Raw genomic sequence first — 115,343 nt, 5'->3', positions numbered from 1 at the left:
AGACGTGTCTGCGCAAAATAATCTATCTCCATAATTTGGCGCTCAACTTCTTCAGTGGTTTCCATAATAAGCGAGCGTTGACTGATGCCAGCATTATTAATAAGCCAATCAATTTTTCCAGCTTGAGCTTTAGCTGTCTTATACGCGTCTTTTGCTTGTTTGGCATCGGTGATATCAAAAGGGATGATGAAATGATTTTTGCTGTTTTTACAGCGGTTTTTGACTGCTACTAATTTTGCCTCATCACGTCCACTTAAAATAATGGTGGCACCACGTTTGGCAAAGGCGATAGATAATGCTGCGCCGATACCACTAGAAGCACCAGTAATCCAAATGGTCAAATCTTTAATGTTGGTTTTCATAAGAATCCTTTCTTAAGGCAATAAACAATTAATAATATAGTAGAGGGCAGGTGGTCTGCTATTTAGATTTGTAGGCTTATTATGCAAGGGTTACATTTAGTCAGAGCCAAAAAAAGAGCCTCGGTTGAGACTCTCTTTCATTTATCGTTTCAAATATCTTTTTTTACTCAATGACCCACTTAACCACCGAAGTCATCAAGCATGATGTTTTCATCTTCCACGCCTAAGCTGTGTAGCATGTCGATGACCGCCGCATTCATCATCGGTGGCCCACACATGTAGTATTCACAGTCTTCTGGGTTTGGATGGTTTTTCAGATAATTTTCAAGTAGTACATTATGGATAAAGCCGGTTGGACCTTCCCAATTGTCTTCTGGTAATGGATCAGACAAAGCCACATGCCACTCAAAGTTATCAAACTCTTCTGCTAGTTGATCATAATCTTCAACATAGAACATCTCACGAATAGAGCGTGCACCATACCAAAAGCTGATTTTACGCTTAGTATGTAAGCGTTTAAGCTGATCGAAGATGTGCGAGCGCATCGGTGCCATACCAGCACCACCACCAACGAAAATCATTTCAGCTTCAGTTTCTTTCGCAAAGAATTCACCATAAGGACCTGAAACCGTAACTTTATCGCCAGGTACTAGGCTAAATACCCATGAGGACATTTTGCCTGGTGGAATACCGTCAGGACCGCGTGGCGGTGGACTAGCGATACGAATATTAAACTTAATAAGGCCTTTTTCTTCAGGGTAGTTGGCCATCGAGTAAGCACGAATAACTGGCTCATCAACTTTTGAGACATAGTTGAAAATACCAAATTTTTCCCAGTCTTCGCGGTATTCTTCGTCAATGATAAAGTCTTTATAATGCACTTCATGCGGTGGCGCCTCTAACTGCACATAACCACCAGCACGGAAGTTCACTTCTTCGCCATCTGGAATCTTAAGGACTAGCTCTTTAATAAAGGTAGCAACGTTGTCATTAGAGAGAACTTCACATTCCCACTTTTGTACATCGAAAAACTCAGGGTCAATCTCGATTTTCATGTCTTGCTTAACGGCTACCTGACAAGCCAAACGCATGTGATTGCGAATTTCGCCTTGAGTAAAATAGCCTTCTTCGGTGGGCAAGATAGAGCCGCCCCCTTCAATAACGCGGCAACGACACTGCGCACAAGTACCACCGCCACCACAGGCTGAAGATAAGAAAATACCTTCGCTTGCAAGGGTTTGTAGTAATTTACCGCCTGCTGGGGTCACGACGTCATTATCGGGATTATCATTGATATGGATGGTAACATCGCCTGAACTGACCAGTCTTGAGCGCGCCGCCAAAATAATGGCAACGAGGCCCATGATGATCAAGGTAAACATAGCAACGCCACCAATCGCCGTAGCGTAATCCATGGTAGGTATCCTTAATCTATGGAGTAGGGGTGCGAAAAGACGTCATTGCGTGTTTCCTGAACCCCTACCGAATAAATGAATTAAATAGGTCAAATCGCTAAATAGGCTGTTAAGCTTAGCGGTCTAAATTGACATACCGCCGAAAGACATAAAGCCAAGTGACATTAGACCAACTGTGATAAAGGTAATACCAAGACCACGCAGCGGTGCTGGAATGTCTGAGTATTTTAACTTTTCACGGATACCGGCCAATGCGGTAATCGCCAATGCCCAACCGAAGCCTGCGCCCACACCATATACGACAGATTCGCCGAAATTATAGTCACGCTCAACCATAAACAGTACACCACCTAAGATGGCACAGTTTACAGTGATGAGTGGCAAGAACACCCCAAGGGCGTTATACAAACTAGGGACGAACTTATCGAGGAACATCTCTAGAATCTGTACGGTCGCAGCAATCAAGCCGATATAACTGAGCAAGCCCAAAAAGCTTAAGTCGACATCAGGGAAACCTGCCCATGCCAGCGCACCATCTTTTAGAATGAACTGAAAGAGTAAGTTGTTTAGCGGTACGGTAATCGCCATCACGACGACCACGGCAACACCCAGACCAATAGCGGTTGAAACCTTCTTTGATACGGCCAAGAAAGTACACATACCTAAGAAATAGGCCAGCGCCATATTCTCAATAAAGACTGAGGTTATAAATAAACTAACATAATGTCCCATTAGTGACCGCCTCCATGTGCCATGCCTTTAGACTGCGGCTTCATTACAAATTCAGCGTCTTCAACCTGCTCAGGTTTCCAGATACGGATAATGGCAATGAACAAACCAATAATAAAGAATGCTGACGGTGGCAACAGTAATAGACCGTTCGGAATATACCAACCGCCATCAGTGACAGGCTGTAGGATGGTGATACCAAACCACGTACCTGAGCCAAGTAGCTCACGGATAGTCGCGACAAACAGCAAAACCGCAGAATAGCCAAGACCATTACCAATACCATCTAAAAAGCTTGGCACTGGTGGATTGCTCATGGCAAATGCTTCGGCACGACCCATCACGATACAGTTGGTGATAATCAAACCAACGAAGACCGACAAGCCTTTACTCACATCATAAGCAACGGCTTTTAGCACCTGATCGACCAAGATAACCAATGAGGCAATAATAGTCATCTGTACGATAATACGAATACTTGATGGAATCTGTTTACGAATGATCGAGATAAAGAAGCTTGAAAACGCCGTGACTAAGGTCAACGCCACACACATTACCATGGCATTGGCCATGCTTGTGGTGACAGCCAGCGCCGAACAGATACCAAGGATCTGTAGGGCAATGGGGTTATTATCAAAAATAGGCGAGGTTAAAATACTTTTAGTGTCAGCCATGTTATGCCTCCTTGCCGTTTGCTACTGGTCGCTTGGCTGCCAGTTCGGTTTCAGGTTGAGCGCTCAGCGTTGATTGCGTAGCTTGTGTATCTGCCGCATTATCAATTGCTTGACCACTCTCTTTACGTAGCGTATCTAAATAAGGCTTATAACCTTGCTCACCCAACCAAAACTGAATCATGTTACTGACACCGCGACCGGTCAAGGTTGCACCACTGATACCATCGACCCAGTTCTCTTTCGGTGTACCCGCTTTGGTCACACCCGTGGCAACATTACCATTTTCGTCATATGAGTGGATACCGCTCCACTTCGCACGCCACTCTGGCTCTTCGATACGAGCACCCAGACCTGGGGTTTCTTTATGCTCATAAAAGCTGATGCCTTTGATGGTATTCATATCGCTTTCAAGGGTTAAGAAACCATAGATAGTGCCCCATAGTCCATAGCCTTGAATCGGCAAAACAACCATTTCAGGTTTGCCTGCGTCATCTTTTTTAACATAGACTTTGGCATATTTAGGCTTGCGACCAATACCAGCAGGGTCATTGTTGCCTAAATCTTCACTCAGTGCTTTATTCTTAGTCGCTTGGCTTGCGTCATAAGCATTACGATCAGGGATGCCAGCGGCTTTTAGAGCTTCATCATCAACGTAGCTGCCTTTACTTAAGTCAATAATTTCGACATCGAAATCTTTAAAACGTTCAGCAACATCATCTGCTGTATCAGACTCGGCATCGTACATGCCAGCGGCAACCAAGATGTTTTTGTTACGGTCTAAGCGTGCGTTTTCAATTTGAGCAGGTTTTAGACCAACCGCTACTGCTGAAACTAAGACGGAACACACCAAGCATAGCGTCAATGCCACACTGATGGTTTTCGCATTATTACTTTTGGGCTTGGACATAACGAACCCTCCGAGCTGTTTGGCGTTTGATGTTTGCTTGGGTCACAAAGTAATCAAACAATGGAGCAAATAAGTTGGCGAATAAAATAGCCAGCATGATGCCTTCTGGGAAAGCTGGGTTCACGACGCGAATCAATACCGTCATAAAACCAATCAAGATACCATAAGCCCAGCGGCCTTTATTGGTATGCGCAGCTGATACAGGATCGGTTGCCATGAACACGGCACCAAAGGCGAAGCCACCGATAACTAAGTGCCAATAAAACGGCAGGTTCATCATCATATTGTCTTCAGAACCAATCATATTAAAGACAAGAGAAGTAGCAATCAGACCTACCACACAACCTGCCATAATACGCCATGAAGCAATACGCGTCCAAAGCAGAACGACGGCACCCATTAGGATAGCCAGTGTTGATACTTCACCGATACTGCCTTGCATATTACCTAAGAACGCATCACCCCAAGTGATGGCATTACCATAGACGTCGACGAAGTCCTGAGGAACTACGCCTAACGCGGCAAGACCAAGTGGCGTCGCACCAGAGAAACCATCAACGGCAGTCCATACTGAGTCACCAGACATATAAGCAGGGTAAGCAAAGTATAAGAATGCGCGACCCGATAGGGCAGGGTTCAGGAAGTTTTTACCCGTACCACCGAACACTTCTTTTGCGACTACGACACCAAAGATAATACCGAGGGCAACTTGCCATAAAGGAATATCTGGTGGTAAACAAAGCGCAAACAGCACTGAGGTCACAAAGAAACCTTCGTTGACTTCATGACCGCGCACTACGGCAAAGATAATCTCACAGAGAATACCGACCGCAAAAGTGACGATATAAATCGGTAAAAATTGCATCGCCCCGTAAACGAAGCTTGCCCAGATACTGTCTGGGTTATAGCCTGCCATACTGGTGATAACAGTACGCCAGCCTTCAGGCTGCAAACCAAGCGTTGCAATCGCCGTTAGTGCTTGATGACCGATGTTGTACATACCCCAAAACATGGCTGGGAAAGTACATAACCATACGGTAATCATAATACGCTTTAGGTCGATACCGTCGCGTACGTGTGATGCTGAGTATGTGGTTGAGCTTGGTTGACGCAAAAACGTATCAAACATCTCAAAGATAGCATAGTATTTTTCGTGTTTGCCACCCTTGGTGAAAGACGGCTCCATACGATCGAACATATTGTGTAAAAATTTCATCGTGGTTAGCCCTCCAGCTCAATGCGCGTCAAGTTATCACGCAAAATATCACCGAATTCATATTTGCCAGGAGATACGAAGGTGCATAATGCTAAATCTTCTTCGTCCAATTCGAGCACGCCCAAATCTACGGCGCTAATCATGTCTTCGACAATTAATGCACGTAGTAACTGTGTCGGCAGATAATCTTGCGGCATGACCTCTTCATAAACCCCGATAGGTACCATCGCTCGCGGTGAACCATTACTCGTGGTCGTAAAGTTATATTTCTTATTACCAAAAAACTTAGAAATATAAATAGGCAGCTTAGAGAAGCGGTTGGTGCCGACACTTAGGAAATGGAACGCTGGACGTTCACGCCCTTCAGGCAGCACACTGATTTGATTATGAAAGCGACCAAGATAAGCCGTATTGCCAAATACTTTGCGACCTGACAACACCGAACCAGAAATAATACGGTTCTCGCCAGCCGCCAGCTGTCCTTTGGTCAGAGCAGCGATATCAGCACCGCGCTCAGTAGCGACCAAACGTGGCTTGGTGACCGCAGGACCCGCCAAACTAATGATACGGCGCGTATATAAGCGACCGCTGGTGAATAGCTTACCAATCGCAATCACGTCTTGATAGCCAATCGTCCATACGGTCACGCCGCGCATGATTGGGTGCAAAAAGTGAATGTGCGTGCCAGCCAGACCAGCAGGATGCTTACCAGCAAAGCTATGATACTCAGTGACATTATTAGCCGCCGTTTTGGCAACTGGCGTCAACTGGGCATCACCGTGATGGCAAACAAAGGTCTTGGGGCTGAGTGTCGATAAGACAGCAAGTCCGTCATTGAACGCTTGCAACTGATCGTTAATCAGCAGCATTGGGTCAAATGCTAATGGATTGGTATCCATAGCGGTGACAAAAATAGCATGAGGACGGGCACCGATTTCTGGCGCACGGCTATAAGGGCGCGTGCGAAACGCGGTCCATTCGCCAGAGGCAAGCAGTTGGGTTTCAACAACTTCAGCGTCTAGGTCAGCAAGTTGCTGGGAGTCATAGCGCTCGAAGTCTACTTCTTCACCGTTTGGGTCGACCGCAATCACAAGGCTCTCAAACACACGTCGCTCACCGCGTTTAATCGCGACGACTTTACCAGCAGCAGGGGCAGTATAGATAACGCCAACTCGTTTTTTGTCTTCAAAAACGGGCTGACCCTTTGCTACGATATCACCTTCTTTGACATTCATCGTGGGCTTCATGCCCACATAATCATAGCCAATAACGGCGACATGTGTCGGTTGGTGCTCAGATATCTCGCGGGATGATTCACCGGTGATGGGCAAATCCAAACCTTTTTTGATGGTAATCATAAGCGAAAACTTAGTCCATAGTCTAAAACGATACCAGACGTCCTGTTTGGTATATCGGTAGCATGAACATCTGCGTCATTCAATAAAGCCCCCACGTCTCTCTTCCTATAGTAGGATAGTGACAAAGGATCTCTAAAAATAACGCATGATCATAACTACTAGTAAGAGTATTAACGCTGACCTTAGACTCCTTAACAACACGTTAATGTCTTATTCGAATGACCAAAGTGGCGACTGGCTACCAAGGTGTATGTTAAAACCATCAAATCAAACACAATCGTTCAAGCCTTTAGCGAAAATGATTGTGTAGACAATAGCTCTATCATACGTTTCATTGAAAATTAAAGCTTGTAACACCAGCGCAATTGACCACCCTTATCGGTTTGGTATCTTGTTAATAGATACGCAATTAGATAAGAATGCAGCCAAAAGATGATCTATCGAAATAGATGATAAACTGGTTGACAGACAAACTAGCGAAGCCATTATTAAGTAGATTTCACTCACATCAATAAGCGGCTATACAGCTAGTAATGACTGTTCTAAAATAGTTAGCTAGTGATAGAGAGACGATAGAGACTATAAAAAAGAAAGAGGCGTCATTAGAGTTTAGTGCTGTAGAGTAGACTGTTTAGAGGCCACCAGTTGAAATTTCTAATATAACCCTTCTTAGCAATATGTCAGCCAACATCAAAAAGATGCACTTAGCTGCTGCTCGACTCATCCTGACCGCTATGCAACACTAAGCCATAAATGACTCAATAAAAAGCGCAGCGCATGGTTACTATCACATAGAAACAAATAAAAATTTACCTAGGATTATACGCTAAATTGACCTAAAATTGCCAGTCAGTAATTGAATTTATCTAATGTTGCCAGTGATTCAATGTATTAAAACTTATGGTTATGATTGACAGTTTTCTTATGGTCATTTCTATCTATCGAAGCGGATTTTGGGTCTATCATGGATAGCTTTTGATTCGTCTATATATTAAGTCACTTTTGACTGATGTTTTTATGCGTGTTTAGAGGGTGTTGAACGTTCAATACACCCTGATTTTTGAATTTACTTTTCTAAATATATTTATTGTTGTGCTTTATAAGGAATGCTATATGTGTGCTGTGCCTGTCATTATCCCGGCGATTGATTTAAAAGATGGTAAATGTGTCCGCTTAAAACAAGGCCGTATGGAGGATGATACGGTTTTTTCTGATGATCCAGTGGCCATGGCAGCACGCTGGGTAGAGGAAGGTGCACGTCGACTGCATTTGGTTGATTTGAATGGGGCATTTGACGGCGTACCCGTTCATAGACAAGTGGTGAATGACATTACGAAGGCGTATCCGAATCTGCCTATTCAGCTGGGCGGCGGTGTGCGCAATATGAACACCATTGAGCAATATATTACGGCTGGTTTGACTTATATCATCATTGGTACAAAAGCGGTCGAAGATCCTGAGTTTGTCGCAGAAGCTTGCCGCGAATTTCCGGGTCATATCATTGTAGGTATCGATGCTAAAGACGGCATGGTCGCGACTCATGGTTGGGCAAATGTGACCGATACCAAGGCGACCGAGCTTGCAAAGCGCTTTGCAGATGTCGGCGTATCGTCGATTGTCTACACCGATATCAACCGCGATGGCATGATGCAAGGCGTCAACGTTGAACAAACTGTCAGTTTAGCACGTGAAGGCGGCTTGCCTGTGATTGCTTCAGGCGGTGTAACCAATATGAAAGATATCGAACTGCTGAAACCTTATGGCGATTGTATTGAAGGTATCATTACTGGTCGCGCGATCTATGAAGGCACGTTAAACTTGGGCGAGGCACAAGTTTATTTAGACAGTTAATGATTATTGAACATTCAGTAAAGAAAGATGAGTACGAAAATCTATAAAAAGCAAAGGATGCTTATGAACACTGACTTTGACCGTTCAACGATGTGCGATTTTATAAAAGCGTGCGGTCAAATGCTGTTGTTACTAAGCATCCTTTTTGCCTTTCCAGTGTATGCGGCTGGTGAAGAGGTGACTGGTATCACCTCTGCATTGGGGATAGATACAGCAGAAAACCCGGCAGCTGATAAACCTTTACTTGATGCGACCTCAGAAGAGGAAGCTTCAGCATCTCCAGTTGTCATACCTGAGCCAGCACCACCGCCCATAATCAGTGGTGAGAGCACCAATAATGCGCAAATCGAAACCACTCCTACTCCGCAAAAAGATAATGACATCCGTCAACGTATTCAGGGTATTTTTTCTGAAATAGAAGGTCTGCAGGCTATCAATGTCAGCGTTACGCAAGGTGTTGTCACCTTAACCGGAGAGACGCCGAACGAGAAAAAAGCGCAACAAGCCATTAATTTGACCAACCGTCTGACAGATGTGGTCACTGTCGAAGATCGAATTGATCGTACCCTTGATGTTCAAGACAATGTCACTACCGTTTATCAAGGTCTTAAAGCACAAGCCAAAAATCTGGTCAAAGCCTTGCCACTCCTATTGGTCGGCATTGTCCTATTTGCATTGGTGACATGGTTTGGTAGTTGGCTGTCTAATCGCAAAAAAATGTGGCAACGGCTCACGCCCAATCCGTTTGTCGCCGAATTGCTGTCACAAACCGTTAAAGTTATTTTTATTATTTTCGGTTTGATTCTTGCGCTGAGTTTGATAGGCGCCGAAACCATCTTAGGCACTTTGCTTGGCGGTGCAGGCGTTATCGGTATTGCCGTTGGTTTTGCGGTCAAAGACACTATTGAGAATTACATTGCCTCGCTCATGCTCAGTATTCGCCAACCATTTCGCGCACGTGATCATATTTTAATTAATAATCAAGAGGGGATCGTAGTACGGCTAACCTCACGTGCGACTATTCTGATGACTTTAGATGGTAACCAGTTGCGCATTCCCAATGCTGAAGTATTTAAAGCAACGATTTTAAATTACACCAAAAATCCAGAACGTCGATTTACCTTTGAATTAGGCGTTGATGCCAATGATGATCCATTAGCGGCTATCAAGGTCGGACTGGATGCGATACATACATTAGCATTCGTTTTAGATGAACCAAAAGCAGTGGCTGTCATTACCAATGTTGGCGACTCTAATATCATTTTGGAATTTCAAATTTGGGTGGACCAATCAGACACGGACTTCTCAAAAGCACGCAGTATTGCCATTCGTGAGACCAAGCATGCGTTAGAAAATGAAGGCTTCAGCTTGCCTGAACCGATTTATCGTTTGCGTTTTAATAGTAACTTAGAAAAAGCATTTGAGAATATGCAGGCTAACGCTAACACTGATAGTGCTAAGTCAGACATGACAATTACGCCCAAAGTGCCTGATAAAAACCAGAATGAAGATAATAGCGTTGATGATAAGGACAAAAAACAAGCAAAGGCTCGTGCCAAATTGATTTTACAAGGTCGCAATGCTGATGAGGTGCTTAACGCTCGTCCTGACGACAAACTCATGGAAAAAGTTGAACAGGAAATTGCAGAAAGCTCTGACGAGACTGATTTACTGAATAATAATAGCCCGCAAGAATAATTTGTAAAAATTTGCTAAAAACTAGGCATAAAAAATGCAACGAAACGTATATCTGATTATCATTCAAATACGAGACATTTTTTATGCAAATGAAACACTTGATTATATTCGCCCTAGTGGGCATGGTTGCGTTACTAGGTTTTAACCTCATTAATGGCAATCAACGTGAGAAAGATAGAGAAGTAGTCATAAGTGATGCAGGATCTGAGCAATCTCCCGATACAGTGTTACCAAATACTGATGATGTAGAAAGTGGCTCGGTAGATGTCGCGAGCCAGCCACTTGGCAAACAGCCTAAAGCCATTCTCGATAATGCTACCGCGAAAATAGATCAGGCGCAGGAAGCAGACAAGGAACGTCTAGACCAGATGAGTAATGCGCAATAATGATTTAAATAGTTGTTATAAAATACCACGCACAAAAAAGGCCAACGATGACGTTGGCCTTTTTATTATTTAAAGTGTTTACTAACACTAGCTTTTCTTACTTGCGCCTTTACTACGGCTGCCAGTCTTTTTAGCGGGGCTTCTTCTATCAGTACTTTTCTTATCAGTACTTTTTTTAGAAGGCGCGCTCTTCGTTTGATTCATTTCACTAGATTGCAATTTAGCTTTTAAATCAAAGTCAATTTGTAGCAGATCCATATTGACGCCAGCAACTTTCACTTTAACGCGATCGCCCAGTCCGAATAATGTCCCTTTGTCTTTACCGATCAGCTGTTGTTGCTGCTCATCGTAAACAAAGAAGTCATCACCAACATTAGAGATGTGAACCAAACCATCAATATATAAGTCAGTCAAGGTAACAAACAAACCGAAGCTTGTGACTGTAGTGACCACACCTTCGAACTCTTCACCAACATGATCTTTCATATAGTGACACTTGAGCCAAGACTCTACATAGCGTGAGGCTTTTTCGGCACGGCGCTCAGTATCTGAGGTTTGCGTACCAGCAGCTTCGAGAGAAAAGTCCATCACTGGCTGCTGAGTATTGGTCACTTTTGCTTTGATGGCACGATGCAGCATCAAATCAGGGTAACGACGAATCGGCGAGGTGAAGTGGCTATATTCGTCATAAGCTAGCCCAAAGTGACCGATATTGTCAGGTGCATAGTTTGCTTGCATCATTGAGCGCAACAGCATGCTGTGGATACTAATTGCATCGGGTCTGTCTTTGGTGGCTTCAATAATGCGCTGATAATCGGCTTGCGTTGGATTTTCTTCTGGGAAGCTTAAACCAAAGTTCTTTGCGTATTCGTGAATACGCATTGATTTTTCGCCATCAGGTTTGTCATGGTTACGATATAAGACAGGAAGCTCATGCTTGAGTGCAAAGTTCGCTGCACAAGTATTGGCCAGCAGCATACATTCTTCAATGAGTTTTTGAGCATCACCGCGAGTACGCGGTAGGATTGCTTCGATACCACCTTTCTCATTAAATTTAATGTATGTCTCAACTGTTTCAAACTCCATTGCATGACGCTCTTCACGCTTTTTAAGCAGTAGCTCATACAATTGATGTAAGGTATCGACAGATTTTTTGACGTCTTTATTACCCGTTAGTGAGGTAGGTACGCTCTTATCTTCTGGATTCTCAAGATAAGCGTTCACTTGATTATACGTTAAGCGTGCTTGTGAGTGCATGACAGCAGGATAGAACTCATAACCGGTCACTTTGCCTGCCCGCGATATTTTGATATCAGCTACCATACAAAGACGATCACGGTCAGGATTTAGTGAGCACAGACCATTAGAGAGTACTTCTGGCAACATTGGAATCACGCGATGTGGAAAGTATACGGACGTACCGCGCTCGTAGGCATCTTTATCAAGTGGCGAGTTTGGTGTGACGTAATAACTGACATCAGCAATCGCAACTAAGACACGATAGTTGCCACCAGAGCGTTTTTCAGCAAATACGGCATCATCAAAATCACGTGCATCTTCACCATCGATAGTCACCAGCGGCAAATCACGCAAATCTGTACGACCTTTTAAATCTTTTTCAGTCGGCTCTTGATAATCGTTGGCTTGCTTCAGTGCTGCTTCGCTAAAATCTGATGGGATATCATAATTAAGTAAGGTGGTCTCAATAATCAGTTCGCGATCATTGTCATCAGACAGTACTTCAGTGATTTTACCCGTCGCAAATTCATGCTGATTTGGCCAATCAATAACATCAACCTTAACAGGAGAGCCTTGCTTGGCATTCATCGCTTGTACATTTTCTTCAGTAACGGTAATCGGCTGGTGATTATTTGGACTACCAAGCTCGACACAGTAGCCGTCTTCATCACGCGCTAATGTACCAATGAAGTTATTTTGACGACGTTCAACGACATCGACGATACGTCCTTCTGTGCGCCCGCGATTGTCTGTCGATGTACCGACTGCATCTACAGTGTCACCGTTGAAAACCCAGCGCATTTGCTTTTCATGTAAAAACAAATCTGGCATATCGCTTAATAATACAAAGCCAAAGCCTTTAGGATGTGCAGACACTGTACCTCTGACGACATCTTGCTTGGTCACCGTGCGATAGCGATAAGGACGACCGTCGCGGTTTACTTGTCCATCACGTGCCATCGCTTTTAGGCGATTGCCTAAAGCGTCAAACTGGTCTGGGTCATCAATATTAAAGGCTTTTGCCAATTGTTGATGCGTGACTTCACCATGCTCATTAATCGTACTGAGTATCAGTTCGCGACTAGGGATAGGATTGTCATATCTTTTTGCCTCACTTGAGGCGTTTGGATCGTTCCAACTCATAAATTACCGTATCTATTTTTAAAATTATTAATAATGGCTATCTTAACACGAACGACGTTGCAATATCTTGCGTCAATTGTCTTAAGTGTATTTGGTAGCAGGAAGTGGCCACCTTTAATAGGCAACAACTATTAAAACAAATCAAATGTCGATATCGACTGTACTTGATCTATTGGTTATCTTTTTACTGTCTATCTCTTTCGACACTTCTAATACTGTTGTTTGGTTAGACTTATCCAAGTATTTCTGAGCCTTATCGACTTCAGTAGTCAAAGTATTGACCGTCTGTTTCATGTTCTCTAGCGCTTCAATTTTATAATTGCTAATCATATCCATCGTATCATAGACGTTATTGAAAGCGTTTTGCAATTTATCAAGCTCAATGCTGCTACTGGTCGCTTGCTCATGGATTTCACCTGACTGACGTTTTAGCATCGCTGAGGTCGATTCAATCAAGCTACTGGTGGTTTTATTTAAAGCAGTAATTTGATCAAGTACCAGTTTTTGATTGGTCATCGCTTGTGCAACCACGACCGCTGTACGTAGTGCAGATACGGTGGTTGTGGTGGCTCGATCAACACCTTTTATCAATTCTAAATTATTGCGGCGAATGGTATCGAGCGCTAAATAGCCTTGCACGTTCACGGCTAATTGGGTTAAAAAGTCGGTGTTTTTCTGACGCACATAAAACAACATCTCTTCTTTAATAATGCGTGCTTTTTCGGGATCGGTCGCTTCTATCGCATAAACCTTTTGTTCTAACTGCTCATCGATTTTTTTGCCGACATAAACGTATTGGCGTATGGATTGCATCAGCTCCCACATATTGACTTTTTCTTGCTCAATCATCGCATTGTCTTTGAGCAGCTCATCCTTACCATTATATAGACTGGTTACTACGGCGTTGATATGTGATTGTGCCGATTCATATTGACGGAAGTAATCCTGTACTTTATTGCCAAATGGGATGAGACCGAATAGCTTACGTGAGCTGGTCAGCTCTTTTTTACTGGGATCTAAATCTTCGACGATGCCGCGCAACTCAGTCAATGACTTGGCGATAGGAGAATTATCAAATAAGCTGTCATTTAAACTTTTGGCGGGTAAATCGAGCATACGATTAGACACTTGGGCTGATTCACGAATCTCTTTGGTACCGAGATTATGAATCGATTGCACATTTTGCTGAAATTCAGCGCTGTGTACAGAATTATTAATCACATGATCAACAAAGGCATCGACCTTGGCATCAAGCTCTGGGATTTGGCTGTCATCCAATTTGACCATTTGATCTGCTTCGCTTTTTTGTATTTCTCTCACAGGTTCAGGCGCGGTTAGGGAAATACTTGGCGTCGTTGCGTTTTCTGGTGGGGTCAATTCTTGCATGAAATTTCCTTCAATATTGGATAAAAGTAGTGTTTTTGTCAACGACTCTGATGGTCGTGATATACGTTATTTTTATACACTTACTAGAAATTTTTAATAAATGCTGATTAGCAAATATAAAACAGACCTTTAGATTACCGCGTAATCAAATGGTTGAGAAGGTAGGTTTTGTAAAATAGAGTCAGCCAATTATATCTGACTAAACATATTTAAAAGAGATATGTATCTATGCACATAATAAAAAACCATCAATATCCCGCAGTATATTGATGGTTAAGGTTATACATATCTATATTGACTAACAGCCATCTAATAAACAGATTACTTTTTCTTAGTTGGCCCAAGCAGCATACCCATCTGACGACCTTCCATCTTAGGATATTGCTCAACGTTAGCAATCTCAGCAGTATCTTCGATAATACGATCTAGCTGCTTGCGACCAATTTCTTGGTGCGCCATTTCACGGCCACGAAAGCGAATACTGATTTTAACTTTGTCTTGGTCTTCCAAAAAGCTGACGATTTTTTTCAGTTTAACCTGATAATCAGCTTCTTCAGTACTAGGACGCAGCTTCATCTCTTTTAGCTGAGTTTGCTTTTGGTTCTTTTTAGCTTCTTTCGCCTTTTGCTTTTGATCATAGAGGAAATGCTTATAATCCATGATTTTGCATACTGGCGGTTTGGCTTCAGGAACCAATTCGACCAAATCTAGACTGTCTTCACGTGCCGCTTTCATCGCGGTTTCGATATCGACCACGCCCATCTGTTCGCCGTCTTCTTTAACGAGACGGACTTCTTTGGCTGTGATATCTTCGTTGATGTTCAAACGGTTTGACTGTTTAATAGGTATTACTCCTCATCTGTTTTTGGGGTCTGTCGGCCTTTGTCGCTGACAGCGGTCTGTACTAATTTAATAAATTCTGGAACACTCATCACGCCAAGGTTTTCACCTTCACGAGTACGGACATTGACACTGCCCGATTCGACTTCTTTATCCCCTAATACTAGCATATAGGGAACGCGTTCTAATGTTTTCTCTCGTATCTTAAATCCAATCTTTTCGTTACGCAAGTCACTAATAGCTCGCAAACCTGACTTTTTGAGTTCGCTGACCACATTTTCACAAGCATCTGCCTGTTTATCAGTGATATTCATCACCACCACTTGCTGCGGTGCTAACCAAACGGGCATCCAACCGGCATAGTTTTCAATCAATATACCGATGAAGCGTTCGAATGAACCTAAGATGGCACGGTGCAACATAATAGGTACTTCGCGCTCGTTTTGCTCATTGACGAATTCGGCATCAAGGCGCTCAGGCATGTTTGGGTCAACCTGAATCGTACCGCACTGCCAGACGCGACCTAAAGAATCTTTCAAACTAAATTCAATCTTCGGACCATAAAATGCGCCTTCACCTGGCAGATAAGCCCAATCAAGACCTGAGCTATCTAATGCATCGGCCAAAGCTTTTTCGGCAAAATCCCAAGACTCATCACTACCAACCCGTTTTTCAGGGCGAGTCGAGAGTTTCATAATGATATTGTCAAAACCAAAGTCTTCATAAACGGCAAGAGTTAGCTTAATAAAGTCAGCGACTTCTTGCTGGATTTGCGACTGTGTACAGAAGATATGTGCATCATCTTGGGTAAAACCGCGTACACGCATCAAACCATGTAGTGAACCTGATGGCTCGTTTCGATGGCATGAGCCAAACTCTGCCATACGTAATGGCAGGTCACGGTAAGATTTTAAGCCTTGGTTAAAGACTTGCACGTGGCACGGGCAGTTCATAGGTTTTACCGCATAATCACGATTTTCGCTGGCAGTCGTAAACATATTGGTAGCATAGTTGCCCCAATGTCCCGAACGCTCCCACAAACTACGATCGACGATTTGCGGTGTTTTAATTTCTTCATAGCCGTTATCGTGCTGTACTTTACGCATATATTGCTCAAGTACTTGGTAAATAGTCCAACCATTGGCATGCCAAAACACCATACCTGGCGCTTGCTCTTGCATATGGAACAGATTTAACGCTTTACCAATTTTACGATGGTCACGTTTTTCAGCTTCTTCGATACGCTGAATATAGGCTTTTAAATCTTTTTTATCCGCCCATGCTGTACCATAGATACGTTGCAGTTGCTCGTTCTTGGCATCACCGCGCCAATATGCACCAGACATTTTGGTCAGTTTGAATACTTTTAAAAATCTGGTGTTCGGCACGTGTGGACCACGGCACATATCGACATATTCTTGATGATGATATAAGCCAAACGCTTCTTCGCCTGGCATATCATTAATCAGCTTAAGCTTATAGTCTTCACCACGTTCTTCAAAGATTTTAATGACTTCATCGCGTGGCGTTATTTTTTTGATAACGTCATAATCTTGCTTGATGAGCTCCATCATGCGTTTTTCAATGGCTGCCATATGCTCAGGCGTAAATGGTGTTTCGCTATAAATATCATAATAAAAACCATCATCGATAACGGGGCCAATCACCATTTTTACATCAGGATATAACTGCTTAACAGCATGACCTAATAGGTGAGCACAAGAATGGCGAATGATATCGACACCGTCATCATCTTTTGGTGTCACGATTTCAACCTTAGCATCATGAGTGATAGGGTCGTGCGCATCAACTAGATGACCATCTACACGTCCGGCGACCGTTGCTTTAGCCAATCCTGCACCAATGCTTTGTGCCACTTCCATGACGGTGGTGCTACCTTTGAAGTTTTTTACGCTACCATCGGGTAAAGTAATCGCTACCATAATCTATTCACCTTTTTGCGTCCGTTGGCAGTGATGATTGCAACCATCAATCATATAACCGCAAGACTGCGTCAATTATATCCAACTGCTATGATATGTTATAAGAGATAGATATCACTTAAAGGCAAAATTTCAAACAATCAACCGTTGAACAATCAAGGCTAATAAGAAATGCCATTAAGCAATATTATAAAGTCAGCTATTATAGCAAAAACTGTGTATCAACACTAGATAGTAAGGGATTAGGTCGGCTTCTATATATAGATGCTATCTATACGAATATCAAGAAGTGTAAATCAGAGTTAGCTAAGGACACAGCGAAGGCTGTTATCAATGAGCAGATAAACATGCCAAAAAGTCAGTATAGAGCCTCAAAATTTTAGCTTAAAGTAAGTTCTTAATGGCAACGCTATAGATAACAATTAATGAATATCGATAGATACTGTTTAAAGCTGAGTTATTATTTAAGCGAATTAAACAAACACTTCCTCTAACCCATTGAAAACTATACATTATTAAAAGTCTTATCAAATAAACCTAAAAACCTCTGATAAAGCGGTTGACACTCTCGTCAGAATCTATATAATACGCCCCACAGCAAAGGAAGCTAAGCAGTAAGTTAACCAACTTATTACTTAGATTACCAAGCTAAGACAAAACATAAAAAAGCTTGACAAATCAAATCATTATGATAAGATAGTCGGCTCGCTAGATAGCTTGACCCGTAAGGGATTAAGGCTAAATAGCAATAGAATTACCCTATATATCAGTTACTGGACGACAGTGATTGAGCACTATTTAAAAGCATAACTAAAGAACAACTTGTGTGGATTTTTGCTGATTCAGAATGCTAAAAAATAAAGTTGGTTTTAACTCCTTTTCGGAGTTCATTCTAACTATAAAAATTATCATTTAAGACAGCAGAAAAACTCAAAGTTAATTCATTACGAACATAATTTTTAGCGATTTTGCCAGATTAGATGAGCCAAGTTTAGAAGCTTCTTTAAAGAGCTTCATAGCAAGATTAAACTGAAGAGTTTGATCATGGCTCAGATTGAACGCTGGCGGCAGGCTTAACACATGCAAGTCGAGCGGTAACAGGAGAAGCTTGCTTCTCGCTGACGAGCGGCGGACGGGTGAGTAATACTTAGGAATCTACCTAGTAGTGGGGGATAGCACGGGGAAACTCGTATTAATACCGCATACGACCTACGGGAGAAAGGGGGCAGTTTACTGCTCTCGCTATTAGATGAGCCTAAGTCGGATTAGCTAGATGGTGGGGTAAAGGCCTACCATGGCGACGATCTGTAGCTGGTCTGAGAGGATGATCAGCCACACCGGGACTGAGACACGGCCCGGACTCCTACGGGAGGCAGCAGTGGGGAATATTGGACAATGGGGGAAACCCTGATCCAGCCATGCCGCGTGTGTGAAGAAGGCCTTTTGGTTGTAAAGCACTTTAAGCAGTGAAGAAGACTCCATGGTTAATACCCATGGACGATGACATTAGCTGCAGAATAAGCACCGGCTAACTCTGTGCCAGCAGCCGCGGTAATACAGAGGGTGCAAGCGTTAATCGGAATTACTGGGCGTAAAGGGAGCGTAGGTGGCTCTATAAGTCAGATGTGAAATCCCCGGGCTTAACCTGGGAACTGCATCTGAAACTGTAGAGCTAGAGTATGTGAGAGGAAGGTAGAATTCCAGGTGTAGCGGTGAAATGCGTAGAGATCTGGAGGAATACCGATGGCGAAGGCAGCCTTCTGGCATAATACTGACACTGAGGCTCGAAAGCGTGGGTAGCAAACAGGATTAGATACCCTGGTAGTCCACGCCGTAAACGATGTCTACTAGTCGTTGGGTCCCTTGAGGACTTAGTGACGCAGCTAACGCAATAAGTAGACCGCCTGGGGAGTACGGCCGCAAGGTTAAAACTCAAATGAATTGACGGGGGCCCGCACAAGCGGTGGAGCATGTGGTTTAATTCGATGCAACGCGAAGAACCTTACCTGGTCTTGACATATCTAGAATCCTGCAGAGATGCGGGAGTGCCTTCGGGAATTAGAATACAGGTGCTGCATGGCTGTCGTCAGCTCGTGTCGTGAGATGTTGGGTTAAGTCCCGCAACGAGCGCAACCCTTGTCCTTAGTTACCAGCGGGTTAAGCCGGGAACTCTAAGGATACTGCCAGTGACAAACTGGAGGAAGGCGGGGACGACGTCAAGTCATCATGGCCCTTACGACCAGGGCTACACACGTGCTACAATGGTAGGTACAGAGGGCAGCTACACAGCGATGTGATGCGAATCTCAAAAAGCCTATCGTAGTCCAGATTGGAGTCTGCAACTCGACTCCATGAAGTAGGAATCGCTAGTAATCGCGGATCAGAATGCCGCGGTGAATACGTTCCCGGGCCTTGTACACACCGCCCGTCACACCATGGGAGTTGATTGCACCAGAAGTGGATAGCTTAACCTTCGGGGGAGCGTTCACCACGGTGTGGTTGATGACTGGGGTGAAGTCGTAACAAGGTAGCCGTAGGGGAACCTGCGGCTGGATCACCTCCTTATAGATGGCATTCGGTCAGCAAGAATTCACAACAAGTTGTTCTTTAGTTTAAGCTTACGTTTTAACAAGCGTAATTGGGTCTGTAGCTCAGCTGGTTAGAGCACCGTGTTGATAACGCGGGGGTCAGTGGTTCAAGTCCACTTAGACCCACCATTTTATAATGGGGCCATAGCTCAGTTGGTAGAGCGCCTGCCTTGCACGCAGGAGGTCAACGGTTCGACTCCGTTTGGCTCCACCACTATAGACGAATAAGCTTTAAGTGCTAATAGTATAAATAGAAACAAGTGATTTTAACTGATTACTTCTTTCTGTTTTATACAGAATCTGTGACTCGACGAGAGCATAGAGACTATTTAAAAACATAGATATGAGTCTGGGTTAGGAAGAGCGTGTTCACGCGCACTTCTTAACCTTAGTAATCAACCTCTTAACGACATCAGTTGTTATCCCAGGGGTTGATTACTAAAAAAAGTAAAGAGAACTGAATCAAGCGTATAAACATAGGTGATATCGTTATCATAATTAGATCTTATGACACTTTGAAGTCAACACTTATTTATAAGTTAGACTACTTGGGGTTGTATGGTCAAGTAATGAAGCGCACATGGTGGATGCCTTGGCAGTCAGAGGCGATGAAAGACGTGACAGCCTGCGATAAGCTTCGGGGAGGCGGCAATATCCTGTGATCCGGAGATTTCTGAATGGGGAAACCCACCTACCATAAGGTAGGTATCTTGTACTTGTACAAGAAGCGAACGAGGGGAAGTGAAACATCTCAGTACCCTTAGGAATAGACATCAAATGAGATTCCCCTAGTAGCGGCGAGCGAACGGGGAGAAGCCGATTAATGCTAATGTAGAAGAACAGCGTGGGAAAGCTGACCGTAGTAGGTGATAGTCCTGTATTCGAAACATTAGCGTTAACATATTAAGTAGAGCGGGGCACGAGAAATCCTGTTTGAAGATGGGGGGACCATCCTCCAAGGCTAAATACTCCTGACTGACCGATAGTGAACCAGTACCGTGAGGGAAAGGCGAAAAGAACCCCTGTGAGGGGAGTGAAATAGAACCTGAAACCGTGTGCGTACAAGCAGTGGGAGCCTTAATTTATTAGGGTGACCGCGTACCTTTTGTATAATGGGTCAGCGACTTATATTCTGTAGCAAGGTTAACCGTTTAGGGGAGCCGTAGGGAAACCGAGTCTTAATAGGGCGCCATAGTTGCAGGGTATAGACCCGAAACCGAGTGATCTATCCATGAGCAGGTTGAAAGTGCCGTAACAGGCACCGGAGGACCGAACCCACTGTCGTTGAAAAGCCAGGGGATGACTTGTGGATAGGGGTGAAAGGCTAATCAAACTCGGTGATAGCTGGTTCTCCCCGAAAGCTATTTAGGTAGCGCCTCGGACGAACACCATTGGGGGTAGAGCACTGTTTCGGCTAGGGGGTCATACCGACTTACCAAACCGATGCAAACTCCGAATACCGATGAGTGATATCCGGGAGACACACAGTGGGTGCTAACGTCCATTGTGGAGAGGGAAACAACCCAGACCGCCAGCTAAGGCCCCAAATTCCTAGTTAAGTGGGAAACGAGGTGGGAAGGCATAGACAGCTAGGAGGTTGGCTTAGAAGCAGCCATCCTTTAAAGAAAGCGTAATAGCTCACTAGTCGAGTCGGCCCGCGCGGAAGATGTAACGGGGCTCAAACTAGGAGCCGAAGCTGCGGATTTGAATTTGTTTTCAAGTGGTAGGGGAGCGTTGTGTAAGCCTGTGAAGGTGTGTCGTAAGGCATGCTGGAGGTATCACAAGAGCGAATGCTGACGTGAGTAACGATAATGCGAGTGAAAAGCTCGCACGCCGGAAGATCAAGGGTTCCAGTCCAACGTTAATCGGGGCTGGGTGAGTCGACCCCTAAGGCGAGGCCGAAAGGCGTAGTCGATGGGAAATCGGTTAATATTCCGATACTTGTTTATAATGCGATGGAGGGACGGAGAAGGTTATGTCAGCCTGGCGTTGGTTGTCCAGGTGAAAGGATGTAGGCTTACAACTTAGGTAAATCCGGGTTGTTATATGGCTGAGATCTGATAGCAAGCTGTACTTGTACAGTGAAGTGGCAAATACCATGCTTCCAGGAAAAGCTTCTAAGCAATAGTTATAAACGAATCGTACCCTAAACCGACACAGGTGATCAGGTAGAGAATACCAAGGCGCTTGAGAGAACTCTGCTGAAGGAACTAGGCAAAATGGTACCGTAACTTCGGGAGAAGGTACGCTGCTGATGGTGATAGGACACGCTCCTTGAGCTGTTGGCAGTCGCAGATACCAGGCTGCTGCAACTGTTTATTAAAAACACAGCACTCTGCAAACACGAAAGTGGACGTATAGGGTGTGATGTCTGCCCGGTGCTGGAAGGTTAATTGATGGGGTTAGCGTAAGCGAAGCTCTTGATCGAAGCCCCAGTAAACGGCGGCCGTAACTATAACGGTCCTAAGGTAGCGAAATTCCTTGTCGGGTAAGTTCCGACCTGCACGAATGACATAATGATGGCAGCGCTGTCTCCAGCAGAGACTCAGTGAAATCGAAATCGCAGTGAAGATGCTGTGTACCCGCGGCTAGACGGAAAGACCCCGTGAACCTTTACTACAGCTTTACATTGAACTTTGACCTGACTTGTGCAGGATAGGTGGGAGGCTTTGAAGCCGAGACGCTAGTCTCGGTGGAGCCAATCTTGAAATACCACCCTGGTCATGTTGGGGTTCTAACTCAGGTATAACAATACCGAGGACAATGTATGGTGGGTAGTTTGACTGGGGCGGTCTCCTCCTAAAGAGTAACGGAGGAGTACGAAGGTGCGCTCAGACCGGTCGGAAATCGGTCGTAGAGTATAAAGGCAAAAGCGCGCTTAACTGCGAGACCCACAAGTCGAGCAGGTACGAAAGTAGGTCTTAGTGATCCGGTGGTTCTGTATGGAAGGGCCATCGCTCAACGGATAAAAGGTACTCTGGGGATAACAGGCTGATACCGCCCAAGAGTTCATATCGACGGCGGTGTTTGGCACCTCGATGTCGGCTCATCTCATCCTAGGGCTGAAGCAGGTCCTAAGGGTATGGCTGTTCGCCATTTAAAGAGGTACGCGAGCTGGGTTTAGAACGTCGTGAGACAGTTCGGTCCCTATCTACCGTGGGCGTTGGAAATTTGAGAGGATCTGCTCCTAGTACGAGAGGACCAGAGTGGACGAACCTCTGGTGTTCGGGTTGTCACGCCAGTGGCATTGCCCGGTAGCTACGTTCGGATGGGATAACCGCTGAAAGCATCTAAGCGGGAAGCCCACCTCAAGATTAGATTTCCCTAAAGAGCCGTTGAAGACTACGACGTTGATAGGCAGGGTGTGGAAGTGCAGCGATGCATGTAGCTAACCTGTACTAATTGCTCGTTTGGCTTGACCATACAACACCCAAGTGGTTTGTATGAAAGCTCTAATTAATCTATCTTGTATAAGCGAAAGCTTATAGAAACGAGAGAATATTTCGATATCACCTTTAACCTTGATTCAGTTAGGTTACAAGTTGATCGACAACAAGCTAATACTTGACGTCAAACAATAAAAATAACAGACTCATATCTAACCCCCTTTGCTGACGACAATAGCATGATGGCACCACCTGATCCCTTCCCGAACTCAGAAGTGAAACATCATTGCGCCAATGGTAGTGTGGGTTCGCCCATGTGAGAGTAGGTCATCGTCAGCTCTCTATTCCTGATTATCCCCCGACTAGTTATCTAGGCGGGGGATTTTCTTTGCCTACAAAAAAGTGCCAAGATAAAAAATGCCAATGCGGGTTTAAAAAATCAGCTAGAATTCGAGTTTCCTGATAGATGACTTAGAGATTAGAGACTGATTTGGACCTATTTTTTAACAATCATTACCCTGTCAGTGAATTAAATAAGCCTTATTTTAGAATATTAAGAATAATATTTAGCTTCAAATAAGCAATTAACCCATCTAACGTCAGCTTAATACAACATCTACAGGTATTTCCAGCGTTTAAACCCAAATACATCGAATCCCTATTTTTCTCTAACCCATTGAAAACTATACATTATTAAAAGTCTTATCAAATAAACCTAAAAACCTCTGATAAAGCGGTTGACACTCTCGTCAGAATCTATATAATACGCCCCACAGCAAAGGAAGCTAAGCAGTAAGTTAACCAACTTATTACTTAGATTACCAAGCTAAGACAAAACATAAAAAAGCTTGACAAATCAAATCATTATGATAAGATAGTCGGCTCGCTAGATAGCTTGACCCGTAAGGGATTAAGGCTAAATAGCAATAGAATTACCCTATATATCAGTTACTGGACGACAGTGATTGAGCACTATTTAAAAGCATAACTAAAGAACAACTTGTGTGGATTTTTGCTGATTCAGAATGCTAAAAAATAAAGTTGGTTTTAACTCCTTTTCGGAGTTCATTCTAACTATAAAAATTATCATTTAAGACAGCAGAAAAACTCAAAGTTAATTCATTACGAACATAATTTTTAGCGATTTTGCCAGATTAGATGAGCCAAGTTTAGAAGCTTCTTTAAAGAGCTTCATAGCAAGATTAAACTGAAGAGTTTGATCATGGCTCAGATTGAACGCTGGCGGCAGGCTTAACACATGCAAGTCGAGCGGTAACAGGAGAAGCTTGCTTCTCGCTGACGAGCGGCGGACGGGTGAGTAATACTTAGGAATCTACCTAGTAGTGGGGGATAGCACGGGGAAACTCGTATTAATACCGCATACGACCTACGGGAGAAAGGGGGCAGTTTACTGCTCTCGCTATTAGATGAGCCTAAGTCGGATTAGCTAGATGGTGGGGTAAAGGCCTACCATGGCGACGATCTGTAGCTGGTCTGAGAGGATGATCAGCCACACCGGGACTGAGACACGGCCCGGACTCCTACGGGAGGCAGCAGTGGGGAATATTGGACAATGGGGGAAACCCTGATCCAGCCATGCCGCGTGTGTGAAGAAGGCCTTTTGGTTGTAAAGCACTTTAAGCAGTGAAGAAGACTCCATGGTTAATACCCATGGACGATGACATTAGCTGCAGAATAAGCACCGGCTAACTCTGTGCCAGCAGCCGCGGTAATACAGAGGGTGCAAGCGTTAATCGGAATTACTGGGCGTAAAGGGAGCGTAGGTGGCTCTATAAGTCAGATGTGAAATCCCCGGGCTTAACCTGGGAACTGCATCTGAAACTGTAGAGCTAGAGTATGTGAGAGGAAGGTAGAATTCCAGGTGTAGCGGTGAAATGCGTAGAGATCTGGAGGAATACCGATGGCGAAGGCAGCCTTCTGGCATAATACTGACACTGAGGCTCGAAAGCGTGGGTAGCAAACAGGATTAGATACCCTGGTAGTCCACGCCGTAAACGATGTCTACTAGTCGTTGGGTCCCTTGAGGACTTAGTGACGCAGCTAACGCAATAAGTAGACCGCCTGGGGAGTACGGCCGCAAGGTTAAAACTCAAATGAATTGACGGGGGCCCGCACAAGCGGTGGAGCATGTGGTTTAATTCGATGCAACGCGAAGAACCTTACCTGGTCTTGACATATCTAGAATCCTGCAGAGATGCGGGAGTGCCTTCGGGAATTAGAATACAGGTGCTGCATGGCTGTCGTCAGCTCGTGTCGTGAGATGTTGGGTTAAGTCCCGCAACGAGCGCAACCCTTGTCCTTAGTTACCAGCGGGTTAAGCCGGGAACTCTAAGGATACTGCCAGTGACAAACTGGAGGAAGGCGGGGACGACGTCAAGTCATCATGGCCCTTACGACCAGGGCTACACACGTGCTACAATGGTAGGTACAGAGGGCAGCTACACAGCGATGTGATGCGAATCTCAAAAAGCCTATCGTAGTCCAGATTGGAGTCTGCAACTCGACTCCATGAAGTAGGAATCGCTAGTAATCGCGGATCAGAATGCCGCGGTGAATACGTTCCCGGGCCTTGTACACACCGCCCGTCACACCATGGGAGTTGATTGCACCAGAAGTGGATAGCTTAACCTTCGGGGGAGCGTTCACCACGGTGTGGTTGATGACTGGGGTGAAGTCGTAACAAGGTAGCCGTAGGGGAACCTGCGGCTGGATCACCTCCTTATAGATGGCATTCGGTCAGCAAGAATTCACAACAAGTTGTTCTTTAGTTTAAGCTTACGTTTTAACAAGCGTAATTGGGTCTGTAGCTCAGCTGGTTAGAGCACCGTGTTGATAACGCGGGGGTCAGTGGTTCAAGTCCACTTAGACCCACCATTTTATAATGGGGCCATAGCTCAGTTGGTAGAGCGCCTGCCTTGCACGCAGGAGGTCAACGGTTCGACTCCGTTTGGCTCCACCACTATAGACGAATAAGCTTTAAGTGCTAATAGTATAAATAGAAACAAGTGATTTTAACTGATTACTTCTTTCTGTTTTATACAGAATCTGTGACTCGACGAGAGCATAGAGACTATTTAAAAACATAGATATGAGTCTGGGTTAGGAAGAGCGTGTTCACGCGCACTTCTTAACCTTAGTAATCAACCTCTTAACGACATCAGTTGTTATCCCAGGGGTTGATTACTAAAAAAAGTAAAGAGAACTGAATCAAGCGTATAAACATAGGTGATATCGTTATCATAATTAGATCTTATGACACTTTGAAGTCAACACTTATTTATAAGTTAGACTACTTGGGGTTGTATGGTCAAGTAATGAAGCGCACATGGTGGATGCCTTGGCAGTCAGAGGCGATGAAAGACGTGACAGCCTGCGATAAGCTTCGGGGAGGCGGCAATATCCTGTGATCCGGAGATTTCTGAATGGGGAAACCCACCTACCATAAGGTAGGTATCTTGTACTTGTACAAGAAGCGAACGAGGGGAAGTGAAACATCTCAGTACCCTTAGGAATAGACATCAAATGAGATTCCCCTAGTAGCGGCGAGCGAACGGGGAGAAGCCGATTAATGCTAATGTAGAAGAACAGCGTGGGAAAGCTGACCGTAGTAGGTGATAGTCCTGTATTCGAAACATTAGCGTTAACATATTAAGTAGAGCGGGGCACGAGAAATCCTGTTTGAAGATGGGGGGACCATCCTCCAAGGCTAAATACTCCTGACTGACCGATAGTGAACCAGTACCGTGAGGGAAAGGCGAAAAGAACCCCTGTGAGGGGAGTGAAATAGAACCTGAAACCGTGTGCGTACAAGCAGTGGGAGCCTTAATTTATTAGGGTGACCGCGTACCTTTTGTATAATGGGTCAGCGACTTATATTCTGTAGCAAGGTTAACCGTTTAGGGGAGCCGTAGGGAAACCGAGTCTTAATAGGGCGCCATAGTTGCAGGGTATAGACCCGAAACCGAGTGATCTATCCATGAGCAGGTTGAAAGTGCCGTAACAGGCACCGGAGGACCGAACCCACTGTCGTTGAAAAGCCAGGGGATGACTTGTGGATAGGGGTGAAAGGCTAATCAAACTCGGTGATAGCTGGTTCTCCCCGAAAGCTATTTAGGTAGCGCCTCGGACGAACACCATTGGGGGTAGAGCACTGTTTCGGCTAGGGGGTCATACCGACTTACCAAACCGATGCAAACTCCGAATACCGATGAGTGATATCCGGGAGACACACAGTGGGTGCTAACGTCCATTGTGGAGAGGGAAACAACCCAGACCGCCAGCTAAGGCCCCAAATTCCTAGTTAAGTGGGAAACGAGGTGGGAAGGCATAGACAGCTAGGAGGTTGGCTTAGAAGCAGCCATCCTTTAAAGAAAGCGTAATAGCTCACTAGTCGAGTCGGCCCGCGCGGAAGATGTAACGGGGCTCAAACTAGGAGCCGAAGCTGCGGATTTGAATTTGTTTTCAAGTGGTAGGGGAGCGTTGTGTAAGCCTGTGAAGGTGTGTCGTAAGGCATGCTGGAGGTATCACAAGAGCGAATGCTGACGTGAGTAACGATAATGCGAGTGAAAAGCTCGCACGCCGGAAGATCAAGGGTTCCAGTCCAACGTTAATCGGGGCTGGGTGAGTCGACCCCTAAGGCGAGGCCGAAAGGCGTAGTCGATGGGAAATCGGTTAATATTCCGATACTTGTTTATAATGCGATGGAGGGACGGAGAAGGTTATGTCAGCCTGGCGTTGGTTGTCCAGGTGAAAGGATGTAGGCTTACAACTTAGGTAAATCCGGGTTGTTATATGGCTGAGATCTGATAGCAAGCTGTACTTGTACAGTGAAGTGGCAAATACCATGCTTCCAGGAAAAGCTTCTAAGCAATAGTTATAAACGAATCGTACCCTAAACCGACACAGGTGATCAGGTAGAGAATACCAAGGCGCTTGAGAGAACTCTGCTGAAGGAACTAGGCAAAATGGTACCGTAACTTCGGGAGAAGGTACGCTGCTGATGGTGATAGGACACGCTCCTTGAGCTGTTGGCAGTCGCAGATACCAGGCTGCTGCAACTGTTTATTAAAAACACAGCACTCTGCAAACACGAAAGTGGACGTATAGGGTGTGATGTCTGCCCGGTGCTGGAAGGTTAATTGATGGGGTTAGCGTAAGCGAAGCTCTTGATCGAAGCCCCAGTAAACGGCGGCCGTAACTATAACGGTCCTAAGGTAGCGAAATTCCTTGTCGGGTAAGTTCCGACCTGCACGAATGACATAATGATGGCAGCGCTGTCTCCAGCAGAGACTCAGTGAAATCGAAATCGCAGTGAAGATGCTGTGTACCCGCGGCTAGACGGAAAGACCCCGTGAACCTTTACTACAGCTTTACATTGAACTTTGACCTGACTTGTGCAGGATAGGTGGGAGGCTTTGAAGCCGAGACGCTAGTCTCGGTGGAGCCAATCTTGAAATACCACCCTGGTCATGTTGGGGTTCTAACTCAGGTATAACAATACCGAGGACAATGTATGGTGGGTAGTTTGACTGGGGCGGTCTCCTCCTAAAGAGTAACGGAGGAGTACGAAGGTGCGCTCAGACCGGTCGGAAATCGGTCGTAGAGTATAAAGGCAAAAGCGCGCTTAACTGCGAGACCCACAAGTCGAGCAGGTACGAAAGTAGGTCTTAGTGATCCGGTGGTTCTGTATGGAAGGGCCATCGCTCAACGGATAAAAGGTACTCTGGGGATAACAGGCTGATACCGCCCAAGAGTTCATATCGACGGCGGTGTTTGGCACCTCGATGTCGGCTCATCTCATCCTAGGGCTGAAGCAGGTCCTAAGGGTATGGCTGTTCGCCATTTAAAGAGGTACGCGAGCTGGGTTTAGAACGTCGTGAGACAGTTCGGTCCCTATCTACCGTGGGCGTTGGAAATTTGAGAGGATCTGCTCCTAGTACGAGAGGACCAGAGTGGACGAACCTCTGGTGTTCGGGTTGTCACGCCAGTGGCATTGCCCGGTAGCTACGTTCGGATGGGATAACCGCTGAAAGCATCTAAGCGGGAAGCCCACCTCAAGATTAGATTTCCCTAAAGAGCCGTTGAAGACTACGACGTTGATAGGCAGGGTGTGGAAGTGCAGCGATGCATGTAGCTAACCTGTACTAATTGCTCGTTTGGCTTGACCATACAACACCCAAGTGGTTTGTATGAAAGCTCTAATTAATCTATCTTGTATAAGCGAAAGCTTATAGAAACGAGAGAATATTTCGATATCACCTTTAACCTTGATTCAGTTAGGTTACTGTTGGTCGACTAAAAAGTAACATTTGAAGTCAATAATAACAACATCAGACTCATATCTAACCCCCTTTGCTGACGACAATAGCATGATGGCACCACCTGATCCCTTCCCGAACTCAGAAGTGAAACATCATTGCGCCAATGGTAGTGTGGGTTCGCCCATGTGAGAGTAGGTCATCGTCAGCTCTCTATTCTAAAGATAAACCCCCTTCTGCTTATGCAGAAGGGGGTTTTCTTTGCGTGCGGGTTGAGATTTAGTTAGTGTTGGTAAAACTATATTAGTTTCCCAATTGATTCGAGAAGTTAGAAAATAGAGGGTATTTTGATGTCGTTCTCTAGAATCTTTACCTATTTAATAGGTTTCTAGTATTCAGTGCCAAATCCATGAAAACAAATATCCCCTCTAACCCATTGAAAACCATACACAATTAAAAGTCTTATCAAATAAACCTAAAAACCTCTGATAAAGCGGTTGACACTCTCGTCAGAATCTATATAATACGCCCCACAGCAAAGGAAGCTAAGCAGTAAGTTAACCAACTTATTACTTAGATTACCAAGCTAAGACAAAACATAAAAAAGCTTGACAAACCAAATCATCATGATATGATAGTCGGCTCGCTAGATAGGATAAGTTATTAACTTAGACTGAATAGCAAAGAGAAATACCCTATATAATCATCTACTGGACGACAGTAGCGTGACACTATTTAAAAGCATAACTAAAGAACAACTTGTGTGGATTTTTGCTGATTCAGAATGCTAAAAAATAAAGTTGGTTTTAACTCCTTTTCGGAGTTCATTCTAACTATAAAAATTATCATTTAAGACAGCAGAAAAACTCAAAGTTAATTCATTACGAACATAATTTTTAGCGATTTTGCCAGATTAGATGAGCCAAGTTTAGAAGCTTCTTTAAAGAGCTTCATAGCAAGATTAAACTGAAGAGTTTGATCATGGCTCAGATTGAACGCTGGCGGCAGGCTTAACACATGCAAGTCGAGCGGTAACAGGAGAAGCTTGCTTCTCGCTGACGAGCGGCGGACGGGTGAGTAATACTTAGGAATCTACCTAGTAGTGGGGGATAGCACGGGGAAACTCGTATTAATACCGCATACGACCTACGGGAGAAAGGGGGCAGTTTACTGCTCTCGCTATTAGATGAGCCTAAGTCGGATTAGCTAGATGGTGGGGTAAAGGCCTACCATGGCGACGATCTGTAGCTGGTCTGAGAGGATGATCAGCCACACCGGGACTGAGACACGGCCCGGACTCCTACGGGAGGCAGCAGTGGGGAATATTGGACAATGGGGGAAACCCTGATCCAGCCATGCCGCGTGTGTGAAGAAGGCCTTTTGGTTGTAAAGCACTTTAAGCAGTGAAGAAGACTCCATGGTTAATACCCATGGACGATGACATTAGCTGCAGAATAAGCACCGGCTAACTCTGTGCCAGCAGCCGCGGTAATACAGAGGGTGCAAGCGTTAATCGGAATTACTGGGCGTAAAGGGAGCGTAGGTGGCTCTATAAGTCAGATGTGAAATCCCCGGGCTTAACCTGGGAACTGCATCTGAAACTGTAGAGCTAGAGTATGTGAGAGGAAGGTAGAATTCCAGGTGTAGCGGTGAAATGCGTAGAGATCTGGAGGAATACCGATGGCGAAGGCAGCCTTCTGGCATAATACTGACACTGAGGCTCGAAAGCGTGGGTAGCAAACAGGATTAGATACCCTGGTAGTCCACGCCGTAAACGATGTCTACTAGTCGTTGGGTCCCTTGAGGACTTAGTGACGCAGCTAACGCAATAAGTAGACCGCCTGGGGAGTACGGCCGCAAGGTTAAAACTCAAATGAATTGACGGGGGCCCGCACAAGCGGTGGAGCATGTGGTTTAATTCGATGCAACGCGAAGAACCTTACCTGGTCTTGACATATCTAGAATCCTGCAGAGATGCGGGAGTGCCTTCGGGAATTAGAATACAGGTGCTGCATGGCTGTCGTCAGCTCGTGTCGTGAGATGTTGGGTTAAGTCCCGCAACGAGCGCAACCCTTGTCCTTAGTTACCAGCGGGTTAAGCCGGGAACTCTAAGGATACTGCCAGTGACAAACTGGAGGAAGGCGGGGACGACGTCAAGTCATCATGGCCCTTACGACCAGGGCTACACACGTGCTACAATGGTAGGTACAGAGGGCAGCTACACAGCGATGTGATGCGAATCTCAAAAAGCCTATCGTAGTCCAGATTGGAGTCTGCAACTCGACTCCATGAAGTAGGAATCGCTAGTAATCGCGGATCAGAATGCCGCGGTGAATACGTTCCCGGGCCTTGTACACACCGCCCGTCACACCATGGGAGTTGATTGCACCAGAAGTGGATAGCTTAACCTTCGGGGGAGCGTTCACCACGGTGTGGTTGATGACTGGGGTGAAGTCGTAACAAGGTAGCCGTAGGGGAACCTGCGGCTGGATCACCTCCTTATAGATGGCATTCGGTCAGCAAGAATTCACAACAAGTTGTTCTTTAGTTTAAGCTTACGTTTTAACAAGCGTAATTGGGTCTGTAGCTCAGCTGGTTAGAGCACCGTGTTGATAACGCGGGGGTCAGTGGTTCAAGTCCACTTAGACCCACCATTTTATAATGGGGCCATAGCTCAGTTGGTAGAGCGCCTGCCTTGCACGCAGGAGGTCAACGGTTCGACTCCGTTTGGCTCCACCACTATAGACGAATAAGCTTTAAGTGCTAATAGTATAAATAGAAACAAGTGATTTTAACTGATTACTTCTTTCTGTTTTATACAGAATCTGTGACTCGACGAGAGCATAGAGACTATTTAAAAACATAGATATGAGTCTGGGTTAGGAAGAGCGTGTTCACGCGCACTTCTTAACCTTAGTAATCAACCTCTTAACGACATCAGTTGTTATCCCAGGGGTTGATTACTAAAAAAAGTAAAGAGAACTGAATCAAGCGTATAAACATAGGTGATATCGTTATCATAATTAGATCTTATGACACTTTGAAGTCAACACTTATTTATAAGTTAGACTACTTGGGGTTGTATGGTCAAGTAATGAAGCGCACATGGTGGATGCCTTGGCAGTCAGAGGCGATGAAAGACGTGACAGCCTGCGATAAGCTTCGGGGAGGCGGCAATATCCTGTGATCCGGAGATTTCTGAATGGGGAAACCCACCTACCATAAGGTAGGTATCTTGTACTTGTACAAGAAGCGAACGAGGGGAAGTGAAACATCTCAGTACCCTTAGGAATAGACATCAAATGAGATTCCCCTAGTAGCGGCGAGCGAACGGGGAGAAGCCGATTAATGCTAATGTAGAAGAACAGCGTGGGAAAGCTGACCGTAGTAGGTGATAGTCCTGTATTCGAAACATTAGCGTTAACATATTAAGTAGAGCGGGGCACGAGAAATCCTGTTTGAAGATGGGGGGACCATCCTCCAAGGCTAAATACTCCTGACTGACCGATAGTGAACCAGTACCGTGAGGGAAAGGCGAAAAGAACCCCTGTGAGGGGAGTGAAATAGAACCTGAAACCGTGTGCGTACAAGCAGTGGGAGCCTTAATTTATTAGGGTGACCGCGTACCTTTTGTATAATGGGTCAGCGACTTATATTCTGTAGCAAGGTTAACCGTTTAGGGGAGCCGTAGGGAAACCGAGTCTTAATAGGGCGCCATAGTTGCAGGGTATAGACCCGAAACCGAGTGATCTATCCATGAGCAGGTTGAAAGTGCCGTAACAGGCACCGGAGGACCGAACCCACTGTCGTTGAAAAGCCAGGGGATGACTTGTGGATAGGGGTGAAAGGCTAATCAAACTCGGTGATAGCTGGTTCTCCCCGAAAGCTATTTAGGTAGCGCCTCGGACGAACACCATTGGGGGTAGAGCACTGTTTCGGCTAGGGGGTCATACCGACTTACCAAACCGATGCAAACTCCGAATACCGATGAGTGATATCCGGGAGACACACAGTGGGTGCTAACGTCCATTGTGGAGAGGGAAACAACCCAGACCGCCAGCTAAGGCCCCAAATTCCTAGTTAAGTGGGAAACGAGGTGGGAAGGCATAGACAGCTAGGAGGTTGGCTTAGAAGCAGCCATCCTTTAAAGAAAGCGTAATAGCTCACTAGTCGAGTCGGCCCGCGCGGAAGATGTAACGGGGCTCAAACTAGGAGCCGAAGCTGCGGATTTGAATTTGTTTTCAAGTGGTAGGGGAGCGTTGTGTAAGCCTGTGAAGGTGTGTCGTAAGGCATGCTGGAGGTATCACAAGAGCGAATGCTGACGTGAGTAACGATAATGCGAGTGAAAAGCTCGCACGCCGGAAGATCAAGGGTTCCAGTCCAACGTTAATCGGGGCTGGGTGAGTCGACCCCTAAGGCGAGGCCGAAAGGCGTAGTCGATGGGAAATCGGTTAATATTCCGATACTTGTTTATAATGCGATGGAGGGACGGAGAAGGTTATGTCAGCCTGGCGTTGGTTGTCCAGGTGAAAGGATGTAGGCTTACAACTTAGGTAAATCCGGGTTGTTATATGGCTGAGATCTGATAGCAAGCTGTACTTGTACAGTGAAGTGGCAAATACCATGCTTCCAGGAAAAGCTTCTAAGCAATAGTTATAAACGAATCGTACCCTAAACCGACACAGGTGATCAGGTAGAGAATACCAAGGCGCTTGAGAGAACTCTGCTGAAGGAACTAGGCAAAATGGTACCGTAACTTCGGGAGAAGGTACGCTGCTGATGGTGATAGGACACGCTCCTTGAGCTGTTGGCAGTCGCAGATACCAGGCTGCTGCAACTGTTTATTAAAAACACAGCACTCTGCAAACACGAAAGTGGACGTATAGGGTGTGATGTCTGCCCGGTGCTGGAAGGTTAATTGATGGGGTTAGCGTAAGCGAAGCTCTTGATCGAAGCCCCAGTAAACGGCGGCCGTAACTATAACGGTCCTAAGGTAGCGAAATTCCTTGTCGGGTAAGTTCCGACCTGCACGAATGACATAATGATGGCAGCGCTGTCTCCAGCAGAGACTCAGTGAAATCGAAATCGCAGTGAAGATGCTGTGTACCCGCGGCTAGACGGAAAGACCCCGTGAACCTTTACTACAGCTTTACATTGAACTTTGACCTGACTTGTGCAGGATAGGTGGGAGGCTTTGAAGCCGAGACGCTAGTCTCGGTGGAGCCAATCTTGAAATACCACCCTGGTCATGTTGGGGTTCTAACTCAGGTATAACAATACCGAGGACAATGTATGGTGGGTAGTTTGACTGGGGCGGTCTCCTCCTAAAGAGTAACGGAGGAGTACGAAGGTGCGCTCAGACCGGTCGGAAATCGGTCGTAGAGTATAAAGGCAAAAGCGCGCTTAACTGCGAGACCCACAAGTCGAGCAGGTACGAAAGTAGGTCTTAGTGATCCGGTGGTTCTGTATGGAAGGGCCATCGCTCAACGGATAAAAGGTACTCTGGGGATAACAGGCTGATACCGCCCAAGAGTTCATATCGACGGCGGTGTTTGGCACCTCGATGTCGGCTCATCTCATCCTAGGGCTGAAGCAGGTCCTAAGGGTATGGCTGTTCGCCATTTAAAGAGGTACGCGAGCTGGGTTTAGAACGTCGTGAGACAGTTCGGTCCCTATCTACCGTGGGCGTTGGAAATTTGAGAGGATCTGCTCCTAGTACGAGAGGACCAGAGTGGACGAACCTCTGGTGTTCGGGTTGTCACGCCAGTGGCATTGCCCGGTAGCTACGTTCGGATGGGATAACCGCTGAAAGCATCTAAGCGGGAAGCCCACCTCAAGATTAGATTTCCCTAAAGAGCCGTTGAAGACTACGACGTTGATAGGCAGGGTGTGGAAGTGCAGCGATGCATGTAGCTAACCTGTACTAATTGCTCGTTTGGCTTGACCATACAACACCCAAGTGGTTTGTATGAAAGCTCTAATTAATCTATCTTGTATAAGCGAAAGCTTATAGAAACGAGAGAATATTTCGATATCACCTTTAACCTTGATTCAGTTAGGTTACAAGTTGATCGACAACAAGCTAATACTTGACGTCAAACAATAAAAATAACAGACTCATATCTAACCCCCTTTGCTGACGACAATAGCATGATGGCACCACCTGATCCCTTCCCGAACTCAGAAGTGAAACATCATTGCGCCAATGGTAGTGTGGGTTCGCCCATGTGAGAGTAGGTCATCGTCAGCTCTCTATTCAAAGTAAAACCCCCTTCTGCATAAGCAGAAGGGGGTTTTACTTTGCGCGCGGTTTGAGAAAATAGGCTTGGTTCGGAGTCTCCCAGTAAATAAAAGCGACCGGAGACTGATTTGGATCTATTTCTTAACGATGATTACTAACGAAGCTGATTAGATAAGCTTTATTTCAGGCTATTTAAAGTGTTTTTTAGGTTTAAAGAAGTCATTAACTCATCGAATGCCAACTCAATATAAGATCTACAGGTATTTCTAGCGTTTAGACCCAAATACATCGAATCCCTATTTTCCTCTAACCCATTGAAAACTATACACAATTAAAAGTCTTATCAAATAAACCTAAAAACCTCTGATAAAGCAATTGACATGGCTCTTAAACTCTATATAATACGCCCCACAGCAAAGGAAGCTAAGCAGTAAGTTAACCAACTTATTACTTAGATTACCAAGCTAAGACAAAACATAAAAAAGCTTGACAAATCAAATCATTATGATAAGATAGTCGGCTCGCTAGATAGCTTGACCCGTAAGGGATTAAGGCTAAATAGCAATAGAATTACCCTATATATCAGTTACTGGACGACAGTGATTGAGCACTATTTAAAAGCATAACTAAAGAACAACTTGTGTGGATTTTTGCTGATTCAGAATGCTAAAAAATAAAGTTGGTTTTAACTCCTTTTCGGAGTTCATTCTAACTATAAAAATTATCATTTAAGACAGCAGAAAAACTCAAAGTTAATTCATTACGAACATAATTTTTAGCGATTTTGCCAGATTAGATGAGCCAAGTTTAGAAGCTTCTTTAAAGAGCTTCATAGCAAGATTAAACTGAAGAGTTTGATCATGGCTCAGATTGAACGCTGGCGGCAGGCTTAACACATGCAAGTCGAGCGGTAACAGGAGAAGCTTGCTTCTCGCTGACGAGCGGCGGACGGGTGAGTAATACTTAGGAATCTACCTAGTAGTGGGGGATAGCACGGGGAAACTCGTATTAATACCGCATACGACCTACGGGAGAAAGGGGGCAGTTTACTGCTCTCGCTATTAGATGAGCCTAAGTCGGATTAGCTAGATGGTGGGGTAAAGGCCTACCATGGCGACGATCTGTAGCTGGTCTGAGAGGATGATCAGCCACACCGGGACTGAGACACGGCCCGGACTCCTACGGGAGGCAGCAGTGGGGAATATTGGACAATGGGGGAAACCCTGATCCAGCCATGCCGCGTGTGTGAAGAAGGCCTTTTGGTTGTAAAGCACTTTAAGCAGTGAAGAAGACTCCATGGTTAATACCCATGGACGATGACATTAGCTGCAGAATAAGCACCGGCTAACTCTGTGCCAGCAGCCGCGGTAATACAGAGGGTGCAAGCGTTAATCGGAATTACTGGGCGTAAAGGGAGCGTAGGTGGCTCTATAAGTCAGATGTGAAATCCCCGGGCTTAACCTGGGAACTGCATCTGAAACTGTAGAGCTAGAGTATGTGAGAGGAAGGTAGAATTCCAGGTGTAGCGGTGAAATGCGTAGAGATCTGGAGGAATACCGATGGCGAAGGCAGCCTTCTGGCATAATACTGACACTGAGGCTCGAAAGCGTGGGTAGCAAACAGGATTAGATACCCTGGTAGTCCACGCCGTAAACGATGTCTACTAGTCGTTGGGTCCCTTGAGGACTTAGTGACGCAGCTAACGCAATAAGTAGACCGCCTGGGGAGTACGGCCGCAAGGTTAAAACTCAAATGAATTGACGGGGGCCCGCACAAGCGGTGGAGCATGTGGTTTAATTCGATGCAACGCGAAGAACCTTACCTGGTCTTGACATATCTAGAATCCTGCAGAGATGCGGGAGTGCCTTCGGGAATTAGAATACAGGTGCTGCATGGCTGTCGTCAGCTCGTGTCGTGAGATGTTGGGTTAAGTCCCGCAACGAGCGCAACCCTTGTCCTTAGTTACCAGCGGGTTAAGCCGGGAACTCTAAGGATACTGCCAGTGACAAACTGGAGGAAGGCGGGGACGACGTCAAGTCATCATGGCCCTTACGACCAGGGCTACACACGTGCTACAATGGTAGGTACAGAGGGCAGCTACACAGCGATGTGATGCGAATCTCAAAAAGCCTATCGTAGTCCAGATTGGAGTCTGCAACTCGACTCCATGAAGTAGGAATCGCTAGTAATCGCGGATCAGAATGCCGCGGTGAATACGTTCCCGGGCCTTGTACACACCGCCCGTCACACCATGGGAGTTGATTGCACCAGAAGTGGATAGCTTAACCTTCGGGGGAGCGTTCACCACGGTGTGGTTGATGACTGGGGTGAAGTCGTAACAAGGTAGCCGTAGGGGAACCTGCGGCTGGATCACCTCCTTATAGATGGCATTCGGTCAGCAAGAATTCACAACAAGTTGTTCTTTAGTTTAAGCTTACGTTTTAACAAGCGTAATTGGGTCTGTAGCTCAGCTGGTTAGAGCACCGTGTTGATAACGCGGGGGTCAGTGGTTCAAGTCCACTTAGACCCACCATTTTATAATGGGGCCATAGCTCAGTTGGTAGAGCGCCTGCCTTGCACGCAGGAGGTCAACGGTTCGACTCCGTTTGGCTCCACCACTATAGACGAATAAGCTTTAAGTGCTAATAGTATAAATAGAAACAAGTGATTTTAACTGATTACTTCTTTCTGTTTTATACAGAATCTGTGACTCGACGAGAGCATAGAGACTATTTAAAAACATAGATATGAGTCTGGGTTAGGAAGAGCGTGTTCACGCGCACTTCTTAACCTTAGTAATCAACCTCTTAACGACATCAGTTGTTATCCCAGGGGTTGATTACTAAAAAAAGTAAAGAGAACTGAATCAAGCGTATAAACATAGGTGATATCGTTATCATAATTAGATCTTATGACACTTTGAAGTCAACACTTATTTATAAGTTAGACTACTTGGGGTTGTATGGTCAAGTAATGAAGCGCACATGGTGGATGCCTTGGCAGTCAGAGGCGATGAAAGACGTGACAGCCTGCGATAAGCTTCGGGGAGGCGGCAATATCCTGTGATCCGGAGATTTCTGAATGGGGAAACCCACCTACCATAAGGTAGGTATCTTGTACTTGTACAAGAAGCGAACGAGGGGAAGTGAAACATCTCAGTACCCTTAGGAATAGACATCAAATGAGATTCCCCTAGTAGCGGCGAGCGAACGGGGAGAAGCCGATTAATGCTAATGTAGAAGAACAGCGTGGGAAAGCTGACCGTAGTAGGTGATAGTCCTGTATTCGAAACATTAGCGTTAACATATTAAGTAGAGCGGGGCACGAGAAATCCTGTTTGAAGATGGGGGGACCATCCTCCAAGGCTAAATACTCCTGACTGACCGATAGTGAACCAGTACCGTGAGGGAAAGGCGAAAAGAACCCCTGTGAGGGGAGTGAAATAGAACCTGAAACCGTGTGCGTACAAGCAGTGGGAGCCTTAATTTATTAGGGTGACCGCGTACCTTTTGTATAATGGGTCAGCGACTTATATTCTGTAGCAAGGTTAACCGTTTAGGGGAGCCGTAGGGAAACCGAGTCTTAATAGGGCGCCATAGTTGCAGGGTATAGACCCGAAACCGAGTGATCTATCCATGAGCAGGTTGAAAGTGCCGTAACAGGCACCGGAGGACCGAACCCACTGTCGTTGAAAAGCCAGGGGATGACTTGTGGATAGGGGTGAAAGGCTAATCAAACTCGGTGATAGCTGGTTCTCCCCGAAAGCTATTTAGGTAGCGCCTCGGACGAACACCATTGGGGGTAGAGCACTGTTTCGGCTAGGGGGTCATACCGACTTACCAAACCGATGCAAACTCCGAATACCGATGAGTGATATCCGGGAGACACACAGTGGGTGCTAACGTCCATTGTGGAGAGGGAAACAACCCAGACCGCCAGCTAAGGCCCCAAATTCCTAGTTAAGTGGGAAACGAGGTGGGAAGGCATAGACAGCTAGGAGGTTGGCTTAGAAGCAGCCATCCTTTAAAGAAAGCGTAATAGCTCACTAGTCGAGTCGGCCCGCGCGGAAGATGTAACGGGGCTCAAACTAGGAGCCGAAGCTGCGGATTTGAATTTGTTTTCAAGTGGTAGGGGAGCGTTGTGTAAGCCTGTGAAGGTGTGTCGTAAGGCATGCTGGAGGTATCACAAGAGCGAATGCTGACGTGAGTAACGATAATGCGAGTGAAAAGCTCGCACGCCGGAAGATCAAGGGTTCCAGTCCAACGTTAATCGGGGCTGGGTGAGTCGACCCCTAAGGCGAGGCCGAAAGGCGTAGTCGATGGGAAATCGGTTAATATTCCGATACTTGTTTATAATGCGATGGAGGGACGGAGAAGGTTATGTCAGCCTGGCGTTGGTTGTCCAGGTGAAAGGATGTAGGCTTACAACTTAGGTAAATCCGGGTTGTTATATGGCTGAGATCTGATAGCAAGCTGTACTTGTACAGTGAAGTGGCAAATACCATGCTTCCAGGAAAAGCTTCTAAGCAATAGTTATAAACGAATCGTACCCTAAACCGACACAGGTGATCAGGTAGAGAATACCAAGGCGCTTGAGAGAACTCTGCTGAAGGAACTAGGCAAAATGGTACCGTAACTTCGGGAGAAGGTACGCTGCTGATGGTGATAGGACACGCTCCTTGAGCTGTTGGCAGTCGCAGATACCAGGCTGCTGCAACTGTTTATTAAAAACACAGCACTCTGCAAACACGAAAGTGGACGTATAGGGTGTGATGTCTGCCCGGTGCTGGAAGGTTAATTGATGGGGTTAGCGTAAGCGAAGCTCTTGATCGAAGCCCCAGTAAACGGCGGCCGTAACTATAACGGTCCTAAGGTAGCGAAATTCCTTGTCGGGTAAGTTCCGACCTGCACGAATGACATAATGATGGCAGCGCTGTCTCCAGCAGAGACTCAGTGAAATCGAAATCGCAGTGAAGATGCTGTGTACCCGCGGCTAGACGGAAAGACCCCGTGAACCTTTACTACAGCTTTACATTGAACTTTGACCTGACTTGTGCAGGATAGGTGGGAGGCTTTGAAGCCGAGACGCTAGTCTCGGTGGAGCCAATCTTGAAATACCACCCTGGTCATGTTGGGGTTCTAACTCAGGTATAACAATACCGAGGACAATGTATGGTGGGTAGTTTGACTGGGGCGGTCTCCTCCTAAAGAGTAACGGAGGAGTACGAAGGTGCGCTCAGACCGGTCGGAAATCGGTCGTAGAGTATAAAGGCAAAAGCGCGCTTAACTGCGAGACCCACAAGTCGAGCAGGTACGAAAGTAGGTCTTAGTGATCCGGTGGTTCTGTATGGAAGGGCCATCGCTCAACGGATAAAAGGTACTCTGGGGATAACAGGCTGATACCGCCCAAGAGTTCATATCGACGGCGGTGTTTGGCACCTCGATGTCGGCTCATCTCATCCTAGGGCTGAAGCAGGTCCTAAGGGTATGGCTGTTCGCCATTTAAAGAGGTACGCGAGCTGGGTTTAGAACGTCGTGAGACAGTTCGGTCCCTATCTACCGTGGGCGTTGGAAATTTGAGAGGATCTGCTCCTAGTACGAGAGGACCAGAGTGGACGAACCTCTGGTGTTCGGGTTGTCACGCCAGTGGCATTGCCCGGTAGCTACGTTCGGATGGGATAACCGCTGAAAGCATCTAAGCGGGAAGCCCACCTCAAGATTAGATTTCCCTAAAGAGCCGTTGAAGACTACGACGTTGATAGGCAGGGTGTGGAAGTGCAGCGATGCATGTAGCTAACCTGTACTAATTGCTCGTTTGGCTTGACCATACAACACCCAAGTGGTTTGTATGAAAGCTCTAATTAATCTATCTTGTATAAGCGAAAGCTTATAGAAACGAGAGAATATTTCGATATCACCTTTAACCTTGATTCAGTTAGGTTACTGTTGGTCGACTAAAAAGTAACATTTGAAGTCAATAATAACAACATCAGACTCATATCTAACCCCCTTTGCTGACGACAATAGCATGATGGCACCACCTGATCCCTTCCCGAACTCAGAAGTGAAACATCATTGCGCCAATGGTAGTGTGGGTTCGCCCATGTGAGAGTAGGTCATCGTCAGCTCTCTATTCCTGATTATCCCCCGACTAGTTATCTAGGCGGGGGATTTTCTTTGCGTGGGTTTAAAATCACTCAAGTAGCCTGAATTTTGTCCATTACACCAAATTTATTAAGTCAATATAATCATTTTTATATTAAAGTCTGCTAAAGTTTAGACTTTGAGTAATAATCAGTTTTCTACAAGGGTAAAGGAAATGCCTAGTCCAGAACTTATTGCATGGATAACATTATTTAAAGAAGTATTGCTTGGGTTAGCTGCTTTATTTGCAATTAGTATAGGGGTTTATGGAATAAGAGCTTGGAAAAGAGATCTTGTCGGCAAAGAAGTATATATAGCAACGAAAAAACTTGTCAGAGAAAGTCATCTTCTGTCTAAATCTGCTATTAGTTTACGGAATCCCATATATATAAGTGAAAAACTTCACTTCACTCAAGAAGATATTCTTCACTCTACAGAAATAGAGCGTTGGAGTAAAAGCGAAAGTAAAGCATATAACATACGCATAGATAAATTTGTTGATGCTAAAGAGAGTTATAGTTCAGCTAAGCTTGATTTGAGGGTATTAGTTGGATCTAAAGTATATGAGGGATTTTTACCATTCGATCACTTGATAGGTGAATCATTAAATCGTGTGCTTGCTTATTTAGAACTAATACATGATGAGAGATACGTTGCCTCACCTGAGTCACTAGCAATAATTAACGCGCAGAAAATAATGTATCCATCTAAGGATCTTGATGACGAACTGACTCGAAGACTTCAAGATGCGCGCGAAGAAGCTGAAAAGTCACTTCTTAATTATTTACATCGTAACGGTATCCGTGGATATAAAGTGCTACGTGACACTTCTTAAGTGTGTTTTTTCATAAAAATTTTATCGTGTAAAGTTTTTTTAATTTAGGCATCAAACTTACTAGCAGAGATACTTATACAATGACTTTTAATCACATTATTACAGATTGGAAATTTTGGTCTGCTTTTTTTGCTCTTTTAGCCTTGATACTTTCTCAAATGCCACCTATCCATATTCTTCTACGTAGAGCTAAACTAGATTTGGAAGTGTATTCTAGAATATTTATTACGCATAAAGTTGGTAATCCTAACCTACAAATCCATCTTATATTACGCAATATTGGCGGACGAGTTGTCCGTGTAAAAAAGATGAATGCAGTTATACTAAGGGATAACAAAAAAGTTATGTCTTTACCTGCTCAAACTTATGTTGCAAATCAAAAAGATAATCAACTGGTATTACTAACAAGTTTTGATTTAAAACCTCAAACCGAATGGAGTCATTTGGTAAGTTTTCTCAATTACTTTGATAGAAATGATGAAAAACTATACCGAGAAGCAGAAATTAAACTTAAGAACGAAATCTCACGTCGAATAGATGAGTCTGGAGAAAAGAATCGCGTAGAGGCTCCATCTGAAGTAGTTGAACCGTTTTATAATCTATTAGAAAGTAATTTTAAATGGTTTTCAGGTGATTACCTTTTGGAGATTGTTATAGAAACAAATACTCCAAGAGCCAATGTATCTAGAAAATATAGATTTACTATCTTTGAATCACAGACTGAAAGTCTTATGGATCATAAAAAAGGATATCCTAGTGGGGATGCTATTTTCTGGGAATCTGCATACTATGTTGGACAGTCAGTAGAAATCGAAGAAAAAAAATAGTTAAAAAAATCCAATTGCCTTAAATATTTTTAAAACAACTCACCCATCTCAACGTTTTCTTCAAAATCAAACCCCAATTGCTGATTCTTAAGCTGCCGCATCTGCTGGATACGCAGCTTACGTCCTGCGATAAGCCGTAGCACCTCGCGTTGCTGCTCTGTCGTCATATCATGCCATCGCTGGCGCTCCGTTCGACTGCGCAGGCAACCAAAGCAATAGCCTTTTTTATTGCTTTGGCAAAGACCAATACATGGATTGGCAATCTCAAACAGCTCAAACTGTTGGTTCATGGCGACTCCATTGCTATTATCGTCATTCCTTTGACTTGCATAAAACTATTATGACAATATTATTATGTCGCAAATACTGACTAATGGTGTGCCGTTTTATTGTTATTATTTTTGTTTAGCGGGTGCTATGCTTAGCGTCACTAGCCTATATAAGATAATCATAACAAAATTAATAAGTGAGATGATACGTGAACTTGATTTATATCCATGGACTGGACAGTGATGCGAACTCTACCAAGGGAATGCTATTAGAAAAATACTGCCAGCATCATCATCCTGATATCAATGTACTGCGTCCCGATTTGAATAAATCGCCACAAGACGTGTTCGATAAACTGATAAGTCTAGTTGAGGAATGGGGCAGCGACTCAAAAGTTGTATTCGTTGGTAGCTCATTGGGTGGCTATTTTTCTACCTTGGTGAGCAACCATACAGGCTGTGCGGCTTTACTATTAAATCCTAGTACTCAGCCACATGTGACATTACAGCGCTTTGCTCATGACTTACTTTTAAATAATGATAGTAATGAAGGTCAAGGCGAAGATGAATTGCCAAAGAATCAAATTCTCTATACGACTACTGGCGGTTGGGATATTACTTCTGCGGATTTGCAATGGTTTGCAGATCATCAGTTATCAGAAATTCATTATCCTAAAAAAATTGCTGTATTTATCAAAGAAGGCGATGAGTTATTAAATCCTGAATTGTCTAAAGCCTTTTATCAACAGCAAGGGAGTACGGTTATTTTACAAGCGGGTGGCGATCATCGGTTTAGTGACTTTGGTGAGCAGTTGCCGATGGTGATAAATATGCTACAAGATTTAGTATGAGTCTAAACAGGCGACATTATATGACGTGAGCGATGGACTATTAACCTTAACGTCGCTATTTTTGGTTATAATGGTTGAATAGAATTAATCAGACATGAATCGTTAAGGATGCATTTGTGAGTCAATATAATGCGCAATCGTTAGAAGTTTTAGAAGGGCTTGAGCCAGTACGTCGTCGTCCAGGTATGTATACCGACACCACCCGCCCAAACCATTTGGCGCAAGAAGTTATCGATAACTCAGTCGATGAGGCATTGGCGGGTTATGCTAAAACCATCAAGGTGCAACTGCATAGTGATGGCTCGTTGTCTGTCGAAGATGACGGGCGTGGTATGCCGACTGATATTCATCCTGAATTCAATCAATCGGGCATTGAGCTGATTTTAACTCGCTTACATGCTGGTGGGAAGTTTTCGACTTCTAATTATGAAGTGTCAGGCGGTCTGCATGGTGTGGGTATCTCTGTCGTCAATGCGTTATCAACACGTGTTGAGGTGACGGTATGGCGTGATAGTACACAGTTTGATATGGCGTTTGAAAATGGCGCACCAGTTACGCCGTTGACTGAAGCAATCAGCTCAAACAAACGCAAACGTGGTACCAGAGTGCATTTTTGGGCAGATGGTCGCTTTTTTGATACGCCTAAATTTAATGTAAAACAGCTCAAGCACAATCTAAAAGCCAAAGCGGTATTGGCAGCTGGGCTGACGATTGAATTTGTTGATGATATTAATAATGAAAAGGTGGTTTGGCAGTTTACTGACGGAGTGGTCGAATATCTAAGCGAACAGTTGGATGGTTTAGAAACCTTACCTGAAGCACCGTTTTATTATAATTACGATGCGAAAGCGGGCGAACGTGCTGCTATTACCTTTGCCTTGTCTTGGTTACCTGATGGTGGCACGCCGATTCAAGAAAGCTATGTGAACCTTATCCCGACGGCTCAGGGCGGTACGCACGTCAATGGACTGCGTACTGGTATCTTAGAGGCCTTACGTGAGTTTTGCGATATTCATAATTTGCTACCACGGAGTGTCAAGTTAACGGCAGAAGATGTCTGGGATGGGGTGAACTATATTCTGTCGCTTAAATTTTCTGAACCGCAGTTTTCAGGTCAAACCAAAGAGCGCTTATCTAGCCGCGAAGCTGCTGGGGCAGTACAGACATTGGCAAAAGATGCCTTTAGTCTGTGGTTAAATCAGCATGCCGATATGGGTACTCAAATCGCAGAGCTGGCGATTAATAAAGCTGGACGTCGTCTCAAGTCTGCCAAAAAAGTCGCCCGTAAGAAAATCACGCAAGGTCCTGCATTGCCGGGTAAGTTGGCAGACTGTCGTGGTGATTTGCGTGATGGTGCTGAGCTGTTTTTAGTAGAAGGGGATTCTGCGGGCGGTAGTGCTAAGCAAGCACGCGATCGCCACTATCAGGCGATTTTACCTTTGCGTGGGAAAATTCTAAATACGTGGGAGGTGTCATCAGATACGGTGTTATCGAGTCAAGAGATTCATGATATCGCTATTGCTATCGGTGTCGATCCTGCATCTGACGATCTGTCTGAGCTGCGTTATGACAAAGTCTGTATCTTAGCGGATGCGGATTCTGATGGTCTGCATATCGCCACGCTGATTTGCGCCTTATTTGTGAAGCATTTTCCTGCCTTGGTGGATGCGGGTCATTTATTTGTCGCCATGCCGCCATTGTATCGCGTGGATGTGGGCAAAGAGGTGCATTATGCGTTAGATGAGCCTGAGCTTCAGCACATTTTGGCCAATGTGACGGGCAATAAAAAAGCGCAGATTACCCGTTTTAAAGGCTTGGGTGAAATGAGTGCAGAGCAGTTACGTGAGACGACCATGAACCGTGATACTCGGCGTTTAGTTCAGCTAGATATGGATGACATGGTGCTGACCAATAGCGTGATGGATATGCTGCTGGCTAAAAAACGTGCTGCTGATCGCAAGGTTTGGCTTGAGAATAAAGGCAATTTGGCTGACATATCCTAATGGGCTTGATGGATATGTCCATCAATAGCTATATATTTATATAAGTTTATAAACCGGTAAGCTGGCAAGCAATAAAAGCCTATAAAATTCAATTTAGTTGTATAAGCTTAATGTTATTATGTAGGTATCTTTTATTATGTGGTGCCGTCATGACATCAAAGTTGTTTAATCGCTCAAAAACTGCTGCTTCTAAGTCTGTAGATTCTAAAATATTGCCCAAGCTTAGTAAAAAGCAGCTGGGTAGTTTAGTCCCGAAACGCGGTAATAAAATTGCGCCAGTGATTGCCTCAGCTATGCTAAAAGCTGCGGGTTGGCGTACAGTTGGAGAGATTCCAAATATTTCACAAGCCGTAGTTTTAGCGCTGCCGCATACTTCGAATATCGACGGGGTTTATGCGATACCCAGTTTATTCGCCCTAGATTTAAAAATCAGTATTATGGGTAAGCATACCTTATTTAAAGTGCCCGTATTTGCTCAGCTATTAAGCTGGATAGGGGTCATTCCCGTTGATCGTAGTGATAAAGGCTCAGTGCTGCAAGCAAGTATTGATAAGTTCAAAACAGGTAAGCCACTATTTTTGGGTTTAGCACCAGAAGGTACTCGTCAATATACTGAAACTTGGAAATCAGGCTTCTATTATTTAGCAGTGGGCGCTGGTGTACCTATTTTGCCAGTAGCGATGGATTACAAAACCAAAGAGATACGCTTTATGTCGTTGGTTCATCCTAGTGGTGATATCGAAGCCGATTTACCAAAAATTTATGCTCAGTATAAAGGGGTGATACCAAGACATCCCGAGCGCTTATCTCAACCATTACAAGATATCAATAATTCAGCTGAATAAAGTTTTTAAATGAGTTATGAGTATCTGTATTATATTAAGACCTCCAGACAGGTTAATGTCAGGGGGTCTTTTGTTTGTGAGGATGAATCTTAAGAATGGCTAAAAAACTAAGCATTGAGTTAGCTGTTGAACGTACTCACCCCGCCATCGACAGGTAAATTCATACCAGTAATGATGGCAGCGTCATCACTGGCTAAAAACATCACAGCGGCGGTTACATCAAACGGTGTCGCTGTCTTCCCTAGTGGAGAGTGGGTAATAAATGGATTTGGACTGATATCCGTTGCCACCAATCCAGCAGATACGGCATTAATACGTACATTATTTGGTATATTCTCTAATGCCAGCTTCTTTGTAATATCAGACAAATCCCTTTGCCTAGCTTTATATGTCTTCATATTCCAGTCTGCTGATATCTCCGTTAGCGTTGACACATTAACGATATTGCCTTGTGTTTTTATCAGTTCTGGAATAACTGACTGATGAATGCCAACCGCAGTATCTATATTGACCATCACATCAATATGTTTATATTTATCGCGTACATGCTTTATTAATCTTGCCGTTTGGGTCAGATCATTAATGTCACTGGTCACGGTAAGGTGGTTACCTGTATTGATCCATGTATGATCCTGTGGCAGATCCTCGTAGATGTATTCTAAAATATCGTTATTAATACCAACGATTATACAATTCGCTCCTTCTTGTGCAAACCTAAGCGCCGTTGCACGACCAATATCAGAATCTGCACCTGTTATAATGACAGTTTTTTCTTTAAAGCGCTTCATAACGTTCAATCCTTTTTATTATATGATGGTCATTAAATAATTTTAATAAATGTCTCTAAAAAATGTAATCAAAGGCAGCCCATAAGCGATAAGTTTGACTGCAAATCATGCTACTTTGCTATTATCATAACAACTCATTGCCCTGAAAGCGACTGCATTTAATAAGGCTTATTTTGTTAAGTTTTTCGTTGGTAGCCTGTCGTTATAGCAAAAACATTTGCGAATATTCAACATGCTCTAGTGTTATGCTCATCAATAGCAACTTACCATACAACGCGTCCATTCGATAATAAAAGGTTAACACTGTGTCTGACTCATCTATTACCCTATCTGATAATGATTGTCTTGTTAATGAGTTGACCTGCTATTTGCAGAAAGATGCTGTAGATATTGCTTTGACCAATATGCAGCATCTTGAGCATAAATATGACGCGTATTACCGTGCTCAGCAGTATCACTATCAATTGCCACTGGGTAACCTATCATTACTTGAGCTCATATTGTATTTGCCTGCTAAAAGTAGTCTGGTCGATATTGAAGCTGCGCGTGTGGCGGTAGTAAAGGCCGCGCTCATATGGCACAAGACATATCTCACTCAGCATAAAAATAACGCCAACATGAGCCATAATGTTTTAGTTTTTGATATTCAGCTCACCGATAAAGCTGAAGAAATCAATAAAATTAAGATAAATAACCAGCAACGACAACTTCTAAAACGGCTCACTCATGGTTTTGGTGTCCGCTATTTTATGGAAGATTTGGTGGTGGATATGAGCGACAGTATGCAGCAGCTACAAGTTTTTAGCTGGCATGACTGGCAGGCGATATTAGCAAGCCTACAAGCACCATGCGAGTTATGGCGGTTTTTGCATTATCGTTTAGGGCAATTACAGTATTCAGCCAGTAATCATGTCGCTAGCTTTGAATCAGAAGCAGGTCTAGTCACTCAGTTTTTACATAGCCCAACTTTATTTACGGACGCTATCGCAATAGATAATGCACTCATCAAATACGAGGTGCAAGATGAGCCCAATCCTGCATTAGTCGCTATGACGCTTGCCTACAAAAACAAAAGCACGACTGCGCAGATGTATCATCAGCATATGGCGCAAGCGGCAGCTCTGTGGTCGCAGCTAAGCACCCAAATGATAGAGATGCTCGATGAAGAAGTACTAGACAATGCTGATAAAGAGACACTAGGAATAAAACGCTGTTATTGGCAACAGCAGCTATTGGACGAGTCTTTATTTTCGCGCCATGAGCTGGTTCGAACTCTATATAGGCATCCTAAACAAGCACATGGTCTGCAAAAAGAAGGTTATGTCGTCCATCAGCACTCTTATGAGAGCTTGGGACGGCATTATGTATTAATATTTTATGGACAAGATGTTGAGAGTCAGCACAGTAAACAGGCTATTCAGCCAAACTTAGCAAAGATTGCACAGGATGTTGCGAGCCGCCTGCCAATAGCCGAGCTGCATCATGTGATTGTATTGGGCATTGATTTTATTGACGAGTCTAATGACACCTTTATTGATATCGACTTATGGATTCAACCCGTTGATCCGATGACCCAACGTGAACGGCAGCTGACCAAGCAATTACAGCGCTTAAAACAACAGCATAAAAAGCAAACGACAATTAACTTATCAGCAAGTAAAAATGAGCCAATGCGAATGCAATTAAATTTGAATATACCTGCACGGAAGACCAAGTCCTGAATATGATTTTACAGCGATGTTTTGTAGCGAGTCTTTCATAGAAACTAAATTTACGCCATAAAAAAAGACAGCCTAGGCTGTCTTTTTTATTCAAAATATATCGTTAACGATGACTTATTTTAAGTCATTATTATCAATATCAGTAAAGCCTTTATTACTTGGCGCTAGATTTGAACCAGTGTCGATATCGTCATCACTTGTTTCAACATGAGTGATATCTACATGACCCGTACCAAGATTGTTGGTATCGACAGTGCTAGTAGGTAAGTCACTAGTCATTGTACCTGAAGCAGCAGGAGTGTTCTCTCGAACTGAGTCAGCAACTTTTTCTTGTGTACTTGAGCTAGTATGAAGAGCAGATTTCGCTTTAGCTTCTTCACGTTCTTTGTCCATTTTATCCTGCATTTTACGTAGGAAACGGGCAGCGGCTTCTTGACCACCAAGACCAAATGAAAGGGCAAAGGCTACTGCTACGGCACCTAGTGTTAGACCAAAGGCTAGGTTAACGATAGAATCAGCAATACCCATCGCTTTTAGACCCATGGCAAGTACTAAACCCATGATTAGTACACGGACGATGTTTGCTAAGAATTGTGAGCCTTGCTCAGAACGCTCAACGACACCTGCAATGATATTGGCAAGCCAGAAGCCAATAAATAGGATAATTGCGCCCAAGATAATGTTGGCACCAAACGCAATAAACATGGCGATAATGGCTGAGATAGGCTCAAAACCTAGTAAGTCAGCGGCGGCAATTGAGGCAAATAACATCGCAAAGAAGATAATCGCATAACCAACAAGGTCAGAGACTCTCTTGTCGCCCATCGTTTCTTGTAAACCAACTTTCGCAGGCAATTGGTTAATCTCAGTGTTTTCGATCAAACCTTTGAGGATATTGGCAACCATGCGTACCACATAGAAGGTCACGACTAAAATCGCAACCGCCATAAAGATGTTTGGCAGTGCTTCCATGATTTTGTTCAGCATGTTTGTCGCAGGACGAGCAATCACTTCAATTTTTAATGCATTTAATGCAGCAATAATAGTTGGAATGATCACTACTAAAAATGCCAATGAACCAGCGATATTAGGTAAGCTATTTTTTTCGCTTAAACCTGCTTTTGTAGCCAATTCTTGAACATTAAAAGTAGAAACAAGATTAGTCACAATGCCGCGTACCACTTTGGCAATGATATAACCGACGACAAAGACAACACCTGCAATGAGGATGTTAGGAATAAAGCTAAAGATTTTATCAACCATGTTAGTCAATGGAGCAAATAAACCATCAAGCTCTAATTTCCCCAATACCATCGTTAAAACAACCAACAAGATGAACCAATAAACCATATCGGCAATCGTGCTACTCATCGGTTTTACACCTGCTTGAGCACTTAAACGCTCATCCATTGACGTTTTCGCCAATGCCGCGTTGATAGCTGTGCGTGCAACAGTAGCCAAGACCCAACCAATAATACCCACAGCGATAGCGCCGATAAGATTAGGGATAAATGCTAGGACTTGATTGACCATATTTGCAAACGGTGTCGAGATTGAGTTCAAATTCAATTGATTCAGCGCCCCAGAAATCGCGATGATAAAGATGAACCAAAATACAATCTTAGAGATAATACCTTCTAAATCGTAGGTCTTACCCGTTGAAGAGTTCATGCGTTGGTTCAGATTGACTCTAGATAATACATTACGAACCAGTGCTGCGATACCCAGTGCCACTAGCCAACCAATAATAAATATTAAAATAGCACCAATAATAGAGCCGATAGGCCCACCAAGATAACCGTTAAAAGATGTGTACATTGGATTCATCTTATCCTCCTTTAATCATCATACGAAAGCCACTCAACAATATCATCAGTACAGCTAGTGTTGAGCGAAACCAATACATAGATGGTTATAATTAATAGTATTTTTAAAATAAGTTATGCGGTGATATTATAATTTTTGAGTAGGTAACCTTATCAAAAAACCTTATCAAAAAACGTTGGTTTCCCTCGTGTTGATTGCCTTACTGCCAATGTTAATCATCCATGATAAAGACGTACACTCGGTTACTTATCACCTTAACTCATTTAGCTTAGCTGATGTATTAGTAGATTTAAAGATAGAAAGCTTAACGTGTTACTGTATTTGTGTGATAACTTGTTATTATGATGAGAAATATTAACATAGACTGTACATTCGCCCGATAATTTGACGGCAACCATGGTTCCTAAAACTAAGATTTGTTATTATAGGAACATGTGACATCTCGCCACTATCCTTACAATTTGAGAGTACTTTATGAAAAAAATCACTACTTTAAGCGTTGGTGCACTTGCTAGTGCTATGTTGTTGGTAACAGGCTGTAGCACAAATAACGGTAACCAAGAGACAGCTGCAAAAAGTGTTTCAATCACCGAGCAAAGCTCAGCAAATGAAAAAGTAGGTTATAGCTTAGGCTTCATGATGGCTGAAGGTAACAAAGAAGCGGTCGGTGACCTAAATCTTGATACCTTTGAAAAAGGCTTCCGTGATGGTTATGAAGGCAACGAATCAGCATTGACCCAAGAACAAATGCAGGAAGTGTTGACGACTTATCAAAAAGAGCAAGAAGAAAAGTTTGTTAAAGACATGGAAACAAAAGCTGGAGAAAACAAAACCAAAGGCGCTGCATTCTTAGCAGAAAATGCTAAAAAAGAAGGCGTCAAAGAAACGGCTTCTGGCTTACAGTACAAAGTTATCACCGCAGGTACGGGTAAATCACCAAAAGCGACTGACGTGGTTGAAGTAAACTACGAAGGTAAGTTAATCGATGGTACGGTATTTGATAGCTCTTATGAGCGCGGTGAGCCAATTGAGTTCCCGTTGAACCAAGTCATCGCTGGCTGGACAGAAGGTCTACAGCTGATGAAAGAGGGCGGCAAATACGAATTTTATATCCCATCAGATATTGCTTATGGTGAAGCGGGTAACGCAGGTATCGAGCCTAACAGCACGCTTATCTTTACGGTTGAGCTATTAAAAGTAAAATAATACTTAGTACACACCCTAGTGAACAGTGTTAAAAAATAAAGTCATAAAAAAGCCCTCATAATATTATGAGGGCTTTTTTATGACTAGAATTTAAGTATCTAAAGAGTTTTTTGAAAGACTTTAGAATTACGACCATTATGGTATTTTTCTTGACGCGATGCAGGTAGCGCGCTGGCCTCGACTTCGGCAAAGCCTTGCTCGACGAACCAATGTGCCGTCCGTGTCGTTAACACAAACAACTTGTGCAGACCATGACTGCGCGCTTGTTGCTCTAAAAATGCCAGTAAGTCTGCACCGCGACTACCGCTACGATAATCGGGATGTACGGCGACACAGGCAACTTCTGCTGATTCTGTATCCAATGGATATAGCGCCGCGCAGCCTAAAATCATACCATCACGCTCGATGACACTATAATTATCAATCTCTTGCTCTAAGCGTTCGCGTGAGCGGCTGACTAATATGCCTTGCTCTTCTAGCGGTGATAATAGCTCAATCAGTCCGACCACATCGTCAATATTAGCACGACGAATCTCTTCGTAAGGGTCATGGCTGATAAGAGTACCAGAGCCATCACGAGTGAATAACTCTTCTAATAAGGCACCGTCTTTGGCATACGAGATAATATGGGTGCGATGGACGCCTTGGCGGCAGGCCAAACTGGCACAATTTAAGAAATAATTAATCTCGCAATTTAAATCACGATCACGTAAGAAGCGATCGACTTCATTAGGAATCATCTCCCTTAATAAGCGATCATCGTCATTGATGCCTGCTTCTTCACCCAAGAAGATAAGCTTATCAGCACCCAGTGCCACGGCTGCACTGAGCGCCACGTCTTCAGCTAGCAAATTAAAGACTTCACCAGTTGCTGAATAACCCATTGAGCCTAAAATTACAATATGGTCGTGTAGCAGGTTGTTTTTGATGGCTTCAACATCGATAGAGCGCACTTCGCCAGTCATTTGGTAATCGATACCATCACGAATACCATAAGGACGTGCGGTCACAAAATTGCCTGAAATGGCATCGATGCGTGAACCATACATAGGTGAATTGGCCAGTCCCATCGACAGCTGCGCTTCGAGTTGCAGACGAATAGCGCCTACCGCTTGTAAAATAGCAGGCATCGCCACGCGCGGTGTAATTCGAATGTCTTGATGCAGTGGGGAGGTAATGTCAGCATCTTTTAAGTTCTTTTCGATTTGCGGTCGCGCTCCATGTACCAATACCAGCTTGATACCTAAGCTATGCAGTAGCGCAAAATCATGAATAAGGGTGCTGAAATTTGGATGATTGACCGCCTCACCACCAAACATAATCACGAACGTTTTGCCGCGATGGGTATTGATGTAGGGGGCGGAGTTACGGAACCAATAGACGTATTCAGGGTTGATTTGGGGCATAGCGCTAGTAGTCATAATAAGGGCAATAGTAGTGAGAATAAGAAAAGGGGCGTAGCAAAAAATGCCTATCGCTAAAGAATTACCATAGCAAAAAACGCCGTTATGAGCTATCTTTTATTTCAGTAGTATCAATCAATTTTTATCACTGATGGACGATATACACAACCTCAACACGGGGTTAGTGTACGTACAAACACTTTTTGCTATGCTAAACGCTATTGCTTTACAGGCGATGAACGAAGATAATCAATAAAAATAAAAACTTTATACGATAAGCTGACCAGCTATGACAATATAGACGCCAGCAGCGCTTGCCATTAGCTGTCACTACAATCAGCAGCGATACTAGGTCTGTCAATACTATAACAGTCAACCATTTATAATGAGTTATGTTTCTTATAGCATGTTTCTTATAAGTGGGTATGTTCCGTCTAAATTGTGCTGCCTATCAACGATTCAATATACACCAAAAGTTATTCAAATTTTACCAGCTGCGTTTTACCGACATATTAACCAGGGATAATGAAAACCATGAAAAAAAGTAACCAATTTGCTAGCCCATTTAGTGCTTGGAGCGGACATCGCTTATTCCACGTTGTGGCTGGTACGCTCATCGGTGCGATGGTAGTGACGCAAGCCTCGGCAATGCTACCGACGCCAGAACAAGCGGTTGATAGTTCGGCAGCTGTACAGACCAATGCTAATAAAAGCAGCAACTCGAGTGCACAGGCCGTCAATAGTAAAATTACCGCGTCATTGATTAGCGTTGATGCAAACGGTCAAGAGGTTTTGGCTCCGGTGAATGCTAGTACGCGCCTACAATCAGGTAATGTCTTGGAGTACCAAGGCTATTTTACCAATACCAATGCAGATCGCGTCCGAAAAATGACAGTGACGATGAGTATCCCTGAGCAGGTAGAGTTATTGCGTACAGTATCACCTGATTTTCCATACGGCAGTGCAGATGGCAATACTTTTGCCCGTATGCCATTACGTGGAAAAGTGGATAACCAACTACAAGAAATTCCATTAAAGTATTATAAAGCGGTACGCTGGGATTTAGAGGGTGTTGGTCTTAATGACACCGTAGTGGTTAAATACCGTGCACGTGTGAAATAAGCCAGTCATTTAATATTAAGTATTTTATCAGGGTGATTTATTTAATACTGGCTTAATATTCGTTTAATCACAAAAAGCATCACGGCTCGTTGCTGTGGTGCTTTTTTGTGGGTTGTTAATAAGAAATTTTGGTACGCCGTTGCAAGGCGCTTAAAGCGTCGCGTATTTCTGGTTAGATTTTTCTTTGATTAATTGCTTGATGGCAGCCATTTGTGCGGTAGTGGCTTGCGAGCCTGCAGCTATGAGAGCATGGCGCTGGCTGGTATCTAGTGAGCTGATATGACTGACCGCAGGCGTAATCAGCACATCAGCACGATCTCGTTCACGCTGCATCGATGAGGCACGATTGGCGCTTGGCGGAGCTACAACATTACTCTCCAAAAATCCCCAAAAACTGCTTAATCCGTTGAGGTTTAATTTTTTATCAAGTGTAGAAACACCGCTAATATTGTTAATACCAGTATCTGTCACATCAACGGCAATAATAATATCAGCACCCAAGTCATGAGCGCTATCGACAGGTACTAGGCTGACCACGCCACCATCGATATATTTTTTACCGACCTTTTCGGGAATACGCGGCGCAATAAAAATATTCGGTACGCTACAGGATGCTTGAACGGCAAGCCCCGCATCACCAGTGGTAAAAATGGCTTTTTTCAAAGTATGCTTCTCCGCCGCGACTGCTGCAAAGCGGATAGGGAAATCCTCTATTACTCGTCCATCGACTTTATCGTTGATAAAGTTCTTGAGTTTGATACCCTCAATGACACCTTGGTTGGATAAGACAAAATCTGTCAATTCGCTATCTGTAGTGGTCAGTGCCAGTTGCTCAAGTTGTACTGGTGTGTAGCCGCTGGCATATAGGCTACCAACCAAGCTGCCGACGCTAGTGCCAACGATGAGCGTGGGTTTGATACCATTTGCTTCTAGTGCTTTAATCACCCCGACATGGGCGAAGCCTTTGGCACCACCGCCGCCCAATACCAACGCAATGTTAGGTGGCGCTATTTCAGGTGCTTCAGGTAACGGCTGCGCTGGCGTTAGAGAGCTACAAGCGCTGATAGATAATCCGAGTACGGCAATTAAGCTGGTGCATAGCACTCTCATACTATTTCGCACTCTTAGACTATGAAGAGGTTGTCGATACTGGACAGGAGCGAACATAAAAACACCTTATAAAATGACGATAATACGGAAAATAAGACATCAGTTATTGATATGATACAAATGAGCCGTTTGACTTTCAGGCTTTTTGACGCAGTATTACTAAATAGCTGAGCATAAGCAATTGTATTGTCAGCTATAATGAAATGAGTCGGTGTTTTGATGTGTCATGTTTATGACAGCTGTTTTATAAAAACTGTCATCATCTACGGTATATTGAAAATACTTGAATGAGTATATGAAAACTAAAAATAATATCGTTAGGATCTTTGATGTCAGTATCAGTGAACGCTTCTTTAACTAGCCCAACAGACCACTTTAGGTCTGAGCTGCCACTCTCAGCGCTAGATATGCCAGTGACGGCACTGGCGGGTGTGGGATTAAAAGTCGCAGAACAGTTGGCGCAATTGAATATTAAACGAATATTTGATTTATTGCTGCATCTGCCACGTGATTATGAAGATCGTAGCCGATTGCTGTCTATAGCAGAAGTGGGGCACGGACAGTCTGCGTTGATTACTGGGCGTGTGGTGCACGTCGATACCAAGCGCAGCGGTATGACGGTCGTGGTAGATGATGATACAGGCACCATATCGCTACGGTTTTTTAAAGTTTATCGTGGTCTTGCACAAACCATGAGCTTAGGGACACAGCTGCAATTATTTGGCGAAGTGAAAGTGAGTCGTTATGGTAAGCAAATCCACCATCCTGAATATCAAATTATCAGTAGTAATGAGACGGTAGTAAATACTGGTTTGCAGCCCATTTATCCAAGTGTTAAAGGTTTACATCAAAATAAGCTGCGTACCTTGATTAAGCTGGCATTACAGACGGTTCGCAGTGAAGGCTTACCGATGACGCTGTTTACTCCTACAGACTTTGCAGTCGTGGCTGACTTGCCATTAGCACCTTTTGAACCGGCTAAAATACCGATAACAGAGGCAGAGTATCCAGAAGATATATTCTCGACATTGGCGCGTAGTGTGCCAGATAATACGACTGGTCATAGCGTTAGTAGTGTCAATAAAGCCAATGTCTATGATGCCAATAATAATACAAACAGTGATATCCATACAGTCGCTAATAGAACAGTTAATAACAACGTCTATAACCTGACGATATTTGAAGCCTTAGTATTACTGCATACACCGCCGACTTATACCGACGCCGGACGACAATATCAGCTACTTACCCAATTAAGTGCCCGTACTCATGCAGCATGCCAGCGTTTAATTATTGAAGAATTAACCGCCCATCAGCTCAGCTTGTTATATCGTCGTCAGCAACTGCATCAGCATAAAGCGCCTAAATGTACTATCAATAGCCCGCTTGCCGATAAGCTATTTGCAGCATTGCCGTTTGATTTAACGGGTGCACAGCAACGAGTCATGAAAGATATTACGGCTGATATGGCAACGTCCATCCCGATGTTGCGGTTGGTGCAGGGCGATGTTGGCGCGGGCAAGACTCTGGTCGCAGCGGGTGCAGCGGGTTATGCGCTTGATAGTGGTTGGCAAGTGGCTGTTATGGCACCCACAGAAATTTTAGCAGAGCAGCATTTGGTCAATTTCAAACAATGGTTTGAACCGTTAGGTATCGGTGTTGGCTGGCTTGCTGGGAAACAAACGGCGAAGCAGCGCCGCGAAGCGTTGGAAGCAGTCGCAGAAAACACGGTGCAAGTGGTCGTCGGGACTCATGCACTGTTTCAAGAGCAGGTGCAGTTTGCCAAATTGGGCTTAGTTATTATCGATGAACAGCATCGCTTTGGTGTTGAGCAGCGTATGGCACTAACCAATAAAGGGGTGGCCAATAGCACGCCGCATCAGCTGATTATGACCGCTACCCCGATTCCGCGCACGCTCGCAATGAGCGTTTACGGTGATATGGATACCTCGATTATCGATGAATTACCACCGGGGCGTACGCCAATTACTACGGTGACCATTGACCGTAATCGACGCGATGAAGTCATTGAGCGGATTGCGGTTAATTGTGAAGCGGGTAGGCAAGCGTACTGGGTTTGCTCGTTGGTCGAAGCGTCTAGTGTGCTGGATGCGCAAGCTGCTGAAGCCACTTATGAGGATTTAAATGAGCGCTTGAATATTCGCATTGGTCTTGTCCATGGCAAGATGAAATCCGTTGATAAACAAGCCATCATGCAAGAATTTAAAGCTGGCAATTTGGACTTGTTGATTGCCACAACAGTCATTGAAGTTGGGGTCGACGTACCTAATGCGTCGTTAATGGTCATCGAAAATGCCGAACGATTAGGTCTATCGCAATTACATCAGCTGCGCGGGCGAGTCGGGCGTGGCTCAACCAAAAGCTATTGCGTACTGTTATACCAAAAGCCATTATCAGAGACAGGTACAGAGCGCTTAAATGTCCTGCGTGATAGCACTGATGGTTTTGTTATTGCCCAAAAAGATTTGGAACTGCGTGGTCCCGGCGAGTTATTGGGCAAACGTCAAACGGGTAACGTCGGTTATTATTTGGCTGATCTGATACGTGACGAGCAGCTGTTTGCCATTGCTCAGCGTTTAGCAAAACATCTAATTGCAGATCCTATGCGCAAGGCAGATGTCAGCCAACTGATTCACCGCTGGATGCCTGAGGCGAGTCGTTATACTAATGCCTAAGGCGTATAGTCAATTCAATCGGTTATCCTATAAATGGGCTAAAAATGGCTAAATTAATAGCAAAAAAGAGGACAGCCAACGCTATCCTCTTCTATTTTTTGACGTAGAGCCATCATTTCGAAACAAAGCTATTTGGCTTTTTTCGACTTTTTCAATGACTTCTTAAGATCTTTGAGGTCTTTCTTTTTCTGCTTAATTTTTGCTTTTGTATCTTTAATTTCTTGTTTAAGCTTCTTTACGTCTGATTTATTAGCCATGATGGATTCCTTTATTAGTAGAGTTATCTTAATAATGACAAATTACCCCATAAATACAAGTCTAAACTGTAGGGTGTATGTATCATTAATTTTTACGAGTGATTGTTCCAACTATAATGGGCGCATCTTAATTCATTCAATATGACAGTATATTTGGTCATTTTTTCATTGGGTGAATAAGTTTTAAGCAAGGAGTTTTGTATGAAGAAGACTTTAGGAAAGAACTGGGACTGAGCTAGGAATACGCTGTCTTTTGTCTTTACTTATCGTTCACCTGATAATCTTTGCTACTAATAATCTTTATTAAGTTCAATGTCTTACTATGTCTTGATTGTTATGTCTTGATTGTTATGTCTTGATTACTATCAACAATTGACTATGTAGATACTTAACATAATTGACCCAATGACGAGATAGTCTACAATGATAAAAGACTATTTTGATAAGCTCTGCCTGTATCATTTTGTTTCCCTTATACTTTTTACGGCGTTAGTACCGTGCTTATTTATAGAGACCGACTATGAGTGATTTTGAACACCCTAATAATAAGCAAGCACCGACTAGCGAGCAAGAAACCAACATTGAACCACCTCAACCATCTGAGCTACCACCTTATCGCCAGTCTGATACATTGTCTAAAAAAACCGCTTCAAAATTACCATTATGGTTGTTACCCGTATTGGCAGCCGTGCTTATCATTGGTGTGCTACTTGGAAAGTATTGGGGCGGGAGTGATGAAGCCGCGACGGATGAATCGCCAGTTTCTAGTGGTACTTCAAGTGATGGTGCCACTGCAAGCGCTACGAGTACTGAGCAGGCGGTATTATCAGTAGAAACGGTCAGCCCAAGCCAAGATGATATTGGTAACACACTCAGTGCTGATGGCACCATTGATGCCAAAGATACGGCGAATGTCAGTGCTAAAGTCAATGGCGTGGCTATCGAGCGTATATTGGTCGAAGAAGGTGATCGCGTCAAAGCGGGTCAAGTATTGGCGATATTTGACACCGATGCTATGGAGCAGCAAGTCTTGCAAGCAGAGGCAGATGTTGCCGAAGCAGAAGCGACGCTTGCCAATGCCAGCGCTGATGCTGCTCGTGTATTGCCATTGATAGATATTGATGCCATTAGTAAACAAGAAGCCGATCGCTATCGCACTGCAAAACTTCAAGCACAGGCTGCGCTACAAGCCTCCAAAGCGCGTCTGAGCACTCAGCGCTTGAGTGTAGATAATGCAACAGTGGTCGCACCAGTCAGCGGTGTCATCAGCGAGAAAATGGCGGAGGTCGGTATGGTTGCTGGTGGCGAGCCATTATTTACTATCATTAAAGGTGGTATTTTGGAATGGCGTGCAGATATTGATCCCAAGCTTGTCGGTGAAGTCAGTGTCGGGACGCCAGTACGGGTGAGCTTACCAGATGGTGATACGGTAATGGGGAAAGTGAGCCGCATAGCACCAACGGCGGACAACAACCGGCAGATTACCATCTATGCGAGCTTGGCAGCCAATGCAAAAGTACGGGCAGGTATGTATCAAACGGGTGAGTTCCTATTAGGCAGTGCCAGTACGCAAACGGTGCCCAATAGCGCTATCGTCAGCAACGATGGCTATGATTATGTGATGCTAGTAACCAATGTGACCACTCAAGATGGTCAGACCATGGGTCGTATCAAGCAACAACGAGTGACATTGGGCGAGCGACTTGGCGAAAATGTGGCAGTGCTAGAGCCATTGCCTAGTGACAGTCAAATTGTCAAACAAGGCGGTAGCTTTTTAAATGATGGAGATTTGGTGCGTATCGTTGATGGTGTTAGCCAAACGAGTACAGCAGCGCAGGCACAACCATGAGTTTAAATGTTTCTGCTTACTCGATAAAAAATCCTTTAGTTGCCATTTTGCTATTTATACTACTGACGTTAGGCGGTATTTATGGCTTTATGAAAATGAAGGTGCAGCAGTTTCCTGATATTGACCTACCTGCAGTTGTGGTCACGGTGACTTTACCGGGTGCCGCGCCATCACAGCTCGAAAACGACATCGCAAAAAAGATAGAAAACAAGCTCACCAGTATTGAGGGTATCAAGCATATTCGCACCACGTTACAAACGGGTGCTGCCACCATGGTCACAGAGTTTGTGTTAGAAAAGGATATTCAAGAAGCGGTCGATGATGTGCGCTCGGCAGTAGGCGAGGTACGCGGCGATTTGCCTGCCGCGGCCAATGACCCTATTATTACTAAAGTTTCAACCGCAGGATTCCCCGTTGTCACTTATTCTGTGGCTTCTAAAAACATGAATGTGGAAGACTTGTCTTGGTTCGTCGATGATACGGTCACCAAGCGTCTTTCTGATATACCGGGTGTCAGCACGGTTAGCCGTATTGGTGGTTTGCAGCGTGAGATTACCGTCGCAGCTGACCCGATTACCTTGAGTGGTCTTAAGCTCTCTATCACACAACTATCCAATCAAATCACGGGTATTCAGCAGGACAGCTCTGGTGGTGAAGCAGAAGTGGGCAAAACCACCCAGACGATTCGTGTCCTTGGTGCGGTGGAGCGGGCAAGTGAGCTCAATGATTTACAAGTGGCAATCCCAGCAGGTGGTACGCAAGCGCTTGGACGTATGGCACAAATCACAGATGGCGCGGCTGACCCAAGCTCTATTGCTAAGCTCGACGGGCAAACGGTGGTGGCATTTAACATCACCCGCTCGCGTGGTGCCAGTGAAGTCGAGGTCATGGAGCTGGTTGATGCAGAGCTTGCCAAGCTGTCAGCCGATGTAGGGAATATCACTATTGAAAAAGTCTATGATCGGGCAACGCCCATCGCTGAAGATTATCAAGCCTCATTACGGATGCTGATCGAAGGTGGTCTGTTAGCAGTCGTCGTTGTATTCTTATTTTTGCGCAATATTCGGGCAACTATAGTTGCTGCTGTCGCCTTGCCATTATCAGTGATTCCCACCTTTTTAGGTATGTACTTATTTGGCTTTAGCCTCAATATTATATCTTTGTTGGCATTGTCGTTAGTGATTGGTGTATTGGTTGATGATGCGATCGTCGAGGTCGAAAACATCATACGGCATTTACGCATGGGCAAGACACCGTATGAAGCAGCGATGGAAGCGGCTGACGAGATTGGCTTGGCGGTAGTCGCGACCACCTTTACTTTGATTGCCGTGTTTTTACCCACCGCCTTTATGGGCGGTATCGTTGGACAGTTTTTCCGTCAGTTTGGCTGGACGGCTGCATTGTCGATTTTTGCGTCTTTGATGGTCGCGCGTCTTATCACACCGATGATGGCAGCGTATATATTGCGACCAGAGAAAAAACACGTTGAGAAACAAAGCGCGCTGATGGGTTGGTATCTCAAAATAGTGGCATGGACACTGCATCATCGCTGGCTGACGATGGGTGCAACTTTAGTGTTATTCGTGGCGTCACTGATGCTTGTCAAATTACTACCAACATCGTTTATTCCTGATAATGACATTGACCAAACTCGTGTGGCGATTGAGTTGACACCTGACGTTGCGCTGGAAGACACAGAGCGCGTTGCTGCGCTGGCAAGTGAGCGTATTTTAGCAATGCCTGAAGTCACCAATATTTTTACCTCAGTCGGTGAGGCTCAGGCTAGCATGGACTCAAACTCTAGTGGTGGCAAAGCCGAAAATATAGCAGGTCTAGACATCGTGCTAGCACCACGTGCAGAGCGCAGCTCTAAGCAAGAGATTGAACGTCAAATAAGTAGTTTGTTGGCAGAAGTGCCAGGTGCGCGCTTTACCGTCGGTTTGTCGAGTGGTGGAGAGAGTGGTTACAACTTCTCTATGACCAGTACTAATCCGCAATTGCTTGAACAAACCGCTCAGCAAATCATGTCAGAGATTCGAGGGCTACCCAGTGCTGGCTCCGTGACCAGTGACCGCAGTTTGCCGCGTCAAGAGTTAACGGTGACGCCAGACAGACTGGCGATGGCGGATAAAGGTGTGACCACGCAAGACATCGCTACGACGTTACGAGTGGCGACGGTGGGTGACTATGAGCAGCGTTTATCCAAGCTCAATTTGGATACGCGGCAGATTCCTATCGTCATTCGTTTACCAGATGTTGCCAAACAAAATGTCAGTCAATTAGAAGGTCTATATGTACCGAGCTCGTTACCAGCAGGACAGGGTGTACGTGTGGGTGAAGTCGCGTCATTAGACTTTGGCACTGGGCCTGCGCAGATTAGCAGGCTCGATCGGGAACGCGCCATCAGTATCACGGTGCAACCTGCGAGTGGCGAGCTTGGAGATTTGGTACAAGCGGTTAAATCAGTACCTGCCATGCAACAACTACCGCCTTCCATTACCATTATTGACCAAGGTCAAGCAGAAAACATGGCTGAGCTATTCAGCGGTTTTGTGATTGCGATGTCGGTCGGTGTGGTTTGTATTTTAGGCGTACTTATTCTATTGTTTGGGCGTATATTGCAGCCTTTTACCATTTTGATGGCATTGCCTTTATCGATAGGCGGCGCTTTTGTAGGCTTGGTTATTACCAATAGCAGTCTTTCTATGCCGTCGATGATTGGCTTTATTATGCTAATGGGTATTGCCACCAAAAACTCTATCTTACTGGTCGATTATGCACTGATTGCACAGCGTCGAGGTTTGGCGCGTTTTGAGGCTATTATCGATGCTTGCCGCAAGCGGGCGCGTCCTATTATTATGACTACTATTGCGATGGGGGCAGGTATGTTGCCCTTAGTCTTCGGTTGGGGTGATGCTGATCCAACCTTCCGTCGTCCGATGGCTGCTGCGGTACTGGGTGGTCTGGTGACTTCGACGTTATTAAGCCTTGTGGTGATTCCCGTGGTTTATACTTTGATGGATGATTTGTCAGGATGGTTTGCTAAATGGCTCGTACCTAGTGGCAAAGAGCAGACAACAACAGATAGTAAAGTATGATTTAACGGATTTATTTGATCATACTTATGACATAGCGTTAGCAGTGATAATGCTATGTCTAAAACAGACAAGCCCATACTGATTGATTAAGTATGGGCTTGTTGTCATTATATAAGAGAGCGATTATAAGAGCACAATTATAAAAGCACAGTCACAAAGGATGTGATTGCTCTATCATTTATACAGCAAAGGAATGTTACTATGAATCAAATGTCCCTCTCGACAGTCATACTGTCCTCTCGAAAGCCGCTACTAGCCTTAAGCATAAGCATGTTGGGTATCGCCAGCAGTCAGGCGATGACTTACGATATCGACCCCACTCATACCAATGTACGCTTTGCTATTGACCATTTTAATACCTCTACCAACACAGGTGGCTTTTATAATATCACTGGGCAGCTAGATTATGATCCAGCGGCTAAGACCGGTAATATCTCGCTAGTAATTCCTCTGAATAGCCTAAATACAGGCAATACAGCATTTGATATCACGCTAAAAAGCGCAGATTTTTTTGATATTGAACAGTTTCCACTGGCGCAATTTGAGTCTACCAAATGGTATTTTACGACTGATGGTAGTGGCTCAAATGTCAGCAAAGTCGATGGTATGTTGACACTACACGGCAAGACTAACCCCATTACGCTAACGGCCAGCAAGTTCAATTGCTACCTAAATCCAATATTAAAAAAACCAGTTTGCGGTGGGGATTTCACAACGACCATTGATCGAACGAAATGGGGCATCAGTAAATATACATTATTAGGTATTACTAAAGAAGTTCAGCTAAATATTCAGATTGAAGCTGCAAAGCGCTAACACAATCAATAGAAAGCAATTTTCTATTTATACGTTTAACAAAAAGGCTGAGACTTAGAAAAGAAGTTTCGGCTTTTTTAATGAGAGAACCCTTAGATTCGTTAGTTTATCGAAATTTTCTTTACGCTTTCATTAGCGTAGCTCATTTTTCTACAGGCTTATTTTTTGCTGAATGATCCTATCGAGCAAGTCATAAAGTCTCCGCTATCCAATCTCATGTCATACCATAATTTAATTAACATGAATTATATTCATCTTATATTTAAATAGTATCGTTTTTATTCATGTGATAGTTTAGGTATGATTCACCTCATACACAAATTTGGTTTTATCTCAAATAATGAGAGTAGATTAGGGTAGCGGATTATCATGAGTAAAGAATTTAGTTGTGCCATTAAGCGCATTCGTTTTGATGAAAACTATCATCCTGCAAATAGCACGCGTCTGACGACGAACTTTGCGAATTTGGCGCGTGGCGAGCATCGTCAAGAGAACTTAAGCAAAACATTAAGAATGATAAATAATCGTTTTAATGCCTTGGCACATTGGGATAATCCCACCGCAGATCGTTATTCTGTTGAGGTTGATATTATTTCTGTCGACATGGATGTTGCAGGAAATGGCGATACTTTCCCTATCATCGAGATGCTGCAAACAACGATTGTGGATCATAAAGAAAACACCCGTATTGACGGTATGATTGGTAATAGTTTCTCATCTTATGTGCGCGATTATGACTTTAGCGTCGTCTTATTAGACCATTTCGATAAACATCCATCATCTGCGCCGCCAGTAGATTTCGGTGATTTACATGGCAAACTGTTTCAGTATTTATTAAATTCAGAAGCTTACCAAGCTAATTTCACTAAAAATCCTGTGATTTGCTTGAGTGTTTCCACCAGTAAAACCTATCAACGTACAACCAATCAGCACCCTGTATTGGGCGTTGAATACAAACAAGATGGCTGCTCTTTGAACAAAGGGTCACTAACCGATGAGTACTTTTCCAAAATGGGCTTAACCGTTCGCTACTTTATGCCTACGGGTAGCGCCGCGCCATTAGCATTTTATTTTGCGGGTGACTTGCTGAGCGATTATACCGATCTTGAGCTGATCAGTGCGATTAGTACCATGGAGACGTTTCAAAAAATCTATCGTCCTGAGATTTATAATGCCAATTCGGCAGCGGGTCAAGTGTATCAACCGAGTTTGAAGTACCAAGATTATTCCCTAACGCAAATCGTCTATGATCGCGCAGAGCGTAGTCAGATGGCAGTGACACAAGGTAAGTTCACCGAAGAGCAGTTCATCAAGCCATACCGAACCATTCTTAATGAGTGGGCAGCAAGCTATGATGTAAATGAGCATGCGGCAGAAGCATGTGCGAATAAAGAATACGCTGCCTAAACACGCTCAATCTGGCTGAAATGAGAATACCAATAAATAAGAAGATGAATCGTATGACACTACTATTACCGACAAAAAAATTATTACCGACGTCTACCGCAGGTAGTTTACCGAAACCTTCTTGGCTTGCAGAACCTGAAAAAATCTGGTCACCATGGGCATTAGAAGGTGAGCAACTGTTTGAAGCCAAACAAGACGCGCTACGTTTGACATTGCAAGAACAGGTACATGCAGGCATTGATATTGTCAGTGATGGCGAGCAAACTCGTCAGCACTTTGTGACCACCTTTATTGAACATCTGGATGGCGTCGATTTTGAGAAGCGCGAGACCGTGCGCATTCGTAATCGTTATGATGCCAGTGTGCCGTCAGTCGTGGGCGCGGTAAGCCGTCAAAAACCTGTATTTGTTGATGATGCTAAGTTTTTACGTGCACAGACCGATCAGCCGATCAAATGGGCACTGCCCGGTCCGATGACCATGATTGATACCTTGTATGATGGTCATTATAAAAGCCGTGAAAAATTGGCTTGGGAATTTGCTAAAATCCTCAATCAAGAAGCCAGAGAATTAGAAGCGGCTGGGGTGGATATTATCCAATTCGATGAGCCTGCATTTAATGTGTTCTTTGATGACGTCAACGACTGGGGTATTGCCACGTTAGAGCGTGCTATTGAAGGTCTAAAGTGTGAAACGGCGGTGCATATCTGCTACGGTTATGGCATCAAAGCCAATACTGATTGGAAAAAGACACTGGGTTCAGAGTGGCGTCAATATGAGCAAGCATTCCCTAAATTGCAACAGTCGAATATTGATATTGTCTCTTTAGAGTGTCAAAACTCACATGTTCCCATGGATTTGATTGAATTGATCCGCGGTAAAAAAGTGATGATTGGTGCCATTGATGTGGCAACCAATACCATTGAAACCCCTGAAGAAGTGGCCAATATACTACGCAAAGCATTGCAATTCGTCGATGCGGATAAGTTGTATCCTTCAACCAACTGTGGCATGGCACCGTTGTCTCGACAAGTGGCACGAGGTAAGCTGCAAGCGTTAAGTGCAGGCGCAGCAATCGTGCGTCAAGAACTGACCGCTTAGGGTTCATTGAATAAACTGATGCAAAATTTAGCTTTTATAGGTTGGGTTTTTAACCCTGTCTATACCAGCTTGTTTAAACTCATGAGTGACCTCAGTTATCAATGAACTTAAAGATTTAAAATTTAGGAGTTAAGTCATGATTGAAGCCACCGATTTTAGAGACGGTATGTCTTTGTTAACAACAGCGGTCAATGTCATTACCACAGAAGGCAGCGCTGGTACTCATGGATTTACCGCATCTGCGGTGTGTAGCGTTACCGATACACCACCAACATTGCTGGTTTGCATGAATCAGACATCTCGCTCACATGCCCATTTTATTGAAAATAAAACGTTAAGTGTCAATGTTTTAGGTGCACAGCATGAATCAATATCTAACGCTTTTGCCTCCAAATTGAGTTCACAAGAGCGATTTGAATACGGCTCTTGGTCACCGCTTAAAACAGGCGCTCCCGTTTTAGAAGATGCGTTGGTCAGTTTTGATTGTGAGATTGAGGACATTCAGCAAGTGGGCACGCACAGTGTTTTCATGTGCCGGGTGGTCGCCATTAGACAAAGTGAGCAAGAGGAGAGTTTGGTGTATTTTAATCGTGCCTATTCTCGGGTTGGTCAAGTGGATCAAGCAGAAATCGCTTAATTTGGCTTTTTAACTGATTGATTGTCACTGAACTAAAATAACCATCGTACTAACTCTACATAAGAAGTAAATATCCCGTGGAATTAATCATTTTTTTAATCATAGGTGCGCTAGCAGGATTTGCTGCGGGGCTATTTGGTGTAGGCGGTGGCACGATTATCGTACCATTATTATTCATCGTCTTTACGCAAATGGGTTACAGCCCTGACAATATCATGCATTTGGCATTAGGTACGTCATTGGCGACCATCATTGTCACCTCGATCAGCTCGCTCATGGCACACAATAAAAAAGGCGCAGTCATGTGGCCTGTCTTCAAAAATCTGGCACCAGGCTTAGCGATTGGTTGCTTTTTAGGGGCAGGGATTGCAGGGCAGATATCTGGGCTGTACCTTCAGCTCATTGTTGGCGTATTTTTGCTGTGGGTCGCCTACAAGATGTTTTTCGGTGGGAAAAAACAGGTAGCTAATCCTGCTACCAATTCTAGTAGTGCCGACGATGCTAATACACAACTGCCTTCAAAACCTAGGCAATTAGCAGCAGGTGGGGTTATCGGTATCGCTTCTGCCATTTTCGGTATTGGCGGCGGTAGCTTAACCGTGCCTTATCTCACGCGTTATGGTGTAGTCATGCAAAAAGCCGTTGGCACCTCAGCTGCTTGTGGTCTGCCGATTGCCATAGCTGGGGCATTAGGTTTTATGTTTTTTGGGATGCAGCAACGAATTGATGTGCCTAACACCATTGGCTTTGTGCACACTTATGCCTTTTTAGGGATCAGCATCATGAGCTTTTTTACCGCCAAGCTAGGCGCGAAAGTTGCTCATATACTATCACCGCAATTATTGAAAAAATGCTTTGCGTTGTTATTAACGGTTGTAGGGTGTTACTTTCTGTATAAGGGATTGGTTTAAGTCTTTATATTGGCGTGTTTAAACTGCAACGTTTAGATAGTTCAAAGGTTTATTTTGAGTGGTTCTCTTATATCAGTCTGCTTTAAGTGGTCTATTAATGGGTCTAAAGGGTGAAGTATCTGGGTTCTGTTGGGTATACGTATTTTTGTTTTTCAGAATGACTGTCCTTTCTGAAATAAGCATGGTTTGCCATATAAATTAAATGCTAGAATGCCAACAAAAGCTTACTATGGTAGTCGTGTTTAATGAGTAATATTGCCTTATACGTTCTTATCGCCTCTGCCACTATTGCTAGCCCAAGTCCTGATGTCATTCTAAGTATTACAAACCCCCTGACGCATGGTCGAAAAAAATAGCTTATGGCATCTTAGGTATCTCTCTAGGAATGCTAGGCGCGGCTATTGTCTCAGCTACTAGTATTGGACTAGTGATTGCAACATCAAAGAAAATGTTCTTGGCCATTCAATTAGTGGGCGCAATATATATTCTACTTGGGTTTTAAAATGGCCTTTGGAAAAAGAAAATCATTTGTCCTAGAGTCTGACAACACGTTAGATGTGAGTAGTACAAGTGCTGGTAGGTTATTCAAAGAGGGTTTGCTAACCTCTCTTTCTAACCCAAAACCTATCTTATTTTTTATGGCTGTATTTCCGCAATTTATCGATACTGAGCAAACCTATCTTTCTCAATTTCTCATTTTAGCTTCAGCTTTTTGCCTATTGGTTTTACTGATCCATTTTTGCTACGCAGAAGCATTTGCTTTAGCCAGCCGGTATCTATGGAAAGCTCAAGATAACCTATAGTTAATTACAAAAATAGGCGGTGCAGCATTAATGCTCATTGCCGTTCTATTGTTTGTAAGTGTATTACTCACTCTCTAAAAGCCTCCTATGGTTAATACGAGATTGTCATAAAATTTTTTTAAATATAATAACCAGCCATAATTTCTTAGGCCAACGATATGACTCCTATATACACTGCATTGGCTGTACTGGTTACTTTTATTTGGGGTGTGAACTTTACCTTTATTGCATGGGGACTTGAAAGCTTTCCACCGCTAATGCTCACCGCCCTGCGTTTCTTCTTTACCGCTGTGCCACTGGTTTTCTTTCTGAAGCCGCCCAAATTTAACCGTACATTACTTATCTATGCTATCGGTACGTTTGTCATGCAGTATGCTTTTGTATTCACTGCCATGCACTTAGGGGCATCAGCAGGATTGACGGCACTATTGCTACAAATTCAAATTTTTATTACCGTATTGTTGGCGTATTTTATACTGGGTGAGGCAGTGAGTCGCATGCAAATCATCGGTATGCTGGTCGGTGTGCTAGGGCTTAGCGTCATCGCGTTGAACCTTGGTGGTGATATGCCTCTGGCTGGGTTTGTCTGTATCTTGATTGCGGCCATAGGTTGGAGCTTTGGAAACATTGCTTCAAAACAGGCGTCAACACAAGCGACGCAGCAAGGATCAGACGGGGCTATTATTCCGTCTAATACTGGAAGTAATAAGGCATCCGCGTTGTCTGCTCTCGCTCTCGTGGTTTGGGGTGGTCTGATCGCTTGCGTGATTTTAACGCTATCTTCTCTCATATTTGAGACCGAGGCATGGCAGCTGGCGACGTTTACCGAGGCATCGCTTAAGTCTTGGTTATCACTTGGGTTTATCGTGTATGTCTCAACGCTGATAGGATTTGGACTGTGGGCGCATCTGCTTAGTCAAAATACGGCTTCCAAGGTTATGCCGTTTGCTCTATTGGTGCCAGTATTCGGTATGACAACCTCAGTGCTACTTACAGGAGAGATCGTGACATGGTGGAAGATGCTGGCAATGATATTGATATTGTCGGGGTTGGTGCTAGCGAATATAAAAATAAAACTGGGAAGAAAGCGCTAGCCAATATGATGTTAGCTGTTCTTATTCCTAGAACAGCGCTTACGGTAAATAAAAATAAAAATAAAAATAAAAATAAAAATCCAAAAGCTCATAGCCGAAGGTTCAAGTCCTTACTAGGGTATCGAACCTTCATATCTAGCATCAGTATATCGACTTCTTTCATATGACTATCTAAGATAAAACCTACGCTGTTTAACCTTTAGCGCTGTCCACCCAAGAAAACTCTTCTAAGATACGCATCCATTGGTCATCTAATTTAGCTTTTAGCAATAATGGCTCACCAGTGACGGGGTGGCTGAGCGCTAAAGTCTGAGCATGCAGCAGCATGCGCGTACAATCATAGTGAGTACGAAAAAATCGTGTGTGACGTATATCGCCGTGGCTGGTATCACCCACGATATGATGGAATACATGTCGCATGTGCCGGCGCAGCTGATGCTTGCGCCCAGTCTCGGGTGTCAAGCGCACAAGACTATAGCGGCTCGTATCATGTTTTTTTGATACAGCAAATGGTAGCTCGATTTGTGCCAAACTTTGCCAATGGGTCACCGCCTCTTGAGCGGGTTTGTCCAAATCGGCAAACTTATCGGCGATGGCATCGGGTTGAAAGCTCAACGCATAATCGACGGTGCCTTGTTCTGGCATATAGCCGCGCACCACGGCTAAATACTGCTTGGTAACTTTGTGTTCAGTAAAAGCCTCGCCAAGGCTGCGCGCCACGGCTGAGCTCTTGGCAAACAATAATACGCCTGACGTAGGCTTGTCTAACCGATGCACTGGAAATACATGACAACCTACCGCATCACGGGTGAGCTGCATGGCAAAGCGCGTCTCGCCTTTATCCAGCCAACTGCGATGCACCAATAGACCAGCCTCTTTATTAATTGCCACCAGAAATTCATCTTCATAGATTATTTCTATTTGGTTAGTGATTTGATTGGCGGTGTCGCTTTCGATATCCATGTTCTCATTGTCCATACTGTAGATACAGTAATTATATAAGTGATTGAATTATATAAATTACTGATATTTTTCTATTCGTTATTCACAAAAAAATCCTTCGCTATCTTATTCGTACCAGATAGCGAAGGATTCGGTGCAAAAATCAATTACTTAAATTACTCAACAGTCACTGATTTTGCGAGGTTACGTGGCTGATCGACGTCTGTGCCGCGCATTACGGCGACATGATATGACAATAGCTGTACTGGTACACTATAGACGATAGGGGCAAGCGTTTCACAAACATCGGGCACATAGACCACATGCAATCTGTCTTCTGCGACCATTTGACTAGATTCACTGGCAAAAACGAACAGCTCACCATGACGCGCGTGTACTTCTTGCATATTGGCTTTTAGCTTATCAAACATGCTGTCTTTTGGCGCTAGTACGACGATAGGCATGTCTTTATCGACCAATGCCAATGGTCCATGCTTGAGCTCACCTGCCGCATAACCTTCGGCGTGAATATAAGAAATCTCTTTTAGTTTCAGTGCACCTTCCAAGGCAATAGGGAACTGCAAACCACGACCTAAGAACAAGCAGCTCTTTTTATACTCAAAATGCTCACTCATGGTTTTGATAGGCGCATCGAGGTTTAAGCTGGCATGTAGTTGACCACGTAGTTCTTGTAATTGACCAAGCAAGGTACTCAGGTTTTCGCCAGTCATGCGCTCTTGAACGACACCCACTTTTAAGACCAATAGCATTAAAGCGGCGAGCTGAGTGGTGAAAGCTTTGGTAGAAGCAACACCAATCTCGGGACCAGCAAGCGTTGGTAAAAAGATATCCGTCTCACGTACCAAAGATGATGTTGGTACATTACATAAGGCTAAGCTAACTAGACCTGCTGGCGTGTGCTTTTGAATATCACGTAGCGCCGATAACGTGTCTGCCGTTTCGCCAGATTGAGAAATACAAATGACAAGTGTGTTGTCGATGACGACAGGATTACGATAGCGGAATTCACTAGCGACTTCAACGGAACAAGGCACACGAATAAGGCTCTCAAACCAATATTTTGCGACCAAGCCTGAGTGGTAACTGGTACCACAAGCGATGACTTGGACATGCTTAATGCCTTTTAATTGCACTTCATGACGCTGCAAAAAATCATCACGCAGTTTAGACGGCTCATCGCTATCTACAGCCATCTCAACAGTACGGGCAACCGCGTCTGGCTGCTCATAGATTTCTTTGAGCATATAATGCTTAAATTCACCTTTATCCGCATTGTGCTGTGCCGCATCAATTTCATGTATCTGACGTTTTACTTCGACACCATCGGCATAAACCTGAATGCTACTGCGCGTCAATTTGGCGATATCACCTTCTTCTAAGTACATAAATCGATTGGTGACCGGTAGTAAGGCTAATTGATCAGAAGCAATAAAATTCTCACCGATACCCACACCAATCACCAGTGGAGAGCCCAAACGAACAGTAATCAGCTCATCTGGGCAATCGATATGCAGAATACCAAGGGCAAATGCGCCATGTAATAACGGAATAACGGCACGAACCGCCTCTAGTAAATCGGGTGTGGTTTTGTAGATATCATTGATTAGATGGGCGACGACTTCGGTATCGGTCTGCGACGTAAATACGTAACCTTTAGCAATCAATTCTTCTTTTAACTCGGCATAGTTTTCAACGATACCATTATGTACCACAGCAATCTTGCCTGAAACATGCGGATGGGCATTACGCTGTGCCGGCTCGCCATGGGTGGCCCAACGTGTATGCGCAATACCAATATGACCATCGAAAAATTCAGGATTAACTGCCACAGCATCGACCAATGCTTGCACTTTACCCACTTGGCGCTCGCGATGGAGTTCGCCATCACGAATGACGGTCAGACCGGCAGAATCATAACCACGGTATTCTAGACGCTTAAGACCCTCAAGTAAGATACTAGCGATATTACGCTCAGCGACTGCTCCAACGATTCCACACATAACTATTCCTTAAATTCGATGTTTCATGTTTTGATTTTTAAAGGCTTCAATGTTTCAATGCTTAACCGCTCAAATACTTTGAGAGGCGATAATGTTCAGTCAATAAATAATAGAAGTCCATACTGGCAGAGCTTTTATACTAACAATTTTGACGTTATAAATATAAGGAAGCAGCATCACAAAAATTGTCATGCTGCTTAGTATTACTTCAATAGATACTGTACAGAATGCTTGTGATTGACCATTGCTATTTTGACTTTTTGGTCGGACGCTGAAAGTCGTTTTTCTGAGTTTGTCGTGCCCGTCCAAAGGCTAATGCTTTACTGTCGACGTCTTTAGTAATCACTGAACCTGCGGCAACCGTAGCGGTATCACCAATAGTCACAGGTGCCACTAAACTTGAGTTCGAGCCAATGAAGGCATTGTCTTCAATAATGGTTTGTGATTTATTGACACCATCATAATTGCAAGTAATGACACCTGCACCGACATTGACATCTTTACCAATGGTCGTATCACCGATATAACTCAAGTGATTAACCTTGCTGCCATGACCGATAGTCGATTTCTTAATTTCGACGAAATTACCAACTTTACTATTGTCAGCCAATACCGTTTCAGGACGCAGATGGGCAAAAGGACCAATATCAACGCCAGCACCAATCTCAGCGCGATCAATCACGCAGTAAGGTTTGATATGACAGGCATTACCAATGTGGGCGTTTTTAATGACACAGCCCGCTTCGATATAAACATTGTCACCTAAGACACAATCACCCTCGAATACCACACCCACATCGACAAACACGTCTTGACCTGCAGTCAAGGTACCGCGAATATCAACGCGACTTGGATCAGCGAACTGTACACCGGCTTCTTGCAGGTCGGCAACTAATTTGCCTTGCCACGTGCGCTCTAAGCTAGCAAGTTGTTGGCGGTTATTGACGCCTTCAATCTCAAAGGTATGCTCAGGCTCAATCGCGACAATATTAATGCCTTCAGCGACCGCCATTTTGACGATATCCGTCAGATAGTATTCTTGCTGCGCATTGTCATTAGACAGCTTTGGCAGATATTTATGCAATAACGCATTATCGACGCAGTAAATACCGCTATTGATCTCTTGGATCTTCTGCTCATCGGCGCTGGCATCTTTTTGCTCGACGATGGCTTCGATATTGCCGTCTTTGTCACGTTTGATACGACCGAGACCAAAAGGATTGTCTACGGTCAACGTCAACATCGACATGCCCTCGGTGTTAGCCGCTTGTAGTGTTGCTAATGTCTGGCAGCTGACTAATGGCACATCACCATAGAGAATCAGGCTTTGCCCTTCTTTGGGTAATTCTGACAGGGTCACTTTCACCGCATGTCCAGTACCTAATTGCTCAGTCTGAGCAACCCAAGTAATAGGCAGATGCGCATATTGAGCATTGATATCTGCTTGGACTTGCTCGCCACCAAAACCATGAACAATAATGGTGTCATCAACCGTTAATTGATGACATGTATCAAGGACATGACCCAATAACGACTTACCAGCCAATGTCTGTAGCACTTTTGGCTTAGCCGACTGCATACGCGTGCCTTTGCCAGCAGCGAGGATGATTACCGAGAGGGGAGTTGTCATAATAGCCTACAAATGTAACAAAATATAATTTCAAATTATAACGCAAACCGTCATTTAACTAAAACGCTATGTCGTGACATCTTTGTAACTTACGTTGCTTGTCATGGGCTTACCATTTACTGGTGGCTTGCTGATAAATTGGCTATCGTCACAAACGCATTACTAAAAAAGTGGACGAGTCAAAAAAACGATGGACTATAAACGACAATCGGTTATGAAAGACCGTCGCTTATATAAAAGCGAGGCTAATTTAACAATTAAAGGATGGTGGTATAAATAATGATCCAAACGGCTGCTGCCATGATACCTGCGATGATGTCATCAAGCATGATACCTAGGCCGCCCGCGACTTTTTTATCTGCCCAGCCAATCGGTGGTGGCTTAATAATGTCAAAAAAGCGGAACAATATAAAGGCGATAATAATGGCAACAATAGAAGAGGTTTGGGCGATATTTTGCCAAAAATTGCCGTCAGCGATACCCATATAAGATAGCGGCAGTAGGGTAAGCCACATGCCTGCCCATTCATCCCAGACGATATGCGGGTTATCATGACCACCCATTAGCTCTGAGGTACGACCGCATATCCAACTACCAATCACACAAGAGAGAATGGTAATAATCAAAAATGGCACGAATCCTAAGCTTAGCAATGGTATCGCGACGATTAAGCCACCAACCGTGCCCCAAGTACCGGGTGCACGGCGAGGCAGACCACTACCCAAACCTAATCCAAGCCAATAAACTACGCGGTCAAGCATATTGGCATTGGCGGGTAGCGGCGGGCAATCATTGGCTTTGCGGATATCAGGCTTAGATAGGTTGTGATCAATCATGGGTTAACCTGCAAAATGTTGGTAACCCGTCAGATTGGGCCAAGTAGTAAAGGGGGCGGGATGGGTAGGTGTGATTGGCTGTCCTTGATAAAAAAGCTCTGGTGGTAAATTTTTGATAGAATCTGGCTCATTTACGGCTATGACTTCGCCGATACAGGTAACAGGCGTGTTGCTACTGTCATTAACAGGTGGTTCAATATGAGCAGGCAAAGTAAAAGCCAATTCATAATCATCACCGCCAGTCAGCTGGCACAACAAGCGCTCGGTTAACTCAGCGTTTGCCAATGCTTTGCTAGTAGGTAGCTGATCGAGATGAATGCGCATACTAACGCTGCTTTGTTGGCAGATATGTCCAATGTCTTGATAGAGACCATCAGAGATATCTATCATTGACGTTGCACCGATTTGTGCTAGTGCTGCACCTAGTGCAATACGCGGCGTTGGCATATGTAGACGATGCGCAAGCTCAATACCGATAGCAGTATCAGGATGCTGTAGCGCATAAGCGGCATCGCCAAGCGTGCCTGAGACATAGATTTTATCGCCAACTTGCGCGCCTGAACGGTAGACGGCTGGCGTCCCTTTGGTGAGTAACCCTTGCGCGCTGACACTCAGCACTAAATTGTCGCTGCGCGTGGTATCACCACCAATCAGCGTCACCCCAAATAGCTGGCAAGCATGAAATAAGCCTTTAGCAAATTCACTTAACCATTGCTCATTCGCCAAGCGCTCAGGCAATGCTAACGCTAGCAGAATACTATGCGGAGTTGCACCCATCGCGGCAATATCTGAGACATTCACTACTACAGCTTTATAGCCGATGGCAAATGCAAGCTTATTTACCTGCTCCCAATCGCCGCTAAAGTGTCGACCTTGAACGAGTGTATCAATACAGCTAACCAAGCGCGCACCCACAGGCAAGCACATCACCGCGGCATCATCACCAATGCCTTTTTCGACCCTGCCTTTATTGACACTGCTGGACAATGACTGTGCAGCTTGCATTTGGGAGAATATACGCTCAATCAGCTCAAACTCATTCATGATTAGTCTTTGCTGTCTGCATCAGTGCGGTCTGTTTCAATCGCTTTTTTGCTCGCTTTAAAGTCACTAATATTGGCAGTAGCTTTACTAGCACTATTGCGTTTGACGGTAGCATTATTGGCACTAATACGAGGCTTGTTTGAAGCGGTTGATTTTTCTTCAATGGCAGCTGTATCAGCACTATCTTCTATATCAGCGTTATCGTCAGCATTGGTATCAGCTTTTATTACAGGTTTAGCAGCCGCTTTTTGTGAGGTGCGTAAATTGGCTTTGCTATCTGCTTCTACTTCAATAGCACGCAGCTCTACGGCCATTTTATCAAGGACGGCATTAATCAATTTATGCGCGTCAGTAGCACCAAAGTGATTATTGAGCTTCATCGCTTCATCAAGTACCACTTTATAAGGAATCTCTAAGCGGTTTTGTAGCTCGTAAGTACCAATCAAAAGAATAGCGTGCTCAACGGTGTCCAATTTATCGATTTCACGGTCAAGATGCTGAGAGATAAGGACATCTAGCACCTCGATCTGCTCTGGGATGTCACGCATCATTTCATGATAATAGCCAATATGTACGGTATGCATGGCATTGGTCGCGCGGGTACGAGCAGCGATATCGTGTGGGGCATTGTCTTTCCAGCCAAGCTTACCATCGATATCGAAGCGGCGGTCAGTGACAAGCCATTCGTATAGACCTTGCATCGCAAAGCGTCGCGCTTTACGGATAGCGGTGTGACTGGTCTTATAAGAAGACTCACTCATATCGAAGATTTGATCACCCGCACTGCTGCTCGCGATGCGCGTGGCTTCAGCTTGTTTATCATTGGTTTGGGCGGTTTTCGCAGCGCTGATAGCGCGCTTGAGTTGGTCAGTCATAGGGGGTCTATACCTAGTTGCTAAGATAAAAAGTTTTTAAGATAAGAGTTTTAAAATAAAATGTTAAATAGTAGTTAGCTGGCAGGCTTTGCCAGTCGAGTTTTGTAGCGTACTTGGTAACAGTTTTTGTAACACTGACGCTGTGGTCTCGATAAAAACGAAAGCTCATAAGAACCACAGCGCTCATTAAATAACAAACAGCCTATCAAATGACGGCTTGATTAAGCATCTTCACTGTCATCTTCAATATCTAACTGTGATAGTACCGCAAGCATTTCTAGTACAACCATCGCCGCTTCTGAGCCTTTGTTACCAGCTTTCGTGCCAGCACGCTCAATCGCTTGCTCAATACTATCAGTGGTCAATACGCCGTTTGCGACTGGAATGTTGTAATCCATCGCTACAGCGCTCAAGCCTTTGGCAGATTCGCTTGCAACGAAATCAAAATGCGGTGTGCTACCACGAATAATCGCACCTAAAGCAACGATGGCGTCAAAGCGATCAGACTCAGCAGCGCGCTGTGCAACCAATGGCAATTCAAAAGCACCCGGTACACGGATAACGGTAATGTTGCTACCTAGTACACCGTGACGTAGTAGCGCATCAATTGCACCATCTACCAATGACTCAACCACAAAACCATTAAAACGACCGACGACGATACCAATACGAACGTCTTTGTTTTGATGTAAATTACCATCGATGTGAGTCACGTCATTGCGCTGCTGTTGTAGATTTGACATAAAAAATCCTTTGCCGAATGGGCTTTTAATTAAAATGTAGGAATAAATAATGCGCTAAATATATCGCTAGGTTCAAATGGCTTATTATCCGTTAGATAATCAGTTAAATGAACGAAAATAAGTGGTTAGCGCTATGATAACATTTTTTTCTGTTTTATTTGTATTTTACGAGCGTACTATAGACGCATTTGTATGCCTTGTGCTGCCATATACGCTTTGGCTTCTTGAACCGTATACTCACCAAAATGGAAGATGCTGGCAGCAAGGACGGCATCGACGCCGCCTTCCAGCACCCCTTCGGCTAAATGTTGCAAATTGCCGACGCCGCCTGAAGCAATAACAGGCACATTGACGCGGCTAGTAATTTGCTTCATCAATGCCAGATCATAGCCTTTTTTGGTGCCATCACCATCCATCGAGGTGACTAATAGCTCACCGGCCCCAAGGTCCGCCATCTTAACCGCCCATGCGACTGCATCAATGCCCGTTGGCTTACGTCCACCGTGCGTGAAGATTTCCCAGCGCGGTACTTTAATACCATCGATATCGATGTCAGCAACGCGTTTGGCATCGATAGCCACGACGATACATTGGTTACCAAATTTCTGCGCCGCTTCACCGACGAACTCAGGGGTAAATACCGCTGCTGAATTAATCGCTACTTTATCCGCACCTGCATTGAGTAAGTTGCGGATATCCGCAATCTTACGCACGCCACCACCAACTGTCAGCGGAACAAATACCGTCTCCGCCATACGCTCAACGGTATGATAGGTGGTATCGCGCTCATCATTGGTCGCAGTAATGTCTAAAAAAGTAATCTCATCAGCGCCTTGTTCGTTGTAGCGTTTTGCGACTTCAACAGGGTCTCCTGCGTCTTTGATATCGACAAACTGCACACCTTTGACCACACGACCATTATCAACGTCCAAACAAGGAATGATACGCTTTGCTAACATAGGGACTTTCGCCTTATAATCAATTCATTCTATAAGCGCTAGTCTAGCAAAATCACCGCCATCTCAGGCAGGTTTTCGCAAGATTATTATGCTTTTAGCCAAAGTTTGCTCATGCACGGTACAATCACTGTCATTACCGTATCTATTTACCCTCTTTTAATTGCCATAAGTGAGATGTCATGTCCGTCTATACCCAGTTAACCGATGACCAGTTTGCCGATTTTTGCCACCGTTTTGGCGTATCGTTCGCCCGTGCCATTCCGATCACCCAAGGTATCAAAAACTCTAACTGGTTTATTCAGACGACTGACGATGTAGATGGCGCACACTCTTATGTATTTACCTTATTTGAAGAACGTCCACCAGAAGACATCGAAAAGATGGCGATTATCTTAAATCAACTGCACGGTAAGTTACCGGTCGCTGCGCCGTTAGCATTGCTTGATTTAGGCGCTGATAGCGCAGAAAAATGCTATGTCATTCAATATGACAATAAAGCAATTACCTTAGTGCCATGCCTAGCAGGCTCGCATCCACAGCAGACGACGCAAGCGATGTGTCATGAAATTGGCGCCGCTTTAGCGATGCTGCATGAGACATTGCAAGCATTACAACCTGCGGAAGAATATGGCGTGCCTTTATACCCATGGAGCGAGGTGCGCGATCGTGAAAGGCAATTTATGCCAGCTGACGAAGCCAAATTGATGAGTGATATTTGGCAGTCTTATACGGATTTGCCGCTTGCCAGCTTGCCAAAAGGCTTATGTCATTTAGATATGTTTGCTGATAACACGCTATGGAACTTATCGTTAAATAATAGCCAAAAAGGTGAAGTGCGTCTGACTGGGTTGTTAGACTTTACCGAAGTTAGCGTCGAGCACTATGTGATGGATATTGCCATTACGATCAATGACTTTTGTACCACTTGGGGTATGGCTGAACAAGGCGAGTCAGTGAATTTTGACCGCAGCAAAATGGCGGCTTTCTTACAAGGCTATGAGTCGAAACGCATGCTCGGTGAAGATGAAAAACTTGCCTTACCAGTGATGCTCGCAAAAGCGGCGGTGATTTTTTGGCTATTGCGTCTCAACGTTATTCACTATAACCGTACCGAAGGACGTACGGGCGATAATATCATGGTCAAAAATCCTGACCTGATGAAACGCCTTGCTGCTTATCATTGGTCACATGTTGAAAAAGCGCAGAGTACCGTATTTGTACTAGAGCATGCGCGTTATAAAGATGATGATAAAAATAACGATGTCGAAGATTTTAAGATAATCGGTGTGTTTGCGACTGAGCAACAAGCACAAGCTGCTATTGAGCAATTAAAATCACAATCTGGCTTTAAAGATTATCCAAACGGTTTCCATATTGATGCTTATCCGTTAAATCAAATTAATTGGTCACAAGGTTTCGGTTGCTAATAGAATAATAGCAACGAGTTATATTTATAAATATTTAAAAGGAATTTATCATGACCGATCAAGTTGATAACTGGCACAAGCTGGCACGTTACGACACCAATATGCAAGGTGAGTTACATGCCAATCTGCTGCGTAACAATGGTATTACGGTGTCTCTGCAACCGCTGAGTGCGATGCCCGGTATGAACTCTGGGATTGTGCTGTGGGTACAGGATACTGATTTGGCGCACGCCAAGCGCATTTTGGCAAATATTGACACCGATGGGGCAACGCCTTATGAGGTGTTTGATGAAACGTCAGCCGCCAAAATTAACCCTACTTTAAATTCTGCACAAGACGACAATAACGGTGGTGAAGTATAAATGTGTCAACTCCTAGGAATGAACTGTAATACCCCAACGGATATTGGTTTTAGCTTTGCAGGGTTTCGTCGTCGTGGCGGTATGACCGACAGTCATGAGGATGGCTTTGGTATTGCATTTTTTGAGCGTAGTGAATGCACTAATAGTGACAAACCAGAGAATGCTTCAACTGGTCTACGCTTATTCCATGACAATCGCCCAAGCCATTTATCGCCCGTGGCTGATTTGGTTAATAACTATCCAATCAAAGCCATGAATGTAATCGCTCATATTCGTAAAGCCACCCAAGGGCAGAATTGTTTGGCGAACACCCATCCCTTTGTCCGTGAAGTCTGGGGCGAGCAGTGGGTATTTGCGCATAACGGTCAGATGAATAGCGAATTTATCAAACGCTGTCAGCGCTTGCAAGACAACGGCAACGCCTCACATTGCCAGCCAGTTGGTTCAACTGATTCTGAAATGGCGTTTTGCTACCTTGTTAATCGTTTAAAAAGTAGCTTTAAAACTCGCCCTGATGACCAAACGCTGTTTAACTTTTTGACCACCCAATGTCGTTATTTATCCGCCAATGGCTTGTTTAATTGCTTGATATCGAATGGCAGTTGGCAATTGGCTTATGCGGGGAGCTTATTGTTTTATCTCACGCGTCAAGCACCATTTGGTGAAGCGAAATTAGCAGATGATGATTTAGCCATTAACTTTGGTGATGTGACGACAGATACCGACAAAGTGACGATACTAGTGACCGTGCCATTGACTGAAAATGAAAAATGGCAACAGTTAGCCGTTAATGAGTGTCTGATATTTCAAGATGGCGACGTCATTTATAAAGACAGCCCAAGTCAGCGGAAGTTTTTGACGATTGATGAAGGGATTGCGGTAGCACGTGCAGTTGGAGCGAGTGTTTAGGATGGTTGACTTGTATTTTTAAATTGGCTGTTCCACTATGAAATTAATAGTTTAATAAAAATTAGGTGAATCCATGTTAGGCAATGACATTCAAATCAAACAGCTTGTGGGCGTAGGCGATGTACATCTCAGCTTTCAACCTGACCAAAGAGTCTACTGCCTGATTGGTGAAAACGGTATCGGCAAGACAAAGTGTTTGGAGGCTTTGTTTACTCTATGCTTCATTACCAACGGACTCCTTTATGCCAGTATTATGAGTGACGAACTATTTGCATTTAACAATATAATTTCTGATGGACGTACATTTAATGATATCTCTGATAAAAGCTTAAAGGGCTTCGAAAGTCATAATTCAGCTGTAGTCATGATTGGTGCTTTGAATCGTGGAACCATTGATTATGAAGAAATAGATGTAAATCAGAACATTGGTACTCGGGATACACGTTTAAAAAAATATATTGATGAAAGTTTTTCGACTTTGAATAATAAAAAAATGCATAGTTTAGGAATGGGTGAACTATTAAACCAATGGATAATTCAGCGTGCTCAATCTGCTAACCCTTACCAAACCGCCGAAGATAATCGCGAAGTTGAAATCACCACACTGCTAAATTTACTTAACAAATTGGATGAACGAATTGATAGTAAGTTTCTTGAAATATCAGGAAATAACCGTGTATTTATTAAAGTTACTGGTAAGAAAACTGAGTTATCAGAACTATCAAGCGGCTTTGCGTCAATACTGAAAATCATGCAATCCATTATTTCGGGCTACAGTTATTTTACTAACGAAACGAATATTGCCTATGTCAAAGGAGTGGTCTTCATTGATGAAATAGAAAGCCATCTTCATACCAAATGGCAAGCGACTATTATTCCTACCTTGAAACGTCTATTCCCGAATACTACCTTTTATATCACTACTCACTCCGCTATCGTACTTAGCCAATTACAACATGGTGAAGCCTATGAGCTATATCGCGATAAAGGAGATGGGGTAGTAAAAACAGAGCTAATAGAATATCCGAATAATGCAGCGTTTGTAGACTTATTGAAGGATGCTTTTGATATTGATATCAATCGTCTTAAGTTAGCGCGAGATAATGCGCCACAGCAAACAGAAGCGAAACAAGCATTACTAAGTTTATTAGATGAAAAAATTAAGCAGTTAGAGGCAAGGCAATTATGAAAGAGAAAGAGAAGCTTCTAGACACAAATTATCTGATTAGTTTGCTTGAAGGTAAAAGTGATGAAAATGATACTCAACTTTTACAGAATTTGAAAGAATTACATAGTGAAATAGCGCTAAACAATGTAGAAATAGTGATAACTCCGCTTATTCGTTATGAGTTTCTTAGATACTTTTTGTGGAAGAAACAAGATAGTGAGATTGGAAAATACATCAATGTGATGAATAGCTTAACTACTTTAGATATCAGTCAAGACGTCGCAGATTTGGCTACTGATTTATACCGATTAGATAAATTTATTGCCAACGAAAATAATGTCAATAAAAATATTGATAAACGTCAGTTTGATATATTTCATTTTGCTACGGCTAAGATTAATGATATCGAATTGCTATCTAATGACAAGCACTTGCCGCAGCTTGAGAAGCTATATACTCTTTACGAAGGAAAACTAATTTAGTTACTAACTCAAGTACACCCCACAACACCGCTTAAACTTCTCACCTGAACCACAAACACACGGCTGCTTTTGCGTCACAGACATTGAAACAGTCGGATCCAAAAAATACCAGCGTACATCATTATTGACTTTGTCTGTCACCTTCACAAAGGCAGACAATTCATGATGCGCCTGCACTTTCTCTTCTAAATTACTTGCATTATTAGTTGACTTGAAATAAGCCCTAAATTCGACCTGCGCATGGCGTTTGCCTAACTTTGGCGTGTGCGCTACGATTTCTAATCCTGCCCAATTCGTCTCTTTTGCCCACGATTCAATCGCGTTAATATCAAGCAAGTTTTGCTGCGCGGGTAGCGTAGTCTTGACGATATAGTCTGGCTTAATCAATACAAAGGCGCTATAACGCGACCGCATAAGACGTTCGGCTGTCTCCGCTTTTATACCCTCTGCTTTGCCAACCTCACCATTATAAAGAGCATCATTATAAACAGCCTCATGATAAGGCTGACAGCAATCTTTATAAAGTAGTGGTGAGCTGATAGCGCTTGATAGTGGATTAATTTGGCAAGGGCAAACGTGTAGATTAGGTTGCATGTTTTATTCTCATTTTTGCTTGGGTTTTATTGCTTTACCGTATCTTTATCGCAGCATGCTTTTTATCAGTTCTGGCAATATGCCAACTTTTAGCTGTGCCCATGGTGCTGGGTCGCGCAGCTGCTGCCAAAATGCATCAAACGGCGGGGCAAAATAGACCAACATGGCGAGCAGTGTATATAGCAATAAATACCACCACTTATCTTTAGGCTGATAAAACTTCATCGCTGTACCTGATGAGCGCTTCATTTTCATATTCGATAAGTTAACACTATATAGCTCGTCCAATGTCAAATGCACTAGCGCGCCACCGAATAAAAATAAACCGTAAAACCAGCTTGCCGTCAGTGGGAGGTGCAAGATGTAGTAGCTTAAATAAGTCAGCCCCAAACCCAAAATTGCCATATAAGGCACGGAGTGAATGACGCCGCGATGCACGGTCATGTTGGTAAAAATAGAGAAAACCACATAACGCATAAAGCCGTAGCCTGCTAGCCATAATGCAATCAGGGCGAGCAAACTCAGCTCACTGCGCCAATGCATGACCAAACCAAAGGCAAAGATAAATGAGGTGATATTAAACCCAAGCTTAATCGGTGTGGAGTTATCAGAATCCAAATCAGGCAGCAGCCCACCGATAGTGCCGAGCGCCACGCAAACTAAAAACCCCGAATCATCAATCAATCCCGCTTTATAAACTGTCAAACTGAGTGTACCACTGACCATGAATGCAACATTCAGGTGGGTGTTAAAATTTGCCATAAAAACTCATCAATAAATAGCGCGCGAAACGATTGTTTCGAGGCGTTTGCCTAGCGGTAAAAAGCGCACCATAATAGCATAGCGCAGCCAAACGTCTAACAGATAAGGCTCGTATGCAGCGACTGGTTTACCCACTACCTTTGATTCTAATATGTCTTTGGAAAATATATTGATACTTAATAATAGAACGTTAAACCCTTGTTACGTTTACGATTATGCCACGATTTGACAACGTCTAGACGTTAACAAAGCGCCGCCGTTTTGTTATGGTAAAAGAGCGTTATTGTTAAGTCCTAAAGGGTCGCTTAGCTATTTTGTTAACTCAGCTTTATATTCTACTGTGTCAAATAATAATGATTTTGAATGCAACTCGTACAATCATCTATCTAGCCACCAATCCTCAGCATAAACCTATAACCGTTTGGGCTTAGGATCTATAACAACGATAAGGAAGCTACCATGAGTGATATTTTTAATGTAAAAGACACCATTTCGGTCGCGGGCAAGGAACATGCCTATTACAGTTTGCCAAAGTTGACCGAAACCTTTGAGCACATCAGTAAATTGCCATTTTGTATGAAAATCGTCTTAGAAAACCTATTACGTAATGAAGATGATGGTCAATCTGTCGGCAAAAACCATATCGAAGCCGTTGCTAACTGGGATGCAGGCGCAGAAGCGTCAAAAGAGATCGCCTTTATGCCAGCCCGTGTGGTCTTGCAAGACTTTACTGGTGTGCCGTCAGTTGTCGATTTGGCAGCCATGCGTGATGCGGTGGTTGAGCTTGGCGGTAAAGCTGAGCAAATTAACCCATTTATCCCGAGTGAATTGGTTGTCGATCACTCTGTACAAGTCGATGCTTATGGCCGAGAAGATGCACTAGACTTGAACGAAAAAATTGAATTTAAACGTAATAATGAACGTTATGAATTCCTGCATTGGGGTCGTAATGCGTTTAAAAACTTTGTGGTCGTACCACCAGCCACTGGTATCGTGCATCAGGTTAACCTTGAATACTTAGCTCGTGTTGTAATGGCTGCTGATGTCAATGTTGATGGTAAAAGTGAGCTGACTGCTTATCCAGACACGGTATTCGGTACGGACAGTCATACGACGATGATTAATGGTATCGGTGTGCTTGGTTGGGGTGTCGGCGGTATTGAAGCGGAGGCGGCAATGCTTGGTCAACCGTCATCAATGCTGATTCCACAAGTGGTCGGTTTTGAGTTAAAAGGCAAACTCACTGAAGGCGTTACCGCGACAGATTTGGTATTGCGTGTGGTTGAAATGCTGCGTGCGCATGGTGTGGTTGGTAAATTCGTGGAGTTTTATGGCGAAGGCTTACACAGTATGCCACTGGCGGATCGTGCGACGATTGCCAATATGTCACCAGAATATGGGGCAACCTGTGGTATTTTCCCGATTGACCAAATGGCAATTGATTATTTGCGTCTATCAGGTCGTGAAGAAAGTCAGATTGAGTTGGTCGAAAAGTATGCCAAGGCGCAAGGTTTATGGCACGATGCCGATACCCCAGCGGCAACGTATTCAAGTAAACTAGAGCTTGATTTATCATCGGTACAGCCTGCACTTGCCGGTCCGAATTTGCCACAGCAGCGTATCAATTTATCTGATATGCACGAAAAATTTGGCGAAACTTTAGAAAAAATGACCAAAGACCGCAAATCAGAAGTCGAAGGCAAGGTACGCTTTGATGAAGAAGGCGGCGAGCAGGAGCAAGCGGATAGACTCTATGCTAAGCCTAATGTTTTCTCTGACGTCAATATCGATGATAAGAGCCATAAATTGCGTGATGGTTCTGTCGTTATCGCAGCGATTACCTCATGTACCAATACCTCAAACCCTGCGGTGATGATTGGTGCAGGTTTGGTGGCGAAAAAAGCCGCTGCAAAAGGTCTAAAAGCTAAGCCTTGGGTCAAAACTTCATTGGCTCCCGGTTCGAAAGTCGTCACCGATTATCTTGAAAAATCTAAGTTAATGGACGAGCTCGAAAAAACAGGCTTCTATTTAGTGGGTTATGGTTGTACCACTTGTATCGGTAACTCAGGACCGCTCTTAGAATCGATTGAAAAAGGTATCGAAGAAAAAGACTTAGTCGCTGCTGCCGTGTTGTCAGGTAACCGTAACTTTGAAGGTCGTATCCACTCGCACGTAAAAGCCAGTTATTTGGCGTCACCACCATTGGTAGTGGCTTATGCGCTGGCAGGTACGGTTGATATTGATTTAACGACGCAGCCGTTAGGACAAGATCAAGATGGCAAAGATGTCTTCTTGAAAGATATTTGGCCAACGTCAGATGAGATCAATGAGCTGATTGCCAATAATATCGATGCGGATATGTTCCGCAAAAACTACGGTGAAGTGTTTGACGGTAGTGCCGCCTGGAACGCCATTAGCTCAGCCGATAGCCAGTTGTATCCGTGGAGCGAAGCGTCTACTTATATTAAAAACCCGCCGTTCTTTGATGGAATGACCATGGAGCCAGAAGGAATTCCTGATATCGAAGGCGCGCGTATCTTGGGTCTGTTCGGCGATTCAATCACCACTGACCATATCTCACCAGCCGGTAATATCGATCCAGACTCGCCAGCAGGTAAGTACTTGCAAGAGCGCGGTGTGATGCAAGCCGACTTCAATAGCTATGGCTCACGCCGTGGTAATGACGCGGTAATGACGCGCGGTACCTTTGCCAATATCCGTATCAAAAATACCATGATGGCTGGCAAAGAGGGCGGCTATACTTATTACTTCAAAGGCGATAGCGCCACGCTTCAAGACGGCGAAGAAATGGCGATTTATGATGCGGCAATGAAGTATAAAGAAGACAAGCGTCCGCTCGTGGTACTTGGCGGTGCAGAATATGGCTCTGGCTCTAGCCGTGACTGGGCAGCGAAAGGGACAATTTTGCTTGGCGTAAAAGCAGTATTGACCAGCTCGTTTGAGCGTATTCACCGCTCAAACCTCGTCGGTATGGGTGTATTGCCATTAACCTTTAAAGATGGTGAAAATGCAGAAACTTATAATCTAGACGGCTCTGAAGTGCTTAGCATTACAGGTCTAGATAATGGCGAGAGCAAGACCGCCAAAGTCACGGCTACACGTGCCGATGGTTCGTCTGAGAGCTTTGATGTCAATGTCATGCTACAGACGCCAAAAGAGCGCGAGTACGTGCGTCATGGTGGCGTGTTGCACTATGTTCTACGTCAGTTAGCTGCTGAAAGTAAAAACGCTGCGTAATGGTCAATTGAGCTTAGTATGACAAAAAGCCCAACCCCAGTTAAAGTAGGGGATTGGGCTTTTTTATTATCTGGGAAAAGGGAAACACGTATCTGCAAATCTATTCCAATGAACTATCCAAAGTTTTCATTCCAGCTCTCCTTAAATATTTTATTTAAGAATGCTTCTTTATCGATGCTGCCGTCATTTTTTAAGCAGGTCTTATCGACAAAAAGATAATTCGTCCAGTTGATATCAGGAGACAGTTCATTGATTTCATTTACGATATCAACTTCGCTAATATCAGAGAAATCTCTAATAACAAGTTTTTGTGCCAACTCTAAAATTCGACTCTTTGTTTTATACTCATGAGAATTTGGATACTCAGAAATTTTATCAAACAACGCCTCGTAATTTATATCTCCATTTTCGTTTACATATTCATCACTCCAGAATATATAGTCACTCCAAAATGGGTCAGGAGACAGTTTGTCTAGTTCACGCTTTATTGCTACTTGCCTTGACTCTGAGCATGGAGTATTAATTAACTCTTCAAGTAATAAAGTGATTTTTTGCTTAGTATCATCGTTCATTATTATTTCCTCTGCTATTTATTCCAATGGTTTCAACCTTTATCAGTCAACAGCCTAATTCCCAAGCCAATAAATACCACACCGCTTATCTTGTTTAAAATGGCTTCGATAGAGGGGTTTTTTCTCAGGTTTTCACTGAATTTTGACGCCAATAATGCTAAGCACAAGCACCATATAAAGCCAGTGACAGCAAAGGTCAGCCCTAAAATGACGAACGACACCATGCTATAAGCATAACTGGTATCGATAAACTGAGGGAAGAACGCCAAAAAGAATAATGCGACTTTTGGATTAAAGGTATTGGTGAGCACACCTTGCTTATATATTTGCCAGTGATCTAAAGGCTGAACGGGCTTTGGCTTCTCGTCATCCTGCAAACTCGCGGCTATCAAAGGCTGTTGTTTACTTATGAGCATTTTGACGCCTAGATAGCACAAATAGCTGGCACCAATATATTTTACGAGCATAAATGCCGTAGGGGAGTTAGCCAGCAACACGGACAATCCTAGCGAAGCCAACAGCGTATGCACCAGAATGCCTGAAGTAATACCCAACACAGAATAAAACCCTGCCGTTTGCCCCTGCGAAATACTACGGGTAATGATGTACATGCTATCCGTGCCTGGGGTCAGGTTTAACAAGATGGCGGCTAAAATAAACCCTAGATAATTCTCAATCCCGAACATGGTTAAAACGTCCTTGTGTTAAGCCTAAAAATTTGTATGTTATAAAGTATTTATACATTTTATAAAATTCTTATAGGATTGATGGTAGCGAGGATCTTACGGGTTGGCAATAGAATAAATCATTCAATAAATACTGATATTAAAAACCATAAAGCAGGTTATGGCTTCAGTCTTTATCGAAATCAATAAAACGTAAATATCTTATAAAATCGCAGATACCGCAATCTGAACTCTGATAAGATATCAGAGATTAATAAGACATTTGTTGATAATAAGGATTTGAGATGAAACGTTTGGCTTATACCATTGCTGTATCTGTTTTGGCCACGACTGTTGGGATAAATGCCGCGCATGCCGAGAGAGTTTGCAAAGTAACAGATCCGACGGGTACTCCACTAAACATTCGCGACGAGCCTAATGGCAAGATTATTAATAAGCTGCGTAATGATCGCGAGGTGTATGTCACAGATACTACTTATGATAATAAAAATCGTCCGTGGGTATATTTAGAAGGCTATTACAAGGGCGAATACAGGCATTGGGGCTGGGCGATTAGAGAGTTTGTCTCTTGTTATGATCGTTGATATATTAATTTCAGCTTATCCAAACTATAATGAACTGGATATAACAAAACCAATAGACATAAAAAAGCCCAGTCACCGTATGATGACTGGGCTTTTTTATTGTTCGCTTATTAGTCTAACCTGATGCTTAAAGGTGCTAAGCAAAAGTGCTAATAAGTGACGCCGAATAGTGGCGTCCCCAGGGGGATTCGAACCCCCGTTACCGCCGTGAAAGGGCGGTGTCCTAGGCCTCTAGACGATGGGGACGCATAGAGTGTTATAACCAATGGTTACAACGGTACTTCACAATATCAGATAGCTTAATAAGTAAGCATTGCCTAGGTGCTGATATCGTCCTACTAGCGAGTATTTATGGTTACGTTTCAGTAGTACTGAGCGTTGCAATAAATAGTATGGTGGAGCTAAACGGAGTCGAACCGTTGACCCCTTGCATGCCATGCAAGTGCTCTACCAACTGAGCTATAGCCCCTCGCTAAGAGTGTGCGTATTTTATGTAAGAGCGGCAGTCTTGTCAACTACTATTTTAAAAATAATGCATAAATATTCGAAAAAGAGCGTTTAAAGCTATTTTAGCTACTTAATAAGCCCAAATTAGCGTGGATTTTGCTTGATGGCAATCTCTTTGATGGCTTTGTCGGTAAAGAATTCTTCTTCTGTACACTTAGAACTGCCATCTGAAAAAATAATGGCACAACATTCTGTGGGGATATATTGCCCCCCCTTTTTGTTGTACTGTGCTGATTCCTTTAAAGCCAACGATGTCAGATTCTTTCAATCGATCGACATTATGATTGGTATAACCACAGTAAGTGGTGTATATCCACTTTAAATCTTCAAAGTCCTGACCCTTTGTCAGGATAAGTTTTGCATCATAAAGCTCTTTTACGATGGCATCATAGTATTTCTGTGCTTCTTTGAGCGTGCTAAAGACATAGTCTTTGCTTTCTATCGTGACGGTTTTGGCGGCCATGTTTATTTCCAATTAAAAGGTTTGATAAAGGGTATTTAATAGTTGAAGGGTAGTAGTACCTATTAATGACAAAAAAAGGGTCAGAACTGGGCTGACCCTTCTAAATTCATAAATTTCAGATAATCGATTGTTTAGTAGATGAATTACTCAGCTGCCAAGCTATTCAGCAGCTAAAAAATCTGGCAACTCAGCCGCTTGTTTCTCAAGCTTCTTCAGTTTCTTTTTACCCAAACCGCCAAGTACATCAACTGCATGACGCAAGCGAGTCAACGTCATATCAGCGCCGATAATTGCCATAGAATTCATGACTGGCGTCGATGAGGTGCTACCAGCGATAGCGATAAAGAATGGTGCCATAAAGTCACGCATTTTAATATCAAGATGGGCAGCAAGACCTTTTAGCGTGGCGTAAATATTTTCTTCTGACCACGTTGGCAAGGTTTCTAGCTGCCAAAGCGCCAGTTGCAGCATCTCAGTAATTTGTTCAGGGGTGAGTGATTTATGGGTAAAGCTCTCAGCATTGATATTAGGTAAGTTCTGGAAATAGAAACCACCCCAATTAACTGCATCAGATAACAGCTCAATACGAGGCTGAATTGCCGCTGCGATAGCCGTAAGCTTGTCACTGTTATTTGCCCAATCGAGGATTTTATTTTTTAACTGTTCAGGAGTAAGCGCGCGTAGCCATTCTGCGTTGAGCCAGTTTAGTTTTTCGATATCAAAGATAGGGCCGCCGAGCGACACACGCTGGATATCAAAGCTCGCAATCATCTCTTCTAAGGTAAATTGCTCAGCTTCGTCAGGCATCGAGTAGCCCATACGACCGAGGTAGTTGAGCAACGCTTCAGGGAGCACACCAGCATCACGATAGTAAGTGATAGAGGTTGGGTTTTTACGCTTAGACAGTTTTGATTTATCTGGGTTACGCAGCAGTGGCATATGGCAAAGTACAGGCATCTCCCAACCAAAATACTCATAGAGCAGCTGATGCTTGGGCGCAGAGTTAAGCCACTCTTCACCGCGTAGCACATGGCTGATGTCCATCAAATGGTCATCGACAACGTTGGCTAAATGATAAGTCGGCATGCCGTCGGTTTTTAGCAGCACTTGCATGTCGACTTGTGTCCAAGGAATCTCAACCGTACCGCGTAACATGTCATGTACTTGACAGACGCCTTCGGTAGGCACACGCATACGAATGACATGCGGTTTGCCCTCACTGACCAATTGCGCAGTTTTCTCAGGTGCTAAATGGGCACAGCGACCGTCATAACGTGGCGTTTCACCATTGGCCATTTGCGCAGCTCGCATGGCATCGAGCTCTTCGCTGGTACAAAAGCAGCGGAATGCATGATCGTTTTCTATGAGCTGTTCGGCGTGCTTTTTATAAATATCACTACGCTCGCTCTGACGATAAGGCGCATGCGGGCCTCCAATATCTGGACCTTCCGCCCAGTCGAGACCGACCCAGCGCAGCGCATCCAAAATCATTTTTTCAGATTGTTCGGTTGAGCGCGTTTGATCCGTATCTTCGATACGTAAAATAAATTCGCCGCCGTGGGCTTTAGCAAAAGCTAAATTGAATAGGGCAATATAAGCGGTGCCGACATGCGGAAAGCCAGTAGGCGATGGCGCAATGCGGGTGCGGACAGGGCGCGTGCTGTTAGTTGAAGTCGATGATTGCATCATAAAATTCTCAGAATAGGCTAGTTAATGAATATGGCAGTGAAAAATGAAAAAAAATAGCAGTGAAAAATGCTAATGATAAATATGAATGACAAGTTTGAATAAAAAATACGGATGAAACAATAGCCGTCAATGTAGAAAAATAGCGTAAAATATAGCGCTAGTATAACAGAGAGATGGAATATTTTTAACGAAATGCCCGTCTAGCGCTTGACTACCCGTGTATCCTTGCGATAATAATGTTAGACAAGTCATAACTTGTTTATTTTCATCTGATTTTTCACTCTTACTGACCAAAATGGTCGTCATCTACTGAGTCGTTTGTGTCCATATTGAATAATAAGCCAAAAATTACGCCGAATACTAAGCAAGGTTCTAAAATAGATTCTTCTTTAGCCACTGTTAATGCTGCATCAGCGGCTGAGCTGTCTGTTGTGGAAAACGACTTTGTGGTAGAGAGTGACTCTACTAATCAGCCGACTCAAGAGCCTGTCACTGATAAAGCCAACTCTGATGAATTGAGCTTTGTTCATGATGCGGTGTTATTGCAAGAAACCGTCGCGGCAGTGCTGGGTGTCAAAGCGCTACCTAAGCAAACAGACGATGCAGAACAAAGCAGTGACAACCAAAATAGCTTGCAGATGAGTGGTGTCTACGTTGATGCAACCTTCGGGCGTGGTGGTCATAGTCGATTATTATTAAGCCAGTTGGCCGATGATGCAACCTTGATTGTTTTTGATAAAGATCCAACCGCTATTAGCGTCGCGCGTGAATTGGCAAAGACCGATAGTCGCGTGAAAGTGGTGCACGATAGTTTTGCGACGTTGACGGATAGTCTAGCGGCAATGGGTATCATGCAAGTTGATGGCTTAATGGCAGATTTGGGTATTTCATCGCCGCAAATTGATGATGGCAGTCGTGGTTTTAGTTTTATGCGTGACGGTGCGGTCGATATGCGTATGGATACCAGCCGTGGGCAGTCGGTCGCTGAGTGGTTAGAAAAAGTCGATGATGAAACCTTGGCCAATGTGCTTTATGAGTTTGGCGAAGAGCGCCATAGTCGCCGTATCGCCCGTGCTATTAAGCAGATGGACAGTTACGATTCTACTTTGGCATTGGCTGAAGTGATTAAAGTGGCGCATCCTAATTGGCAGCGTGGTAAGCATCCAGCGACTCAAAGTTTTCAGGCGATGCGCATTTTTATTAACAATGAGCTTGGCGATGTTGATGACTTTTTAGAACAAAGCATTCCGATTTTGAAAGCAGGCGGGCAGCTGGCAGTGATTAGTTTTCACTCATTAGAAGATCGCCGTATCAAGCAGTTTTTGCAGCGTCATAGCAAAGGGCAATATCCAGAGGATGAGAATTTGCCGATGCCGCCGAAGCGTCCACGCTACTTTAGCAAGCCTAAACGCGTGGGTCCAAGCAAAGCTGAAACCAGTCAAAACCCACGCGCGCGTAGTGCGTGGTTGCGCATGGCGACTCGTACTGATACCGACTATCTACACAGTGTCGAGTAATAACACAGGTAGCGTGATGTTATAGAGAGGGTGTTTGGCTGCGTTGCTGGTGATTGGTTGCCGGCAATTAGTTAGGATAGAAAGTCTGAATACTTACGCGGCTGTTAAAAATCTGTAAACATTATCTGCTAGGCTCGGCTGTTCCTTTTTCGTTTGGTTTTACTTTATTGATGGTGCTGTACAAAGCGTCTTACCGCTCTAAAACAGTTGCCAATTTTCATACTTGAAGTCCACTTTTTGAGAGCGTCATGGCAATATCTGACAAACCCGCAAACCGTCGCGCTGCAATGCCGCATAACACCGATATCGGCGAGCTATTTGTACGCCGATTTAATGTGGTTAGTATCTATGTAGTGGTGCTATTGCTGTTAGCAGTGGCGATTGTGTGGAGCGGTATCAAAACAGCCGAAGGCGTTCAGCAATATCATCAGGATTATAAAACCTTGCAAGACATGAAAAAACAAGAGCGTAATCTGCAAGTCGAACATCAGCGTTTGCTCATTGAACAGCAGACTTTTAGTGCGACGCCGCAAATCGCTAGCCGTGCGGTGGCTGAATTGGGCATGTTTTCACCGACGCTAAAAGATAAGCTCATTATCCAGCCGGGTGTTGCCACAGCACAGGTGCCAGTCGTCGATACTGACTCAGATGAGGATAGTTCTGACGTTATCGAACCACGAGCTTCTACGGATATATCGCCTGATGCTCCTATCACCGATACCACGGTAGCGGAGGCAGGACAATGAGTGATAAAAAACCCAATGCCAATAACGGTAAAACGACCGCGAAAAATGCGAGTAAAAAGCCAACTAGCGGTAAGGTCACTAAGCCCTTACGTCCTGCCAGTGCGGCCAAATCGGGACAAACAGGCAGTACGGCTGAAAAAAAATCCTCTGGCAACCGTAAGGCTAAATTGTTTGATCGATTGAAAAAAAGTGAAGAGCAAGGCGCTTATACCAGTGTCAAAAACCTGAAAAATAAAAGAGGATTTTTGGGTAAAGCGTCTGGCGCTTCCTCTCGCGGCGGTTTTGAGCAAGACAAAAACCGTTTCCGTACTATTTGGGTCATTGCATTGGTTATCTTGGGTTTGCTGATAGCCCGTGCTTATTATTTACAAGTTGCCAATGCCCAGTTTTATCAAGACAAAGGTGATGAGCTTATCACTAGCGTGCGCACGCAAAAATCCTATCGCGGTATGATTACCGATCGCAATAATTTGCCACTTGCAGTCAGTGCACCACTGGCGACGGTCTCTTTTAGTCCGCATGATTACGCGCGCGAATATTACGAGCTTAAGCGTATTATTATCACCAATCCTGAGAGTCCACAGCTGGTTGCGCGTATGCAAAAGCGTTTGGATAACATGGATCTGACCACGCTTGCGGCGGCTGCGAATATTTCGGTCACTGAGCTGAAAAAAGTTACTGCCATCGATGACAGTATTGATGTAACCGATGAAGCAGCAGTTAAAGCAGCACTGCCATCGGGTGCAGGCTCGCACTATCTGCCGCTACTGAATAAAGTGACGCCTGAGATTGCCCAAAGTGTCAGCACCCTTGATTTTCCTGGCGTCTATGAAAAAAACTTTTTCCAACGTTATTACCCGCAGCCACAACCAAACTCGCAGCTATTGGGTTTTATGGGTCAAAATGTCAGCGATCCTGAAGGTGGTTACGAAGGTCGTGCTGGTATCGAACGCCAATATGAAACTGAGCTGGCAGGTGATGATGGTAAAGTATTGGTGCTAAAAGACGCCAAACAAAACAGTTTAAAAGAAATTAAACAGATTGAACCAGAAATACCAGGTAAAGATGTGGCGTTGACCATTGATTCGCGCCTGCAGTATTTGCTTTATAAAGAACTAGAGAAAGCAGGGCGTTTGCAAAAAGCGCGCTGGTCAACAGGCATGATTGTTGATGTGCAAACGGGTGAAGTGCTTGCCTTGTCAACATGGCCATCCTTTAATTCTAATAACCTGAATGAGATGACTGGTGAAAACCAACGTAACCGTGCGCTACTCGATGTCTTTGAACCTGGTTCGGTGATGAAACCCTTTACGGTTGCAGCGGCACTTGATTCAGGAAAATACACTGCCACTACCTTAATCGATACCAATCCTGGCTCTATTCGTGTCCGTGGTTATACCATTCGTGATCATAACAATCTAGGTATGATTAATATGGGCACGCTACTGCAGAAGTCTAGTAACGTCGCCTCGACTAAGATTGCTTTGTCGCTACCGCCTGATGCCATTACCAATATGCAACGGCAATTTGGTTTTGGTTCAAAGACACCACTACAGTTCCCAGGGGAAGGTAGTGGGCTGGTTGTCACACCAAAAGAAAAAGAAACGTCACGTCGTGCTACGCTCAGTTATGGTTATGGTTTGGAAGCAACTCTAGCGCAGGTTGCGCAGGCTTATTCAGCGCTGGCGGCAGGCGGTGTGATGCACCCATTGACCCTCACTAAAGATGACAAGCTACAGCCAAGCAAGCGTATCATGGCACACGAGCAAGCGATGTCTATCGTACAAATGATGGAAAGTGTCACCGAACCGGGTGGTACGGCTAAAGGTGCTGCGATTGATGGTTATCGCGTCGCTGGTAAAACAGGGACATCGCGCCGTGTTAATCCAAAAGGTGGCTACTATACGGATCAATACCGTAACGTTTTTGCTGGTATTGCGCCCGCATCTAACCCAAGATTAGTAGGTGTGATGCTCATCGAAGACCCACGTGTTCAGATTTATGCTGGTTTAACAGTCGCGCCAGTCTTTCATAATGTCATGAAAGAGGCGCTGCGTTTATACAATGTACCCTTAGATAAACCGTTAAAAACGATCGCTCAATAGTCGTAGAGGTCTTTTTTTTAATACTTAGTTTTTAACTATTTGATGTGTTTTAACCGTATAGGATTTGCCCATGACCCTGTCACCCTCGTCGCCAAGCATCAGCCCAGTCACCTTGCAGCAGCTGACTGAATCTAGTAGTAGCAATAGCAGGCATGGTGTAGGTATAGAGCAGGCATTGCAAAAACTATCGACTCAGACGACATTGATTGGGGTGGATTCAAAACCAATCAATTCGTTTCTTGATATTCCATTCCTGCAGTTTCGTTTAGACAGTCGTCAGCTAGAGCCGAATGATGTGTTTGTGTTATTAAAAAGCCACATACCAAACTGTCAAAAAAGTCGCGACTACCTCTATCAAGCCGCCGAAAATGCGGCTTTTATCCTATCAGAAATAGATCCCACGGCTTTGCTTAGCACGACTAGTGTATCAAATCACGCCGATATCACTTTATCGAATGATAGTGCTTCTAAGGCGCAGCAGCAATTAGTAGCACTGCCTTGCCCTGTTTTACATGTGCCCAATATTCGTGATTTTTTAGGAACGCTCATTCAAGCACGTTTGCAATATCAGCAGCCCGTGACCTTGCCAACTGTCATAGCGGTGACAGGCACCAATGGCAAAACGACTATCAGTCAATTGGTGGCGCAATTGACGCAGCTGACAGGTATGAGCAGCGCAGTTATGGGCACGGCAGGGAATGGTAGGCTTGGCGCTTTGGTGCAAGCCAGCCATACCACGGGTGATGCCTTAGCGGTTCAGCAATTTTTATATCAAATGGGTACAGAGAATGCTGAGTTATTGGCATTGGAAGCCAGCTCGCATGGTTTGGATCAGCAGCGTTTACAAGGTATGCCAGTGTCGGTGGCGATTTATACCAATCTTAGCCGTGACCACTTAGATTATCATGCCGATATGACAGAGTATGCAGCAGCAAAAGCTAGACTGTTTGATAAAGCGCATTTTCCAGATTTGACTCACGCTATCATTAATATCGATGATGAACATGCCCAGATTATGCTCGACACCGCAGATGCCAGTGATTTAACGGTCTGGACGTACAGTTTAGAACCATCAAAATCTGCGACCTTTGTTGCGGCTGAAATCAAACCAAGCTTACAAGGTGTCGAGATTACGCTACGTACAGATTTAGGCGATGGCGAAGTTAATCATTTAGGTATCGTTAGTCCATTACTCGGGCGCTTTAATGTTGCCAATTTGCTTGCCGCAATGGCAGCTGCCGTCGCTTTAGGCATTAGCCTTGAGCGTATTGCCGCAGTGGTGCCGCAGCTACAAGGTGCGGTTGGACGTATGCAGCGTGTGCCGTCTAATGATGGCTGCTTTATCGTTGATTATGCGCATACGCCAGACGCTTTAAGCCAAGTGCTTGCCAGCCTAAAGACCCATTGTAAGGGTCAGCTGTGGGCAGTGTTTGGTTGTGGTGGCGACCGTGATGCGGGCAAACGTCCTTTGATGGCGCAAGCAGGCTTGGCAGGCGCGGATAAAGTCGTATTAACGGCAGACAATCCACGCACCGAAGATCCCAATATCATTTTGCAAGATATGCAAGCGGGCATGACGAGTGAGCAATATCAGCGTACCCATATCGAACCTGCGCGCCAAGCAGCGATTGAGTATGCGGTCAATCAAGCAGCGCCTGATGATATCGTCGTTATCGCGGGCAAGGGTCATGAGACCTATCAAGAAATTAACCATGTTCGTTATGATTTTGACGACAGTGTTATTTTGCAAAATGCCTTAAAACAAGCAGGGCGTGTATAGCATTTATAGATAAATAATAGCGCTTACAGTTAGTTTTTCATGATATCTAAAAAGTATTAGGGCGTGTCCTCATTTTAAAAATGGTGATAAAGATGAGATAAATTGCCGTCAAACAAGGAAAGTAGCGCAAATAATATCGAAATATTAATAAGCTAGTTGACGATTTTTGGCAAAATTTAGCCATTTTTAGTCCATTTAGATAATAATCGATTGAATTGAGGACACGCCCTAGTCGTTAACTATAAAAAATAAATAAGTAGTCATCATATATAAGGTAATCATTATGACAGCCGACAACGATAACAGCATTCAGTCGCAAGGGCTGTATGTTTGGCAAGCAGACAATCTGCTCGCAGCAACCGCAGTACTCGATGGGCATTGGCAGCTGAGTGAGGGGCAATCCGACTCAGAAAACACTTCAGTAGATGATGTAATGAGCACTCGTATCGCCACCGATACCCGTACGATAAAACCTGGTGATATATTTTTAGCGTTATCGGGTGATAATTTTGATGGTCACGATTATATCGATACTGCCATCGCGCAAGGTGCGGTTGCGGCTATCGTCGCTCGCCCTATAGCTACGGCTGATGCAAATAGCATTCCGCAGTTAGTGGTGAGCGACACCCGTTTGGCGCTAGGACAATTGGCTGCGTATCGTCGTCAACAGCATCAAAATTTAACCGTTATTGCTATTACTGGCTCTAGCGGCAAGACCACCTGTAAAGAGATGCTGGGTAGTATCTTTGGCAGACTTGCCCCAACGCTTATCACGCGTGGCAACCTAAATAATGACTTGGGTGTGCCGATGATGTTGCTCGAATTATCCGACTATCATCGCTATGCTATTCTAGAGCTTGGCGCAAACCATATTGGCGAAATTGCTTATACTACCGAGATTGTAAAGCCAGATGTCGCGTGTATCTTAAATATTGGCACGGCGCATTTGGGTGAGTTTGGCAGCCGTGAAGGGATTTGCCAAACCAAGGCTGAGATTTACCATACCTTGAATGACAGCCAATTTGCGATCGTTCCTGATAAAGATGATTTTACCAATCAATTACGCCGTATCGCTGAAAAGCATACGTCACACGTGATTGGTTTTGGTAATACTGATGTCAGTGCCAGCCATTTAGATGTCGAGCCTGAGCGCAGTGAATTTAAGCTGCATATCGGCAATCAAGTCCATGATATCAGCTTGCCACTAGCGGGCGAGCACAATGTCAATAATGCTTTAGCTGCTGCTGCTTGTGCTCATGCACTGAATATCGATGTTAGTGATATCGTCGTCGGGCTTGAAAATGCGCGTCCTGCCAAAGGTCGCTTGAACAGTCAGCTGTTAGGCATGCATCGCTTGATTGATGATACCTATAATGCCAATCCGCATTCGGTGCGAGCGGCAGCAAAAGTACTAGCGGCGCAAACGGGCACGCAAGTCATGGTGCTGGGCGATATCGCAGAACTGGGAGAGGCGGCGGTTAGCGAGCATCAAAGCTTGGGTCGTACCATTGCAACAACGGGCATCAATGTACTGCTGTGTGTTGGTGAATACGCGCCTTTTACCGTGGCGGGTGCACAAGAGGTTTCTGACATCAATGCCCATGCGTTTACGGATAAAGACAGCTTATTGGCATATTTACAGCCGTATTTGCAAGCGCAACAGGCGCAGCCTTGTACGGTGCTGTTTAAAGGTTCTCGTTCCATGCAAATGGAAACCCTTATCAATGCGCTAATCGAGGAGTAGGCGGTGTTAGTTTGGTTGTTTGGCTGGCTTGGCCAGTATTACACGCCGTTTTCTGCGGTTTCTTCGTTGACGCTGCGAGCGTTACTCGCGGTCATTACCGCCCTCGCATTTAGCATGTTTTTTGGTGGGCCTGTCATTCGACGTCTGCGTGCACTGAAATATGGTCAAGCGATTCGCAATGATGGTCCACAATCGCATTTGGCGAAAACTGGTACGCCGACCATGGGTGGAGTGCTGATTTTAAGTGCGATTGGCGTGTCCACCTTACTATGGGCGCGTTTGAATAACCCGTACGTTTGGATTTTGCTCATTGTCATGATTATCTTTGGCGCGGTCGGCTGGGCAGATGATTGGCTAAAAATTAAGTATAAAGATCCCAAAGGCTTAATTGCTCGCAAGAAATACTTTTGGCTCTCTATGGGTGCTTTGTTCGTCGGTGTGTCTTTGTATTATATCGCCACCTTGCAGCTAGATATTGCGACCACGCGTGAGATGCAGGATTTGCTGCTACCGATTTTTAAAGATTGGATGATTCCTTTTTCGGCAGTGCCATTTGGTATTGGCTTTATTATCTTTACCTACTTTGTGATTAATGGTGCTTCTAACGCCGTCAACTTAACCGATGGCTTGGATGGTTTAGCTATTTTGCCTGTGGTCTTGGTCGCGGCAGGTTTGGGCGCAATGGCTTATGTATCAGGTGATGTACGCTTTGCTGATTACTTGCATGTGCCTTATATTGCCTATAACTCCGAGGTTCTCATTGTCTGTGGTTCGATGATTGGTGCAGGGCTTGGTTTCTTATGGTTCAACGCCCATCCAGCCCAAGTGTTTATGGGCGATGTGGGGGCGCTTGCTCTCGGGGCGATGCTCGGTACGATTGCTGTTATGACCCGTCAAGAGATTGCTTTTGCTATTATGGGTGGTCTATTTGTCGCCGAAGCATTATCGGTCATGCTACAGGTTGGCTCGTATAAGCTGCGTAAAAAGCGCGTCTTTCGGATGGCACCATTGCATCATCACTTTGAAGAAATTGGCTGGAAAGAGACGCAAGTGGTGGCAAGGTTTTGGATTATTGCCATTATTCTCGTCATCCTTGGGCTCATGACCTTAAAACTGCGTTAATACAGCTACATCGCTCGAACATTCATATGAATATCATCTATGCAAAAGCCATCTCACTTTAGTTGAGGTGGCTTTTTTTTTGCTAACAGTTTGGTTGCTGATAGTTTGGTTGCTGATAGTTTGTTTTTTGCATTTTCTTTCCTGCATTGTTTATCGCGCCTTTTATCACGCAGTAAGCATGAATTTTGTTAAAATGGCAGCCATATTGCGATGACGTTGAGATACTTGTGAGCTTATTTATTTGTCCCCTTTGCCAATCACCCATGCAGCCTGCCGCAGATACGTGGCGCTGCGATGGCAGCTTGCACCCAAAACACACGGCTCATCCATTTGATGTGGCACGTCAGGGTTATGTTAATTTATTGCCCGTGCAACAAAAAAAATCCAAAGCACCGGGCGATAGCCAGCAATCAATTGATGCACGCAAACGGTTTTTAAACGCTGGACATTATCAGCCATTGCAGACGCTTATTTGCCAAAAAATGAGGGAATTGTTGGCGAAAAATGAGTCGGTCGCTGATTCAGCAATTGAGCCGATAACTAAAAAGGATAGCAAGACAATCAATTGGTTGGATATTGGCTGTGGTGAAGGGTATTACACGCAGGCAATGGCACAGACAGGCATGGATACGCTCATCGCCGCAGATATCAGTAAACCTGCTGTGGTAGAGCTTGCAAAAGCCAGTAAGGTAGCGGGGTGTCTTTGGTATCAGCAAGCTAAAGACAGTGTTACTAATGCGACAACCAAGTCGGCAGTTATCTATCCGCTTGTTACCAGCGCTGCCCATTTGCCGTTACGCGCGCATAGCATAAAGGGTATTAGCAGTATTTTTAGCCCTATCTTGCCAGACGCGTTCAATGAGGTATTGACTGCAGACGGTTATTTAATCATTGCCAAGCCAGATATCGGGCATCTAGCGACGATGCGCGAAGCATTATTTGATAACGTCCGCGAGCATGATTCGGATAAGTTTTTGCATGAATTGGCTCCATACTTTACGCTGATGGGTACGGAGCATGTCAGTACCGAGATGACGTTGTCAGCCGCTGATTTGGCTGATTTGATGACCATGACGCCTTATGCTTATCGCGCGCTTAATGAAAAAAAACAGGCGCTACTAGCAGCGGTCGAAACAGAACCCTTTACGACACAAGCTAAGTTTGTCATCTATATTTTGCAGAAGACAGCAGCTGAATAGAATGGCTTAAGGTCATTAGCCCGTTTAGATATGATCAATTGAATTGAGGACACGCCCTAATAATGGATTATAAGACAGGCCCCATCGTGGCGACAATGTTATTCCAGATTTTATAAGATAACGGCCAGTTTTCAACTTGCTCACGAGTGACCTCTTCAGAATCAGCGATATACTGGTATTGTCGCTCAACGATGGCCGCTGTGAGCGTTTTATCGCTAAACACAATGTTGTTTTCATAGTTCAAATCAAAGCTACGCAAGTCTAAATTGGTCGAGCCAATCAGACTGATTTCGCCATCGATGGTCAAGGTTTTTGCGTGTAATAGACCGGGTTTATATTCGTAAATATTGACCCCCGCTTCAAGCAGCTGCCAGTAATAACTGTGACTGGTAGCAGCCACGACTATTGAGTCGTTATTCTTTGGGAAAATCATGGTTACTTGTACACCGCGATAAGCGGTCGCACACAAAATGCTGACGAGCGAATAATCAGGCACAAAATAAGGCGTTGAGATAATCAGGGTTCGTTTTGCCTGACCAATTAAGACACCTAAAAATTGCGGTGTGGTGCCGCGTCGTTGGGTAGGACCATCAGAAAAAACTTGTGCAGCAAAGCCTTTTGGCGGCAATGTGACTGGTAAAGGTGGCGGTGATGTTATTGGCAAAGGCTTATCAGTTTCTGGCTGTGGGGATTTTTGTTGCTTTAGTTGAGGGTCAATAAAATAAGGAAAGCTGTCAAGCGGCGTATCAGGATTTTCAGTCAGCCAATCACTGGCAAACAACATCTGATTCTGTGCCACCACTGGTCCTTCGACCCGCAGCATAATGTCTACCCACGGCGCAAATTTTGGCTTTACACGAAACTCAGGATCGGCGCAGTTGCGACTGCCACAGTAGCCGATTTTGCCGTCAATAACCGTAATCTTGCGGTGATTTCGCAAGTCAATCCGGCTAAACATGAGTACCTTTAAAAGATTACTAATTGGTAGGGCAACACTGACTTGTACGCCAGCTTCTATCATTTCCTGCCATATCTTTGAGCCGACCATTTTTCGTGAGCCCATACCGTCAACCATTGCTCGGCATATGACGCCGCGCCTTGCCGCTCGCATGAGTGCTTGAGCAGTATCGATTCCCATACCATCGATTAGCCAAATATAATACAGCACATGAATATGATCGGTCGCTGCATCAAAGTCGGCAATCATACGTTTGCGCGTCTCAGCTGCATCTGCCATCAGCTCTGCGTGATTGCCCACCGTTGTATGATAGCCAGTTGCATTGGCAGAGTAGGCAAAGGCCGCTTGGTATTCAGGTTTGATGGCCTCCGACAAAGCGATGTCATCACCAAGTACTTCAGGACTATGTGCGCTTAATTTATCGATGATTTCTTTACGTTTGCGCGTAAAATCGCGTCCTAGATGCACCTCACCAAACATCCAATAAATTACAACCCCCAGATAAGGCAAAATGAACAATATCACGAGCCAAGCGAGCCGAGCGGGCGAGGTCAGATCATGGCGCGCAAGCACTCGCAAAGAGATCAGTATCAGCAGCATAAAATGAACAGTTAAAAAGATATCCAATAGCATAATGCGCTCCATCATTATTATTTTTATTTGCAGTATTTATCAGTGGTTCTTACTGATTATAACGCACTGTAAAATTACCACCGTTTTGATTGGTAAAAACAGCAATGCGGCAACGCTGGAGCTATGATATTTAGTAGTAAGCTTGTTCAAACTGGTGAAATATACACCTCCATCAATACTCTCCTAACAACCAGCCACTGACAAAGGCAAAATACTCGCGAAACCAAGCGTTATAACGAATGGATAAAGGTGTGGGACTGGCGACGGTGATGGGTTGTGTATAGCCCTGATGTCGCGCAATGCTGGCTGCGCGAATGCTATGGAAATCACTGGTAACGATGGCGATAGGATCAGTGATAGACAGCCCTTTTGCTTCTAACAACGTTCGGCTGTTAGCGAGGTTTTCTTCCGTACTGGTACTTTTGCCTTCTTGTAAGATGCGTTCGAATGGCACGCCATGTGCCTCATGCAAATACGTGGCCATGATATCGGCTTCGCTGCGTGTACGCTGAAAACCAACGCCACCACTGGTCATCACCAAAGCATCTGGTTGCGTCTCGATAAGGGGCACAGCGGTGTCCAAGCGCTTGGCGAGCGTCGGTGTCGGCTTACCTGCAACCGTGCCAGAGCCTAATATAATAATCGCTGCCACTGTCGGTGCAGGCTGCTGGCTAAGCGCAATCTGCTGTTGTAATGACCAAATAAATAGAGCGAAGCTCAACAACCAAAGTATAAATACAACCCATAACCCATACCAAAGGCGGTTAAAGCCATAATGTTGGCCGCAAAACCTGCGTATTGCATGCCAAAAAATTCCATGTATGACAAAAACCATGCCGAGTAAAAAAGGTACAACCGAGCCGAAATTAACTTTACCGACGACCATCAATGCAGCGCAATCGATGATAAGTATGATGCCGATAACAGATAAGAGGCCACGAGTAACGGAAATTAAACCTTTAGACATAGTGAAAGACGCTTTTATTCAAGTGAATGGAATTTCTGATAGTGGCTTATAAAAGTAGGCGGTAATGAGGTATGTTTTAACCCATTATTAATCTATTTTTAACCTGTCTTTATAAAATATAGTGATTCTGGACATACTGAATGCACAGTTCATGAAACGCTTGTGCTGGCGGTGAAATCGTTTTATTTGCCAATTTAAAAATACCAATTTGTCTGTCTAAGGCAGGTTCAAGTAAGTCGAGCCATACCAATTCTGGCTCATTCGACGGAAAGGCGAGCTTCGGTAGGGTGGTTATGCCAAGATCATTGCGTAATAATGAAAATAAGGAAGTAATATTCTCGACCGTGTAACGCGCATTACGGTTGAGCACCTCGGCTGGGGTGTTTTCGAGCAATCGGCAAGTGCCATTATAAATAAAAGGCTGGGTCATGAGTTGTTGCCATTTAAGCCCTGTTTTTTGATGGTTTCTTGACGGTTTTATTGGTTGATTTAACGAGTTGCTTTTTAAGCAGACCACGCCAATCGGGTCAGATATGAGCAAGGTGAAATCTATATTTGATTGATCGATACTGGTGCAGTTGCCCAATGCCAAATCGATTTCACCTGCCAATAAACGATTGGCAACACCGACAGAGTTATCATCTATTAGTACAATCTCGACATCAGGATATTTCTTGGAGTATTCAACCAACACGCTAGGCAAGAGTTTTGTCACCAGTGATGGCACGCTTGCAATCCTTATTTTGCCTTTATCGCCAGCGGCTGCTCCTTTTAAATCATCCTCTAGCGCTTGATAAACCGTCATAAACTGCTCGATTTTGGGTAAACAAGTCTCGCCAAAAGGCGTGAGTGTTGCTTTATTTCCTCCTTCAAATAAGCGCTGACCCAGTGTTTTTTCCAATTCCTTTATCGAGGCAGACAACGCCGCTTGCGAGCGATTGGCGCGATCCGCCGCCGCCCGAAAGCCGCCTTCCTCTACCACGCATAAAAAGTGACGTAATTGCTGTAATTTCATAGGCTTATTCTTCACCACTATTAATATATAAGATATCGTCTATGATAGATTAAATCTATCATATTCTAAATTTAATTAGTTAGATTTATCGTTAGTACTTGGGTAGGATAACTCTATAGCAATCGCTGCCCAATCATTGATCAAAGGATATGACGACATGACGACTCATTCAACCAAACAATCCATCAAAACCTCACTTTATGCGTCTAAAGCCCCTCTAGAATGGGCGATCACTTGCAATGGTACGTTGTACACCGCGCAGATTCCTATCGATGAAAATGGTGATGTGGTTGCAGGTGGTATCGAAGCGCAAACCCGTCAAACATTAGACAATCTCAAGCACACACTAGAATGTGCCAATGTTGGTATGGATTCGGTACTACAGGTCATGATCTATGTGACCGATCGCGACTATCTAAAAACGGTCAATCAAGTTTATGCTGAATACTTTGAAGCACCCTATCCAAATCGGGCAGCGCTCGTGATAGCAGGACTGGCTCGTGAAGAAATGCTGGTTGAGCTGGTTGTATATGCCGCTGTGCCTTAAAACTAATTTTAATATTCCATCTTTTAATACTTTATCAAGGAAGCTCTTATGTCAGCTCACACCGCCCAACAGATATTGCAGCAAGACCCAACCAAATCACTTTATATCAATGGTGAATGGCAGGCAGGCGTAAATACCGTTGCCAATATTAACCCATCTGATATCACTGACACTATCGGTGAGTTCGCACAGGCCAGTGGCGATCAAGTCAAAGATGCCATTGCTGCTGCCCGTCACGCTCAGCCAAAATGGGAAGCAACTTCTTTAGAAAAAAAGCAATCTATCCTACAAGCGATTGGCGATGAAATGATTGCTCGCTGTGATGAGCTAGGTACGCTGTTGTCTCTTGAAGAAGGTAAGCCATTTGCCGAAGGACGTGGCGAGATTTACCGTGCGGGTCAGTTCTTTCATTATTATGCCGCTGAAGTATTGCGCCAAATCGGTGATAACGCCGCCTCAGTACGCCCTGGTGTCAAGGTTGAAGTCACCCGCGAAGCAGTCGGTGTGGTCGCTATTATCTCACCTTGGAACTTTCCAACGGCCACCGCTGTATGGAAGATCGCGCCAGCGCTAGCGTTTGGTAACACTGTCATTTGGAAGCCTGCGAATTTAACGCCAGCCAGCGCAGTAGCATTGGCTGAAATCATTCACCGTCAAGGCATGCCAGAAGGGACATTTAACCTGCTACTTGGTGGCGGCTCGTCAGTCGGTGATGCACTCATCAATTCTACAGATATCGATGCCGTTAGCTTTACGGGTTCTGTACCAACAGGTCGCAAAGTTGCTGCTGCGACGGCACCGAACTTTATTCGCTGTCAGCTTGAGATGGGTAGTAAAAACGCCTTGGTCATCGCTGATGATGCTGATTTGCAAGTTGCTATCGATGCGGCAGTGGCTGGTGCGTTTGGTGGTTCAGGGCAGAAATGTACGGCTTCTTCACGCCTCATCGTAATGGACAGTATTCATGATGCCTTCGTCGAAGGTGTGGTCGCAAAAATGAAGACTTTAAAGGTCGGTCATGCGCTTGATGAAGGTATCTTTATGGGGCCTGTCGTCGATGACAAGCAGCTGGCATCAAACATGGACTGGATCGAAAAAGCCAAGCAATCCGGTGCCAATTTAGCCTTTGGTGGTGAGCGTTTAGAGATGCCGCATGACGGCTACTATATGTCGCCGACGTTATTTACCGAGACGGACAACAGCTGGGATATCAACCAAGAAGAAGTATTTGCGCCGCTCGCTTGCGTCATGCGTGTCAAGGATTTGGACGAAGCGATTGCGATGACCAATGACACGCGTTTTGGTCTGACGGGCGGCATCATTACCCAGAGCTTGCGTAGCAGTGCGATGTACAAAGAGCAAGTGCAAGCAGGTTGCGTGATGGTCAATCTAGCGACTGCGGGAACTGACTACCACGTGCCGTTTGGTGGTCGTAAACAGTCAAGCTTTGGCCCGCGTGAGCAAGGTCAATACGCTAAAGAATTCTATACCATCGTCAAGACCGCTTATCAAAAAGCGTACTAGGCATGTCTTAACAAGCATACTCGCCGCTATCGAAGTGACACGGTGTGAAAAAGCACTTAATAGCCAATGATAGCGGCCACTGATAAAAGTATTAAAGGGAATTGATATGTACCAAGATCATATCGTCATTGACGGATTACAGTATAGCCATTGGGATCGTGACTACTTTAAGATGCTACAAGCCAGTGGTATCAATGCGGTACATGCCACCTTGGTCTATCACGAAGATGCCCGTCAGACCATGACCCGCTTTAGCGAGTGGCACACACGCTTTGAGCAAAATAACGATCTTATCTTGCCAGTGTACTCAGTAGCTGATATAAAAACGGCAAAAGAGCAGGGCAAAGTGGGCATTTTCTTTGGCGCACAAAACTGCTCACCAATCGATGATGAAATTGGTTTGATTAGCGTGATGCGTCGTTTAGGTTTATTGATTATGCAGCTGACTTACAACAACCAGAGCTTACTAGCCACTGGTTGTTATGAGCAGAATGACAGCGGCATCACACGTTTTGGTCAGCAGGCGATCAAAGAGATGAACCGTGTCGGTATGATCATCGATATGTCTCATAGCGCAGAGCGCTCCACGCTTGAAGCGATAGAAATCTCATCGCGTCCGATATGTATCAGTCATGCCAATCCAACCACGGCTCATGACGCGCTACGCAATAAATCGGATACGGTCATCAGTGCCTTGACCCAAGCAGGCGGGTTGTTAGGTTTTAGCTTATACCCGTTTCATTTGCCAAATGGTAGTGCATGTACGCTTGATGACTTCTGTACGATGATTGCTAACTGTGCTGACAAATATGGCGTTGAGCATTTATCCATTGGTAGTGACTTGTGTCTCAATCAACCGGAAGCCGTGCTTGAATGGATGCGTAATGGGCGTTGGTCAAAAGCGATGGATTATGGTGAAGGCAATGCCAATAATTCAGGTTGGCCTGACACGCTGCCGTGGTTTGCTGGCAAGGACGGTATGGAAAACATCTATAACGGTCTGCTCAAGCACGGTTTTAACGAAAGTGATGCTGGAAAAGTCATTGGTCAAAACTGGTTCGATTTTTTAGAGCAAGGCTTAAAGCCTTTGGCTTGAGCAGCCACTTCTAAAGATTTTTTAGCCAGTTATTGTGCGAAACCGCTATAAAATGACAGGCGTTTTATAGCGCACAGCCATTTGAAATAGACAGTTTTGAAATAGAGAGCTTTAAAGTAAATAGCTTTGAAGTAAATAATATGGTGAGGCTATGTGGTTATATCCTCATTGCGATACCTCTGATTTAAAACGCAACATTAGCCTTAGCATATGGAGCCACATCATGGCCGATTTAAAGGGACTTAATCAAGTTGAGCAAGGACGCTCAAACGCTGCCAATAGCACAGCAGATAAGGTCAGCGCTGTACCAGCTGCTGCCGATATTGATGCGTTGGGGCTAAAAAACCCGGCCTTTTGGTATAGTGGCGGGTTTATTACAATTTTTGTGCTCATGGCGATTTTTGCAGAAGCACAGTTAGCAACAATCGTGGATGTTGGTTTTAAATGGTCGGCCAATATCTTTGGTCCTTTTTGGCAAATTTTGCTTCTCGCTACTTTCGTCATCGCTTTAGCGGTTGGTGCAGGTCGCACGGGTCGTGTTATTTTGGGCAACTTACCAAAGCCTGAAATGGACAATTTCAAGTGGATGGCCATTCTATTTTGTACATTGTTGGCTGGCGGCGGGGTTTTTTGGGCGGCGGCAGAACCTATTGCTCATTTCGTGTCAGCGCCTCCTTTATACGGTGAGTCACCAGACTTGCAACAACGAGCATTTAACGCCTTATCACAATCTTTTATGCATTGGGGATTTTTGGCGTGGTCGATTGTCGGTAGTTTGACCGCGATTGTGGTCATGCATTTGCATTATGACAAAGGTTTGCCGCTGAAACCTCGCACACTTCTTTATCCTATGTTTGGTGAGCGCGTACTTACTGGTCAAACGGGCGCGATTATCGATGCTTGCTGTATCGTCGCCGTGGCTGCGGGTACGATTGGCCCTATTGGTTTTTTGGGTCTACAGACCAGCTATGCACTGAATGAATTGTTTGGTATTCCTGATACTTTTGCCACCCAGCTTATCATTATCATATTCGCGATTGTGCTTTATACCTTATCAGCGATCAGCGGTCTTGCTCGAGGCATGCAATTGCTCAGCCGCTTCAATGTCATATTGGCAGTTGCGCTGATGGTCTTTATTTTGATATTTGGACCGACCAATTTTATCGTCAATGGTTATATTCAAGGTGTCGGCACGATGGTCGATAACTTTATTCCGATGGCCACTTTTCGCGGTGATGAAGGCTGGCTTGGCGGTTGGACCGTGTTCTTTTGGGGTTGGTTCTTGGGTTATGGCCCTATGATGGCGATATTTATTGCTCGTATCTCACGAGGTCGTACGATTCGTCAATTGATTACCACGGTTTGTATCATTGCGCCACTCGTTACTTGCTTTTGGTTCACCGTCGTTGGTGGTTCTGGTCTGGCGTTTGAGATTGCCAATCCGGGCAGTGTCAGTAGCGCGTTTGAAGGCTTTAACTTACCTGGTGCACTATTGGCAGTCACGCAGCAATTACCCTTTCCTTTAATTACCTCGATATTATTTCTAATTTTAACCACCGTTTTTATCGTCACGACAGGTGATTCGATGACCTATACCATCAGTGTGGTCATCAGTGGCGAGCGTGAGCCAAACGCCATGATTCGTACCTTTTGGGGCATCATGATGGGGGTGACAGCGATTGTTTTAATCTCGCTTGGTTCAGGTGGCGTGACAGCGTTGCAGTCTTTTATCGTAATTACCGCTGTGCCAGTCTCTTTTATCCTGCTGCCATCGCTATGGAACGGGCCACAAATTGCCCAGCAAATGGCGCGAGAGCAAGACTTGTATCGACCTAATCAGGTAGAGGTAAGACATAAAATTAGCGAAGAAAAGCTCGCTAAGGAAAAGCTTACTCAAAAAACTGATTGACTACCAAACGGTCAAGGTCCAAACAACGATCCTCAAAACGGCTGAATACTTATTTACCGATAGATATCATCATTGGCATTATTAACAAAGCTGCTGGCTCAATATATTAGGTAAGGTAGTGAAATTATGAATATGATTCATGCAAATAATGAAAGCATTAACGTCAAGCCACCTCAACTGAGCACTGAGTTTCGTACTCGTGACGTGATTATGAATGCAGAAAGGTTGGGCGCGATGCACCAAACTCGCATTAGCTTTGTGCGCACGTTACTGCGTAAGATTGATAGAGAGCAATGGACGCTCAGTACCCATTTGTGGGATTTGGATGAGCAAGGCTATGGCACGGTTATTTATCGCCTCAATACTCCAGAGCATCTGTATCATCTGGTGGTGTTTTGTAATGAGCTGGCTGATGAAGAGCGTAATGATAGGGTGATTGCCCAAAAATGGGATGTGACCTTTGGTCTGGTCTTTGGTGAAATAAGTGAGGAATTACTGGGTAACCTACAAGCCAACGTACCGCTGCAAGAAGCGGGTCGCAACTCTAATATGGTGATGGTGCTGGCACGAGCAAATAAAAGCGTACGGGTCTTTGATCATATCGTTAGCTCACTCGCCGTTGGTCAGCAACCAGATTTAGATATACTTGCGCAAGTGGGTTATATATTGCGCACTACTGCCGTCTATGGCAATGGTAAGTTTGGTATTTATGACTTCAAACCGTTAGAGCACAGTGCAGATTTTGATCAATCCTTTCGAGCGCAGATGTGTGCCGTGTATTTGCTGCGTGAGTTTAGCTTAGATTGGGTCGATTATTTGGCAAAGCAAAAAGGCGGTAGCAACGCCGCTGCTCTGCATCCAGAGATTAAGCGTTACTTGGGAGTTGGTAACGCCACCGGTCTAGGCATGGCACCGTATCTAATCAACCATCCCTGTGTCGTCGATCAATGGCTAACTACCCGTGAAGAAGCGTTACAAGCGACACTGGTTTGCCAAATTGAGCCTAATGAAACGGCGCATTTTGCCAGTTTAATCAAACGCGCTATTCAGCATTTTAGTGAAACTGTCACTATCAATGAGCAGCAAATTAAACTCAATGAAGCGGTCGTTGCGGAATTAGCCGTACTACAAAATAATTTGATGGCAACCATTAATCAATACAGTACATGGGCGGAGTTCTTACAAGCTCACCATTACCTAAGCCTTGAGAGCCAAGAAGTGATTATCTCTTGCTTGATGGAGCTTTATCCTAAGCGTGTCGATGCGTTTCAAGAAAAAATAAATGCCGATGAAACGCTATCGTTACCGAAAGGCAAGGTGATCCAAGATTTAATCGATGTATTAGAGCGATATTATCAGTGGGCGATTAATATTGATTTTAGCCAGCCCGATAATAGCCATTGGTTTTGGTATCGTTCGGTGGATAAAGAAGAGCCAAGGATGGGCGTGCGCGGGCAAGAACCGGGTGCTGATCGTGAGCTTGCATTAGACATCGCACGGCAAGCAAATAAGCTGTATCTCGCGTTGAAACCCACCGATCCACAGCAGCTCATTTCAGAGTTCATCTTAAATCAGCCAAAGTATCGCTCGATTGCGCGCCGCGTTTGGACGATGGGACATAAGCCACTGGGCGATATTCAGATGAATGTCTTGCATAAAACCGCATTACCCATGCACCTGTTACGGTGTAAATTATCGATGTTTGGTGCCACCAAGTTCGATCCCAGATCAGATCGCTGGGTGCGGATCACCTTGTTTCAAGGTGCGCCTTTGTTTGCAGAAGTGCATAGTGATGAGTGGCTGTTTCCTTTATTACCCGATTTATCGAAAGAGCAGGGAGGTTTGACTCATGATCGTATCGCATAATGAAATCGTGACGATAGTACACAAAGCCTTTACTGGGATGCACCGTGAAGTAGGCGAAGCGGATGTGATTGCTACCATGGTCGCTGAATTACAGATGGCGGGCTTGGACGGTATCAGACACTTTAACAATGCCAGTCCGTATATCTTAACTGAGCACGATACGCCAATCGATATCGTCCATCAACAAGACGGCGCTATTCGTTTAGATTTGCATGGTAGCAGCTTGGCTTGTCACTTGCCGACTATCATTGACTATGCGCTTGAAAAAATGGGTGATTTAGCGCATTTTCATATTTATTTACAGAACTGTCATAACCGCTGGTTGGCTTATAGTGAGCTGGTGGGGCTGGCTGCCAAAGGCTTTGCTTGTTTGGCTAAATGGGACAATGGCTCTGTGCCCAAGCATACATTATTTACGTTAAATCAAGGTTTTGTGTATCCTGATTTATACTTTTTTGACCAAGCACAAGCCAATTACAATACCAATGACATGGTCATTGAAATTGCGACCCAAAATTTTGATATTGAACAGGACATACAGCATTTCAATCATAAAATATCGACAGATGAGCTATTTGAAACGCATCAGCGCGCATGGAAAGAAGGCATCTATGTCGACGATGCGCAGTGGACGATACTCAAAAAAACGGCTGCTGCGATGTTGGTAGAAAATAGCGAAACATCAAGTAAAGGTGCGGGAGGAGCGTAAGCGAGAGGAATGTAATAAATAAAAGGTTACAAAATGGCATAGGCAAATAGATTAAGCCAAAAAGAGGTTTGTAATTAAAAATTTCAGAAAGTGTTTTGGACTAAAAGGTATTTCGGAGTTGTTTGAACAGATGGG

Annotated in this window: 75 protein-coding genes, 10 tRNA genes and 12 rRNA genes (1 of these 97 cut by a window edge); 61 read left to right on the top strand and 36 right to left on the bottom strand. The window is 44.4% G+C overall.

Annotation, left to right across the window (positions count from 1 at the left end):
- The 7 genes from Q6344_14230 to Q6344_14200 all read right to left on the bottom strand — a co-directional run.
- Window positions 1-362, bottom strand: the 5' end (the start) of a protein-coding gene (locus Q6344_14230) for an SDR family NAD(P)-dependent oxidoreductase (GenBank protein ID WLG13711.1). 439 nt of this gene lie to the left of the window's left edge; the window shows 362 of its 801 coding nt (coding positions 1-362); its start codon is at window positions 360-362; its stop codon lies off the left edge, out of view.
- Between the two features lie 179 nt (window positions 363-541).
- Window positions 542-1,777 (bottom strand): NADH:ubiquinone reductase (Na(+)-transporting) subunit F, encoded by a 1,236-nt coding sequence (nqrF, locus tag Q6344_14225; GenBank protein WLG13710.1) that lies wholly within the window; start codon window positions 1,775-1,777, stop codon window positions 542-544.
- A gap of 123 nt (window positions 1,778-1,900) precedes the next feature.
- Window positions 1,901-2,509, bottom strand: a complete 609-nt coding sequence (gene nqrE / locus Q6344_14220) for an NADH:ubiquinone reductase (Na(+)-transporting) subunit E (GenBank protein WLG13709.1) — start codon at window positions 2,507-2,509, stop codon at window positions 1,901-1,903.
- Window positions 2,509-3,180 carry an NADH:ubiquinone reductase (Na(+)-transporting) subunit D gene (locus Q6344_14215; protein ID WLG13708.1) on the bottom strand — a complete coding sequence of 224 codons (672 nt, stop codon included), beginning with the start codon at window positions 3,178-3,180 and terminating at the stop codon, window positions 2,509-2,511. Before Q6344_14215 ends, nqrE begins: the two co-directional genes overlap by 1 nt.
- 1 nt (window position 3,181) lies before the next feature.
- On the bottom strand, window positions 3,182-4,087 hold the full coding sequence (locus Q6344_14210; GenBank protein ID WLG13707.1) for a Na(+)-translocating NADH-quinone reductase subunit C: 906 nt from the start codon (window positions 4,085-4,087) through the stop codon (window positions 3,182-3,184).
- The gene (locus Q6344_14205) at window positions 4,068-5,303 is read right to left on the bottom strand and encodes an NADH:ubiquinone reductase (Na(+)-transporting) subunit B (GenBank protein WLG13706.1); all 1,236 of its coding nucleotides are present in this window, start codon (window positions 5,301-5,303) and stop codon (window positions 4,068-4,070) included. Before Q6344_14205 ends, Q6344_14210 begins: the two co-directional genes overlap by 20 nt.
- Before the next feature lie 5 nt (window positions 5,304-5,308).
- Window positions 5,309-6,661: a Na(+)-translocating NADH-quinone reductase subunit A gene (locus Q6344_14200; GenBank protein WLG13705.1), complete on the bottom strand. Its 1,353-nt coding sequence runs from the start codon at window positions 6,659-6,661 to the stop codon at window positions 5,309-5,311.
- 1,113 nt (window positions 6,662-7,774) lie between these two features.
- On the opposite strand from Q6344_14200, the gene hisA reads away from it, so the two are divergent.
- The 3 genes from hisA (at window position 7,775) to Q6344_14185 (ending at window position 10,596) form a co-directional block, all read left to right on the top strand.
- Window positions 7,775-8,512: a 1-(5-phosphoribosyl)-5-[(5-phosphoribosylamino)methylideneamino]imidazole-4-carboxamide isomerase gene (gene hisA, locus Q6344_14195; protein WLG13704.1), complete on the top strand. Its 738-nt coding sequence runs from the start codon at window positions 7,775-7,777 to the stop codon at window positions 8,510-8,512.
- A 63-nt stretch (window positions 8,513-8,575) separates the two neighbouring features.
- A complete protein-coding gene (locus Q6344_14190) occupies window positions 8,576-10,210 on the top strand; it encodes a mechanosensitive ion channel family protein (protein ID WLG13703.1) in 1,635 nt (544 codons plus the stop codon).
- An 83-nt stretch (window positions 10,211-10,293) separates the two neighbouring features.
- On the top strand, window positions 10,294-10,596 hold the full coding sequence (locus tag Q6344_14185) for a hypothetical protein (GenBank protein WLG13702.1): 303 nt from the start codon (window positions 10,294-10,296) through the stop codon (window positions 10,594-10,596).
- An 87-nt stretch (window positions 10,597-10,683) separates the two neighbouring features.
- Here the strand turns inward: Q6344_14185 and rnr are convergent, their stop codons facing one another.
- The 4 genes from rnr to thrS form a co-directional block, all read right to left on the bottom strand.
- A complete protein-coding gene (gene rnr, locus Q6344_14180) occupies window positions 10,684-12,978 on the bottom strand; it encodes a ribonuclease R (GenBank protein ID WLG13701.1) in 2,295 nt (764 codons plus the stop codon).
- Between the two features lie 141 nt (window positions 12,979-13,119).
- Entirely contained in the window at window positions 13,120-14,364 is a 1,245-nt protein-coding gene (locus Q6344_14175; GenBank protein ID WLG13700.1) for a toxic anion resistance protein, read from the bottom strand.
- A 321-nt stretch (window positions 14,365-14,685) separates the two neighbouring features.
- Entirely contained in the window at window positions 14,686-15,189 is a 504-nt protein-coding gene (gene infC, locus Q6344_14170) for a translation initiation factor IF-3 (GenBank protein WLG13699.1), read from the bottom strand.
- Between the two features lie 23 nt (window positions 15,190-15,212).
- A complete protein-coding gene (gene thrS, locus Q6344_14165; protein ID WLG13698.1) occupies window positions 15,213-17,147 on the bottom strand; it encodes a threonine--tRNA ligase in 1,935 nt (644 codons plus the stop codon).
- Window positions 17,148-18,173: 1,026 nt separating this feature from the next.
- On the opposite strand from thrS, the gene Q6344_14160 reads away from it, so the two are divergent.
- The 22 genes from Q6344_14160 to Q6344_14055 all read left to right on the top strand — a co-directional run bounded on the left by Q6344_14160 (window position 18,174) and on the right by Q6344_14055 (window position 43,445).
- Window positions 18,174-19,712 (top strand): 16S ribosomal RNA (locus tag Q6344_14160).
- Between the two features lie 75 nt (window positions 19,713-19,787).
- Window positions 19,788-19,864, top strand: a tRNA-Ile gene (locus Q6344_14155).
- A gap of 9 nt (window positions 19,865-19,873) precedes the next feature.
- A tRNA-Ala gene (locus Q6344_14150) sits at window positions 19,874-19,949 on the top strand.
- 346 nt (window positions 19,950-20,295) lie between these two features.
- A 23S ribosomal RNA gene (locus Q6344_14145) occupies window positions 20,296-23,158 on the top strand.
- Between the two features lie 187 nt (window positions 23,159-23,345).
- Window positions 23,346-23,460 (top strand): 5S ribosomal RNA (gene rrf / locus Q6344_14140).
- An 865-nt stretch (window positions 23,461-24,325) separates the two neighbouring features.
- A 16S ribosomal RNA gene (locus tag Q6344_14135) occupies window positions 24,326-25,864 on the top strand.
- A gap of 75 nt (window positions 25,865-25,939) precedes the next feature.
- Window positions 25,940-26,016, top strand: a tRNA-Ile gene (locus tag Q6344_14130).
- A 9-nt stretch (window positions 26,017-26,025) separates the two neighbouring features.
- Window positions 26,026-26,101, top strand: a tRNA-Ala gene (locus Q6344_14125).
- Between the two features lie 346 nt (window positions 26,102-26,447).
- Window positions 26,448-29,310, top strand: a 23S ribosomal RNA gene (locus tag Q6344_14120).
- A gap of 185 nt (window positions 29,311-29,495) precedes the next feature.
- A 5S ribosomal RNA gene (rrf, locus tag Q6344_14115) occupies window positions 29,496-29,610 on the top strand.
- Between the two features lie 752 nt (window positions 29,611-30,362).
- Window positions 30,363-31,901 (top strand): 16S ribosomal RNA (locus Q6344_14110).
- Window positions 31,902-31,976: 75 nt separating this feature from the next.
- Window positions 31,977-32,053, top strand: a tRNA-Ile gene (locus tag Q6344_14105).
- Between the two features lie 9 nt (window positions 32,054-32,062).
- Window positions 32,063-32,138: transfer RNA gene (locus Q6344_14100), tRNA-Ala, on the top strand.
- A gap of 346 nt (window positions 32,139-32,484) precedes the next feature.
- A 23S ribosomal RNA gene (locus Q6344_14095) occupies window positions 32,485-35,347 on the top strand.
- A 187-nt stretch (window positions 35,348-35,534) separates the two neighbouring features.
- A 5S ribosomal RNA gene (gene rrf / locus Q6344_14090) occupies window positions 35,535-35,649 on the top strand.
- Between the two features lie 833 nt (window positions 35,650-36,482).
- Window positions 36,483-38,021, top strand: a 16S ribosomal RNA gene (locus tag Q6344_14085).
- Window positions 38,022-38,096: 75 nt separating this feature from the next.
- Window positions 38,097-38,173: transfer RNA gene (locus Q6344_14080), tRNA-Ile, on the top strand.
- Window positions 38,174-38,182: 9 nt separating this feature from the next.
- Window positions 38,183-38,258 (top strand) — tRNA-Ala (locus Q6344_14075).
- A gap of 346 nt (window positions 38,259-38,604) precedes the next feature.
- A 23S ribosomal RNA gene (locus Q6344_14070) occupies window positions 38,605-41,467 on the top strand.
- Window positions 41,468-41,652: 185 nt separating this feature from the next.
- Window positions 41,653-41,767: ribosomal RNA gene (rrf, locus tag Q6344_14065) — 5S ribosomal RNA — on the top strand.
- Together the 16S, 23S and 5S rRNA genes with 8 tRNA genes alongside form the textbook arrangement of a ribosomal RNA operon.
- A gap of 191 nt (window positions 41,768-41,958) precedes the next feature.
- Complete coding sequence (locus tag Q6344_14060; GenBank protein WLG13697.1) at window positions 41,959-42,618, top strand: hypothetical protein; 660 nt, start codon at window positions 41,959-41,961, stop codon at window positions 42,616-42,618.
- An 80-nt stretch (window positions 42,619-42,698) separates the two neighbouring features.
- The gene (locus Q6344_14055) at window positions 42,699-43,445 is read left to right on the top strand and encodes a hypothetical protein (GenBank protein ID WLG13696.1); all 747 of its coding nucleotides are present in this window, start codon (window positions 42,699-42,701) and stop codon (window positions 43,443-43,445) included.
- A gap of 29 nt (window positions 43,446-43,474) precedes the next feature.
- On the opposite strand, the gene Q6344_14050 is transcribed toward Q6344_14055, so the two are convergent.
- Window positions 43,475-43,735 (bottom strand): DUF1289 domain-containing protein, encoded by a 261-nt coding sequence (locus tag Q6344_14050; protein ID WLG13695.1) that lies wholly within the window; start codon window positions 43,733-43,735, stop codon window positions 43,475-43,477.
- Between the two features lie 188 nt (window positions 43,736-43,923).
- Between Q6344_14050 and Q6344_14045 the strand changes: the two genes are divergently transcribed.
- The 3 genes from Q6344_14045 to Q6344_14035 all read left to right on the top strand — a co-directional run bounded on the left by Q6344_14045 (window position 43,924) and on the right by Q6344_14035 (window position 47,413).
- Complete coding sequence (locus tag Q6344_14045; protein WLG13694.1) at window positions 43,924-44,565, top strand: YqiA/YcfP family alpha/beta fold hydrolase; 642 nt, start codon at window positions 43,924-43,926, stop codon at window positions 44,563-44,565.
- Window positions 44,566-44,681: 116 nt separating this feature from the next.
- Entirely contained in the window at window positions 44,682-46,568 is a 1,887-nt protein-coding gene (gene parE, locus Q6344_14040) for a DNA topoisomerase IV subunit B (GenBank protein ID WLG13693.1), read from the top strand.
- Window positions 46,569-46,717: 149 nt separating this feature from the next.
- Window positions 46,718-47,413: a lysophospholipid acyltransferase family protein gene (locus Q6344_14035; protein WLG13692.1), complete on the top strand. Its 696-nt coding sequence runs from the start codon at window positions 46,718-46,720 to the stop codon at window positions 47,411-47,413.
- Between the two features lie 119 nt (window positions 47,414-47,532).
- Here Q6344_14035 and Q6344_14030 read toward each other — a convergent pair whose 3' ends face one another.
- On the bottom strand, window positions 47,533-48,201 hold the full coding sequence (locus tag Q6344_14030; protein ID WLG13691.1) for an SDR family oxidoreductase: 669 nt from the start codon (window positions 48,199-48,201) through the stop codon (window positions 47,533-47,535).
- A gap of 305 nt (window positions 48,202-48,506) precedes the next feature.
- On the opposite strand from Q6344_14030, the gene Q6344_14025 reads away from it, so the two are divergent.
- The gene (locus tag Q6344_14025) at window positions 48,507-49,922 is read left to right on the top strand and encodes a hypothetical protein (protein ID WLG13690.1); all 1,416 of its coding nucleotides are present in this window, start codon (window positions 48,507-48,509) and stop codon (window positions 49,920-49,922) included.
- A 114-nt stretch (window positions 49,923-50,036) separates the two neighbouring features.
- On the opposite strand, the gene Q6344_14020 is transcribed toward Q6344_14025, so the two are convergent.
- Complete coding sequence (locus Q6344_14020) at window positions 50,037-51,749, bottom strand: mechanosensitive ion channel (protein ID WLG13689.1); 1,713 nt, start codon at window positions 51,747-51,749, stop codon at window positions 50,037-50,039.
- A gap of 474 nt (window positions 51,750-52,223) precedes the next feature.
- Here Q6344_14020 and Q6344_14015 point away from each other — a divergent pair, with 474 nt between their 5' ends.
- Window positions 52,224-52,955 (top strand): FKBP-type peptidyl-prolyl cis-trans isomerase, encoded by a 732-nt coding sequence (locus Q6344_14015; protein ID WLG13688.1) that lies wholly within the window; start codon window positions 52,224-52,226, stop codon window positions 52,953-52,955.
- 98 nt (window positions 52,956-53,053) lie between these two features.
- On the opposite strand, the gene argA is transcribed toward Q6344_14015, so the two are convergent.
- Window positions 53,054-54,376, bottom strand: coding sequence for an amino-acid N-acetyltransferase (gene argA, locus Q6344_14010; GenBank protein WLG13687.1), 1,323 nt, complete (start codon window positions 54,374-54,376; stop codon window positions 53,054-53,056).
- Between the two features lie 516 nt (window positions 54,377-54,892).
- On the opposite strand from argA, the gene Q6344_14005 reads away from it, so the two are divergent.
- Window positions 54,893-55,480: a hypothetical protein gene (locus Q6344_14005; protein WLG13686.1), complete on the top strand. Its 588-nt coding sequence runs from the start codon at window positions 54,893-54,895 to the stop codon at window positions 55,478-55,480.
- Between the two features lie 150 nt (window positions 55,481-55,630).
- Here Q6344_14005 and Q6344_14000 read toward each other — a convergent pair whose 3' ends face one another.
- Window positions 55,631-56,590: a patatin-like phospholipase family protein gene (locus Q6344_14000; GenBank protein ID WLG15228.1), complete on the bottom strand. Its 960-nt coding sequence runs from the start codon at window positions 56,588-56,590 to the stop codon at window positions 55,631-55,633.
- 329 nt (window positions 56,591-56,919) lie between these two features.
- On the opposite strand from Q6344_14000, the gene recG reads away from it, so the two are divergent.
- A complete protein-coding gene (gene recG, locus Q6344_13995) occupies window positions 56,920-59,286 on the top strand; it encodes an ATP-dependent DNA helicase RecG (GenBank protein WLG13685.1) in 2,367 nt (788 codons plus the stop codon).
- A 128-nt stretch (window positions 59,287-59,414) separates the two neighbouring features.
- On the opposite strand, the gene Q6344_13990 is transcribed toward recG, so the two are convergent.
- Window positions 59,415-59,543 carry a hypothetical protein gene (locus Q6344_13990; GenBank protein WLG13684.1) on the bottom strand — a complete coding sequence of 43 codons (129 nt, stop codon included), beginning with the start codon at window positions 59,541-59,543 and terminating at the stop codon, window positions 59,415-59,417.
- A 520-nt stretch (window positions 59,544-60,063) separates the two neighbouring features.
- On the opposite strand from Q6344_13990, the gene Q6344_13985 reads away from it, so the two are divergent.
- The 9 genes from Q6344_13985 (at window position 60,064) to Q6344_13945 (ending at window position 71,258) form a co-directional block, all read left to right on the top strand.
- Window positions 60,064-61,392: an efflux RND transporter periplasmic adaptor subunit gene (locus Q6344_13985; protein WLG13683.1), complete on the top strand. Its 1,329-nt coding sequence runs from the start codon at window positions 60,064-60,066 to the stop codon at window positions 61,390-61,392.
- A complete protein-coding gene (locus tag Q6344_13980) occupies window positions 61,389-64,490 on the top strand; it encodes an efflux RND transporter permease subunit (protein ID WLG13682.1) in 3,102 nt (1,033 codons plus the stop codon). Before Q6344_13985 ends, Q6344_13980 begins: the two co-directional genes overlap by 4 nt.
- 201 nt (window positions 64,491-64,691) lie before the next feature.
- A complete protein-coding gene (locus Q6344_13975; protein ID WLG13681.1) occupies window positions 64,692-65,306 on the top strand; it encodes a YceI family protein in 615 nt (204 codons plus the stop codon).
- 369 nt (window positions 65,307-65,675) lie between these two features.
- The gene (locus tag Q6344_13970; GenBank protein WLG13680.1) at window positions 65,676-66,713 is read left to right on the top strand and encodes a DUF1852 domain-containing protein; all 1,038 of its coding nucleotides are present in this window, start codon (window positions 65,676-65,678) and stop codon (window positions 66,711-66,713) included.
- A gap of 53 nt (window positions 66,714-66,766) precedes the next feature.
- A complete protein-coding gene (locus Q6344_13965) occupies window positions 66,767-67,813 on the top strand; it encodes a methionine synthase (protein ID WLG13679.1) in 1,047 nt (348 codons plus the stop codon).
- Between the two features lie 136 nt (window positions 67,814-67,949).
- A complete protein-coding gene (locus tag Q6344_13960; protein ID WLG13678.1) occupies window positions 67,950-68,450 on the top strand; it encodes a flavin reductase in 501 nt (166 codons plus the stop codon).
- Window positions 68,451-68,527: 77 nt separating this feature from the next.
- Window positions 68,528-69,361, top strand: coding sequence for a sulfite exporter TauE/SafE family protein (locus Q6344_13955; protein ID WLG13677.1), 834 nt, complete (start codon window positions 68,528-68,530; stop codon window positions 69,359-69,361).
- A 503-nt stretch (window positions 69,362-69,864) separates the two neighbouring features.
- Window positions 69,865-70,164, top strand: coding sequence for a LysE family transporter (locus Q6344_13950; GenBank protein ID WLG13676.1), 300 nt, complete (start codon window positions 69,865-69,867; stop codon window positions 70,162-70,164).
- Between the two features lie 158 nt (window positions 70,165-70,322).
- Entirely contained in the window at window positions 70,323-71,258 is a 936-nt protein-coding gene (locus tag Q6344_13945) for an EamA family transporter (GenBank protein ID WLG13675.1), read from the top strand.
- Between the two features lie 192 nt (window positions 71,259-71,450).
- Here the strand turns inward: Q6344_13945 and truC are convergent, their stop codons facing one another.
- The 8 genes from truC to hisF form a co-directional block, all read right to left on the bottom strand.
- Window positions 71,451-72,221, bottom strand: a complete 771-nt coding sequence (truC, locus tag Q6344_13940; protein ID WLG13674.1) for a tRNA pseudouridine(65) synthase TruC — start codon at window positions 72,219-72,221, stop codon at window positions 71,451-71,453.
- 155 nt (window positions 72,222-72,376) lie between these two features.
- Entirely contained in the window at window positions 72,377-74,221 is a 1,845-nt protein-coding gene (gene glmS / locus Q6344_13935; GenBank protein ID WLG13673.1) for a glutamine--fructose-6-phosphate transaminase (isomerizing), read from the bottom strand.
- Window positions 74,222-74,468: 247 nt separating this feature from the next.
- Window positions 74,469-75,851 (bottom strand): bifunctional UDP-N-acetylglucosamine diphosphorylase/glucosamine-1-phosphate N-acetyltransferase GlmU, encoded by a 1,383-nt coding sequence (gene glmU, locus Q6344_13930; GenBank protein WLG13672.1) that lies wholly within the window; start codon window positions 75,849-75,851, stop codon window positions 74,469-74,471.
- 257 nt (window positions 75,852-76,108) lie between these two features.
- Complete coding sequence (locus tag Q6344_13925; protein ID WLG13671.1) at window positions 76,109-76,687, bottom strand: phosphatidylglycerophosphatase A; 579 nt, start codon at window positions 76,685-76,687, stop codon at window positions 76,109-76,111.
- Between the two features lie 3 nt (window positions 76,688-76,690).
- Window positions 76,691-77,731 (bottom strand): thiamine-phosphate kinase, encoded by a 1,041-nt coding sequence (gene thiL, locus Q6344_13920; protein ID WLG13670.1) that lies wholly within the window; start codon window positions 77,729-77,731, stop codon window positions 76,691-76,693.
- Window positions 77,732-77,733: 2 nt separating this feature from the next.
- On the bottom strand, window positions 77,734-78,606 hold the full coding sequence (nusB, locus tag Q6344_13915) for a transcription antitermination factor NusB (protein ID WLG13669.1): 873 nt from the start codon (window positions 78,604-78,606) through the stop codon (window positions 77,734-77,736).
- 221 nt (window positions 78,607-78,827) lie between these two features.
- The gene (ribE, locus tag Q6344_13910) at window positions 78,828-79,349 is read right to left on the bottom strand and encodes a 6,7-dimethyl-8-ribityllumazine synthase (protein WLG13668.1); all 522 of its coding nucleotides are present in this window, start codon (window positions 79,347-79,349) and stop codon (window positions 78,828-78,830) included.
- A 176-nt stretch (window positions 79,350-79,525) separates the two neighbouring features.
- Window positions 79,526-80,308 carry an imidazole glycerol phosphate synthase subunit HisF gene (hisF, locus tag Q6344_13905; protein ID WLG13667.1) on the bottom strand — a complete coding sequence of 261 codons (783 nt, stop codon included), beginning with the start codon at window positions 80,306-80,308 and terminating at the stop codon, window positions 79,526-79,528.
- 179 nt (window positions 80,309-80,487) lie between these two features.
- Here hisF and Q6344_13900 point away from each other — a divergent pair, with 179 nt between their 5' ends.
- From Q6344_13900 to Q6344_13880, 5 genes are all read left to right on the top strand, one after another.
- A complete protein-coding gene (locus Q6344_13900) occupies window positions 80,488-81,735 on the top strand; it encodes a homoserine kinase (GenBank protein WLG13666.1) in 1,248 nt (415 codons plus the stop codon).
- 50 nt (window positions 81,736-81,785) lie between these two features.
- Complete coding sequence (locus tag Q6344_13895) at window positions 81,786-82,097, top strand: DUF2007 domain-containing protein (GenBank protein WLG13665.1); 312 nt, start codon at window positions 81,786-81,788, stop codon at window positions 82,095-82,097.
- Window positions 82,098-83,006, top strand: coding sequence for a class II glutamine amidotransferase (locus Q6344_13890; GenBank protein WLG13664.1), 909 nt, complete (start codon window positions 82,098-82,100; stop codon window positions 83,004-83,006).
- Window positions 83,007-83,079: 73 nt separating this feature from the next.
- On the top strand, window positions 83,080-84,195 hold the full coding sequence (locus tag Q6344_13885; protein ID WLG13663.1) for an AAA family ATPase: 1,116 nt from the start codon (window positions 83,080-83,082) through the stop codon (window positions 84,193-84,195).
- Window positions 84,192-84,656 (top strand): type II toxin-antitoxin system VapC family toxin, encoded by a 465-nt coding sequence (locus Q6344_13880; GenBank protein ID WLG13662.1) that lies wholly within the window; start codon window positions 84,192-84,194, stop codon window positions 84,654-84,656. The genes Q6344_13885 and Q6344_13880 overlap by 4 nt, the downstream gene beginning before the upstream one ends.
- A 3-nt stretch (window positions 84,657-84,659) precedes the next feature.
- Here the strand turns inward: Q6344_13880 and Q6344_13875 are convergent, their stop codons facing one another.
- Complete coding sequence (locus Q6344_13875) at window positions 84,660-85,250, bottom strand: YchJ family protein (protein WLG13661.1); 591 nt, start codon at window positions 85,248-85,250, stop codon at window positions 84,660-84,662.
- A gap of 45 nt (window positions 85,251-85,295) precedes the next feature.
- The gene (locus tag Q6344_13870) at window positions 85,296-86,012 is read right to left on the bottom strand and encodes a metal-dependent hydrolase (GenBank protein WLG13660.1); all 717 of its coding nucleotides are present in this window, start codon (window positions 86,010-86,012) and stop codon (window positions 85,296-85,298) included.
- A 459-nt stretch (window positions 86,013-86,471) separates the two neighbouring features.
- On the opposite strand from Q6344_13870, the gene acnA reads away from it, so the two are divergent.
- Window positions 86,472-89,270, top strand: coding sequence for an aconitate hydratase AcnA (gene acnA / locus Q6344_13865; GenBank protein ID WLG13659.1), 2,799 nt, complete (start codon window positions 86,472-86,474; stop codon window positions 89,268-89,270).
- A gap of 113 nt (window positions 89,271-89,383) precedes the next feature.
- Here acnA and Q6344_13860 read toward each other — a convergent pair whose 3' ends face one another.
- Together Q6344_13860 and Q6344_13855 are read right to left on the bottom strand one after the other, a co-directional pair.
- Window positions 89,384-89,842 carry a hypothetical protein gene (locus Q6344_13860; protein WLG13658.1) on the bottom strand — a complete coding sequence of 153 codons (459 nt, stop codon included), beginning with the start codon at window positions 89,840-89,842 and terminating at the stop codon, window positions 89,384-89,386.
- Window positions 89,843-89,874: 32 nt separating this feature from the next.
- On the bottom strand, window positions 89,875-90,528 hold the full coding sequence (locus Q6344_13855; GenBank protein ID WLG13657.1) for a LysE family translocator: 654 nt from the start codon (window positions 90,526-90,528) through the stop codon (window positions 89,875-89,877).
- Window positions 90,529-90,812: 284 nt separating this feature from the next.
- Here Q6344_13855 and Q6344_13850 point away from each other — a divergent pair, with 284 nt between their 5' ends.
- Window positions 90,813-91,112 carry a hypothetical protein gene (locus Q6344_13850; GenBank protein WLG13656.1) on the top strand — a complete coding sequence of 100 codons (300 nt, stop codon included), beginning with the start codon at window positions 90,813-90,815 and terminating at the stop codon, window positions 91,110-91,112.
- Between the two features lie 170 nt (window positions 91,113-91,282).
- Here Q6344_13850 and Q6344_13845 read toward each other — a convergent pair.
- The 4 genes from Q6344_13845 to gltX all read right to left on the bottom strand — a co-directional run bounded on the left by Q6344_13845 (window position 91,283) and on the right by gltX (window position 93,771).
- A tRNA-Glu gene (locus tag Q6344_13845) sits at window positions 91,283-91,358 on the bottom strand.
- Window positions 91,359-91,505: 147 nt separating this feature from the next.
- Window positions 91,506-91,581: transfer RNA gene (locus tag Q6344_13840), tRNA-Ala, on the bottom strand.
- Window positions 91,582-91,773: 192 nt separating this feature from the next.
- The gene (locus Q6344_13835; protein WLG13655.1) at window positions 91,774-92,082 is read right to left on the bottom strand and encodes a hypothetical protein; all 309 of its coding nucleotides are present in this window, start codon (window positions 92,080-92,082) and stop codon (window positions 91,774-91,776) included.
- Between the two features lie 159 nt (window positions 92,083-92,241).
- The gene (gene gltX / locus Q6344_13830; protein WLG13654.1) at window positions 92,242-93,771 is read right to left on the bottom strand and encodes a glutamate--tRNA ligase; all 1,530 of its coding nucleotides are present in this window, start codon (window positions 93,769-93,771) and stop codon (window positions 92,242-92,244) included.
- A 446-nt stretch (window positions 93,772-94,217) separates the two neighbouring features.
- Between gltX and rsmH the strand changes: the two genes are divergently transcribed.
- The 7 genes from rsmH to Q6344_13795 all read left to right on the top strand — a co-directional run bounded on the left by rsmH (window position 94,218) and on the right by Q6344_13795 (window position 103,984).
- Window positions 94,218-95,288: a 16S rRNA (cytosine(1402)-N(4))-methyltransferase RsmH gene (gene rsmH, locus Q6344_13825; protein WLG15227.1), complete on the top strand. Its 1,071-nt coding sequence runs from the start codon at window positions 94,218-94,220 to the stop codon at window positions 95,286-95,288.
- A 248-nt stretch (window positions 95,289-95,536) separates the two neighbouring features.
- Window positions 95,537-96,034, top strand: a complete 498-nt coding sequence (locus Q6344_13820; protein WLG13653.1) for a cell division protein FtsL — start codon at window positions 95,537-95,539, stop codon at window positions 96,032-96,034.
- Window positions 96,031-98,139: a penicillin-binding protein 2 gene (locus tag Q6344_13815; protein ID WLG13652.1), complete on the top strand. Its 2,109-nt coding sequence runs from the start codon at window positions 96,031-96,033 to the stop codon at window positions 98,137-98,139. The genes Q6344_13820 and Q6344_13815 overlap by 4 nt, the downstream gene beginning before the upstream one ends.
- Window positions 98,140-98,209: 70 nt before the next feature.
- The gene (locus Q6344_13810; GenBank protein WLG13651.1) at window positions 98,210-99,919 is read left to right on the top strand and encodes a UDP-N-acetylmuramoyl-L-alanyl-D-glutamate--2,6-diaminopimelate ligase; all 1,710 of its coding nucleotides are present in this window, start codon (window positions 98,210-98,212) and stop codon (window positions 99,917-99,919) included.
- A gap of 283 nt (window positions 99,920-100,202) precedes the next feature.
- A complete protein-coding gene (murF, locus tag Q6344_13805) occupies window positions 100,203-101,663 on the top strand; it encodes a UDP-N-acetylmuramoyl-tripeptide--D-alanyl-D-alanine ligase (GenBank protein ID WLG13650.1) in 1,461 nt (486 codons plus the stop codon).
- A 3-nt stretch (window positions 101,664-101,666) separates the two neighbouring features.
- The gene (mraY, locus tag Q6344_13800; protein ID WLG13649.1) at window positions 101,667-102,785 is read left to right on the top strand and encodes a phospho-N-acetylmuramoyl-pentapeptide-transferase; all 1,119 of its coding nucleotides are present in this window, start codon (window positions 101,667-101,669) and stop codon (window positions 102,783-102,785) included.
- A 221-nt stretch (window positions 102,786-103,006) separates the two neighbouring features.
- Window positions 103,007-103,984, top strand: coding sequence for a methyltransferase domain-containing protein (locus tag Q6344_13795; GenBank protein WLG15226.1), 978 nt, complete (start codon window positions 103,007-103,009; stop codon window positions 103,982-103,984).
- A 67-nt stretch (window positions 103,985-104,051) separates the two neighbouring features.
- Here the strand turns inward: Q6344_13795 and Q6344_13790 are convergent, their stop codons facing one another.
- The 3 genes from Q6344_13790 to Q6344_13780 form a co-directional block, all read right to left on the bottom strand.
- Entirely contained in the window at window positions 104,052-105,575 is a 1,524-nt protein-coding gene (locus Q6344_13790) for a phospholipase D-like domain-containing protein (protein WLG13648.1), read from the bottom strand.
- A gap of 172 nt (window positions 105,576-105,747) precedes the next feature.
- Window positions 105,748-106,542, bottom strand: a complete 795-nt coding sequence (locus Q6344_13785) for an ElyC/SanA/YdcF family protein (GenBank protein ID WLG13647.1) — start codon at window positions 106,540-106,542, stop codon at window positions 105,748-105,750.
- Window positions 106,543-106,651: 109 nt separating this feature from the next.
- A complete protein-coding gene (locus Q6344_13780; protein ID WLG13646.1) occupies window positions 106,652-107,557 on the bottom strand; it encodes a LysR family transcriptional regulator in 906 nt (301 codons plus the stop codon).
- A 157-nt stretch (window positions 107,558-107,714) separates the two neighbouring features.
- Between Q6344_13780 and Q6344_13775 the strand changes: the two genes are divergently transcribed.
- The 6 genes from Q6344_13775 (at window position 107,715) to Q6344_13750 (ending at window position 115,208) form a co-directional block, all read left to right on the top strand.
- On the top strand, window positions 107,715-108,104 hold the full coding sequence (locus Q6344_13775; protein WLG13645.1) for a RidA family protein: 390 nt from the start codon (window positions 107,715-107,717) through the stop codon (window positions 108,102-108,104).
- A 48-nt stretch (window positions 108,105-108,152) separates the two neighbouring features.
- Window positions 108,153-109,628, top strand: coding sequence for an aldehyde dehydrogenase family protein (locus tag Q6344_13770; protein WLG13644.1), 1,476 nt, complete (start codon window positions 108,153-108,155; stop codon window positions 109,626-109,628).
- A gap of 106 nt (window positions 109,629-109,734) precedes the next feature.
- Window positions 109,735-110,724, top strand: a complete 990-nt coding sequence (locus Q6344_13765; GenBank protein WLG13643.1) for a membrane dipeptidase — start codon at window positions 109,735-109,737, stop codon at window positions 110,722-110,724.
- 223 nt (window positions 110,725-110,947) lie between these two features.
- A complete protein-coding gene (locus tag Q6344_13760; protein WLG13642.1) occupies window positions 110,948-112,633 on the top strand; it encodes a BCCT family transporter in 1,686 nt (561 codons plus the stop codon).
- Between the two features lie 126 nt (window positions 112,634-112,759).
- The gene (locus Q6344_13755) at window positions 112,760-114,499 is read left to right on the top strand and encodes a hypothetical protein (protein WLG13641.1); all 1,740 of its coding nucleotides are present in this window, start codon (window positions 112,760-112,762) and stop codon (window positions 114,497-114,499) included.
- Complete coding sequence (locus tag Q6344_13750; GenBank protein WLG13640.1) at window positions 114,483-115,208, top strand: DUF3726 domain-containing protein; 726 nt, start codon at window positions 114,483-114,485, stop codon at window positions 115,206-115,208. Before Q6344_13755 ends, Q6344_13750 begins: the two co-directional genes overlap by 17 nt.
- The last annotated feature ends 135 nt before the right edge of the window (window positions 115,209-115,343 follow it).

The organism is Psychrobacter cibarius, from assembly GCA_030686115.1.
Lineage (GTDB): Bacteria > Pseudomonadota > Gammaproteobacteria > Pseudomonadales > Moraxellaceae > Psychrobacter > Psychrobacter cibarius_C.
This window is presented reverse-complemented; position numbering and strand designations above follow the sequence as displayed.

Bases quoted from the DNA above. Each gene is read 5' to 3' on its own strand.
- recG (WLG13685.1), top strand. From the start codon at position 56,920: ATGTCAGTATCAGTGAACGCTTCTTTAACTAGCCCAACAGACCACTTT.
- Q6344_13990 (WLG13684.1), bottom strand. From the start codon at position 59,543: ATGGCTAATAAATCAGACGTAAAGAAGCTTAAACAAGAAATTAAAGAT.
- nqrF (WLG13710.1), bottom strand. From the start codon at position 1,777: ATGGATTACGCTACGGCGATTGGTGGCGTTGCTATGTTTACCTTGATC.
- Q6344_13820 (WLG13653.1), top strand. From the start codon at position 95,537: ATGGCAATATCTGACAAACCCGCAAACCGTCGCGCTGCAATGCCGCAT.
- acnA (WLG13659.1), top strand. From the start codon at position 86,472: ATGAGTGATATTTTTAATGTAAAAGACACCATTTCGGTCGCGGGCAAG.
- Q6344_13815 (WLG13652.1), top strand. From the start codon at position 96,031: ATGAGTGATAAAAAACCCAATGCCAATAACGGTAAAACGACCGCGAAA.
- Q6344_14185 (WLG13702.1), top strand. From the start codon at position 10,294: ATGCAAATGAAACACTTGATTATATTCGCCCTAGTGGGCATGGTTGCG.
- Q6344_13755 (WLG13641.1), top strand. From the start codon at position 112,760: ATGAATATGATTCATGCAAATAATGAAAGCATTAACGTCAAGCCACCT.
- Q6344_13785 (WLG13647.1), bottom strand. From the start codon at position 106,542: ATGTCTAAAGGTTTAATTTCCGTTACTCGTGGCCTCTTATCTGTTATC.
- Q6344_14210 (WLG13707.1), bottom strand. From the start codon at position 4,087: ATGTCCAAGCCCAAAAGTAATAATGCGAAAACCATCAGTGTGGCATTG.
- Q6344_13975 (WLG13681.1), top strand. From the start codon at position 64,692: ATGAATCAAATGTCCCTCTCGACAGTCATACTGTCCTCTCGAAAGCCG.
- Q6344_13765 (WLG13643.1), top strand. From the start codon at position 109,735: ATGTACCAAGATCATATCGTCATTGACGGATTACAGTATAGCCATTGG.
- Q6344_14055 (WLG13696.1), top strand. From the start codon at position 42,699: ATGACTTTTAATCACATTATTACAGATTGGAAATTTTGGTCTGCTTTT.
- Q6344_14030 (WLG13691.1), bottom strand. From the start codon at position 48,201: ATGAAGCGCTTTAAAGAAAAAACTGTCATTATAACAGGTGCAGATTCT.
- Q6344_14200 (WLG13705.1), bottom strand. From the start codon at position 6,661: ATGATTACCATCAAAAAAGGTTTGGATTTGCCCATCACCGGTGAATCA.
- thrS (WLG13698.1), bottom strand. From the start codon at position 17,147: ATGGTAGCGATTACTTTACCCGATGGTAGCGTAAAAAACTTCAAAGGT.
- Q6344_14005 (WLG13686.1), top strand. From the start codon at position 54,893: ATGAAAAAAAGTAACCAATTTGCTAGCCCATTTAGTGCTTGGAGCGGA.
- Q6344_13770 (WLG13644.1), top strand. From the start codon at position 108,153: ATGTCAGCTCACACCGCCCAACAGATATTGCAGCAAGACCCAACCAAA.
- Q6344_13890 (WLG13664.1), top strand. From the start codon at position 82,098: ATGTGTCAACTCCTAGGAATGAACTGTAATACCCCAACGGATATTGGT.
- Q6344_13885 (WLG13663.1), top strand. From the start codon at position 83,080: ATGTTAGGCAATGACATTCAAATCAAACAGCTTGTGGGCGTAGGCGAT.
- Q6344_13860 (WLG13658.1), bottom strand. From the start codon at position 89,842: ATGAACGATGATACTAAGCAAAAAATCACTTTATTACTTGAAGAGTTA.
- rnr (WLG13701.1), bottom strand. From the start codon at position 12,978: ATGAGTTGGAACGATCCAAACGCCTCAAGTGAGGCAAAAAGATATGAC.
- Q6344_14215 (WLG13708.1), bottom strand. From the start codon at position 3,180: ATGGCTGACACTAAAAGTATTTTAACCTCGCCTATTTTTGATAATAAC.
- Q6344_13965 (WLG13679.1), top strand. From the start codon at position 66,767: ATGACACTACTATTACCGACAAAAAAATTATTACCGACGTCTACCGCA.
- gltX (WLG13654.1), bottom strand. From the start codon at position 93,771: ATGATGCAATCATCGACTTCAACTAACAGCACGCGCCCTGTCCGCACC.
- Q6344_13775 (WLG13645.1), top strand. From the start codon at position 107,715: ATGACGACTCATTCAACCAAACAATCCATCAAAACCTCACTTTATGCG.
- Q6344_13900 (WLG13666.1), top strand. From the start codon at position 80,488: ATGTCCGTCTATACCCAGTTAACCGATGACCAGTTTGCCGATTTTTGC.
- Q6344_13985 (WLG13683.1), top strand. From the start codon at position 60,064: ATGAGTGATTTTGAACACCCTAATAATAAGCAAGCACCGACTAGCGAG.
- nusB (WLG13669.1), bottom strand. From the start codon at position 78,606: ATGACTGACCAACTCAAGCGCGCTATCAGCGCTGCGAAAACCGCCCAA.
- Q6344_13870 (WLG13660.1), bottom strand. From the start codon at position 86,012: ATGGCAAATTTTAACACCCACCTGAATGTTGCATTCATGGTCAGTGGT.
- murF (WLG13650.1), top strand. From the start codon at position 100,203: ATGACAGCCGACAACGATAACAGCATTCAGTCGCAAGGGCTGTATGTT.
- Q6344_13875 (WLG13661.1), bottom strand. From the start codon at position 85,250: ATGCAACCTAATCTACACGTTTGCCCTTGCCAAATTAATCCACTATCA.
- Q6344_13810 (WLG13651.1), top strand. From the start codon at position 98,210: ATGACCCTGTCACCCTCGTCGCCAAGCATCAGCCCAGTCACCTTGCAG.
- Q6344_13750 (WLG13640.1), top strand. From the start codon at position 114,483: ATGATCGTATCGCATAATGAAATCGTGACGATAGTACACAAAGCCTTT.
- hisF (WLG13667.1), bottom strand. From the start codon at position 80,308: ATGTTAGCAAAGCGTATCATTCCTTGTTTGGACGTTGATAATGGTCGT.
- Q6344_13925 (WLG13671.1), bottom strand. From the start codon at position 76,687: ATGATTGATCACAACCTATCTAAGCCTGATATCCGCAAAGCCAATGAT.
- truC (WLG13674.1), bottom strand. From the start codon at position 72,221: ATGGATATCGAAAGCGACACCGCCAATCAAATCACTAACCAAATAGAA.
- hisA (WLG13704.1), top strand. From the start codon at position 7,775: ATGTGTGCTGTGCCTGTCATTATCCCGGCGATTGATTTAAAAGATGGT.
- Q6344_13950 (WLG13676.1), top strand. From the start codon at position 69,865: ATGGCCTTTGGAAAAAGAAAATCATTTGTCCTAGAGTCTGACAACACG.
- Q6344_13850 (WLG13656.1), top strand. From the start codon at position 90,813: ATGAAACGTTTGGCTTATACCATTGCTGTATCTGTTTTGGCCACGACT.
- argA (WLG13687.1), bottom strand. From the start codon at position 54,376: ATGACTACTAGCGCTATGCCCCAAATCAACCCTGAATACGTCTATTGG.
- Q6344_13980 (WLG13682.1), top strand. From the start codon at position 61,389: ATGAGTTTAAATGTTTCTGCTTACTCGATAAAAAATCCTTTAGTTGCC.
- Q6344_14015 (WLG13688.1), top strand. From the start codon at position 52,224: ATGAAAAAAATCACTACTTTAAGCGTTGGTGCACTTGCTAGTGCTATG.
- Q6344_13835 (WLG13655.1), bottom strand. From the start codon at position 92,082: ATGGCCGCCAAAACCGTCACGATAGAAAGCAAAGACTATGTCTTTAGC.
- Q6344_13960 (WLG13678.1), top strand. From the start codon at position 67,950: ATGATTGAAGCCACCGATTTTAGAGACGGTATGTCTTTGTTAACAACA.
- Q6344_14190 (WLG13703.1), top strand. From the start codon at position 8,576: ATGAACACTGACTTTGACCGTTCAACGATGTGCGATTTTATAAAAGCG.
- glmS (WLG13673.1), bottom strand. From the start codon at position 74,221: ATGTGTGGAATCGTTGGAGCAGTCGCTGAGCGTAATATCGCTAGTATC.
- Q6344_13760 (WLG13642.1), top strand. From the start codon at position 110,948: ATGGCCGATTTAAAGGGACTTAATCAAGTTGAGCAAGGACGCTCAAAC.
- Q6344_13855 (WLG13657.1), bottom strand. From the start codon at position 90,528: ATGTTCGGGATTGAGAATTATCTAGGGTTTATTTTAGCCGCCATCTTG.
- Q6344_13895 (WLG13665.1), top strand. From the start codon at position 81,786: ATGACCGATCAAGTTGATAACTGGCACAAGCTGGCACGTTACGACACC.
- Q6344_14035 (WLG13692.1), top strand. From the start codon at position 46,718: ATGACATCAAAGTTGTTTAATCGCTCAAAAACTGCTGCTTCTAAGTCT.
- Q6344_14000 (WLG15228.1), bottom strand. From the start codon at position 56,590: ATGAGAGTGCTATGCACCAGCTTAATTGCCGTACTCGGATTATCTATC.
- Q6344_14020 (WLG13689.1), bottom strand. From the start codon at position 51,749: ATGAATCCAATGTACACATCTTTTAACGGTTATCTTGGTGGGCCTATC.
- glmU (WLG13672.1), bottom strand. From the start codon at position 75,851: ATGACAACTCCCCTCTCGGTAATCATCCTCGCTGCTGGCAAAGGCACG.
- Q6344_13790 (WLG13648.1), bottom strand. From the start codon at position 105,575: ATGCTATTGGATATCTTTTTAACTGTTCATTTTATGCTGCTGATACTG.
- Q6344_14205 (WLG13706.1), bottom strand. From the start codon at position 5,303: ATGAAATTTTTACACAATATGTTCGATCGTATGGAGCCGTCTTTCACC.
- Q6344_13880 (WLG13662.1), top strand. From the start codon at position 84,192: ATGAAAGAGAAAGAGAAGCTTCTAGACACAAATTATCTGATTAGTTTG.
- thiL (WLG13670.1), bottom strand. From the start codon at position 77,731: ATGAATGAGTTTGAGCTGATTGAGCGTATATTCTCCCAAATGCAAGCT.
- Q6344_13945 (WLG13675.1), top strand. From the start codon at position 70,323: ATGACTCCTATATACACTGCATTGGCTGTACTGGTTACTTTTATTTGG.
- Q6344_14175 (WLG13700.1), bottom strand. From the start codon at position 14,364: ATGCAAGAATTGACCCCACCAGAAAACGCAACGACGCCAAGTATTTCC.
- ribE (WLG13668.1), bottom strand. From the start codon at position 79,349: ATGTCAAATCTACAACAGCAGCGCAATGACGTGACTCACATCGATGGT.
- Q6344_13970 (WLG13680.1), top strand. From the start codon at position 65,676: ATGAGTAAAGAATTTAGTTGTGCCATTAAGCGCATTCGTTTTGATGAA.
- Q6344_14060 (WLG13697.1), top strand. From the start codon at position 41,959: ATGCCTAGTCCAGAACTTATTGCATGGATAACATTATTTAAAGAAGTA.
- Q6344_14050 (WLG13695.1), bottom strand. From the start codon at position 43,735: ATGAACCAACAGTTTGAGCTGTTTGAGATTGCCAATCCATGTATTGGT.
- nqrE (WLG13709.1), bottom strand. From the start codon at position 2,509: ATGGGACATTATGTTAGTTTATTTATAACCTCAGTCTTTATTGAGAAT.
- Q6344_13780 (WLG13646.1), bottom strand. From the start codon at position 107,557: ATGAAATTACAGCAATTACGTCACTTTTTATGCGTGGTAGAGGAAGGC.